General features: G+C 61.0%; 83 protein-coding genes and 7 pseudogenes. 37 read left to right on the forward strand and 53 right to left on the reverse strand.

All coding sequences use genetic code 11. The features are described 5' to 3' along the window. Positions 1-155: 155 nt before the first annotated feature. The 3 genes and pseudogenes from BLR29_RS33255 to BLR29_RS28150 all read left to right on the forward strand — a co-directional run. A pseudogene (locus BLR29_RS33255) lies at positions 156-635 on the forward strand (DUF4158 domain-containing protein); the annotation flags it as partial. A gap of 679 nt (positions 636-1,314) precedes the next feature. Next, positions 1,315-1,602 (forward strand): hypothetical protein, encoded by a 288-nt coding sequence (locus tag BLR29_RS28145; RefSeq protein WP_092142183.1) that lies wholly within the window; start codon positions 1,315-1,317, stop codon positions 1,600-1,602. Positions 1,603-1,699: 97 nt separating this feature from the next. Further along, positions 1,700-1,963, forward strand: coding sequence for a hypothetical protein (locus BLR29_RS28150; RefSeq protein WP_092142186.1), 264 nt, complete (start codon positions 1,700-1,702; stop codon positions 1,961-1,963). Positions 1,964-2,371: 408 nt separating this feature from the next. Here the strand turns inward: BLR29_RS28150 and BLR29_RS28155 are convergent, their stop codons facing one another. The 7 genes from BLR29_RS28155 to BLR29_RS28185 form a co-directional block, all read right to left on the reverse strand. Continuing rightward, positions 2,372-2,935, reverse strand: a complete 564-nt coding sequence (locus BLR29_RS28155) for an Hsp20/alpha crystallin family protein (RefSeq protein ID WP_092142392.1) — start codon at positions 2,933-2,935, stop codon at positions 2,372-2,374. A gap of 419 nt (positions 2,936-3,354) precedes the next feature. Then, positions 3,355-5,292 carry a molecular chaperone DnaK gene (gene dnaK / locus BLR29_RS28160; RefSeq protein WP_092142395.1) on the reverse strand — a complete coding sequence of 646 codons (1,938 nt, stop codon included), beginning with the start codon at positions 5,290-5,292 and terminating at the stop codon, positions 3,355-3,357. An 87-nt stretch (positions 5,293-5,379) separates the two neighbouring features. Continuing rightward, a complete protein-coding gene (locus BLR29_RS28165; RefSeq protein ID WP_092142189.1) occupies positions 5,380-5,697 on the reverse strand; it encodes a co-chaperone GroES in 318 nt (105 codons plus the stop codon). A 148-nt stretch (positions 5,698-5,845) separates the two neighbouring features. Continuing rightward, entirely contained in the window at positions 5,846-6,226 is a 381-nt protein-coding gene (locus BLR29_RS28170; RefSeq protein WP_092142192.1) for a hypothetical protein, read from the reverse strand. A gap of 238 nt (positions 6,227-6,464) precedes the next feature. Further along, on the reverse strand, positions 6,465-7,031 hold the full coding sequence (locus tag BLR29_RS28175; RefSeq protein WP_092142398.1) for an Hsp20/alpha crystallin family protein: 567 nt from the start codon (positions 7,029-7,031) through the stop codon (positions 6,465-6,467). An 88-nt stretch (positions 7,032-7,119) separates the two neighbouring features. Further along, complete coding sequence (locus BLR29_RS28180; RefSeq protein WP_092142195.1) at positions 7,120-7,527, reverse strand: Hsp20/alpha crystallin family protein; 408 nt, start codon at positions 7,525-7,527, stop codon at positions 7,120-7,122. A 15-nt stretch (positions 7,528-7,542) separates the two neighbouring features. After that, positions 7,543-7,983, reverse strand: coding sequence for an Hsp20/alpha crystallin family protein (locus BLR29_RS28185; RefSeq protein WP_092142198.1), 441 nt, complete (start codon positions 7,981-7,983; stop codon positions 7,543-7,545). Between the two features lie 1,005 nt (positions 7,984-8,988). Between BLR29_RS28185 and BLR29_RS28190 the strand changes: the two are divergent. Continuing rightward, positions 8,989-9,309: pseudogene (locus BLR29_RS28190) on the forward strand (integrase core domain-containing protein); the annotation flags it as partial. Positions 9,310-9,345: 36 nt separating this feature from the next. Here the strand turns inward: BLR29_RS28190 and BLR29_RS33260 are convergent. Both BLR29_RS33260 and BLR29_RS28200 read right to left on the reverse strand, forming a co-directional pair. Next, a pseudogene (locus tag BLR29_RS33260) lies at positions 9,346-10,677 on the reverse strand (TIGR01244 family sulfur transferase); the annotation flags it as partial. A gap of 110 nt (positions 10,678-10,787) precedes the next feature. Next, complete coding sequence (locus BLR29_RS28200) at positions 10,788-11,648, reverse strand: MBL fold metallo-hydrolase (RefSeq protein ID WP_092142200.1); 861 nt, start codon at positions 11,646-11,648, stop codon at positions 10,788-10,790. 84 nt (positions 11,649-11,732) lie between these two features. Here BLR29_RS28200 and BLR29_RS28205 point away from each other — a divergent pair, with 84 nt between their 5' ends. The 6 genes and pseudogenes from BLR29_RS28205 to istB all read left to right on the forward strand — a co-directional run bounded on the left by BLR29_RS28205 (position 11,733) and on the right by istB (position 15,066). Then, a complete protein-coding gene (locus tag BLR29_RS28205) occupies positions 11,733-12,071 on the forward strand; it encodes an ArsR/SmtB family transcription factor (RefSeq protein WP_092142203.1) in 339 nt (112 codons plus the stop codon). Further along, positions 12,065-12,499 (forward strand): YeeE/YedE family protein, encoded by a 435-nt coding sequence (locus tag BLR29_RS28210; RefSeq protein ID WP_092142206.1) that lies wholly within the window; start codon positions 12,065-12,067, stop codon positions 12,497-12,499. The genes BLR29_RS28205 and BLR29_RS28210 overlap by 7 nt, the downstream gene beginning before the upstream one ends. 1 nt (position 12,500) lies before the next feature. Further along, complete coding sequence (locus tag BLR29_RS28215; protein WP_092142209.1) at positions 12,501-12,932, forward strand: DUF6691 family protein; 432 nt, start codon at positions 12,501-12,503, stop codon at positions 12,930-12,932. Between the two features lie 54 nt (positions 12,933-12,986). Further along, positions 12,987-13,148, forward strand: a pseudogene (locus BLR29_RS33265) (sulfite exporter TauE/SafE family protein); the annotation flags it as partial. A gap of 83 nt (positions 13,149-13,231) precedes the next feature. Beyond that, positions 13,232-14,254 (forward strand): IS21 family transposase, encoded by a 1,023-nt coding sequence (gene istA, locus BLR29_RS28225; RefSeq protein ID WP_092142212.1) that lies wholly within the window; start codon positions 13,232-13,234, stop codon positions 14,252-14,254. Next, positions 14,251-15,066 (forward strand): IS21-like element helper ATPase IstB, encoded by an 816-nt coding sequence (gene istB / locus BLR29_RS28230; protein WP_218132724.1) that lies wholly within the window; start codon positions 14,251-14,253, stop codon positions 15,064-15,066. The genes istA and istB overlap by 4 nt, the downstream gene beginning before the upstream one ends. Before the next feature lie 50 nt (positions 15,067-15,116). Here the strand turns inward: istB and BLR29_RS28235 are convergent. The 4 genes and pseudogenes from BLR29_RS28235 to BLR29_RS32180 all read right to left on the reverse strand — a co-directional run. After that, a pseudogene (locus tag BLR29_RS28235) lies at positions 15,117-15,677 on the reverse strand (IS3 family transposase); the annotation flags it as partial. A gap of 269 nt (positions 15,678-15,946) precedes the next feature. Then, a complete protein-coding gene (locus BLR29_RS28240) occupies positions 15,947-16,972 on the reverse strand; it encodes an alpha/beta hydrolase family protein (protein WP_092142218.1) in 1,026 nt (341 codons plus the stop codon). Positions 16,973-17,438: 466 nt separating this feature from the next. Then, the gene (locus BLR29_RS28245) at positions 17,439-18,830 is read right to left on the reverse strand and encodes an MFS transporter (RefSeq protein ID WP_218132725.1); all 1,392 of its coding nucleotides are present in this window, start codon (positions 18,828-18,830) and stop codon (positions 17,439-17,441) included. Beyond that, on the reverse strand, positions 18,827-19,366 hold the full coding sequence (locus BLR29_RS32180) for a hypothetical protein (protein ID WP_143018548.1): 540 nt from the start codon (positions 19,364-19,366) through the stop codon (positions 18,827-18,829). The genes BLR29_RS28245 and BLR29_RS32180 overlap by 4 nt, the downstream gene beginning before the upstream one ends. 113 nt (positions 19,367-19,479) lie before the next feature. Here BLR29_RS32180 and BLR29_RS28255 point away from each other — a divergent pair, with 113 nt between their 5' ends. Continuing rightward, complete coding sequence (locus BLR29_RS28255; protein ID WP_092142407.1) at positions 19,480-20,373, forward strand: LysR family transcriptional regulator; 894 nt, start codon at positions 19,480-19,482, stop codon at positions 20,371-20,373. A gap of 573 nt (positions 20,374-20,946) precedes the next feature. On the opposite strand, the gene BLR29_RS28260 is transcribed toward BLR29_RS28255, so the two are convergent. Together BLR29_RS28260 and BLR29_RS28265 are read right to left on the reverse strand one after the other, a co-directional pair. Continuing rightward, positions 20,947-22,107, reverse strand: coding sequence for an IS30 family transposase (locus BLR29_RS28260; RefSeq protein ID WP_092142224.1), 1,161 nt, complete (start codon positions 22,105-22,107; stop codon positions 20,947-20,949). Between the two features lie 325 nt (positions 22,108-22,432). Further along, positions 22,433-22,945, reverse strand: coding sequence for a lipocalin-like domain-containing protein (locus BLR29_RS28265; protein ID WP_255371480.1), 513 nt, complete (start codon positions 22,943-22,945; stop codon positions 22,433-22,435). 858 nt (positions 22,946-23,803) lie between these two features. Between BLR29_RS28265 and BLR29_RS33030 the strand changes: the two genes are divergently transcribed. Beyond that, positions 23,804-24,346: a DUF3606 domain-containing protein gene (locus tag BLR29_RS33030; protein WP_255371481.1), complete on the forward strand. Its 543-nt coding sequence runs from the start codon at positions 23,804-23,806 to the stop codon at positions 24,344-24,346. A gap of 249 nt (positions 24,347-24,595) precedes the next feature. Here the strand turns inward: BLR29_RS33030 and BLR29_RS28280 are convergent, their stop codons facing one another. The 3 genes from BLR29_RS28280 to BLR29_RS28290 form a co-directional block, all read right to left on the reverse strand. After that, positions 24,596-25,912 (reverse strand): PAS domain-containing sensor histidine kinase, encoded by a 1,317-nt coding sequence (locus BLR29_RS28280; RefSeq protein WP_369804729.1) that lies wholly within the window; start codon positions 25,910-25,912, stop codon positions 24,596-24,598. Positions 25,913-26,271: 359 nt separating this feature from the next. Then, positions 26,272-27,213: a 1-phosphofructokinase family hexose kinase gene (locus BLR29_RS28285; protein WP_092142227.1), complete on the reverse strand. Its 942-nt coding sequence runs from the start codon at positions 27,211-27,213 to the stop codon at positions 26,272-26,274. A gap of 258 nt (positions 27,214-27,471) precedes the next feature. Next, positions 27,472-27,912 (reverse strand): universal stress protein, encoded by a 441-nt coding sequence (locus BLR29_RS28290; RefSeq protein WP_092142230.1) that lies wholly within the window; start codon positions 27,910-27,912, stop codon positions 27,472-27,474. Positions 27,913-28,310: 398 nt separating this feature from the next. Between BLR29_RS28290 and BLR29_RS28295 the strand changes: the two genes are divergently transcribed. From BLR29_RS28295 to BLR29_RS28315, 4 genes are all read left to right on the forward strand, one after another. Beyond that, on the forward strand, positions 28,311-30,611 hold the full coding sequence (locus tag BLR29_RS28295; protein WP_092142233.1) for a heavy metal translocating P-type ATPase: 2,301 nt from the start codon (positions 28,311-28,313) through the stop codon (positions 30,609-30,611). A 367-nt stretch (positions 30,612-30,978) separates the two neighbouring features. Continuing rightward, positions 30,979-32,493, forward strand: a complete 1,515-nt coding sequence (locus BLR29_RS28305) for a bifunctional aminoglycoside phosphotransferase/ATP-binding protein (RefSeq protein WP_092142236.1) — start codon at positions 30,979-30,981, stop codon at positions 32,491-32,493. Between the two features lie 178 nt (positions 32,494-32,671). Further along, positions 32,672-33,337 carry a SagB/ThcOx family dehydrogenase gene (locus tag BLR29_RS28310; protein WP_092142239.1) on the forward strand — a complete coding sequence of 222 codons (666 nt, stop codon included), beginning with the start codon at positions 32,672-32,674 and terminating at the stop codon, positions 33,335-33,337. 45 nt (positions 33,338-33,382) lie between these two features. Further along, positions 33,383-33,625: a hypothetical protein gene (locus tag BLR29_RS28315; protein WP_092142242.1), complete on the forward strand. Its 243-nt coding sequence runs from the start codon at positions 33,383-33,385 to the stop codon at positions 33,623-33,625. A 79-nt stretch (positions 33,626-33,704) separates the two neighbouring features. Here the strand turns inward: BLR29_RS28315 and BLR29_RS28320 are convergent, their stop codons facing one another. The 4 genes from BLR29_RS28320 to BLR29_RS28335 all read right to left on the reverse strand — a co-directional run bounded on the left by BLR29_RS28320 (position 33,705) and on the right by BLR29_RS28335 (position 36,144). Beyond that, positions 33,705-34,067: a TraR/DksA family transcriptional regulator gene (locus BLR29_RS28320; RefSeq protein ID WP_092142244.1), complete on the reverse strand. Its 363-nt coding sequence runs from the start codon at positions 34,065-34,067 to the stop codon at positions 33,705-33,707. Then, the gene (locus BLR29_RS28325) at positions 34,064-34,975 is read right to left on the reverse strand and encodes a ribose-phosphate pyrophosphokinase (RefSeq protein ID WP_092142247.1); all 912 of its coding nucleotides are present in this window, start codon (positions 34,973-34,975) and stop codon (positions 34,064-34,066) included. Before BLR29_RS28325 ends, BLR29_RS28320 begins: the two co-directional genes overlap by 4 nt. 43 nt (positions 34,976-35,018) lie before the next feature. Next, complete coding sequence (locus BLR29_RS28330) at positions 35,019-35,351, reverse strand: ElaB/YgaM/YqjD family protein (RefSeq protein WP_092142250.1); 333 nt, start codon at positions 35,349-35,351, stop codon at positions 35,019-35,021. 106 nt (positions 35,352-35,457) lie between these two features. Beyond that, positions 35,458-36,144 carry a dienelactone hydrolase family protein gene (locus tag BLR29_RS28335; protein WP_092142253.1) on the reverse strand — a complete coding sequence of 229 codons (687 nt, stop codon included), beginning with the start codon at positions 36,142-36,144 and terminating at the stop codon, positions 35,458-35,460. Between the two features lie 827 nt (positions 36,145-36,971). Between BLR29_RS28335 and BLR29_RS32720 the strand changes: the two genes are divergently transcribed. Further along, positions 36,972-37,292, forward strand: coding sequence for a hypothetical protein (locus tag BLR29_RS32720; protein WP_218132726.1), 321 nt, complete (start codon positions 36,972-36,974; stop codon positions 37,290-37,292). Positions 37,293-37,500: 208 nt separating this feature from the next. Here the strand turns inward: BLR29_RS32720 and BLR29_RS28350 are convergent, their stop codons facing one another. Further along, positions 37,501-37,803 (reverse strand): hypothetical protein, encoded by a 303-nt coding sequence (locus tag BLR29_RS28350; protein ID WP_092142259.1) that lies wholly within the window; start codon positions 37,801-37,803, stop codon positions 37,501-37,503. A 218-nt stretch (positions 37,804-38,021) separates the two neighbouring features. Between BLR29_RS28350 and BLR29_RS28355 the strand changes: the two genes are divergently transcribed. Together BLR29_RS28355 and groL are read left to right on the forward strand one after the other, a co-directional pair. Next, positions 38,022-39,335 (forward strand): erythromycin esterase family protein, encoded by a 1,314-nt coding sequence (locus tag BLR29_RS28355; RefSeq protein WP_092142262.1) that lies wholly within the window; start codon positions 38,022-38,024, stop codon positions 39,333-39,335. A 111-nt stretch (positions 39,336-39,446) separates the two neighbouring features. Then, on the forward strand, positions 39,447-41,084 hold the full coding sequence (gene groL / locus BLR29_RS28360; protein WP_092142265.1) for a chaperonin GroEL: 1,638 nt from the start codon (positions 39,447-39,449) through the stop codon (positions 41,082-41,084). A 523-nt stretch (positions 41,085-41,607) separates the two neighbouring features. Here groL and BLR29_RS28365 read toward each other — a convergent pair. From BLR29_RS28365 to BLR29_RS28395, 6 genes are all read right to left on the reverse strand, one after another. Next, positions 41,608-42,066 (reverse strand): BON domain-containing protein, encoded by a 459-nt coding sequence (locus tag BLR29_RS28365; RefSeq protein WP_092142268.1) that lies wholly within the window; start codon positions 42,064-42,066, stop codon positions 41,608-41,610. A 12-nt stretch (positions 42,067-42,078) separates the two neighbouring features. After that, the gene (locus BLR29_RS28370; RefSeq protein ID WP_092142271.1) at positions 42,079-42,705 is read right to left on the reverse strand and encodes a phosphoribosyltransferase; all 627 of its coding nucleotides are present in this window, start codon (positions 42,703-42,705) and stop codon (positions 42,079-42,081) included. A 29-nt stretch (positions 42,706-42,734) separates the two neighbouring features. Next, entirely contained in the window at positions 42,735-43,340 is a 606-nt protein-coding gene (locus tag BLR29_RS28375) for a nitroreductase family protein (protein ID WP_092142274.1), read from the reverse strand. Positions 43,341-44,062: 722 nt separating this feature from the next. Further along, the gene (locus tag BLR29_RS28380) at positions 44,063-44,887 is read right to left on the reverse strand and encodes a universal stress protein (RefSeq protein ID WP_092142277.1); all 825 of its coding nucleotides are present in this window, start codon (positions 44,885-44,887) and stop codon (positions 44,063-44,065) included. A gap of 507 nt (positions 44,888-45,394) precedes the next feature. Continuing rightward, the gene (locus tag BLR29_RS28390) at positions 45,395-45,817 is read right to left on the reverse strand and encodes an Hsp20/alpha crystallin family protein (protein ID WP_092142283.1); all 423 of its coding nucleotides are present in this window, start codon (positions 45,815-45,817) and stop codon (positions 45,395-45,397) included. Positions 45,818-46,741: 924 nt separating this feature from the next. Continuing rightward, entirely contained in the window at positions 46,742-47,272 is a 531-nt protein-coding gene (locus BLR29_RS28395) for a flavodoxin family protein (RefSeq protein ID WP_092142286.1), read from the reverse strand. A gap of 207 nt (positions 47,273-47,479) precedes the next feature. On the opposite strand from BLR29_RS28395, the gene BLR29_RS28400 reads away from it, so the two are divergent. Genes BLR29_RS28400 through BLR29_RS28410 form a run of 3 tightly spaced genes read left to right on the forward strand, consistent with a single transcriptional unit; the run spans position 47,480 to position 50,480 of the window. Then, complete coding sequence (locus BLR29_RS28400) at positions 47,480-47,941, forward strand: hypothetical protein (protein ID WP_092142289.1); 462 nt, start codon at positions 47,480-47,482, stop codon at positions 47,939-47,941. Between the two features lie 29 nt (positions 47,942-47,970). Beyond that, on the forward strand, positions 47,971-48,726 hold the full coding sequence (gene phbB, locus BLR29_RS28405; protein ID WP_092142292.1) for an acetoacetyl-CoA reductase: 756 nt from the start codon (positions 47,971-47,973) through the stop codon (positions 48,724-48,726). Beyond that, on the forward strand, positions 48,723-50,480 hold the full coding sequence (locus tag BLR29_RS28410; protein ID WP_255371482.1) for a PHA/PHB synthase family protein: 1,758 nt from the start codon (positions 48,723-48,725) through the stop codon (positions 50,478-50,480). Before phbB ends, BLR29_RS28410 begins: the two co-directional genes overlap by 4 nt. Positions 50,481-50,606: 126 nt before the next feature. Here the strand turns inward: BLR29_RS28410 and phaZ are convergent, their stop codons facing one another. Continuing rightward, positions 50,607-51,920 (reverse strand): polyhydroxyalkanoate depolymerase, encoded by a 1,314-nt coding sequence (phaZ, locus tag BLR29_RS28415; protein WP_092142298.1) that lies wholly within the window; start codon positions 51,918-51,920, stop codon positions 50,607-50,609. Between the two features lie 310 nt (positions 51,921-52,230). Beyond that, the gene (locus BLR29_RS32185; RefSeq protein ID WP_143018550.1) at positions 52,231-52,488 is read right to left on the reverse strand and encodes a DUF883 family protein; all 258 of its coding nucleotides are present in this window, start codon (positions 52,486-52,488) and stop codon (positions 52,231-52,233) included. A gap of 360 nt (positions 52,489-52,848) precedes the next feature. Between BLR29_RS32185 and BLR29_RS28425 the strand changes: the two genes are divergently transcribed. Further along, positions 52,849-53,493, forward strand: coding sequence for a BON domain-containing protein (locus BLR29_RS28425; protein ID WP_092142304.1), 645 nt, complete (start codon positions 52,849-52,851; stop codon positions 53,491-53,493). A gap of 201 nt (positions 53,494-53,694) precedes the next feature. Continuing rightward, complete coding sequence (locus BLR29_RS28430; protein WP_092142307.1) at positions 53,695-54,027, forward strand: hypothetical protein; 333 nt, start codon at positions 53,695-53,697, stop codon at positions 54,025-54,027. Between the two features lie 222 nt (positions 54,028-54,249). Here the strand turns inward: BLR29_RS28430 and BLR29_RS28435 are convergent, their stop codons facing one another. Then, on the reverse strand, positions 54,250-54,750 hold the full coding sequence (locus BLR29_RS28435) for a universal stress protein (protein ID WP_369804730.1): 501 nt from the start codon (positions 54,748-54,750) through the stop codon (positions 54,250-54,252). A 1,011-nt stretch (positions 54,751-55,761) separates the two neighbouring features. Here BLR29_RS28435 and BLR29_RS32190 point away from each other — a divergent pair. From BLR29_RS32190 to BLR29_RS28445, 3 genes are all read left to right on the forward strand, one after another. Further along, positions 55,762-56,010: a hypothetical protein gene (locus tag BLR29_RS32190; protein ID WP_143018551.1), complete on the forward strand. Its 249-nt coding sequence runs from the start codon at positions 55,762-55,764 to the stop codon at positions 56,008-56,010. 72 nt (positions 56,011-56,082) lie between these two features. Next, entirely contained in the window at positions 56,083-57,324 is a 1,242-nt protein-coding gene (locus BLR29_RS28440) for a hypothetical protein (protein WP_255371483.1), read from the forward strand. Positions 57,325-57,583: 259 nt separating this feature from the next. Then, a complete protein-coding gene (locus tag BLR29_RS28445) occupies positions 57,584-59,116 on the forward strand; it encodes a CYTH and CHAD domain-containing protein (RefSeq protein WP_092142312.1) in 1,533 nt (510 codons plus the stop codon). 210 nt (positions 59,117-59,326) lie between these two features. Here the strand turns inward: BLR29_RS28445 and BLR29_RS28450 are convergent, their stop codons facing one another. Beyond that, complete coding sequence (locus tag BLR29_RS28450) at positions 59,327-59,791, reverse strand: hypothetical protein (RefSeq protein WP_143018552.1); 465 nt, start codon at positions 59,789-59,791, stop codon at positions 59,327-59,329. A 678-nt stretch (positions 59,792-60,469) separates the two neighbouring features. Between BLR29_RS28450 and BLR29_RS28455 the strand changes: the two genes are divergently transcribed. Together BLR29_RS28455 and BLR29_RS28460 are read left to right on the forward strand one after the other, a co-directional pair. Further along, positions 60,470-62,233: a SulP family inorganic anion transporter gene (locus tag BLR29_RS28455; protein WP_092142318.1), complete on the forward strand. Its 1,764-nt coding sequence runs from the start codon at positions 60,470-60,472 to the stop codon at positions 62,231-62,233. Positions 62,234-62,329: 96 nt separating this feature from the next. Further along, positions 62,330-63,754 (forward strand): DUF2252 domain-containing protein, encoded by a 1,425-nt coding sequence (locus BLR29_RS28460; protein WP_092142321.1) that lies wholly within the window; start codon positions 62,330-62,332, stop codon positions 63,752-63,754. A gap of 339 nt (positions 63,755-64,093) precedes the next feature. Here BLR29_RS28460 and BLR29_RS28465 read toward each other — a convergent pair whose 3' ends face one another. Then, positions 64,094-64,450: a hypothetical protein gene (locus BLR29_RS28465; RefSeq protein ID WP_092142324.1), complete on the reverse strand. Its 357-nt coding sequence runs from the start codon at positions 64,448-64,450 to the stop codon at positions 64,094-64,096. 794 nt (positions 64,451-65,244) lie between these two features. On the opposite strand from BLR29_RS28465, the gene BLR29_RS28470 reads away from it, so the two are divergent. The 3 genes from BLR29_RS28470 to BLR29_RS28480 all read left to right on the forward strand — a co-directional run bounded on the left by BLR29_RS28470 (position 65,245) and on the right by BLR29_RS28480 (position 66,897). After that, positions 65,245-65,676: a universal stress protein gene (locus BLR29_RS28470; protein ID WP_092142327.1), complete on the forward strand. Its 432-nt coding sequence runs from the start codon at positions 65,245-65,247 to the stop codon at positions 65,674-65,676. A gap of 89 nt (positions 65,677-65,765) precedes the next feature. Then, the gene (locus BLR29_RS28475) at positions 65,766-66,209 is read left to right on the forward strand and encodes a universal stress protein (protein WP_092142421.1); all 444 of its coding nucleotides are present in this window, start codon (positions 65,766-65,768) and stop codon (positions 66,207-66,209) included. Positions 66,210-66,729: 520 nt separating this feature from the next. Then, positions 66,730-66,897: a hypothetical protein gene (locus BLR29_RS28480; RefSeq protein WP_255371484.1), complete on the forward strand. Its 168-nt coding sequence runs from the start codon at positions 66,730-66,732 to the stop codon at positions 66,895-66,897. Between the two features lie 36 nt (positions 66,898-66,933). On the opposite strand, the gene BLR29_RS28485 is transcribed toward BLR29_RS28480, so the two are convergent. The 8 genes from BLR29_RS28485 to BLR29_RS32195 all read right to left on the reverse strand — a co-directional run bounded on the left by BLR29_RS28485 (position 66,934) and on the right by BLR29_RS32195 (position 72,561). Then, positions 66,934-67,773: a universal stress protein gene (locus BLR29_RS28485; protein ID WP_092142333.1), complete on the reverse strand. Its 840-nt coding sequence runs from the start codon at positions 67,771-67,773 to the stop codon at positions 66,934-66,936. A 72-nt stretch (positions 67,774-67,845) separates the two neighbouring features. Next, positions 67,846-68,337, reverse strand: coding sequence for a DUF4010 domain-containing protein (locus BLR29_RS28490; RefSeq protein WP_176861083.1), 492 nt, complete (start codon positions 68,335-68,337; stop codon positions 67,846-67,848). 197 nt (positions 68,338-68,534) lie between these two features. Further along, positions 68,535-68,798: a hypothetical protein gene (locus BLR29_RS28495; RefSeq protein WP_092142339.1), complete on the reverse strand. Its 264-nt coding sequence runs from the start codon at positions 68,796-68,798 to the stop codon at positions 68,535-68,537. Positions 68,799-68,918: 120 nt separating this feature from the next. Further along, positions 68,919-69,761 (reverse strand): universal stress protein, encoded by an 843-nt coding sequence (locus tag BLR29_RS28500; RefSeq protein WP_092142342.1) that lies wholly within the window; start codon positions 69,759-69,761, stop codon positions 68,919-68,921. A 183-nt stretch (positions 69,762-69,944) separates the two neighbouring features. After that, on the reverse strand, positions 69,945-70,781 hold the full coding sequence (locus tag BLR29_RS28505; protein WP_092142345.1) for a universal stress protein: 837 nt from the start codon (positions 70,779-70,781) through the stop codon (positions 69,945-69,947). A 36-nt stretch (positions 70,782-70,817) separates the two neighbouring features. After that, positions 70,818-71,642 carry a universal stress protein gene (locus BLR29_RS28510; protein WP_092142348.1) on the reverse strand — a complete coding sequence of 275 codons (825 nt, stop codon included), beginning with the start codon at positions 71,640-71,642 and terminating at the stop codon, positions 70,818-70,820. Positions 71,643-71,786: 144 nt separating this feature from the next. Next, positions 71,787-72,116 carry a hypothetical protein gene (locus tag BLR29_RS28515; protein ID WP_092142350.1) on the reverse strand — a complete coding sequence of 110 codons (330 nt, stop codon included), beginning with the start codon at positions 72,114-72,116 and terminating at the stop codon, positions 71,787-71,789. A 214-nt stretch (positions 72,117-72,330) separates the two neighbouring features. Beyond that, a complete protein-coding gene (locus BLR29_RS32195; RefSeq protein WP_143018553.1) occupies positions 72,331-72,561 on the reverse strand; it encodes a hypothetical protein in 231 nt (76 codons plus the stop codon). 271 nt (positions 72,562-72,832) lie between these two features. On the opposite strand from BLR29_RS32195, the gene BLR29_RS28525 reads away from it, so the two are divergent. The 3 genes from BLR29_RS28525 to BLR29_RS28535 all read left to right on the forward strand — a co-directional run bounded on the left by BLR29_RS28525 (position 72,833) and on the right by BLR29_RS28535 (position 75,945). Continuing rightward, positions 72,833-73,411 (forward strand): GntR family transcriptional regulator, encoded by a 579-nt coding sequence (locus BLR29_RS28525; protein ID WP_092142356.1) that lies wholly within the window; start codon positions 72,833-72,835, stop codon positions 73,409-73,411. Positions 73,412-73,489: 78 nt separating this feature from the next. Next, positions 73,490-74,443 carry a tripartite tricarboxylate transporter substrate binding protein gene (locus BLR29_RS28530; RefSeq protein WP_092142359.1) on the forward strand — a complete coding sequence of 318 codons (954 nt, stop codon included), beginning with the start codon at positions 73,490-73,492 and terminating at the stop codon, positions 74,441-74,443. A 221-nt stretch (positions 74,444-74,664) separates the two neighbouring features. Then, positions 74,665-75,945: a GGDEF domain-containing protein gene (locus BLR29_RS28535; RefSeq protein WP_092142362.1), complete on the forward strand. Its 1,281-nt coding sequence runs from the start codon at positions 74,665-74,667 to the stop codon at positions 75,943-75,945. A 754-nt stretch (positions 75,946-76,699) separates the two neighbouring features. On the opposite strand, the gene BLR29_RS28540 is transcribed toward BLR29_RS28535, so the two are convergent. After that, positions 76,700-77,083 carry a glycoside hydrolase family 75 protein gene (locus BLR29_RS28540; RefSeq protein ID WP_092142365.1) on the reverse strand — a complete coding sequence of 128 codons (384 nt, stop codon included), beginning with the start codon at positions 77,081-77,083 and terminating at the stop codon, positions 76,700-76,702. Between the two features lie 407 nt (positions 77,084-77,490). Here BLR29_RS28540 and BLR29_RS28545 point away from each other — a divergent pair. Beyond that, positions 77,491-77,951 (forward strand): annotated as a pseudogene (locus BLR29_RS28545) (PfkB family carbohydrate kinase); the annotation flags it as partial. Between the two features lie 358 nt (positions 77,952-78,309). Here the strand turns inward: BLR29_RS28545 and BLR29_RS28550 are convergent. The 4 genes from BLR29_RS28550 to BLR29_RS28565 are packed head-to-tail and all read right to left on the reverse strand — an operon-like array spanning position 78,310 to position 82,114. Beyond that, positions 78,310-79,233, reverse strand: coding sequence for an isocitrate lyase/PEP mutase family protein (locus BLR29_RS28550; RefSeq protein WP_092142368.1), 924 nt, complete (start codon positions 79,231-79,233; stop codon positions 78,310-78,312). Continuing rightward, positions 79,230-80,114, reverse strand: coding sequence for an HpcH/HpaI aldolase/citrate lyase family protein (locus tag BLR29_RS28555; protein ID WP_092142371.1), 885 nt, complete (start codon positions 80,112-80,114; stop codon positions 79,230-79,232). The genes BLR29_RS28550 and BLR29_RS28555 overlap by 4 nt, the downstream gene beginning before the upstream one ends. Positions 80,115-80,118: 4 nt before the next feature. Next, positions 80,119-81,111: a Bug family tripartite tricarboxylate transporter substrate binding protein gene (locus BLR29_RS28560; protein ID WP_092142374.1), complete on the reverse strand. Its 993-nt coding sequence runs from the start codon at positions 81,109-81,111 to the stop codon at positions 80,119-80,121. 40 nt (positions 81,112-81,151) lie between these two features. Beyond that, positions 81,152-82,114: a tripartite tricarboxylate transporter substrate binding protein gene (locus tag BLR29_RS28565; RefSeq protein WP_092142377.1), complete on the reverse strand. Its 963-nt coding sequence runs from the start codon at positions 82,112-82,114 to the stop codon at positions 81,152-81,154. A 135-nt stretch (positions 82,115-82,249) separates the two neighbouring features. On the opposite strand from BLR29_RS28565, the gene BLR29_RS28570 reads away from it, so the two are divergent. Beyond that, entirely contained in the window at positions 82,250-83,155 is a 906-nt protein-coding gene (locus BLR29_RS28570; protein WP_092142380.1) for a LysR family transcriptional regulator, read from the forward strand. A 551-nt stretch (positions 83,156-83,706) separates the two neighbouring features. Here BLR29_RS28570 and BLR29_RS28575 read toward each other — a convergent pair. The 6 genes and pseudogenes from BLR29_RS28575 to BLR29_RS28600 all read right to left on the reverse strand — a co-directional run. Further along, positions 83,707-84,942, reverse strand: a pseudogene (locus BLR29_RS28575) (IS66 family transposase); the annotation flags it as partial. A gap of 380 nt (positions 84,943-85,322) precedes the next feature. Continuing rightward, a complete protein-coding gene (locus BLR29_RS28580; RefSeq protein ID WP_143018554.1) occupies positions 85,323-85,973 on the reverse strand; it encodes a hypothetical protein in 651 nt (216 codons plus the stop codon). Further along, positions 85,919-86,494: an SCO family protein gene (locus BLR29_RS28585; protein ID WP_176861084.1), complete on the reverse strand. Its 576-nt coding sequence runs from the start codon at positions 86,492-86,494 to the stop codon at positions 85,919-85,921. The genes BLR29_RS28580 and BLR29_RS28585 overlap by 55 nt, the downstream gene beginning before the upstream one ends. Before the next feature lie 162 nt (positions 86,495-86,656). Then, entirely contained in the window at positions 86,657-87,259 is a 603-nt protein-coding gene (locus tag BLR29_RS28590) for a c-type cytochrome (protein WP_255371485.1), read from the reverse strand. Positions 87,260-87,275: 16 nt separating this feature from the next. Continuing rightward, positions 87,276-87,887, reverse strand: coding sequence for a cbb3-type cytochrome c oxidase subunit II (locus BLR29_RS28595; RefSeq protein ID WP_092142389.1), 612 nt, complete (start codon positions 87,885-87,887; stop codon positions 87,276-87,278). A 16-nt stretch (positions 87,888-87,903) separates the two neighbouring features. After that, a partial coding sequence (locus BLR29_RS28600) for a cbb3-type cytochrome c oxidase subunit I (RefSeq protein WP_176861085.1) occupies positions 87,904-88,405 on the reverse strand: 502 nt, incomplete at its 5' end.

An 88,405-nucleotide genomic window follows, 5' to 3' on the forward strand; every position in this document is an offset into this window, starting at 1 on the left:
ATGGCGCGCTCCAGTACCAACTGGGGCTACCAGTATAGGTCTGTCGAGGACATTTTGATCTGGCTGGAAGCAGACATCTGAATTTAGCCACCACATGCGCTGTCCGCATAATGTTGATTATGTTAAACATCTCCGACAGCGTACCGGGGTCGCTTCCGGCCTTGCTGGCCATGGTGGCGCAGCAACTGCGCCTTGCGCCGACGCATTGGACGAACTACGGGCGGCGCGATCAGACCCGAAGGGACCACCAGGGGGAGCTGCAGATGGTGCTTCGGATTCGGCCGTTCGCGATGGCCGACTATCGTGCCGCCGTCCAGTCGATGTCGGAGCTGGCGCAGCAAACCGACAAAGGCATCATCCTGGCCACGGCGTTGATCGCCTACCTCCGGGAGTAGTCCCTGCTGCTGCCGGGCATGAACGTGATCGAGCGCATTTGCGCGGAGGCCGTCACGCGCGCGACTCGCCGCATCTACCAGATACTGACCGAGCCGCTTACGGAACACCACCGGCTACAGCTCGATCATCTCCTGCAGCGCCGACCGGATGGGCGCCTGACTTGGCTGGCCTGGCTGCGGCTGCCGCCGGGCAAGGCCAGCTCCCGCCAGATGTTGCAGCATATCGATCGCCTGGGAAGATGCTGTAGTCCATCAGCCTAACCATCGCAGGCGACATACGCGCCTGTTCCTACCGTGTTGCGTCAGCCGCTCGGTGAAGTCTGCCATCCGGCCGTAGCCCAGGCGCGCGTCATAGGGGCCGGAATGGGGAAAGCGGATGCTGTCGCTGGCGCCCGGCTGCACCTCGAAGTTCAACTGCCTAGTGAAGCGACCAAGATAGCGCGCCTGCAATTGCGAATTGCGCACTTCGTTTGCAACAAGGCTGTAAACGACATAGCCACCCCCGCACAGGCGACTGCCACGCCTGCGAAGATCCAGCCATTCGCGACACTTCTTGGCTATCCGAAATGCTACCGGCGCCCCTCGGCACGGGGATCATGCCGGCTCCAAGCGCAAGCGAGGCGGGCCGCCTTCGCGCGCACCACCTCATTTAATATTACAAGCGAGCAGGCGCGTTGCAAGCATCTGATCGTGCGTCACGCTACCAGCCGCAATGGCCGGGCTGAGCGGGCTGATCCCCACCGTATGCCGGGCGGGCACACCTGTGGCGGCGCGATAAGGGTGTGCGCCGGCGTCGCCAGGCAAGTGCGCTAAGCTATTAGGGGCGAAGCCGTGCGGGGCCTCGGATCGGTAGGCTTTGTGTTCAGACGGCACGCTCGCGGAGGCAGGACGAGCACAATGGCACCAAAGAGGAGGGAGAATGAACACGCTGACCTACACACTGGTCACCTACCGTCCCGATGGCGCCAATCAGAGCGCACACGACATTATCGTCAGCCGAGACTGGCAAGAGGTGGTGCGCCGCGCCGCGATCCTGCTCGACCAGAACGCCACGCGCGAGAGTGACCAGCCATGGAAATTCTACTTGCTAGTGGACGGTCAGTTCGCCGGCGCCTACACGCAAGAACGGCTGGTGAAGGCGGCGACCACCTACCCCGGCCGGTGCGAAGAGGACAAGCCCTTGGCGCCGCCCTCGGGAACCATTTAATCGGATCAGAGGCACGTCGCTTCAGGCTGCGGCGCCTGTATTTGTACGGGGGGCGGATTCGGCAAGACGCCGCCTCCACCGCATAGGAGACATCGCCATGCACACGACCAAGGGCGATTCGCGATTGGCGAGCGCGAGTGAGATCCGCGAGATTGTGGGTCCCATTGACGATGAAGTGATCGCACGGATCCTGGACATCGAGCCGACCGTTGAGGATGTGCGGCGGGCCTGCGAATGGTTGCGCGCCGACGAGCCTCAATTGCGCAACCCTGAGTCCAGCTCGGGACGCAAGGCGGAAGAGGTGTTTGAAATTCTGGACGATGAGTCGCCGGATTTCGATTCGTCGGGCCGCCCAGGGTAGCCGGCGATCCGGGCATGGCTCGCCCGACGCCCGCTCCACGGTCCAAGCTCATGGGGCCATAAACGCAAGCGATAGGCCGCCTCTGCTGCGGGGCTGCATGGCGCGCGGCCACATAGCTGGCAATGCTGACGAAACCGGACAGCCGTGCAGCGAATCTGGTGCTGCGCAACCTTGTAGTCCGTCTGAAGCTCCCTACACTGGCAACAAACCGGCTCGGCGACCGAGTTCGCTGGCAATCTCAGTTTCGCTCCTAGGGTCTTGCATGCAACAGATTGCTTCTGTGGTCGTGACCTAAGCTTCGAGTGCGCCGCCCACGGGGACGGAGCGCCCGCATTGTTATGCCATTACCACGGAGGAGCTTGAAGATCACTTTGGGGCACGCTCGCATCGGCCAGAGACTGCTTATCCCTAGCCAATATCGATCGTGCGACTCGCGGATCGCGCCGGCTCCGATTTCGGCACGGTCAACGTGAGCACTCCATTGTCAAACTTTGCCAGGGTGTGATCGGGATCGGCGTTTTCCGGCACGGGAATCGTGCGCACGAAGCTTCCATAGGCGCGCTCTAGCCGGTAGCAGCCATCTTCCTCGCTGCGCACGTCCTGCTTTTTCTCGCCGCGCAGCACGATCGCCCCGTCCTCGACGCTCACGTTCAGGTCTTCGCGCTGCATCCCTGGCAATTCGGCGGTCACGCGCAGCACCCGCCCTTCGTCGACCACGTCGATGCGCGGCTGGAAGCGCGAAGAACTGAAGTCGCCAAACCATCGCTCGAGCGCACCACGGCCGGCAAACGGGTCATGAAAGAATTCCTCCACTGCGCGCCACGGTTCGCGTGAGAACAGTCGCGGAATGTCAGACCAGGAGGCACGCCATTGCTCGCTCCCCGGCGGGCCTTCCAGGCTGTCCGGATTGGACTTGCGGGCCGCCCCGCGAAGGAACTTGAAGAGATTCCACTTTTTCGGATCGGTGTTCATCGTATCCTCCACTAAGAGGTCTGGCAGGAGAACCGGATTCCAGTCGGTGTCTGCCGCATCGTCGATGATCTGTTGGCCGTAGGATCCCACTGCGGTCTCCTGACGGTACACAAATAGCGCACGGGGGAAACTCCATGAAGACATCTCACAGATGGCAGCCACAGCAGGATCGGTATGGGGGCTGCTGGTTTTCGGCACGGTTATGACACCCCTAGGGATTGGTCTTTGGTCTTCTGCGAAGGCGTCAGTCGGTGCCAACCGGTTTAGCGAGCCTCTGGCTGTCGCGGCCACAGAGGCGTGTTCTTGGCCGTATATATACCGGCCGCGAAGTCCTTACAAGAAACGCCAACAGAGGTCGCTAACGTATATAAAAGCCGCTTCTTGAGGGCACCCCAACTTTGACCGCGGCGTCGGCCGGCTTACTGCTTGGCGCCCGCTTCTTTGAACTCAACATCCTCCACGTCCTCGCCTGTCTTCTCGGCGCTCGCCTCTTTCGCGTCCGCAGCGCGACCGGAGCCAGTGTCCGGCTGAGCCTGAACGTCTGCATAGACCTTTCCGCCGAGTTTCAGCGAGGCCGTTGCCAGGGCCTGCGCCTTGGCGTCGATCTTGGCCTTGTCGGAGGTCTTCAGTGCCGCCTCAAGGTCCTTGATTGCGGATTCGATCTTTTCCTTCTGGTCCGCGTCCAGCTTCTCGCTGTATTCGGTCAGAGCCTTGCGCGAACTGTGTGCCAGCGCGTCGCCGTGGTTGCGCGCATCGACCAACTCCCGCTGTCGACGGTCTTCGTCAGCATGAGCCTCGGCGTCCTTCACCATGTGTTGGATCTCGCCTTCAGACAGGCCGCTGTTGGCTTTGATGGTGATCCGGTTCTCCTTGCCAGTAGCCTTGTCCTTCGCCGACACGTGCAGGATGCCGTTGGCGTCGATATCGAACGTCACCTCGATCTGCGGCATGCCGCGCGGCGCCGGTGCAATGCCCTCCAGGTTGAACTCGCCTAGCATCTTATTGCCCGTAACAATCTCGCGTTCGCCTTGGTAGACCTTGATGGTCACCGCCGCCTGGTTGTCGTCGGCGGTAGAAAAGATCTGAGAAAACTTGGTCGGGATGGTGGTGTTTTTGGTGATCATCTTGCTCATCACGCCACCTAGGGTCTCGATCCCCAGCGAAAGCGGGGTGACGTCAAGCAGCAGCACATCCTTGCGATCACCGGCGAGCACCGCGCCTTGGATCGCCGCCCCCACCGCCACCGCTTCGTCGGGGTTGACGTCCTTGCGCGGCTCGCGGCCAAAGAGCGCTCTTACCTTCTCCTGCACGCTGGGCATACGGGTCATGCCACCCACCAGAATGACGTCGTCGATCTTTTCCACCGCGATACCGGCATCCTTGATCGCGATCCGGCACGGCTCCAACGTGCGCTCGACCAGGTCTTCGACCAGGGCTTCGAGCTTTGCGCGCGTGAGCTTCAGGTTCAAATGGCGCGGTCCGCTGGCGTCGGCCGTAATGTACGGTAGGCTGATTTCCGTCTGCAGGCTTGACGAGAGCTCGATCTTGGCCTTCTCCGCGGCTTCCTTCAGGCGTTGCAGCGCCAGCACGTCCCGCGACAAGTCGCCCCCCTGGTCCTTCTTAAATTCGCCGATGAGGTAGTCGATGATGCGCTGGTCGAAGTCTTCTCCGCCCAGGAAGGTATCACCGTTGGTCGACAGCACTTCGAATTGCTTCTCGCCTTGCAAGTCAGCGATCTCGATGATGGAGATGTCGAAGGTGCCGCCGCCGAGGTCGAACACGGCAATCTTGCGGTCGCGGCTTTCCTTTTTGTCCAGCCCGAACGCGAGCGCCGCCGCGGTCGGCTCGTTGATGATGCGCTTGACGTCCAGCCCGGCGATGCGCCCGGCATCCTTGGTCGCTTGGCGCTGGCTGTCGTTGAAGTAGGCGGGCACCGTGATAACGGCTTCGGTGACAGGCTCGCCAAGATAGTCTTCGGCGGTCTTCTTCATCTTGCGCAGCACCTCAGCCGAGACTTGCGGCGGGGCGAGCTTCTGGCCTTGCGCTTCGACCCATGCGTCGCCGTTGTCAGCCTTCAAGATCGTGAAGGGCATCAGGCCAATGTCCTTCTGCACTTCCTTTTCCTCATAGCGGCGGCCGATCAGCCGCTTGATGGCAAACAGCGTGTTCTTTGGATTCGTGACGGCCTGCCGCTTGGCGGGTGCGCCGACGAGGATTTCGCCGTCGTTCATATAGGCGACGATCGACGGGGTCGTGCGCGAGCCTTCGGAGTTCTCAATCACTTTGACCTGGTTGCCTTCCATCAGCGCCACACACGAATTCGTGGTGCCGAGGTCAATCCCGATGATCTTGCTCATGATGTCCAAGCGCCTGGCGCTTCCTGGTAGGAAATTCCCTGTCAATCCACAGCTGTATGGGACTCGCCGCACGCCTTGCGTGTCTCGTCAATACTCCAGCTCCGATGACACCGCGGTGGCTTTGCCGTGGTTTTTCGGCATCTCTGCCACGGTCGCGTCCGTGGTCAGAATCAGTCCGGCGACTGATGCCGTGTTCTGTAGTGCAGTACGGGTTACCTTGGTTGGGTCAATCACGCCCATTTCGAACAGGTCGCCGTATTCACCGGTGCCGGGGCCGACAGCCAGGACTTCGCCCTGGTCCGGCTTTTCGGCGGCGGTATCGGGGATGACAATACCGCTGGCCGTCTTGTGTTCTGCGTCCAAGCATTTGACGATGACGCGATCGTGTAGTGGACGGATGTTCATAGCCTTGCTCCTCGTCCCATCACTGTGATCATGAGCTTGTCCGGCCGATCGGGTCGTGTCCGGGCCGCCGTTCAGGGCATTCACGTGTCAACGCCGGCGTCTGGATTCAAGCCACTAGCATAATTGGCCAGGAACCGATCCTGGCGCGTCACTGAATGGCCGGCACGGTGCCGAGCTTCTCTGCCAGCATCCGCTCATATACGCCAAAATGCACATCCACTTCTGCCTGACTGACGACGACAACGTCAATCGTGATCTGCTCGGGCGCCAAGCCGAACATCGTGGCCAGTGCCACTTCCAGGTGGGGGGCCGCCACTCTGTCCTTTTCGAACGTCGTGCCGATGCTGATCACGTAAGCATCGCCTTGCGCCGTGACGTCGACCAAACGGGCCCGCGCGCTGAGGTTGTTATCGATCGCGACTGTGACCAACTCCGCTACGCGCCGCGTCCGCTCGGTAGGAAAGCCGCGCGTGCACTTGAGCAGCACCCGATGCCTGCCTAGCGTCACCCACTCAGAATCGAATTCCATCGAAGTCTCCATCTCGGGAAGTGTTTGCCGCGAAAGTAGAGGCCAGTTCGGCGATTTCAAGACCTCAGCGTCGTACGTGGATTCGCTGCCGTTGCAAGCCAGCACCGCGCGTTCCGAGCGCCGCCTATGCCAGAAATGGCCTCGGAGGCGCTACCTTGCAAGGCCAGCTTGAATCTCCCAGCTGAGCGCAGCAGACTCACGCGAGTCTATTCCCTTGACGCAGCTCGCCATCTTCCGCTCACTTCACCTCGATCTTCTTCACCGCAGATTGCGACGAGCCGGTCTTGGGTAGACGCAGCGTCAATACGCCTCTGTCGAACTTCGCATCGATGTGATCGAGGTCGATGCCGTGGGGCAGCGGGATACTGCGCATGAAGGCGCCGTATGCCCGCTCCAAGCGGTAGCAGCCGTTTTCCTCGCTCCGAATGTCCTGCTTCTTCTCACCTCGCAATACCAGGGCGCCATCTTCGATGGTGATCTGCAGGTCCTCGCGATCCATACCGGGCAGCTCCGCCGTGATCCTTAGCGCCGTGCCATCATCGACTACATCGATGCGAGGTTGGAAGCGCGACGAACTGAAGTCACCGAACCATCGATCCAGGCCGCCGAAGCCCGCGAAGGGTTCATGCAGAAACTCGCCCATCGCACGCAGGGGATCGCTTGAAAACAGCCGTGAAACCTCGGGCCAGTCCGGTGTCCAGTGCCGTGGCGCGGGAACATTCGAGGGCTCGCCCGTCGGCTGCCTATCCTCTGTCGATTTGCGTAGGAACTTGAATGGGTTCCATTTGCCCAGGTCTGTCTTCATCTTGTCCTCACCGACGTATGTCCAGCCCATTTCCGCGGGTACTGCGGTGGCGCCCTTGCAGCCGCCACCGGTACCCGGCGGCGGCAACTCAGGCCACGTTGATTGCAATGCGGCGCGGACGCGCTTCGTCGCGACGCGGGATCGTCAGCTTGAGCACGCCGTCCTGCAGGTTCGCCTCGATCTTCGACGCGTCAAGGTCGGGGCTCAGCGAGAAAGCGCGTGCGAAGTGCGGCTGCCGAATTTCCGCGTGTTGCACCCGCAGTCCTTGGGGCGTGGGCACGACCGCTTCCGCCTCAATATGGAGGTTGCCGTCGTGGACATTCACCTCGAGCTTGTCTTTGGTCACCCCCGGAAGGTCGGCCCAGAGCGTGACGCCGTTGCTGTCCTCGACGATGTCGACCACGGGAAGCAGGGTCATCGTCGGCGTCGACTTGTCCTCCTGACCTTTTGTCACGGCATTCTGGTCGCGTTCAACCATTTGGGTAGTCTCGTTCATGACATTCTCCTGGCGTTATTGGATCGTGATCGCCCGAGGCTTTGAGGCTTCCCGCTTGCCAATACTGATAGACAGGCAGCCGTTGACATAGCGCGCCTGGACTTTGTCGGGGTCGGCGCTCTGCGGCAGTTCGACCACGCGCCGGAACGTGCCGGTGAATCGCTCTTGCGCGTACAGCCGGACCTCCGGATCGCGCACCGCGTGCGCGGCTTCGCGCTCGCCGCTGATGGTCAGCAAGCCCTTGTCGATCGACACCTCGAACTTGTCTTGCTTGATGCCCGGTGCGAACGCGACAATCTCGATGGAATCGTCCGTGGCGCCGATATTGACGGGGGGAAATGCCCCGAAGCGGCCGGAGCGGAGGCTGGAGGGGAAGCCGCCGAACAAACTCGCCATCTGCCTTTGCATGCGGTCGAGCTCGCTAAAAACGTCGGTTCCAAAGAATAGATCACTCATGGTCGTATCCTCCTTCGATGCAGCAAGGAGGCGAAGGGGCAACGCGCTCCCATCCACCTGCCAAGCTGCTGGCAAACAAACAGAAACACGCAGCGCGCAACGGTCGCGACTGCCTGAGCAAAAATAAAATAGTAATTGGCCGCCCAAATTTCAAGGGGGCCAGCCTGCGCCGTTCCGCGAAAGGACATCAGGCGATTCGTGCTGCACCGGTCACGGTTGGGCAGATTCGCTTACGCGGGGTCGCTCCCGTTACACGGCGCCACATCTATGTGCCGCATGAAGCGTATTTGTCGCGCGCCGCGCGTTTGGGGGTAAGTGCCGAGCCGGAGACGCTTGCTTTCGCAATCATGCCTCTGACTCGTTGGACAGCAAGGCCAAGCCGCCCCAGCAGAGATGCAGAGTTCGACTGGGATCCTGCCTTTGTGGCGTGGCTCGCTGAATAGAGGACCGGCTAGGCACGTCGCACCCTGGTGCGCGGTCCGCGGACACAGATCAACAGGCGGGCAGCACCACGTGCCCTGAACGCTACTCGTCGGATTATGCCCCCCACGGCGGCGCTGTCTTGCCTCTCGTTGAGCAGAATCTGCGTCGCAGAATGTAGCCGCGGACGTCGGTGTACAGGGTGTACTTGGGCAGATCGAGGCTGTGCGCCGAGGCGGATCCACTGTTTCGACCGCGGTGTCGGGGTAAGAGCAGACGGTCGACGGCCCGACACGACGGCTGGCGTTGGAAGGGGAGCGCCAGATAGGACCTCTGCTTCCGCAGGGACCGCAGCTGGCTCGGAAGTGAAGGGACTATCTCCGAATTCCATGGGGTCATGGTTCGTCGCCCGGTAGTTGCCCGGCGGGGCTAGCGATCGCTTAGCGTGCAAAATTCTCCGTTTTCTGAAGCGACCCCGTACCGCTCCGAGCCGAAATGTCGGCCCAACCCTTTTTCGGTAACCGCGCGTCAAATTTCGGTAACCAAGCTCGGCGCAGGTCCACCTCGGCGAGCGACCGCTTCGCGCTGAAGGCGCCGGCGGAAATTGAATGGCTGACCGATAATGGCTCGGGCTACACGGCAGACAAGACCAAGGCGTTTGCGTCGGCAATTGGCCTGAAGCAACTGACCACGCCGGTTTGCAGCCCGCAGAGCAACGGGATGGCCGAGAGCTTCGTGAAGACCATGAAGCGCGACTATGTCGCCTTCATGCCCAAACCTGATGCCGAGACGGCAGTTCGCAATCTGGCCATCGCCTTCGAGCACTACAACGAGCAGCACCCCCATAGCGCCCTGAATTACCGCTCTCCGCGCGAGTTCAGGCGTGCGATGGCCTTATCAACCTAAGGGTGTGACCGTGTCCGGAGACACGTGGGCAAATCCACCGAGCGCGAAGACGTGCTCTAACTTCTTATGGCGCAACGTGGCAGGGTCCACATCCACCCAACCGGCACTATCAGCCAGCGGGCTTGCCCGCACGAAGTCCGGCGCGGTCTGCGGTGGTACGACGTGAATCATGTCGAACTCGGTCTCCACCTGCTCCTTGTTGCCGTCAGGCAGCGTCCACTCGAAGGTGGCTCTCCTGCGTGGGCCATCAATGCTTTTAAGCGTATGGCCAAAGCGCAGGTCGATGCCATAGGTCTTGACGTACTCCATCAGCGCCGGGGCGTAATCGGGCACCCCGAACAGTACCGCTCCCGCATTGAATAATTGAACTTGCGTGTTCTGAAGCATACCGTTGTGGCGCCACGCATCGCAGGACAGGTACATTGGCTTCTGCGGCGCGCCCGCACACTTGATGGGCATGGGCGCTTGCGTGAACAGCGCCTTTCCCCCGCGCAGCCCACGCACCAGTTCCCAGGTGTATGGCGCCAAGTCGAACCGATAGTTCGACGTCAGGCCATTGCGGCCGAGCGTTTCAACGAGGCCCTCAATGCCGTGCCAGTTGACCTTGAGGCCTGGGCAAACGACCAGGCGCTGATGGCGCACCGCTCGGCAACCCTCGAGCACAACGCATTCCTTTCCGGCTCGAATGCCACCACGGCACCCTTGAGCCAGCGCACGCCGGCCGGCACGCGCGATGCCATCGTGCGTGCGGTGGCGGCCGCCTCGAACACGCCCGCACCGACCAAGGTCCAGCCTGGCTGGTAGTAGTGCACGTCGGCCGGGTCAATGATGGCGATATCCAGTTCGGGCTCACGTGCACGCAGGCTGGAGGCGACTGCGATGCCAGCCGCCCCGCCGCCGACGACCACGATGTGCTCAGCGTCAACAACATCCACCAGAGGTTTTCCAGCATGGGCGATACGCTGCACCACGGCCTTAAGGTCAAAACCCGCCTTGGCCGCACGTTCCTGAATCTCGCCTGCGGGCAGCTTTCTGACTTGCGACAGGGCCCACAGAGTGGCGGACCGAGTCCCGGTACCCGGTACGGCAATAGGCCAGGATAGGCTTGGGCAGGTCAGCGCACAGTGCCGCAAATACCGACGCCTGTTCAGCCGAGGCTTGTCCAGGCACTACTGGTTGATGAATTGCCTGCAAGCCAGCTTGCTTCGCGGCTTGCGCGATTTCTTCAAAATTCGGTTGGTCGGACCCTTCACCATCCGGGCGATGGCACACGATGGCGGCGAAGCCAAGTGCCTTCAGTGCTGCGACATCGGCAACACCGATTTGTGGCGAGACTGAGAGGTCCGAGGTCAGGGAACGCGCGTCCATGGCGTACTTCCCGGGAGACGGTAAAACATTGTTGGGCAACGGCATCGCGCTTCACCAACGTTCCATGGTGAGAGCAATCACGGGCCGGCATCACGACGCCGGCCCCCTCATCAGACTGCGTTCAGCGGGATTTTTAGGTAGCGCACTCCGTTGGCCTCAGGCGGAGGTAACTCGCCGGCCCGGATGTTGACCTGGACTGCCGGCAATATCAGTGTTGGCATCGCTAGCGTGGCATCGCGTGCCTGCCGCATGGCTACGAACTGGTCCTCACTCACTCCGTCGTGAACATGGATATTGCAGTTCCGTTGGTCGCGCACTGTCGTTTCCCAGGCGGCACCCCGCCCCTCGGGCGGATAGTCGTGACACATGAAAAGGCGAGTCTCGGCGGGCAGGTGCAGAAGCTTGCGGATGGAGCGGTACAACTGATGTGCGTCGCCACCGGGGAAATCGCAGCGAGCGGTGCCGACGTCCGGCATGAACATCGTATCGCCGACAAAAACCGCATCCCCAATCTGGTAAGCCATATCGGCAGGCGTATGGCCGGGCACATGAATCGCCTTTCCGGTCAGGCCACCGATGGCAAACGTCTCATCCTCTTCGAAGAGGTGGTCGAACTGCGACCCGTCGAGCCGGAACTCCGGTTCCAAGTTGAAGAGCGTCTTGAACACCCCCTGCACACGGCGAATGTTCTGGCCGATGGCGATATGACCGCCGAGGTGGCGCTTGAGGTAGGGCGCCGCAGACAGGTGGTCCGCGTGCGCATGCGTCTCGAGAATCCACTCGACGTGTAATTCGTGCTCGCGCACGAAGGCGATGACCTTATCGGCACTTGTCGTCGAGGTCCTTCCCGCCTTAGGGTCGTAATCCAGCACGGAGTCGATAATTGCGCACTCGGGACGTCCCTCCTGATAGACCACGTAGGTCACGGTCCAAGTCGCTAGGTCGAAGAACGGTTGAACGGTCGGTTGCATGCTTGCCTCCTTGGATGCAATACATTCTATTCACACACATTCTATCTTTCAATATACTATTAAGAGGAAAAGTGTAGACGACCTATGGACCAGCCCCACCCAACCATTGACCTCACCACGATGCAAGCCGCTGCGATGAACGCCTGCGCCCTGCTCAAGGTGCTCGCCAATCCGGACCGCCTGCTGCTGATGTGCCGCCTGTCGCAGGACGAGTTGTCTGTTGGCGAACTGGAGGAACAGCTCGGCATCCGGCAGCCGACGCTGTCCCAGCAACTCGCCGTGCTCCGTGAAAACGCTCTGGTAGCGACGCGCCGTGACGGCAAGAACATCTTCTATTCGGTGGCAAGCCCTCAGGCGCTTGCCGTGATGGCCGTGCTTTATCAACAGTTCTGCGCCAATACCTCGGAGGACGCGACATGCTGATTGACCTTGCGAACTTCACGCCCGGGCCGTCACTGGCCGGCGGACTCCTCATTGGCGCGGCGGCAGCCGTGCTAGTGCTGTTCAACGGCCGCATTGCCGGCATTAGCGGCATCTTCGGCGGCCTGCTCAGCCTACCCCGGAAGGATATGGCCTGGCGCCTGGCCTTCCTCGCCGGCCTGGTCGGCGCTCCTGTCATTGCGAGCCTGCTAGGCAAACCGGCCATTGCGGATATCCAGGCCAGCTGGGGCGAAATCCTGGTCTCCGGCTTCCTGGTAGGGCTTGGTACCCGCTACGCCAGCGGCTGCACCAGCGGCCATGGCGTCTGCGGTATCTCGCGCGGCTCCATCCGCTCGCTGGTCGCCACCCTGACCTTCATGGTGTCGGGATTCCTCACGGTTTTCGTGCAACGGCATCTGATTGGGGGCTGAAATGACCGCAATTACTGCACTGCTTGCAGGCCTGCTCTTCGGCGTCGGCCTGATAGTTTCCGGCATGGCGAATCCGGCCAAAGTACTGGGCTTCCTTGACCTGGCAGGAACTTGGGACCCGTCCCTGGCCTTTGTGATGGTCGGTGCGATTCTCCTTGGTTCGCTTGCCTTCCTGATTGCCAAGCGCCGCAAGCGCTCTTTCTTGGGGTTGCCTGTGCAACTGCCGGCCAGCACGAACGTGACGCTGCGACTGGTGTTGGGCAGCGCCGCGTTCGGTATCGGCTGGGGTCTAGCCGGCTTCTGTCCAGGCCCCGCGCTGGTGGCGCTGGGTGCGGGCTATCCGAAAGCCGTTGGCTTTGTGGCCGCGATGGTGGCTGGCATGGTCGTGTTCGAAGTTGCCGAGCGGGCCAAGTCGACCCTGCAACGGGCGTAAGCAGGCCGGCACTCGAGCCATGTCCACTGGACACGTCTGTTAAGCGGTGTATCGATGGAAAGCATCTTTGTCAGCAGCGCGACGCTAGGCGCCATCGTTGGCCTCATCCTGGCGCTGACGGGCGCCGGCGGCACCATCCTCGCGGTGCCTCTGCTGCCACTCGTGCAGCATCTCAGCGTTGCTGAGGCCGCGCCGGTCGCCCTGCTTGTGGGTGGCGGACGTAAATTGCACAGAACTGGCGGACGAAATTTGCACGCTCGGGCAAGGTGGCAGCTCCGAAAGAGCCTTTGGAGCCGCCTATGTACGGGAGGGAACAACGCGTGTTGCTACGTCACTATCTGGAGCAAGGCCTGTCCAAAACGGAGATCGCGCGGCAACTGGGCGTGAGCCTGCGCACCCTCTACTACTGGATTGACACAGGGCAACTCGATCGCTCACGGGATAACGAGCCACTGTGTTACCGGTGCCGCCCACCGGTGCCGCACAAGATTGATAAGTTCCGCGGCATTATCACGGCACGCCTGGCGAGGCTGACCGCGATGCGGCTGTTCGAGGAGATCTGCGCTGCCGGTTACAAGGGCGGCTATTCGCAGGTCAAGGAGTTCGTGCGACAAATTCGCCCAGGTGCGGTCCCAGAGCCAGTCGTGCGTTTCGAGACGCCGCCCGGACGGCAGGCGCAAGTTGATTTCGCCGAGTTTCGGCTGCCATGGGGCAAACGGTACGCCTTGTTCGTAGTGCTGAGCTATTCGCGACGCATGTGGCTTCAGTTTTACCCGCGCCAAAGCATGGAGGTGCTCATGCAAGGCCTGGAAGAGGCCTTTGCCTTCCATGGTGGCGTTCCCTTGGAGCTACTGTTCGACCAAATGAAAGCCGTTGTGGTCGACGATCAGCGTGGCGCCGGCGGCAGGGTGTTGGAGAACGTCGAGTTCTCGCGCTTTGCTCGCTATTGGGGCTTTCGCATCCGCGCTTGTCGCCCGTACCGGGCTCAGACCAAAGGCAAGGTGGAGCGACCCATCAGATATGTCCGACAGAGCTTCTTCTACGGTCGGGAATTCCTCAATGATGCAGATCTGAATACCCAGGCGTTGTCGTGGGTAATGCGCAAGGCCAACCAGCGGAAACATCGGACCACTGCAGAGGCACCCGATGCCCGCTTTCTACGCGACGAGTTGGCCTTACTTCAGCCGTTGGCACGAGCACCATATAGAGGACTGGCAACCCTGTCAGACCGCCCGACTTGCCCGATGCCGGCCGCGGCCTTGCCCAGGGTGGAGAGGCGCTCCCTGAGCGAATACGGCAGACTGGCGGGAGACCAACGATGAGCGCCGCCCGGTTACCCCGCGAGGCCATCCGCGATATGCTGGCGGATCTTAAGATGCCAGGTTCGCTCGAGGCGATCGACCAGATCCTCAGCGCGGTCGACAGCGGCCAACTAACAGCGTCTGAAGCAATTCAGCGCCTCCTGGGAGCGCAGATAAAGCTGCGAAACAACCGCCGTCTGATGGCGGCAATGCACTCTTCCCGGCTCCCTGCTATCAAGACCCTGGAGGACTTCGATTTCGCCTTTCAGCCATCGATCAAGCGCGAACAAATCGAGAGCTTGCACGAGCTCGGCTTTGTCGAGCGCAAGGAGAACGTCGTCCTGCTCGGCCCGCCTGGCGTCGGCAAAAGCCATCTCGCGATCAGCCTGGCCGTCGCGGCGGCCAAGCGGGGCCGCCGCGTCTACTATGGGACCTTGATCGACTTGATCTCGTCACTTGAGGAAGCGCAGGCGACGGGACAACTGCTTCGTCGTCTCACGGTACTAACCCATCCGGCGTTGCTGGTCGTCGATGAGATTGGCTACCTGCCGATCACGCACGGCGGCGCTGTGCTGTTCTTCCAGCTCATCAGCCGACGCTATGAACACGCTTCTACCGTACTGACTTCCAACAAGGGATTCGAAGAATGGGGAGCTGTCTTCGGGGATGAAGTGATGGCTGCCGCGCTCATCGACCGAGTGCTCCATCACTGCCATCTCGTGAACATCAAGGGGAACAGCTATCGCATGCGTGAGCACGCAGAGCTCTCGCGGGAGCTTAACCGTGAGTCACGCGCTCGACGCACACGCGCGGAAATAACGGGCACCGCATAGTTCCCGAGTTCGCTTGAACTGCTATCGCCTCCAATCGGCGGTTCCTGATCTTACCCACGGACCGCGGACAGGTTGAGCGGGGTCTTGGTTGAAGATTCGAACGGCAACGGGGCACTGTAGCCAATCGTCGAATGACGCCGCTGTCGGTTATAAAACACCTCCATAAACTCGAATAGACTGGCTCGGGCCTGATCCCGGGTTTTGTAGTCGCAATGCATAACGAGCTCGGTCTTGAGCGTATGGAAGAAGCTTTCCATCGGGGCGTTGTCCCAACAATTTCCTTTGCGGCTCATGCTCTGCCGGATCGAGTGCTGTAGCAAGAGCGCTCGATACTCGGCTGCCGCGTAGGTCGATCCTTGATCCGAGTGCAAGATGGTTGGAGCAGATCGCCGTTGCCGAATGGCCGTGTTCAGTGCATCCATGGCAAGACGGCAGTCGAGCGTCTTGCTCATCCCCCAACCGACGACTGCGCGCGAATGCAAGTCGAGGATCACTGCCAGATAGAGCCAGCCTTCTCGCGTGGGGATATAGGTGATGTCGCTTAACCAGCGTGCGTTCGGCCGATCGGCTTCGAAGACACGATTTAACAGATTCGGCGAGGCCTTGGTATTTCGCCCACCGCGGCTAGCCGAACCGCCTCCAGCTTGAAATCGCGGCTATACCGATGGTATTCCTTGCGTTCCATGGGACACCTCTCTCTGGTCAGTATGACCCTTTTCAAGATGTCCGCGGTCCGTGGGTAAGATCATCCCGACCCATCTGAGCCGCTCGCCGGCGAGCGCGCGAATGGCCAATATGGCGTGAACTTCGGTCAGTCGCAGTCACTTGCGAATCTCGCGCGCCATCGCAACGCATCTGCTCCAAGAATGTCGACTGGTGTTCAGTGCCACTGTTGCGCAAAAAAATCGACAACCTGATCCTCCAAAGTACGCAAAAACGCAACTCTGTCGAATCCGGGTGGATTCACAGAAGCGTCACCGGCTGCAGATGGCAATGAGAAGGTTGGCTGCGCCATGAAAGCGAAATGTCCTGCAGCGGGCACTGTACTAGTTTGCGCTTCAGACAGGTTATTGGCGACATAGCCCCCATGGTACTGGCCGTTGAGCACGGTGTCCTGGCCAGCCACAATGATCCGCATGGGCACAGAAATGGCCGCAAGACTCTCCGGCGTAAAGACCACTGCCATGGGAGCCAGCGCGACCACAGCCCCTACACGGGAGTCTGATACAGAGACTAGTCGCGCTGCCTCCGAGGCTGATGCCTCTTTCCACGTAGACGCGTCCGTGACTGTGTGGACTTTGGCCAACGAGCAATAGCCTTGATCGTTACGCACCGTGCTGCAATGCTCGGCGGAGCGTTGCGCATCGGCCTGCGCCCCGGCGAGGGCGAGCACGCTGTAGCCACCAGCCGAGTGGCCCACAGCACCAATTCGGTTAGTCGGAACGCGAGGTCCCCATTCGAGGCTTGCAAGCAGGGCATCCAGCACGCGGCTCAGTTGTCGGGGGCGTTCGCTTAAGTACTTGCCCGAAGCAATCAGCGAACGGTCCTGCCAATTGTCTCCAGGGTGGCGCAATGCTGCTACCAAATAGCCTTCCCGCGCCAATCGAGTGCCAAGGTTATGGTGATTAAGCTCGGTGCCCCCAGTCCCATGAGAAAGCAGGATCAACCCCTTGAGCTTAATATCGGAGGGCGGCGCACCTGGAGCCACGATGGGCAACCAGGGGCCCATCGGTACAGCCCTGTCGGTGACAGCCGTGGGGTAGAAGAGCGCCACGACCATGGGCTTGTCATCCCCGATCGTCAGCGTCTTGTATCCCGCGTATTGGGCGCATACATTCGCTGTCGTCGCGAGCAAAGCGACCGCTACGAGAACCGCAGGTTGCGCGAACGCGCGAAACATATTCATTGTCAACTTCCCAAAGAAGAACCGATACGTATAAGCATGCGGAAAATGTGGCTCGCCGTTCAGAACCGAGCACCCCGAATAGGTTCACTTTCATCGTCGGCGGCTGTTTTTCTTAACCTGAGAAGAACGTCCTTGGTATGTAGGTACAGAGACAGCCGACTGTAGTCTTCTACGGAGTAGCCGACAGCCTGTGCAGCTCGCTCGATCAATGCGTAATCAGCCGGATGAATTCGTAGCGTAAGTGCGCGCTTTAGTGATGTGACTGGCTCGCCTGGAGCGGATGTTTCGCGTACCCATCGTATTGCGACTAAGTGGCAATACTCTCGAATGGAGAGACCAACGGCGTCTGCTGCCTTCTCGAGGATACGATAGTCGTCGGCATGGAAATTGAGTTCAAGTCGTCGACTAAACATTGGAGAAGAAGTATGAGCGGACATATCGAGGCCTCGATTTGTATCGCTATCGATCATGTCAGCGAGTCGTTGAAAGAGCCACTGGTGTCACGCAAGCGGAATACACTGGTTATGCCTGCAGCGAGGGAGAGTGTGGCTGCGATCGTCAGTCCTATCTGCGTCGCAACAATTACGGAGTAGCAGGCAAGGAGCATGCTCATGAAGACGGCGCCGATGGTCTGGCCTATCACCCGTGCGATGCTCTGCAGACCGCCCGCAGCACCGCTGCGCTCGCGCGGTGCTGACATGAACATATTGCGGTTGTTCGCAACATTGAACAGTCCAAAGCCAGCACCACAGAGCATCACTTGAAAGCAGAGTGCGAGAGTGTGGTGGCCCGAACTCGAAACTGCGGCGGATGCCAAACCTAAAGCGAGAAGAATTCCGCCCGTTAGGCAAAGCAGCGCTGTCGGTAGCCGATCAGCTAGTCGGCCTGCCAATGGAGCGGTCATGGCGACAGCTAAAGGCCAAGGCAACAGGGATAGCGCAGTGGCGAAGGGCGATAAGCCAAACGCGTGCTGCAAACTGAATGGCAGAGCTACCAATGCAGCCGCCTGACCCGTAAAGCTAAGGATAGAAGCGATGATAGATAAACGAAATGATGGGCGCCATAAAAGGTCCACGGGGACCAAAGGCGTAGCACGCCGAAGCTCGCGCCGTCCGAGCAACATCGCAAACACTGTTGCGACGGCAATGAGGATAAGCGCCTGCTGAGAATCGGTTGGCAACCACTGCGCGCCGATCACGAACATCGCGAACATGCTTGCACTCAGGACAACACTGGTGAGGTCAACAGTGCGCCCTGTCCCCCTCACATAAGGCAGGGATCGTCCGCAAATCAGCACAAGCACACCAATCGGTACGCCCACGGCAAAGATGGACCGCCACTCGCCGAAGGACAAGATTGTCGCGCCGAGTGTAGGACCGGCGCCGGCTGATAGTGCCACCGTAAGTGCATTCCATCCGATGGCAGCACCTAGGCGATGCGAGGGGACGGAGAAGCGTAGGAGCGCGACGCCGAGCGCCAGAATGCCCGCCCCGCCAACGCCCTGCAAAAAGCGCGCGCCAATGAGCCACGGCAAAGACGGAGACGCTGCGCAAACTATCGATGCGGCCGTGAAGACCGTGGCTCCAGCCACAAAGACTCCCCGATAGCCGATGCTCTCGCCGAGAGCCGCTGCCGGCAGCAGCAGCATCACGACACCAAGCTGATACGCGATAACAACTTGTACGGCTGCGGCAGGCGTTACGTGCAAGGAGGCGGCTATCGTTGGAAGCGCAATATTGGCAATTGCTGCGTCGAGTACAACGAGGACCATGCCTGCCAGAACGGAAGCGATGGCGCGCCTCCTGCGCCGGGGCTCGGCAATGCCGCCTTGACTGTCGGCGGCCGCTTGCGTAGTCACGGCACACTCCAGAATCCGTTATGCTGAACGTATCGCGTAACCTTTTTCTCGATCGCGTCTTCCCATTTTAGATCGCGTTCGGTGAAGCGAAAGAGCAACGCCGGCCCCGATACACAAAGGGTGTCATGGATGTCCCCTGGCAAATAGACTTGGGCCTGGCCGGGCTTGACAAGGGTCGCGCTGCGCTTGACGAGACGCGTTTCACCACCAGGGGTTTCGATGCGGCCATAGGTCCCCATCTCACTTTCCCCTCGTTGCACAGCATAGATTACCCAGCTACGGCCGTGGTCGTGGGGCGGACGATAGAGCGAAGCATGTTCAAAGTGCGCCATCAGGACAAAGCCGTGCGTCGGATCGCGATAAAGCTCTCGGCTCGCTGGCTGATCGCGGTGAAGATCACCAAGCCAGCTTTCATCGGGCGATGCATTCGCCAGCGATTCAATTTGCAAACGGCAGGTCTCCACCAAGTCCGTGGTCAGCGGTCCCCATGCCTCGCGTACCGCCGCCATAGCCCGTGTGAGTGTATTGGTTGACATTTCGTGCTCCGTTGAGGGTGTTCACTCAATGTAAGAGCAATCCTGGGAAGGCGGAAGACGCAACGATTGCAACTTATTCATGCATGGGACGCCATGTCATGTTAGGCTTGGGCATGTCGATCCCTGACCTGAATCTTCTTGTCGCGCTGGACGTTCTTCTCGATGAGGGTAGCGTCGCCGGCGCTGCGGCTCGCCTCCACCTGAGTTCTTCCGCGATGAGTCGAACGCTGGCTCGTTTGCGCGAGGTGACAGGAGATCCACTATTAGTGCGCGCGGGGCGTGGACTCGTGCCAACACCCCGTGCCATTGAGCTTCGCGACCGCGTTGGTTCGTTGGTACAGGAGAGTCAACGCCTTCTACGACCCGCGAAGGCGCTGGACCTTTCCACGGTGGAGCGCACTTTCACAATTCGTACGAGCGACGGCTTCGTCGAGAATTTTGGCCCGCACTTGCTGGCCCGCCTCGGTAAGGAAGCGCCTGGTATTCGACTGAATTTTCTCCAGAAGGCGGACAAGGACAGCGCGCCATTGCGAGAGGGACGCATCGACCTGGAAACAGCCGTGGTCGAGGCGTCAATGTCGCCAGAGTTGCGCACTCAGGCCCTGTTCAGAGATCGCTTAATCGGCGCGATCAGTGCATCACACCCGCTGGCCCGAACGGAGATCAGTTTCAAGGACTACGTTGAAGGGCGGCACGTCATTGTCTCGCGTAGCGGCTTTGACGAGGATTCGATGGAAGGGAAATTCCTGCCGGAGAACATTCGTCGCAGCGTCGTGAGTTCAGTGGGCGGTTTCGCGACTGCGTTGGCCTTGGCTAGACATTCGGACTTGATAGCAACCGTTCCTGATCTTCACACTGAATCACTGCGCGAGGGCATGTTCAGCTTCCCGGTCCCATTACGCGTGACGAGCTTCTCCGTGTCGATGGTCTGGCATCCGAGGCTCGACTCCGATCCGGTCCACCGCTGGCTCAGGGCCTGTATGCGAGCCGTGTGTGCACCCGAATAGATGTCGCTTGAGGGGCGCTCTCAAGATCTCTCATTCATGATGCCGCATCCGATCCAACGCATGCATGGACGCATGCGATGCATCTAATGGTCGGACCTGATCGAGGGGCGCTTACCACTGCCTGGTGCGGATCGCGCCGCGTGAAGATCTGTCCTAGTCGTTCTATCTACCAGCTATCGGTGTATGGGTCGGTCTTCCCGACGCGATCGAATTGCTCGTGCGCGCGCGACGTAGTGTCGTTGAGGTGGATGATGGACCGGGACGATAGGAGCGGGGGTCTTGCGGCTGGCGCCTCGGTGGCAACGTCGGGTGCGCCGTATGCATTGGCTACGCCAAATGCAGTCCCAGCAAGGGCAGTCACAAAGGCTAAAGTCTTCATAGGGCCTCATAGAGAGGATTGACAGTAGGCTTCAAACTGTAGCAGCGCGGACCTTAAGTATTCGGTCCACTGGATGCATGTATATGTTGCGTTTCGCGCCCTGTGGCAAGGGCGATTCTTGACAACGACCGCTGCAAATTCTAGAGGGGACGGAGGGTTGTGTGGCGACCCGAGGTCCGTTGCTGGCTGCGGATTCAACCGGTCAACGCAACAGCTTTTTGGAATCGTTCAGCCGGTGTATCGAAGTCTAGTGTTTTGCGTGGGCGTTCGTTGAGTCTTCGAGCTATGACGTTGAGCTTGGCTTGCGAGTAGACCGAGAGATCGGTGCCTTTCGGGAGGTATTGTCTCAACAGCCCATTCGTGTTTTCGTTGGAGCCGCGTTGCCACGGATGCTGAGGATCGCAGAAGTAGACCTGGATGTCCGTGGCCACGGTGAAACGCTTGTGGCCGGCCATCTCCGTGCCACGATCCCAAGTCAGCGATTTGTAGAGTTCCTGCGGCAGCTTGCCGGCGTGCTTGATCAGAGCGTTGACGACAGCCTCGGAGTCCTTGCTCGCAATCTTCACAAGCATCACGAACCGGGTCTGGCGTTCGACCAGTGTTGCAATCTGGCTGTTGGCGCTACCGAACAGTAGATCGCCTTCCCAGTGCCCGGGTATGGCGCGATCCTCTGCCGTGGCGGGGCGTTCACTGATCGATACAGCATCTCGGATGTTCGTCCGGTCTTCGGTCTTCAGTGTATGGTGGCGCGACCTCCGCATGGCTCGAGAACGGCGCAGGTGTTCCAGCAACTCTTTTTTTAGCGCGCCACGGGCCTGGATGTAGAGGCTCCGATAGATGGTCTCGTGCGACACCTGATAGTCCTTGTTGACCGCATACACGTGCTTGAGCCAACCCGCAATTTGCTCTGGCGACCACTGCAATCGGAGCTTGCTCGCCACCACTTGGGCGAGTGTCCGATTCCTGACGAGCTTACATATCTTTGGGCGCCGTGCGCGCTCCCAGGCGAGTTGGTCGGCCTGGTTCGCCAGATAGTCCTGTCGGCCACCATTTCGCTGGAGCTCGCGGCTGATAGTAGAAGGAGCGCGGCCTAATCGCGCCGCTATTGAGCGAATCGACCGGCCGGCGACGACTGCGCGCGAAATCTCTTCTCGCTCGGCAATCGTCAAAGCGAGCCTGGAGCGGTGTCGTGGCGTTGGCTGTATCCCGCCATTCCTCGCGAGAACTCGTTGTACTGCTGAGTGGTAGCGATCAAACAGTCTGGCAATCTGCGCAAGGGTGTCACCTTTTCGCCACCGCTCCCACATTAGTGCCTTTTGAGTCTCGGTGTAGTAGATCCTGCGCCTCTGTTTCATTTTCAACACCTCCGCCGCTCATGCAGCGTCTAGTGTTGCATCGACCTATTGAATCCACGGCCGGGAAGCGCCCGATTGCCTTGGCGATCCGCCAACCTGAACGCGGCGGGCAGGAACCGACCATAGTTGCCATTGAGCACCACGAAAAGCAGACGCTCGATGAAACAGAAGTTCGCCGGACAACCGGTCGACCTCCAAGCGCGCGTGAACTCGGTACCTGTCTACCTGACCGGCCACGCGGCTTGTTGGTATCGGTCCAACTCGCGGGAGGGGGGGCATTCCGGACAAGGCGCGGCCGCAAAGACTCATCTTGTGCGCGCCAGCGTCACCGTGCTCGCCTTAGCACGACCTCTCCCGAGCCGCCTCCGGATGCAGCGGGAGTGGTCCATCTGAGATCATCTCCTGAGAGGACAAACGGCCTGCGCTGCTCGACCCCATTCCAGTTCGGGAACGTGCTCGTATCTATGTGAAAGGTGATGGTCTTGTCTGCTGCGTTCACTTCGTACGTGCCAAAGTGCGCGATCGAACCTTGTACCACGGCGCGATATTCCTCCGCGCTGCCCTTCATTCGGTCATTGGATGCGTACTTGGGCAAATCGCCTCGCGAATTCACCAGCGCGTAGTGACCATGGCCGTCAAAGATGACAAGACCGTGGGGACTGGGTCCGTACATTGCCGTGCGGCTGCCATCCGCGCGGACAGTGTCGACCGAGACATACGTCCATGCGCCGGCCAGTTGCTGGTCCAATGACCCTTGGCCCAGCGCAAGGCCCGATTGCAGCGCGAGTCCCAATAGCATCAGTCGTAATGTGGGGTCGACGATGTGGAAGTGCTTCACGGGAGTCCTCCTATTGCGAGTTAGGAAAATCAGCCTCTAATGACAGACAGAGAATGCAATGTAGGAAAGGAAAGATATGGAGGCAAACGCCCCTGCTCGAATGCTGAGAGCGGCTACAGTTGCTGAGGCGTGCCCGTATGAAGGTCCCCGCCGCTCGAGCGGTACCTCTCAATGACCGCTATAGGGTGCCGTGCACTACGACTGCTTCTGGCCCGGATCCCGACGCCGGATCTTCAATGACCGTTGTCAGGCTTTTGACCCGGCAACACGCTGCTCAAAAGTCTGGCGCTTCAGCCCAGCACCACCGCCCTACAGGAGTATCCGTCAATGCTGTGCCGCACAATGAGTGCAGGAACATTGGCTTGGCTCTTTGCAAGTTTCGGCCGCCCCAAACGTGCAAATTTCGATTGGCGTTGACACTCGGGACTGGATAAATTTTTCGCGGCTCAATGGCTGGCCTATACGCACCCCTGTCAACGCTTCGTTGCGCGCCTCGCGACTCACAACGCATGACTCGGGGACAGCGTGATTCGCTAGATCTTCTGCTGCCAGGGACTTTCACCCTTTACTCCTTACCGGTTATCCGGCGCACACTGTATATTTATACAGTGTGCGGATTTCGCCGAGACCATGCTTCCAGAACCAGCGAATTGCCCGTTGTGCAGCGCCGCCGCGGAACGGATTCGGTCGCCCCAGCTCCGGGGGGTCCATTACACGTGCCCGAGCTGCGGCTCGTTCGGGATTGAGTCAGCCGCTCTCCCCGGCCTGATTGCCCCCGCTTCGACGCGACAAGACCTCGCGAGACTGCGAGCGTATGGCATCTGCCGCATATCCGGCGCGACAAGCAAGGCGCACTGTATGGAGGGCCTGCTGGTGCGCTGCAAGGTACCGCAACTCGTCGTCCTTATATTCTGTGCGCTGGCCGGCATTGTTCAGCCATTCGCAAAGATTAAGATGGAAGCGGGTCGAATAGGTCGAATAACAACTACGCATAGCAGGAGACTTGAAGACCACACGAATGAGGAAGCACGTGGGTGGTCCATGGCCCTACTTGATAACAATCAAAGGCCAGCACCGAGCCGCCACTATCTTGGAACTAAGCATCGCCATCCAGCCAAGGCCGCTTATAGTTTGCAACGGCATGTGTCGCGCCAAGACGCCGACAAGAGGAGCATGATGGATAGCACTAGCCAGTTTAGACCGTTGGATCCAGGCCGCATCAACCTTACGGATCCTCTTGAAGTTCAGTATTGGTGTCGCGAGTTAGGCTGCACTGAGCGCGATCTGGAGAACGCCGTAAACGCGGCCGGTTATCACATTGCGGCCGTGCGAAACCATCTGGAAGCGAGCCAGCCAAGCAATCCACAAAGCTATGCTGACAAAGGCGGTGAGACCATTTGACCCTTACGCTAGCGCGAGCACCAATATCGAAATTGTTGACCGCGGAGCCTGTCGGCCGTTTCTTCTAAGGTTGCGCGGTTTCAGGAAAGAGAAGGGGAAGCAGAAGGCCGACAATACGGCCTGAGGTCGTGCCGACGCGCATCGGTAGCGCTCGCGCTTGTGGGGAAGCACATATGTATATGTATTGCAGCGTGGTAGCTTGATCCCGGAAAACTACGCTGCAATCCGCAATCATTGATGCATGTCGCATCAGGCCGCCCTTTCGTGCGGAACCTGTACTATCAGGCAGAAGCCCTTACCGGGAGTGCTGTCGATGGTGAGGCTGCCGCCCAGTAGACGCGCGCGTTCCCGGATGCCAAGAAGTCCCAACGATTTGCGTGGCCCGCTTGTGGATGGGATTTTGTCCCAGCCCACTCCATCATCTTGCACCTGCATCACAAGTTGGTGCTCTGATTGGACGAGCTGAATATGCACGGTGGTCGCGTCGGCATGCCGGACGACATTGCTTAACGCCTCCTGGACAATGCGGAACATGGCGATTGCCGTTTGCCCGGGGACGTCACTATCGGCACCGTCCACGCTCACCGTCAATCCGTACCGATTGGCGAAATCATCGGCTAGCCACTCAATGGCAGGAATCATACCCAACTCGTCCAGCAAGGCTGGCCGTAGGTCACTGGCAATGCGTCGAACCGACGCAACAGTATTATCGATTACGTCGTTTATGGCGCTAATCTCGCCTAATATGCCTGCTGTACCCCTGCCCTCTTTGACGTCCGCGCCGAGCATTGCCATGTCCATCTTAAGCGCGCTCAGCCGCTGGCCAAGGTCATCGTGTAGTTCCCGCGCAATGCGCCGCTTTTCCTCCTCGCGTGCAGCGAGTATTCCATCTGAAAGCTGCTGTAGGTCTTCCCGTGAGCGGCGCAGAGCCTCCTCCGCACCTACCCGCTCCGTGATATCACGCAGCATCACGGTGTACTGCTTGGCGCCTTCGTGGGCCGTTTGCGAGATGGATGCTTCGATAGCAAATTCAATGCCGTCACGACGCAAAGCGTAGAGTGCCAGTTGACGTCCCATCTGACGATCTGACACGCCCGTGTTCCCAAACCGGCGCACATGCTCTTCATGAGCGGCCCGGTAGCGCTCGGGGATGAAGTCGCTGAGAGGGCGGCCAATCGCCCGTTCGGCGGGCCAGGCGAACAGCGTCTCCGCCATTGGATTGAACAGCACTACACGCTGGTCACCGTCCACGGTGATGATCGCTTCCATAGAAGAACGGATGATCCCCGCCAACTGGGCCTCGCGATCGGCAATACGTTGGAGATCGCTACTCAACGTGAGCTTCCTTTGCCACCCCCAGAACAGTCCCGCAGCGAGCCCGATGCCCGCTCCAGTCAAGAGCACCAGCGGCGCCAGCATCTGCCGATACCGTTCGACGGTAGCCATCAAAAAGCACCCGACCGCGAGAAAGAGGACGACCGTTACACTGCCAATCGCCATAGCGAGGGAGCGAAAACAATTGAAAGGGGGCTGCACCTTGCCCGCGGGCGCCAAAGGCTTGCGCATGGAATGAACAATGATTGTGACGGATTGTCTCTCGCCCCCAATATATAGGGTGACAAGAGCTAAAGCGAAATTTGACCTAGATATGCGCCGTAATTGCCGCGTTCGCCGATGAGTGAGCGAATGCCGAAGTAGCCCGCTGACGACAGGCACCGCGGGTTCGCGGCATACCGAACCGCATCCGCCGCCTCTGGGCAGGAACAATTCCTCAACTCCTTGGCATTGCCGTTTGGTAGCCCGCGCCTAGGCCGCATCCCAGCCGTCGCCTAAGCCGACAGGCAGCACTACCGTGTCGAGTCGCATGCGATGAGTGTGCTTGATTGGCACTGTTTGCACGTCAATGACCCGGGTTCCATCCCAAGTTATCTTCGCCATCGCCCACTGATTTCCTGGTACCGCCGGTCGACGTCTGCACGCTGACAAAGACCTGTTCCCGCACTCAGCAATGCGGCGGAAGCAGCCGCCACTCCATAGTGGAATGCCTCTTGCCTGTCCGCGCCCCGGTTCAGTGCCCAGACCATTGCGGCAAGAAAGCTGTCACCCGCCCCTATTGAACTGGCCACTGGTGTAGGCAAGGCCGGTGCACGCAAGGTCGCGTCCGCCGTTACCAGCAACGCACCCTGATCGCCGAGTGTAAGTGCCACCATCTGCGCACGCCCGTCTCGGATAACTTCCAACGCGGCATCGCGCCATTCATCCTCCTCGTGCAATGGCAGAGCGGTTAACTCACGTAGCTCGCGCAGGCTCGGTTTGACTAGAAAGACTCCTTCGTTCAGTGCAGAAGCGAGCGCCGGCCCCGAAGAGTCCAGCACAGTACGCGTGCCGCGCTCGCGAGCCACGCGGGCAAGCCTTGCGTAGAAATCGACAGGAATCCCAGGTGGCAAACTGCCACTCATTACCAGATATCGCGCCGGCTCTGCGAGCGCTTCTAGATAACCGATGCAACGCTCCCATTCATTCTGCGCGACGTTCGGCCCGGGCAGCACGAAGCGGAACTGACGCCCCGTCGAAAGTTCGGTTACGGAGAAGTTTTCGCGGGTCTCGCCAGCAATCGCAAGGCGCACGGCTGCCAATTGCTCTGCATCGAGTAATTGCTGCAACAGCTGCCCGGTTCCTCCCCCGGCTAGATAGACGGCAAGGCAGTTCCCGCCAAGGCGGTGTATGACACGCGCCACATTGATTCCCCCTCCGCCCGGATCTCGCCTCGCCTCGCTGCATCTTAGCTTGCGCGTATCGACCATCTGGTCGATCGTGATCGACAGATCGACGGCAGGGTTTGGCGTGATTGTCAGAATGTCAGTCATTACCCGTAGGGGATGGTATGAAGCCCAAGGCGAGTGGCGTGCTACTCACTAGTACGCCATGCGGCATTAGATGGCGCTCAACGGAATTTTGAGGCGGTGCGCGCCGCGTGACTCGGGAGGGGCAGTCCAATTTCTCGGATACTGCCCCGAATCTGATCGCGCCTTGTCGCATGGCTTTCCGACATTCCGAACAGCGGCTCGGGGACGTTCTTCGTACCGCCGCCGTTGGCTGTTCGGAATGACGGCGCTTATCCGCACTTACGCTGACGCAGCCTTCGGCTTGGCCAGCACCACCGGGCACGGTGAATGCGCGATAACGCGGCTTGCTACCGACCCCATAACGGCGTCGAGAAACGCGCCACGTCCGTGCGTGCCCATGATGATGGCCTCGGCGTTGACCGACTGGGCGTATGCCACGATGCGCTCGGGCGCAAAGCCGACCAGGCCGTGCCAGACCGTTTCCACCCCAGCTGCCTGCAGGATGTCGATCACAGATTTCATGACCCTGGCGTTTTCGTCGGCATGCCAGGCCTCAATGTCTTGCTTGGCGATATAGGACTTGACCTCGCCGGACACGTCGGGCATGCAGTGCACGACATGCACACATATGTCCTCCCTGAACAGTTTCCGCCCTGCAACGCATCGCGCCGCAGCATCGCTATAGGCCGAGCCATCGGTTGCCAGGACAATGTTTTGCATCGCACCCTCCCATTACATGAATGTTGATGAAACGTCATCGACACGAATCGACATTCAGGCCATTACTGACGCCCGTGGTTATTACACTTTTCTAACGTATATGTGTTGCGCGAGCACGGACTTGATACATATCAGCATTGGCAGCAGCCCTCGGTGCTAGTTCACGGCTCATATGAACCGCAGTCCACTTGGGGGCTGAGGCGATCACGGGCTAAGGCAAGCGGCGCTGGCGTGGCCGGGAACGGCGGCCAACCGCGGTCATGGGCTACCCGCAAAGTCCAGCCCGATCAGCGCTGTTATCGGTCATGCACCTGTTGGACTAACATCACCATTACTGGGCACAGTGCCTAATTCGGCGCGCAGCCACAGCGCTAGTTTCGCAGGGGATCGGGTTCGCCATGCACATCGGATTTCGCAAATTCGACCTCGGCTTATTGCCAGTCGCGGCCGGCACGCTGGGAGGTGGCGTGCTGCTCTTTGCCTTCGGCGCAGCGGTGCCCGCAAGGCTCGCCTGGGCTTCTGGCGCGCTGGTCGTCGCCGTGGCGCTTATCGTCGCCATTGTGCAGTCGTTGCGCCGTAAGGAGGCCGGAGTCGATGTCCTGGCCCTGCTGGCCATCGGGCTGGCGCTGGCGCTTGGCGAATTCCTCGCTTCCGCCGTGCTGGCCCTGATGATCGAGAGTGGCAGGGCGATCGAAAACTATGCGCAGGCCCGGTCAGAGCGGGAGATGTCCGCCCTGCTCAGCCGCGCCCCGCAGTCCGCCAACCGCTTCGAGGACGGCGAATGGCGTGCGATCTCCCTCGATGTGGTCAGTCCGGGGGATCGTCTGTTGGTCAGGCATGGCGAAGTGGTGCCTGTCGACGGCGCATTGCTGGGCCAGGCAACGCTAGACGAGTCCGCCCTGACGGGTGAGTCGCTGCCACGGGCGCGCCTCGCCGGCGAGACCGTTCGCAGCAGTGTGCTAAACGCCGGTGCGCCGTTCGAGATGGTGGCAGCGACCACCGCAGCGGACAGCACCTTCGCCGGCATCGCGCGGATGGTGCGTACCGCCCGCGACGAGCGCCCGCCTGCAGCACGGCTGGCCGACCGTTATGCACTTTGGCTGGTGCCTATCACCCTGCTAGTTGCTGGGCTTGCCTGGTTCGCCAGCGGTGAACTCGCGCGAGTGCTGGCGGTGCTGGTGGTTGCCACCCCCTGTCCGCTAATCTTGGCCGTTCCGGTAGCGATCGTGTCGGGGGTCTCGCGTTGTGCAGGGCGCGGCGTGTTGGTCAAGGGCGGTGGTGCGCTCGAGAGCCTGTCGCAAGTGAGCATCCTCTTCTTTGACAAGACCGGGACGCTGACGGGTGGCAGGGTCCGCCTGGCGGCCATCGAAAGCGCGCCCGGATGGCAAGCGCCCGACGTGCTGCGCGTCGCCGCTTCGCTGGCGCAAGCCTCAGGGCATGTTGTCGCCGAGGCCATCACAGCCGAGGCACGCGAGCGAGGCCTGACTTTGGACCTGCCGACCGGCGTGGCCGAGACTGCCGGTGCCGGGGTTGCCGGACGGGTCGGCGAGCGCGCGGTAACGGTGGGGTCACCCGCCTTTGCCTGCGGCGGCGATGCCGGGCCACCCTGGTGCCAGGCCATGCTGCAACGCGCGGCCTACGAGGGCGCCTCGGTCTCGCTGGTCACCGTCGACAGCGCGCTGGTCGGGGCACTGCAGTTCGTGGACCTGATTCGCATGGACACCCCGCGCGCGTTGCGCTTGCTGCGCAAGGCGGGCATACGGCGGCTGGCCATGCTCACCGGGGACCGGCCCGACGTCGCCGAGACGATCGGCGCGATGCTGGGAGTAACCGAGGTGCATGCCAACCTCTCCCCCACGCAGAAGCTTGCCGAGATCGAGGCGGCGCGTCGCGAAGGCATTGTGCTTATGGTGGGTGATGGCGTGAACGATGCGCCGGCCCTGGCCGCCGCCGATGTCGGCGTGGCCATGGGCGCACGCGGCGCCGCAGCATCGTCGGAAGCTGCGGATGTCGTGCTGCTGGTGGACCGGCTTGACCGGCTGGTGGACGCGGTGCGCATTGCCCGCCGGTCGCGTCGGCTGGCCGTGCAAAGCGCCATGGCCGGCATGGGCCTGTCGTTCGTTGCGATGGCGATTGCCGCGTTCGGCTACCTGCCGCCGTTAGCCGGCGCGGCGCTGCAGGAGGTGATCGATGTGCTGGTCATCGCGAATGCGCTGCGCGCCCTGCGCGCGGACCCTTCAGGGCCGGCAGAGCGTCTGTCCACGGCCGACGCTGAGCGTCTGAACCAGGAGCACGCCGCGCTGGCGCCGCTAATGGAGCAGATCCGCAGCCTTGCGGACAGATTGCCAGCCATGCCTAGCCAGGCCGCGGGCACCGAACTGTGCCGCTTGTGCGCATCCCTCAGCGGGACTCTCTTGCCTCACGAACAGAATGATGACGCGCAGCTCTATCCACAGCTGGCGCGGCTGGTCGGGGGCGACGATCCGCTGGCGGCGATGAGCGGGATGCACCGCGAGATTTTCCGGGTAATCCGGCTACTGCAGCGGATGGCGGACGATTCACCGCCGGATGGGCCAGACGCCGGCCGCGTCAGGGAGTACCAGCGGCTACTTTATGGGCTCGATGCCGTATTGCGGCTGCACTGCGCGCAGGAAGATGAACTGTTCCATGCGCTGCGCGAAGATGCGCCGACGGAGTGACTTTCGGCGCCGACGGTGTGATACATGGCGAGGCCGAGATGGCGTCACCAGATGCCTGTAATCGCGACGTGGACGTGCGCAACGCCGCCGAGCTGCCAGTTGCCCCCAGCGTCCTCACGGACATGCGAAGCGTCACATCGAGTGCCGGGCCATCCACTGCGATATCGCGCGTCTGGCTCTAGCCCTGAAAGCCGATTGCCAGCACGTGGTGTCTGTCTGGAGAGAGTCGCAGCGAGCAAGTAGATGCACTGTTGAGTGCGCTGCGGGCCATTGTCGGCATACTCTGCAGTACGGCGGGGAATCAAGGCCCGACCCGGGGCGGCAGTTGACGTGGCGCGCACGTGTAAGCGGGCAGGCGGCGAGGAATATGGATATTCAATGGGACGACGCGGCATTGACGGCCGCCTTGCAGCAGCCGGACGCCTATCCGCACCCGGCACAACTAATAGAGGTCATCGAGACGCATATCTCGCGCGTCTTTCTAGCTGGCGACTTTGCCTACAAGGTGCGCAAGCCGGTGCGGTTCGACTTTGTCGATTTCTCCACCGCGCAGGCACGCCACGACGATTGTGAGACCGAGTTGCGCCTGAACCGCCGGTTCGCACCCGCCCTGTACCTGGATGTGGTGCCAATCGTTGCAGGCCCGACGTCGGGCTCGGTGCGCATCGGGGGCAGCGGCATGCCGATTGAGCACGCGGTGCGGATGCGGCGCTTCGACCAACAAGACCTGCTCAGCGCAAGGATGGCTGCAGACCGGCTGGAGCACGGCCATATCGATGCACTGGCGCACTGCATTGCAGCCCTTCACCAGGCGCAACCGCCCGCGGCGTATTCCGATGGCTTTGGCACGCCCGCCCGCATCGATGCGACGCTTGCCGAGTGCCTGGGTGGCATCAAGCGGCTGGCGCAGGCCGAACACCTGGCCAGCCGCGTTGCCAAGCGGTCGCGCAGCGAGGCCACTCGGTTAGCCGGCTCGTTCCTGGCGCGCCTGCGCAATGGCCATGTGCGCGAGTGCCATGGCGATCTGCACCTGGGCAACATCGTGCTGTTAAACGGCGTGCCGACACCATTCGACTGCCTGGAGTTCGACGCCGCGCTGCGTTGGACCGACACCATCAGCGACCTAGCCTTTCCGGTCATGGATCTGCTGCACCATGGCCGACCGGCGCTGGCCTATAGGTTGCTCAACGGCTACCTGGAACAATCGGGAGACTACGGCGCGCTGGCCGTCTTGCCCTTTTATCTTGCCATGCGGGCCTTGGTGCGCGCGCGCGTGATACTGGAGCAAGCCTGCCAGCAGCACGCTGCGGGCGCATCCATGGCACCGGCGCAGGCCGAGGCAGGCAGGCTGCTGGCGCTAGCATGGCGGTGCCTCAGCCGCCGTCGCGGGCCGATGGCGCTGATGCATGGCCTGTCCGGCAGCGGCAAGTCCACGGTGGCCGCACAGATGAGCGAGGCCGGGGCGATGATACGCGTGCGTTCGGACGCGGTGCGCAAGGGCCTGCACCGCGGCGTGATGGCCGCGGGTGGCTGGTATACCGCCTGCGAAACGGCGCGGACCTACCGGCGCCTGCTCGCCGTCTGCCGGCTCGGTTGCCGCGCCGGCTTCCCGATGATTGCCGACGCCACCTTCCTGGCCCGCGCCGAGCGCGAGCGCTTTGCGGCCCAGGCCCGCCGCCTTTGCGTACCTTTCGCCATTGTCACCTGCGAGGCTAGCCCTGAGACACTGCGCGCCCGCATCGCCGCCCGTGCCCGTGCCGGCGAGGACCTCTCGGATGCCGACATCGGCGTGCTGGCCTGGCAGATGCGTACCCAAGATCCACTGACCGAAGCGGAGCGCACCTGCGTCGCTACACCGGCCAGCTTCATGGTACGCAGGTGACGCCAGGGCCGACTTCATCCGAAGCCGTCCCGAGTTCGCTTGTATCGTACCCCGGCTTACCCCGTGGATCCGACTTGACGGAGCGCAAGCCACGGCCGGCGGCAGCGCCTACATTCGTCCATACAGGTGCCATGCGCAGAGCGCAGGCACCGCTCCTTGCAACAAATGCGAGCATCCCATGGACGAACTGAAGCGCATCCCTTATCAGCCCATCAAGGACCTGCTGCCACGCCCTGCCTCCGGCACGAGCGAGCGGGTCATCGCCCTGCCACAGCCAGACCGCACCAATGGCCTGCCGCTCATGGGGGCGCTGTGGCAACGCATGAGCACCCGTGAGTTCGACGACCAGCCACTGCCGCTGCAACAGCTGAGCGAGTTGCTGTGGGCCGCAGCGGGCGTCAACCGCTCCCAAGGCGGCGGCCGCACGGCCCCTTCGCCGCACGGCGAGGCGGTGATCGACGTCTACGCGGCGCTACCCGCCGGCCTCTACCGCTACGACCCGGTACACCATTGCCTAGCGCTGAAGCGCGCGGCAGACGTGCGCAGCATGACCGGCTACCAGGATTTCGTCGGCACGGCGCCGCTGGACCTGGTCTACGTCGCCAACCATGGCCGAATGCAAGACGTCCCGCCCAAGTTGCGCGAGACCTTCGCCGCCGCCGCGGCCGGCGCCATGGTCCAGAACGCCTATCTTTACTGCGCCTCGGCCGGACTCGGCGCGGTGGTGCGCGGCTGGCTCAACCGGCGCCAGCTGGCCGAGCATATGTCGTTGAACGAGGACGAAGAGCCGATCCTGTCCCAGACTATAGGGCGCCCGGCCCCGCGCGGCAGCGTGCCGGTCTAGGCATGCTGGCTGAATCGCCACTATCAGACAACAGGAGACAACGACATGATCAAGAGCCTCGGCAGTGCGGAACAGATCCGCAATGAGATTCTGCGGCGCCTGCAGGAAAACGCCGACCTCGGCGCCCCCTGTCGCGACTGCGAAATCCCATTACCGCAGCGCGTCGATGCCGCTGCCAACGGCGGCTGCAACTGGGCCATCGAAGCCTTCCCTGCAGTCCCGCCGGCATGCTTGGCTACAGTCAAGGCAGTCACGACCGAGATGATGCGCGAGTACGACCTGCGCTAAGAGGTCAGCGCGCCCCCGTCCGCTGGCGGGGGGCGGCTGTCGCTTCCATCGTGGCAGCCCGCCCGGTATTTTCCAACCGTCACGCATAAAGTTGCTCATGCCGACGTTGGCATACGGTACAGCGCTTCGCGGTCGGATACGCTTGCAAGCGTGAGAGCGGGATCAACTGCTGGCAATCGATGCAGATGCCGTACTGACCGTGCTGCATCCGCGCCCGTGCGGCGGCGATGTCGGCCAGTTGCATGCGATAGTGGTCCAGCATCGCGTCGTCCTTCTGCTGCGTGATTTCTTCGTCTGCAAGTTCGCCCTCATCCTGCGCCTCACGCTGCGCCAATGGTGTCATCGGCGTGTCAGCGGAACCAACGGCGGCATGGATACGCTCTTCGTCCGCGTCAAGCTGCGCCGCCAGCGAGACGGTTTCCTGCGCTGTGAGCTTGCTCATGATGGATCTCCTGAACCGTGTGCCCCGTGCAGTGCCTGCCGGATGCCGGATGCCAGGCGCTCTGCCACGGGAATACGGTTGGTTGGGTGTGCGACGGTGTCGCACGTGACAATGTGGGACGTGACAGCTTGCAGGTTGGCATAGGCTGCCTCCGCGAACAGCGCGTGAACGCCGACGCAGACTGGCGCCGGATAGCCGTGTTCACGCAGCAGCCGCGCCGATGCCAGCATGGTGCTTGCGCTGGACACCATGTCATCGACCAGTACCGGCGTACGGCCAGCGGGCGCGGGCAGACCGCTCGCGTTGATGCTGACCTCGCGGTCGCCGAAGCGCTGCTTGACCAGGACAATGCTGTCCGCGCCACAGCGGCTAGCGATGTCGTCGACCCACTGCTGGCTCTCCTCGTCGGGGCCAACGAGCAACGGCGCGCGCACCGCCTGGCGGATCCATGACGCAATCGCCGGGGCAGCATGCACGGCAATCGCCGGCTTGGTGAAGATCTCGTCCAAGCTACCGATCCGGTGAAGGTGCGGGTCAACCGTGACCAGCCAGTCGAAGCTGGCCCCTAGCAACGCCGCAAAATGCCGTGCCGACACAATCTCCCCTGCCCGGAAGACCTCGTCCTGGCGCATGTACGCAAGGTATGGCGCCACCAGTCCGACCCGCACGGCGCCGCTTTCCCTCGTCGCGGCAGCAAGCCACAGCAGCGGCACCAGCTTGGTATCCGGACGGTCCAGCGTGCACATCACGATGGCTTCGCAACCGGCCACAGGCTGCAGCAGCCTGACGTAGGACTCGCCGTCGGGAAAGCGCCGGACCTCAGCCTCACCCGGCCGGCCGGGCAGGCAGGCGGTGACGGCCGCAGCCTGCCGTTCGTTGCCTGGCATGGCGAATACGATTGGGTCCATGCGCATATCCTTGCAGGTTCGCATCCGACATGCCGTGCTCGCGTTAACGGCGGGTGACGGCCAGTGCGACTAGGGCGCCGGCCACGGCCGCGACCGCGGCAACGGAGCCCATGCTCTCCCAAGGATGCGAGTGGACGTAGCGATCCGTGGTGTCGGCCCATTGTGAGACCCGCATTTGCGCAGCCTGACGTTGCGTATTCAGGCGATCCTGGAGCGCTTGTAGGCGTGAGCCTATCTGCGCGCGTGCCTGGGCTGTCTCCAAGCTGGCTTCGTCGGCAACATCCCGCAACAACGCCTGTACATCCGCTAGCAGCGTGTTGGCATCACGGATCAGTACATCCTTGTGTATTAAGAGGTCCGCACGGATATCGTTCATGTCACTCTCCTTTTCACTGAGTCATCGCCGTGCATTGCACGGCACCATGGAAATTCTGTCGAACTGCTAGTCCCTGCTAGTTGCTGCCGCGGCGACAGCCCAGCGGCTAACCGACGTGGCCGTGCGGCGCGAGCTCCGTTGTTGCTGCAAAATGCTGGCAGAACCATTTGCCGGCGAGTTTGCCCACCTGTTCCAGCGCTCCCGGCTCCTCAAACAGGTGGGTGGCGCCGGGAATCACCTCCAGCCGCTTCTCGCATTGCATCCCCGCAGTTGCGTGCGCGTTGAGCTTCAGCACCAACGGATCCGCTTCTCCGACGATCATCAGCGTCGGCGCCCGCAACTGGCACAGCGCGTCGTGGCCGGCCAAGTCGACGCGGCCACCACGCGACACCACCGCGTCGATCCGCAGGTGCGGCGGCGGCTCCGCGGCGGCTCGGATGGCCGCGGCGGCCCCCGTGCTGGCACCGAGGTACCCGAGCCGCAGGTGGCGCTCACGCGCCACCTGCGCCACCGAGACCGTGGCGGCCCTGAGCCGCTCGCCAAGCAGGGCGATGTTGAACCGTTTCGACATCCCGACGTCCTCTTCTGGAGTCAGCAGGTCAAACAGCAACGTCCCCAGGCCCTTGCTGTTCAGCATCGAAGCAACCTCGCGGTTGCGCACGCTGTGGCGCGAACTGCCGCTGCCATGTGCAAACAGGACCAGCCCGGTTGCCACCTCCGGCAGGGCAAGGTCACCCAGCAGCGCGATGTCGCCGATATGGATTCGCACCTGTTCAATGGTGATGTGCACCATGAGACTTCTCCTTCCCCTCTTCCCGTCCTGCCACCGGCCTCACCAGCCTCGCCATCGTCACGCCCTGTATCAGTGCACGTTTAGCTCGGTCTCGGCACTGCCATAGTCGATCGTCTGCGTTCCCCGGGTAGGCATGGTGGATGGCGTTGCCGATGTCTCGCACCCGGTGCAGCCCGGTCGTGGTGACCACTGTGCCCTGATCGCCTGACTCGGTCGCCATTACGCGCTCCATCGGATGCTGGGTCTGGAGCTGGGCTTCGCGATGCTGCACCGGCGCCAGGATCTCAGCCCGATGCGCCGCCTCGAAGGCGCCGCCCAGGACCACCCCGCCGGGATCTTGTCGGCAACGCGCTGGCAGGCGGAGCATACGAGGGCGGACGCGCCCGGCGGTACGGAGTGCCATTGCCAGTGCCCTCGCATGAATACTGCACGGCAGACCGGACAACTCGCCACCATCGGGGCCGCCGCCGGTTGCTTGTAGCGGTCAGACATGTGCTCGATCGGCAACGGGTGCCGGCGGACGGGCGGGACTTTGATTGACTGAGCTCGGACTTTCACCTTGATGCCTCGTTAGTCGTTGACACGCACGCCGGTTGACGGGCCGATTGCAGCGTGTGCCGCATCTCTGCACCATTCTGCGACTCTGGTTCCGGTAGAGTCCGACGTGACCGACACTACTAACGCTATGCGCCTGCGCGGCTCTCAACTTGGGCTAGATCAAACAATGGCCAGACATTCGCGAACGACGCCGGCTACATAGCCTTCCGCAGTAGGCTGCACAGGACGGGCGTTGAGCAAGGCGGCGGCCTGCAGCCATCCCGCCACGCTTGGGCCAGGCCGAAGGACAAGTTCTGGAAGTCAAGCACGCGATGGGCATCCGAGTTGACGCTCACCAGCAGTCCGCTGGCCTTCGCCATCCGACAGCCGCTGTCCCACAGGTTAAGCCGCGTCAGCTGCCCGTTGGGCTCGACAAAACAGCCGCGGTCGGCCAGCGCCTGCAACACGCCTGCGGCCTCGAACCTACAGGCATGGCGCTCGCCGAGCAAGGCGATTTCATTGAAAATCGCGACAATGGCATCGTTGGTGCCAGTAGTATTGCGGGGTGGCCCTGGCGGGCAACCTTGCCAGTCGCTGCGGCGATGTGCTGAGATCCGGCCGTCACGTCGCTCCTCCTGCGCAGGCTGGCATCCCATGAATTCTGGACAACCATATGGCGAGAGGGTTGCGGCACATCAAGACACCGCTCACCGCCGGCCGCGGGCTTATGTACGGCCAGCATTGCGTTGTGACGGTGTCCGTTGATACCGATCAAAGGCCAGCCTCCACTTGCCGCTATCGTGGAATGAAGCACGGCCCTCACAAGGATCCTAACGATTGCATGTTTTTTTCGTCAATGGCCTGCGCAGTGCGCTCGCTGTATTCCCGCTCCGGCCGTGACGGCATTGCCGCTGAGGCTAGCAGAATGCTGCCGGCTCGCTCGTAGCAGGACAGGCCGAGCGACTCGCTCATTCCGAGGTGCGTGATCATCTGCCGCGCCATGTCTGTGGTGCCCTCCAGGTCGTTTTGCGCGCCGGTAGAGACTTCGCCGAAGACGATCTGCTCCACTACGCGCCCACTAGGCAGCACAAAGCGGCCCAGCAACTCGCTCCGACCTAGCAAGTAAGCCCGCGCCTCGCTCTTGGTTCACACTGGGCCAGTCCGCCGAGCGGGCCCGCCAGCCCTTGCTCGCGCAGCGCGCACCCCTAGACGGACTAGCACAGCTGCTGATTGAAGAAGGGGTGGTCGACCGGGTCGCGCTCGACGCCGTAACGCAGATCCGCGACGTCGTGGCGCCGCACGTCGAAGCTGCCATGCAATAGCCACGCGAGGAGTACGCTATGGCATCCCCGCTTACCCCATTCCTTGCGGTCCGAGACGCAGCACGTCGCCTGCAGGGCAACCTATCCGACTTCGAGCCGTTGCTCGACATGGCCCGTGGCAAGGACTTTGTCCTGTTGGGCGAGGCCACGCACGGTACGGCCGAGTTCTACCAAATACGTGCTCAGATCACGCAGGCGCTGATCCGTGGCCCTGGCTTCGATGCCGTTGCCATCGAAGGCGACTGGCCCGACGTCTGGCGTGTCAACCGCTATGTGCAGGGCGAGGGCGATGAAAGCGCCGAGCAGGCCCTGGGTGATTTCGAGCGCTTCCCGTCCTGGATGTGGCGCAACCGGGAGTTCCTGGCGTTCATCGAATGGTTGCGCGGTCACAATGCCGGCCAGCCTCCCGAAAGGCGGGTCGGTGTCTATGGGCTCGACCTTTACAGCCTATACCGTTCGGCCGAGGCAGTGATCCGTTACCTTGAGCGTGCCGACCCGCTGCAGGCCGAGGCAGCCCGACGGCACTATGCCGCGCTCGACCATGTGCGCGACCCGGCAGCCTACGGCTACCAGGCCGCAACCGGGCTGCGTGCGCCAGCGCGCGACGGCGCCATCCGGCAGTTGCTGCAGTTGCGTACCGACGAGGCCGCCTATATCTCCCGCAACGGCCTGGGGGCCATAGATTCGCACTACTTTGCTGAGCGCAACGCGACGGTGGTCGTCAATGCGGAAGCCTACTATCGCGAGATGTTTGGCCGCCGCGTCAGCACCTGGAACCTACGCGACGCGCACATGGCACAGACGCTGTCATCGCTGGCCGCCTACCGGCTGCGCCGTGGCGGCAGCGGGTGCATTGTGGTCTGGGCCCACAACTCCCACCTCGGCGACGCGCGCGCCACGGAATCACATCTGCGCGGCGAATGGAACCTGGGGCAACTGGTGCGCCAGCAGGCCGGTGCGCGGGCGCTGCTGATCGGCTTTACCACGTACAGCGGCCACGTCTGCGCCGCCTCCGAATGGGACGGCGCCCCTGAACACAAGGCCGTGGTGCCGGCGTTGCACGATAGCTGGGAGGCACTGTTCCACAGCACCGGACTCGATCGCTTCTTCCTGCCGCTCGGGCCGCAGGCCGGCCACCCGCTCTTCGACGTCATGCTGGAGCGCGCCATCGGCGTGCTCTACCTGCCGCGCACGGAGCGCGCCAGCCATTACTTCGATGCATCGATCGCCGGCCAGTTTGACGCCCTATTCCATCTGGACGAGACCACAGCGCTGGAGCCGCTGCAGCCCGGGCATCCCATACCCCTGCTGGACAGCGACCGGGCGCACTGAAGGGCGCCGGTCGGACGCCGCCCCATGACTTGCGTTGCGTCAATGCGCAGGCCGGGACGGCAACTACCGTAAAGCGTGCCAGACCCACTGCTTGCAAATGCGGAGATCATCATGCCTGCCAGAACACTTATCTTCCACCAGGGCGCGCGCCGCATGATGCTCAGCGGCGTTGAACAGCTGGCCCACGCCGTCAAGGTGACGCTGGGTCCGGGCGGCCGCAATGTGATAGTGGAGCGACCCGACATGGTGCCGCTGGTTGCCAATTCCGGCGTGATCGTGGCGAAGGCCGTGACGCTGGCCAATCCATTCGCTGACATGGGCGCCCGCTTGCTCTGCGAGGCTGCGGTACGCACCAGCGAGATCGCCGGTGACGGCACCACGACAGCGACCACCCTAGCCCACGCGATCGTGGCCGAAGGTGTCAAGTATGTCGAAGCCGGCCATGACCCAATGCAACTCAAGCGCGGCATCGAGGCCGCCGGCAAATTGGTCGCGAGCGTCTTACTGGATAGTGCTCGTCCCTGCGTCAGTACCGACGAGATGCGCCAGATCGCCACGATCTCAGCCAGCGGTGACCAGACCGTCGGCACGCTGGTGGCCCAAGCTGTCGATCGGGTCGGCAAAGATGGTGCGATAAGCGTGGAGGATGGCTCGAAGCTGGACGATGCACTCGAGATTGCCGACGGTGCGCTAATCGATCGCGGCTACCTGTCGCCCTTGTTCGCGACCAACGAAAGTCGTGCCGTCGTGCTGGAATCGCCATTGGTACTGCTGTGCGACGTGAACATCTCCGCCATCACGCAACTGCTGCCGGTTCTGGAAGCCGTGAGCCGCGCCAGCCGGCCCTTGCTGGTCATCGCCAACGACGTAGAGGGCGAGGCCTTGGCCACGCTCGTGGTGAACAACCTGCGGGGCGCGCTGAAGAGCTGCGCGGTCAAATCCCCGGGATTCGGCGACTCGCGCACCGAGCAGTTGGGCGACCTGGCCGCGCTGACCGGCGCCACCGTGGTCTCACCGCAGGCCGGCATTTCGCTTGAGCACGTAACATTGGAACAGCTTGGCGAAGCCCGCCGCGTGGAGATCAACAAAGACACCACCACCCTCATCGGTTCTGGTGACGAACGCCCGCGTGTAGCCGAGCGCATTACCACCCTGCGCCAGCGCCTAGACGAGGTACGCTCGGACTATGAGCGTGAGGCGCTGCAGCGGCGCCTGGCCCGCCTGGCCGGCGGCGTGGCCGTGATCAAGGTAGGTGCGGCAACGGAGAGCGCGCTGCACGAGCGCAAGAGCCGCTTCCAGGACGCGCTGCATGCCACTCGCGCTGCGGTGGACGAGGGCATCGTCGCCGGCGGCGGCGTGGCATTATTGCGCGCGCGCGCCACCCTCGAAGCCTGGCAGGCGCCGAACGCCGAGCAGGCCGCAGGAGGCCACATCGTCCACGCGGCGCTGGCTGCGCCAATGCGGCAGATTGCCGCCAATGCAGGCGCGGACGCAGACGCAGTGGTGCACCAGGTGTGTGCTGGCTCCGGGACGCTCGGCTACGACGCCGGCACGGAGCGCTATGGCGACATGATTGAACTTGGCGTGATCGACCCCGTCAAGGTCGTGCGCACGGCCCTGCAAAATGCCGTCTCCGTTGCCTCCCTGCTGCTGACGACAGACTGCATGATCGCGATCCAGCGCAGCCCTCCCGGCCAGGGCGATGCCGGCACGCACCCGGGGGCGTCGATCTTTGGCGACGACTACTAGAGCGACGCCGCCTGCGTGGACCGCCATGACTACCATTGATAGTGAAAGCCCGCTGCTGACCGACCTGTAAGAGTTCACCTCATGCAGGCGTACTTCGGCAGCGGCATGAGCGGTATCGTCAGCTTCGATTTCTTCGTCCGCAGGCTGCCGCCGGGCTGGAACTTCCTGCTGGAAAGCAAGGCCACCTAGCCTGGCTGCAAGCAGTCTTTCCGCCATTGTGGCGCCGACGGCACCGTGCTCGGCGATCGAGGATGGCGCTTGTGACGGACCGCCACTGATGCAGCCTTACATGGGGCGTGGCCGCCGTATGGCACCGGAGATGCCGCTGCTCACCAGCCCGGCCTATGCCGCACAGCAACAGGTCGCGCTGCCCACCGCCCGCGCGCGCTGGGACAGTCGGCACCCTACCCGGTCACCGTCAGCACCGCCCTGCAGGATCTGGCGTGCGCTGACCGCGCAGGCCAGCCCGCCAGCTACGCCCCAGTAGCTCGATGGTACATGCCCGAACTAGCTGAGCCCGATGTCAATCTGATTGACGACCGCCCTGACGCTCGGTCGCTTCGAATGCCCACTCGCGTTCAGCCAGCGTGCGCAGGGTGCCGATTCGCCTGACGGCGCCATCCCTCACCCTCACGGTTACGTGGTGGGCTTCACCGGTAGTCTGGCGCGCGATGGCTGCCCGGGTCCTTGCTGCCACGTCCTGCTTGTCAGTTCGAGGCCGTATGGCGAGCGCGTTGGTGACTCCCGCCACGCCGGTCTGGCCTGCCACGGCGTGCTCGGTAGCGGTGTGCCGGAAGTACCAGTCAATGTCGCCGCTCGGCGTCACCACGCCGCGTTCTACCTGGATCCAACTATGGTCGCCCGGCACCAGTGCATTCCGTGACAGCACGTTAGCAGCCGCCCACGCAATGTCGGCATTGGCGCAGGGCGCATCGGCGAACAGGTAAACACCCCGTTCTTGCTTCGTAAATGCCTCCTGCATGCGCTTGCGTCCTTACCGACCTTTCAGGCATGTCACCACCTCTGCATCCTCGACCTGCGAGAAGTCGCGGTAGAACTGCCCGACTGCATGGAAGCCGGCCGGCGTCTCCAAGCACACCACCTCATCGGCATAGGGCCGCAACAGTTCCAGCGTCCGCAACGGCGCCACCGGCACCGCGCAAATGAGCCGCTCGGGCTTCTGCTCGCGGATGGCGTGCAGCGCTGCGATCATCGAGGCTCCGGTGGCTAGACCGTCGTCCACGACAATCACCTGGCGCCCAATGGCGCTTACCGGCTCGCGGCCAGGCGTGTAGGTGGCGCGGCGCTGCCGGAGCACCTGAAGCTGGGCTGCACGCTCGCGGTCGACGTATTCACTGTCGGCTCCGGCCGCGGCGACATACGGCGTAAGGTAGGTCCATCCACTCTCTCCCACGGCGCCGATGGCGAGCTCCGGGTTGCCTGGAGCGCCGAGCTTGCGCACGAGCACGACGTCAAGGTCCGCACCCAGCGTATCGGCAATAATGGCGCCCATTGGTACCGCGCCGCGCGGCACGGCCAAAACCAGCGGCCGTTTTCCTGTATGGCCGGCGAGCGCACGCGCCAATTGCGCGGCCGCATCGGCTCTGTCAATAAATGGCATGTCGCCCTCCTTTGGTAGCGCCTATCGGCTTACGCTGAAAAGCCCACGCTCTGGGCCAGGATCACACGCTGGTCGGACTCCAGCCGCATGGCGACGGCCAGTGCGCGGCGGTCCAACAGGCCGCGCGCCACCGTGGCGAGGCCAGATGCGGCGCAGAATAGATAGACGTTCTGGCTGATATATCCCGTATCTAGCGCCGTATAGAACTGGCGCAGCGGCCTGTCGATATCGTCGAGTCTGGACAGCCTGCTGACGTAGACAAGGTTCAATGGTGCCTCGGCAGCATAGTCCTGCAGGCTGGTCGCCGCGCGCAGATCTTCGCCGATGACCAGCCTGAGGCGCCAGTCCGCCGGTTCGAGCACGTACAGGCCCTCGCGCAGCGCCACGTATAAGTCGATCTCCTGCCAGTTGCAAGTCGATGGCGCGGTGCGCAGACCGGTGCCCGGGCGATTGACGCCGAAAGCGGCCCAGAGCAGGGACGACAGCAGCGCGTCATCCAAGCTCCGCGAGGTGAAATTCCTGGTCGAGCGGCGTCGCTGCAGCGCTGTGAGCAGCGGCATGCCGCCTTCGGTCTGCGGTGCCGGCAGCTTCAAATATTCCACGCCGGGTTCGGATAAGACGATGGGATGTGTCACGTCATGCTCCAGATGGGTGGGGGCCGCACGGCCCCGTGGGTTCACCGTAGGTGGCGATCCGGCTCTGCAATTTGGGATGGATCAAAGGAACACCTGTTTGTGCGCCGCATGCTGCAGGCCATCTTCGGCCCTGGTCTCCAGATCGGCCTTGGCTCGCCGGGCGAGCGAAGCCGAAAACTAAGCGCATTGCGGTGCCTGCGCGATGGCCCATTGCGCGGCAAGCCCGGTCCCTTGGAAATAGAATCTCTTGCTTCTTATCATCTCGACATTCACGGCTGCGCGCGCTCATCGGTCAACATTTAGCCGCGAAGTTCGCAAGTACCCGTACCCACCGCTTCGTGCTTCGTTGCTAAAGTGAGTCCACTTTGGAGCACGGGTTCCGGGATGGGCTCCGACTGCCCCTCTAGTTCGGGCAATCGACCGTGGCATTCGCCAGGGAGCCAATCCCCATCGCTTCGAACTTGAGGTAGCCTAGTCGTTGTTCTTATGGCCCGCAGTACTCCGCATGCGGCGCGAAGCTTGGCTTCGGCGTTCGGGTGCCGGAAGAAGAGGCCATCACAACTCTTGAGGATACCTACTTGTGGGCACGGCGGCTGGCGTCCAAGCGGACGAAGATATCGTATAACTCAAGAGACGCTCTGAGCTCGGCGAGGGGGTGGATGTTGGAAGTCGAGTCAGTGAGGCCGACGGTCTGCTGAGCCACCTCAACATGCACGCTGTTGCTAGTGCGAGAGGAAGAGCGGAGTCTTACTGTGACGCATCAGAGCGTGCGTGGTGCCGCCCATGACCAGTTCGCCCAGCCGCGAATGCCCATAGCCCCCCGCGACCACAAGGCTGACCTGTTCAGTATCCGCGATGCGCAGAAGGCTGTCCGCCACGCGGTCGCCCTTCCCCACTCGGACGGTGGCGGCGATGCCATGCGCGCCCAGCCATTGCACCACGCCGGTGGCCCCCTTGTCATCGCGGCCGCCCAACGTGGCAATTACCTGAATCGTCACGCGTGACGCCTTCTTCAGCAAGGGCAACGCGTCGGCTACCGCGCGTGCAGCCTCACGCCGTCCGTCCCAGGCAACAAGTATGTGCCCACCCAGGTGAAACCTTGCGCCGGAAGGCACCAGCAACACCGGTCGCCCGGCGTTTAGCAGCGCGTACTCGGCCGCCTTCGCCATCGGGGCCGGCACGCGCTCAAATGACGTGGGCGGGGCGGGCAGCACAATGTCAGCAAAGTGTCCCTGCGTGGCAAGCGCCCAACCGGCCTCCTGGTCTGCAACGACTTGGCTGATCCGAACTGCTGGTGCGACGCTATCCACAACGTCGCGCATCGCCATGGCATCGGCGTGCGCGATGCGTTCCCCGCTGCTGTCACCCATGGTTGCGTACAGTCCCGCCGCCTGACCCGCGCTACGGTAGGGCTCCAATTGCATGCCGAGAGCAGTCAGGCCGACCACACGCCCGGCCGATATTGACGCCAGCAGCGTGGCAGCTTCCAAGCGCGCCTCGCGCGCGTTGTCGTCGCCCAGATCGACCAGAACGGTCTTGTAGTCCATGGCATATTCTCTAAGGTCAGTGGAGAAACGCGCGCATCGCGAGTGGACGAGTTACTGCCCAGAATTTTGGCGTCACCGCTGACACAGGATCACCTCAGATCAGTCCATATCGCTTGGCGGGGCGGGATAACGTGTGCGACGACCCGTCCTTCCACGTAGCCATTTGCTAACCAAACTTACGCTGCACATGTCCCGCAAGATGATCAGCATTTACTTACAGGCGCCATCCCGCTCCCTCAGCGTGAAGGCTTTATCCGTGTACAGCGAAAATGGATAAAGCAGCGTGGTCCGGATTCCCGCGATCTTCCTATCTGTACCGAATCGCCACGGCATCAGGGGCTGAAGCGAAAATACGGTCATATAAGACAACATGATGCGCGACGGCCTCGATAGAATCGCGCTGACCCACGGAACTGACGGCTTGACCTGCGTCAAGCCGTCTTCCTTAGGTGGCGCTCCGTCTTGTACTCAGCGGCACATATTCCGCGCGACACGCCTATCGCGCGTTCAGCGGATGGTGATGGACTTCTGCGGCGTGGCCTCCTTCTTTGGCAGTACCAGATGTAGGACGCCATTCTGGTAACTTGCGTCAACCTTGCTCTCGTCGATGTTTGTATCGAGCGTGAAGGCCCGCTGCATCATGCCGCTGTAGCGTTCGCGCCTAATCACGCGTTCGCCGTCCTTTTCCTCACTGGCCTTCTCGATTTTGGCCGAGATCATGACCGTGCCGCGCTCGACAGATACCTGGATGTCCTCCTTCTTGGCGCCAGGAATCTCCGCAACGACGGTGTAGTCCTTGTCCGACTCGGTAACGTCGACCTTGAAAGCGATGCCGGTGTCGGGGCTTCCGCGTAGTGCACGCAGCATGCCGTGAAGCATATCGCCAATCGGCTCTATCGCAAACGGGTCGTACAAACGAATATTGCTCATTGTGATCTCCTTGATGAACGGAACGTCTCGCGTTGCACGAGGTAGATTCATACTGGCATGTATGGAGTGCCTGCCATTGCGCTGGATCAAGGGCGCACGACTGCGCATTCCCATTTGAGAGGTGTCTGGCAACGTGCCAGCGGGAGTGGAGCATGACTCACCAGTTATTGCCCCTTTCCCCGCGCATTGCCGTCTCGCATCGCGGATGCGGGGATGCGCAAAATGACCGTCGGAAATCGCGCGCACCTGTTCCGTACTGAGTTGGTGTCGGTGGTTGAAGCATCCTCCCGTACGCATCAGGTGGGCGACCATCGTGTTCTTCGACACAGACTCGCGCCACTGCGGGATCTACGGGCGCGCAGTGTCATGCTGGCCGGCTACCACCGGAATTCCGGGAGGCATGCCCGGAGAGCGTCGGTGCTATGGCGTCGTGACCGCCCGTCCATGCATCAGGCCCGCGCTCCGCGGGGTTCTCGTGGCAGCATGTTTTGGAATCCTGATACCCGCCGAGCACGTCGAGGCTGCGGAAGCACGCGCGCAGAACGGCATTACCTATATATGCCGGCATCGGGCAAGATGAGATTGACAGCCTGCGAGCGCAGGCGGGCCGCTTCAATGTCTGTCTGAGCCTAGTCAACGCGACGACCGGTGAGTCCCTTTCTGACGTCCTCGTCCGGCTGACGGGCGCCGATGGCAAGCGGTTGCTGCATATATTGACCGAGGGGCCGCTACTTTATTTGCACCTCGCTCCTGGCCAATATGTAATAACCGCGAAACATCAAGGCCAGGTACGCACGCTACGTCTCACCGCTGGCAGCGCCCCGGTCGATATTGCATTTCAAGTCCCCGCTAATGGGCTGGAAGAGGAATGGCTCTATTGCGAGAAGAAATGCCCGCGTGACAACCCCTGATGCGCCGCCGTCCTCATGCCTCGTTCGGCGAAAGCCAGGCCCGCCGGGGTGCGCCACCCTCTTCCGCCGCGCCGTGGAGCAGATTCTCCACAAATCCGGATAACTCTTGGGCCGCCGCACCGCTAGCGACATCACGCTGTAGGACCACCAGCGTCGGTTGGGGTAACTTGCCGCTCGCCTGCGCAATCTCCTCCGCCGCGTTAAAGCCGCCCCGCGCGGCCATCACACATACGGCGGCAAGCCGCCCCTGAAATGGCGCTTGATCGTGGAGAAAGCTTCTCAACGGTGCGGCGACGTGGCCGACCCAAACGGGTGCCAGCACAACGACCGACTTGCATGTCGCGAGCGACTGGCCGTTGTAACGGTAGGCGGGGCGGCGTCGGAACAGATTGTCCAGTACGCAGCGGAGGTCGCCGGACAACCCGGCTCTGCTTCGCACGTCCTGGATCTCGGCGAGCGGCCAGCCGGTACGGCTGGCCAGGTCTTCGGCGACTTGCCTCGTGGTACCGGTGCGAGAGTAGTAAACGATGACATTGTCAGGCATGGCTTGCCCCCTTCCGTGATGGTTTCGCTCGCGACGGCATGGCGCGTCAAGGCGCGGCTGCTCCCCTGCGCAGGATAAGTCTAGGGGCTGGTATGGCGGCTCCCTTGATGTGCATCAATGACCCCGAGCCAGCCGTTCCTACACTGCTGGCGATGGCCCGACGGTTCCGTCGTACGAGTTCATCGCCTTCTACTCAGGAGAGACATCATGCAGGCGCAAGCCGATTTCCTGTTTCAGCTTTCCCATGACGCTCTGGAAGCCTTCCTACGTACCACCAGCTTCGCGGAAGAAACTCGGCGCCAGTTCGTGAAAGCACAGCTAAGAGCCATTGACGACGACATCCGCGGCGCCGACTCCGCACTCACGCGCATCGGCCATGCCAAGGACTGGAATGCGTTTCATGGCTTGCCTGCACAGTTCTATGCCGAGCAACTGGAACGAAATGGCGCGCTCGCGCGCGAATATGGCAAGTTGACGGGCGAGGCCGGCGCCGCACTGATCGAGTATTGCCGCGAAGCCACCGAGTCCTGGCTCCGGCAACAGCGGGATGTCCTAGCGCTGGGCGAAGGATATCAACCCCTGACTAAATCGATGCACGATTTCTTCGAAGAGTTCGGCAAGCTTGCCGCGGCTTCGCAAGGCGCGGCTTCCAAGCCTCACACCGTATGAGCAGCGGCAACCCGTTCGGGAGATAAGGCATGGATGATGTTCGTCATGAACGCGTCGCGCTGGTCACCGGCGGCATGGGTGGCTTAGGGCAAGCAGTCTCCGCGCGTCTGCACGCTGACGGTTTTCGCGTGGTCGTCACCCATTCGCCGCGCAACGACCACGTGTCGGCATGGCTCACGAGCGAGCGCGACGCGGGGCGCGAGTTTTCCGCCTACAGTGTAGACGTGGCGGATTTCGATGCCTGTCAGCGTTGCGCGGCTCTAGTGCTAGCGGAGGTTGGCCCGGTCGATGTTCTTATCAACAATGCCGGTATCACGCGCGACATGACTTTTCGTCGTATGTCCCAGGCGGCGTGGCGAGAGGTCATGAGTAGCGATCTCGACTCCATATTTAACATGACGAAACCCCTGTGCGATGGGATGGTGGAGCGCCGGTGGGGTAGGATCATCAATATCTCATCAGTGAACGCCTCCAAGGGTGCATTCGGGCAGGTGAACTATGCGGCGGCGAAGGCCGGCATACACGGCTTCACGAAGTCGCTTGCGCTGGAGGTAGCCAGTAAAGGCGTCACCGTTAACACAGTGTCGCCGGGCTATCTGGACACCAAAATGGTCAATTGCCTGCCGGAGGAAGTGATCTTGCAGCGGATTCTTCCACAGATCCCGATCGGGCGGCTCGGCAAGGCCACTGAGGTCGCGGCGTTGATCGCCTATCTATGTTCCGACGATGGTGCCTTCGTGACGGGCGCCAACATTGCGATCAACGGCGGTCAGCATATGCAATGAAACGAGACCATCCGATGAGCCCAGCACCAGCTCGGGAATGTGGCGACGATGCGGTGATCTCATTGCCAATTCAGTGGGACCGGCACCTGCGCGCGGAGCTCGCGGTATTCACGGCCGGCATCTCACCGGCTTCACTCGCATTGGCCTTGCTGGACTGGTCAGTCCACCTGGCAGTCTCCCCCGGCAAGTACTGGAAAACCAGCGAACGCTGGCTTGCGGAAACCATTTCGGATCAGTTCTCCCCTGCGCCATTCTCAGCCCGACCTGCCGTAGCCGGCGACCCACGCTTTGCCTCCCCGGACTGGCAGCAATGGCCCCACTGTGCATGGCGCGATGACTTTCTTCGATGCGAGCAGTGGTGGCAGGCGCTAACGACGGACATCGACGGATTGTCCGCGCATCATCAGCGACTGACGGCCTTCTGTGCCAGGCAATGGCTTGACCCGTGGTCGCCCAGTAATGTCTGGTGGATGAATCCGGCCGTGCTCCACGCAGCTGTGAAGACCCGGGGCGGAAATTTTCTACGCGGTCTTGGCCATTGGTTGGAGGACTGCCGCAACCTTGCGGGTGAGGTTGGTCACGAGCCGGTTGCAGAGCGACCGCTCGCCTATGTACCAGGGCGCGACGTGGCAATTACTCCTGGCAAAGTCATCTTCCGCAACAAGTTGTTCGAACTTATTCAGTACACGCCCACAACTGCTGAAGTACATGAAGAGCCGCTGCTTATTGTGCCGTCATGGATCATGAAATACTACATCCTCGACTTGCAGCCCGAAGACTCAATGGTTCGCTATCTGGTGGCGCATGGTCACACTGTTTACATCATGTCGTGGAGAAACCCGGGCGCTGAGGCGCACGAATTGGGCCTAGACGACTATCTAGAATCCGGGTTGATGACCGCTTTACACGTGGTCCACGCGCAATGCGGAGCGGGTGGCGTACATGCCGCCGGTTATTGCCTTGGCGGAACGTTGCTAGCCATCGCTGCGGCACGGCTTGCACGCGATGCCGGTGGGGTACCTCTGCGCAGCATGACGCTTTTTGCCACCGCTACCGATTTTGAGGAGCCTGGCGAGCTCGGCCTCTACATCGACGATAGTGCTCTATCGACGCTCGAGGCTCTGATGCGAAAGCAGGGGTACCTTGATGGGCCGCAACTTGCGACTGCGTTCCAAATGTTGAATGCGCGTGACTTAGTGTGGTCACGCATCATGGGCGAGTATCTCCTGGGCGAACGTACGCGGCCCAGCGACCTAATTTCATGGAATCAGGACACCACACGGCTGCCATGCCGCCTGCACACGGAGACGCTGCGTCGCCTGTTCCTGGATAACGAGCTGGCGGAGGGCCACTATTGCCTCGGGGGACGGCCCGTCGCACTGTCCGACATCGACATCCCCGTCTTTATGGTGGGCACCGAGCATGATCACGTTTCACCGTGGCGATCCGTATACAAACTGCACCTGCTTACACGCAACGCGCTGACGTTCCTGCTAACCTCTGGCGGTCATAACGCCGGCATCGTCTCCGAGCCGGGGCATCCGCGCCGCCGCTTTCGCGTCCAGACGCGCCCGCCTGGCGCAGCCTATCGTGACCCAGATCGCTACCTGACAGAGGCTGAGCAGCATGAAGGGTCCTGGTGGCCATTCTGGCAGGCATGGCTGGCCGCCAACTCGGGCAAGCTGCGGCCAGCCCGGGCACCTGAGGTGAACGCGCTTGCCGATGCACCCGGCCAATACGTGCTGGAAACCTAGTCGCGATGTACTAATGCCCTAACGCTGGTCGGCATCGGCTCAGTGGCAGGCGGAGTTAAAGCGCACGCGCGCTGCTCAGTCGTGCTCGTGCACGCCTCCGCAAGCACGGCATGATTCCTCGCTGCCTCAGGTCAATCCGGTGGCCACGGTCGCCCTCCCGGGCGGCACGGCGTGCCGAGAATAGTTCACCATAGAAATGGCATCGGCATTAGCGGCCGCACGCCACGCAGCTAACCTCCGCCGCAGTTCAGGATAGACGCGCGCGTGCCACGCTTTTCCGCTGAACAAACCGTAGTGATCGCAATCGGGAATGGTGATTCGCCCACGGCACGAAGGCGGCAGCCGGCTGCACAGTGCATGCGCCGCGTGCGTCTGCTCCGCACCTGTGATCCTGTCTTCGGCGCCTTCCACGGTTAGTAGTTGGGTGGCACGCAGGCTATCGGGCCGGACGCGGTCGCCCGCCACGTGCCACTTCCCGCGCGGCAACAGAAACTGGCGAAATACCACCTCGATGGTGTCTCCAATGAACTCGGCCGGGAGATCCATCGTTGCCGAATAGTCAACCGCGTCCATCATGCTCTCGGCGACAGCCTCTGCATCCCACAGCGAGATATTGCGCATTGCCTCAACGAAGACCCCCGCCTGCCGAGTCGGCTGCCCGGCAGCAAGCGCGGAAAGCTGAAGGAATCCTGGATACACCATGCGACCCTCCCCTGGATAGCCTCGCGGAACCCGTCCAGTGCAGCAGGCCGCAAACCAGTCCGCAGATAGCTTTTTGGCCGTAAGACCTAGCACTGTCGGATTGCATCTTGCATCAATGGGCCCACCCATCAGCACGAGAGAGCGGAGCTCCGGTCCGCCGCTGGTCGCCAGGCGCGCTGCGGCTGCCAGCGCCGGCACTGTCGCTTGGCAGACCGCCAACACGTCGAGCGTTGTCGGGCCAAGGCTCGTCATGAAGCGTTCGAGTGTCTGGACGTGATCGCCTAAGCCGAACGCACCGCATTCTCGCGGAATGTCTTGTGCATCGATCCAATCCGTCACATAGACGTCCGAATCGTCTAGCAGGGACCGGATGGCGGCCCGCATCATCGTGGCATGATGCCCGGCCTGCGGGGCGCACAACAATAGTCTAGGACGCGCCGCGGCGTCCGCGCACGGGCAAGCAGCAAAGCGGAGCAACCGGCAGAACGGCGTTTGCGCCACCACGGTGGTGCGGACGGGCACGGATCTCCCGTGCTGCCGTATCGATGCGATCGCGAAGGGGGGCGTGCCGAGCAGACGCCTGGACGCCTGAAAGATCTCGTAGGCTTGCGCAAACTGAGTGCGGCGCACGGCCTCGGCGACGCCCGGCGACAAAATTAAGGGCCAGCACCACTGCAAAGCAACTGGTGCGAAGCGGTTCTCCTTCGCGTCGCTGGGCTCGGTTCTCCTGGTATTCATTCGCGTCTCGCTAATTGAGGTTGGCAGGCAGAGGATGAAATTCCATCATCTTGAGTGCTCGGGACCGACCCTGCTTTTCACCAGACGCGCCAATTGTCGATCTCCATGGTCATGATGAGGACGGACGCCATGCAAGCAGACTGACCGAAGACCGATGTCAAGTGTGAGACCAAATGCGGACGTGTAGTGCGCCATGTGTAGGGTAATGGTGGGATGACGCCGCGGGCACCGAGAATCTAGCGCTGTCGTGCGGAAAGCGCCACAATGGCGCTCACGACCGCTACCATCGCCCGGCGGTGCCCATGCACTTTCACGGATGCTCATGGGCATAGCGGTCTGTGGAATCCACCCACGGCTCGACTCCGGCCTCGCCTTCCTGGCAAAGGGCAGAGAGACGGGCTCGCAACTCCTGAACACGGCCGGTCAGGTCTCCACGGGCGCGGCCGGGGCCCTCATTCGCTTCTCCTGGTACGTCGCGCAAGAGCGCCTGGATATCGGTGAGCAGCACGTCCACATCCCCACGTAGGACCTTTCTGTGCTTTATGGCCTCGGCCCTGGTGTCGTTCATGATTTCTGCCCCTCAAATGAGGTCACGTCAGCCCGCGAGTCGCGAGGCCACTAGCCGAATATAGAAGGACCGCACCCACGAGCCTTGATCGAGGACAAAGCGTCCGCAAGCCTCGGACTCACCTCCAGTTACCTCTTGTTGTCCCAAGGTGAGTCGCAAGCGTGCGGTGTCTGGTGAAGGCTACTCAGCGCGGATGTCCGGCTCATCGTCAACCGGAGCCCTTCCGTTGAAAGATTTGCGCAGTGTCAATGTGTGCCGCGTCACGTCTCCTAGATTGATTCCGGATACATCCTATTAATGCCAGGCCCCTGTTCCACGGGCCACCGGCGCAATCCGTTGAAATTCAACGCTAGGAGAAATGTGAAAACCGATCTGCAACTCAAGAAAGAAGTTAGCGATGAGCTGACATGGGATCCGTCGATTCACGCAGCGGGCATCGGTGTAGAAGTGAACGATGGCATCGTCACGTTGAGCGGGCACGTCAAGACCTATCTTGAGAAGGTCGCCGCCGGGCTCGCTGCGGAGCGCGTCGCGGGAGTTAAGGGGACTGTGCTGGAACTGCACGTTGGCGAGCAGCACGGGCAAACCGACGAAACCCTAGCGATGGCCGCGCGTGCTGCAATGCAATGGTATGTCCATGTACCAGATGATGCGATCAAGATCCGCGTCGAGGACGGTTGGGTCTCGTTGGCAGGGGACGTCGAGTGGGGCTATCAGCGCCATGCCGCCGAACGAGCGGTCGCCCATCTGCGTGGCGTCAAGGGTGTGACCAACGGGATTGCGGTACGGCCGCAGCTTGAGCCCCATGACGTCGCGAACAAGATCGAGGCTGCATTGCGCCGCCACGCGGAGCGGGAGGCTCACCATATTGAAGTGAAAGCCGAAGGCGGCATCGTCACGCTTGGCGGATTTGTGGACTCGATTGAGGAGCGCCATGCCGCCGCCGGTGCTGCGTGGTCCGCACCAGGCGTTTCCCAGGTCATCAATAATCTTAAGATTCGCTGATGCCTAGTCAAATCTGGCACCGACTGCGGCGTCTGCACCGTGCGGACACTCTGCAACAGATCAAAAGCCAGACGGGTGCATTGCGCTTCCATTCGCCCGAGCATCAGTCTGCCAGTTCTAACCGTCTTGATGTGTATCAAGGGGACAACGCTAGGTTTTTCTATCCTAGATAAGGACATCGCTTTCCATAAGGAGCATCGAATGAACCGGAAGCTCGTTATCAACGCCGCGGCTGCGTCCGCCTTAGTCGTGACGCTCTTTTCCACGTCCGCCGGAGCGCAAAAGAACTACACGGATGGTGGCGACCTCTACGGCGGCGCACACAGCGCGACAAAGGGGAAGCAGGCGCCCGCGAAACAAGTGAAAGATCAGGGTGCAAGCCGAACAGGAAAGTTCGATCCATATACGGAAGGCGCACGGACAAAGGGCAATCTTGCTCCAGCGCAGAAGTTTCCAGATGAGCGTCCGCAACCAGATGACGTGGCGAAGGCCGGGAAATTCGACCCGTATACAGACGGCCGGAACAAAAAATAGACGCCTATGGGCAGCAGCGTCGAAGGGCTGCTACATGTGGTGAGAGATCGCGCGTACCTTACTGGCAGATGGGCCGTGCTTAGTGCGCCCAGTGGCTACTTTCCGGAAACTGTCGGAGCCTTAGAGTCATGCGATATGCGCACACACTAGGACCGGAAGCGAATTGGGGAATAATGTGCCTCCTTACTAGCAAGCCCAACGATTCTTCGGTAGGCAACGACCCTAGCCGCCTTCATTTGAAACATCGCGTACCAGAAGCACTGGTACTAGGCACGCCCTTGCTAGGGTTTCCGCTACGCTGCCCAACAGCAGGCGCCTTATCCCGCGGCGACCGTGAGTCCCGACGACCACGACGCCTGCCCGACAAGTTTCAACATACTCATTCACCTGCCGAGCGACGTCACCCATGCTGAGAAGGTCGTCAATGAGCTTCTCCGAGTGGTCCAGGCCAGATTTCTCCGCGATGTAGGCGGCGTCCTGCAAGATGCATTGCCCCGCGGATAGCAATTTTGGGCATAAGTCCGCCCTGACGCCATATGCGGTTTCGTACTGAAGAAACGTATAGTCGATGACATGAAGGATTTCTAGGTGGGCACCGCACGCCGAGGCTAGTCTGATAGCCTCTGTTAATGCGCGGTGCGAGCCCGCGCTCCCATCAACGGCAACAAGAACGTGTTTGTACATGATATTCGTCCTGCTTGGGCGCAAACGCGAGACGGACATTCTCGCCTCAGCAGGCCGCCCAAAATGCTTATAAGAATTTTCAAATTGAAAGACCAGTATCTAGGCGAGTATATGGCACGAGATGAGGCACTGCGGCCAGCTTGAAGACTAGAACTCGCTGACGCGCTTGCCTTGGCTCACAGCGCGGCCACTGTTCATAGGAGCGATGGTATTCACGCAGAGCAATGCGCCGGCTAAACCACTTCGGAAGCCGCGCTGGCCCTCCGAAGTCCAGCCCCTTACATTCGAAATTCCCGTTGTGGTGCATCCTCGTTCCCACGCGGCATGCGGAAAATCACGAGGCGGCGTCTAGTTGTGAAGCTCCAAGCGCTGGATTCGGTGCACGAAGCCATCGATTTGGTGATACTCCACGATCTTCGATACGATTTGGTTTGAAATGGTCTTAACTAGCCGTCAAGGCAACATATAGGGGAAATTCGTCGGAAAACTAGAATTTATTGCTGCGACCATTGCCGATGGACATCCTGGACCGGTGCGGCTGCAGGCGCCGTCGCCGGCGTCGCTGCGAGCAGCCGTAAGACCCCTCCGCAGCGTTTTTTGGTATTCAAGGCAGTGGCCTGCGTAAATTCACGCACAATCCGATGCGGAATACAACGTAACGTTGTTGCGATGTCTGCATCCTTCGCAAACGGCAGGTATACGGCTACGGCAAGACCAGAAGGACCAAACCATGCACAGAATGCATCCTCCCAGGAGGACGTCGGCTCTCACAGGGCAACTGGCATCCCCGTTTCTTCGCCAGATAGAGCCGAGCCAGTCGTGTCTCGACACCGTCAGCAACGCGATGCGCCGGAATTCAATTGGTAGTGTGCCTCGAACCGATCAGCGAGCATCACGTACCCCTACCAGGGACTTTCGCTTTGTATGGTAGAGGGCCTTCTGCAATCATTGCAGTCTGCAAGTCGAGTTTTGATAGCCTTGTGTCGCCGAAATGCCCCGCTGCAATAGAACCTTGCTTGCCGCCATGGCCAGACCGTTGAAGAGCGCCCGTTGAAGTTGAAGTGGCTGGCGGAAGCCCGCGCCTTTGCGCGGCTACGTTACAAGGTCTGCACGTCTCTGGAAGCGCCTTACCCGAGGATTCTGGCAATCCAAGCCGTTTCTTCCTCGTCACTGACGACGCCCCTCGCGATCCAAAGGTTGCTCCTGATCAAGGGACGCTATCACAGCGCTGATATCAATGAAATTGAACACCATGCCTGCGCGGTGTCGGCCGCCTGCTGCTACGCGGTTGTGCCTTAGCGCACACACTGTGGCGGCATGACGCTGCCATGCAGTATTTGAGACTGAGTCTCGAAGGATTGGTGAACCGACATGGGTAACATCCCGATTTTCGGATTCAAGCGAATGCATCTCGTTCCTACGTCTGGCGAGGACGCTACGCGAAATCGGCAGAATTTTTCGCTGGTTCTGGGCGGGCCCCTCTATCAGCTCTTGCGTCGGACACATTTGTCCGACGACGCGTTGCTCCAGATGCGTCAACGCATCGTTGTCATCTCTATGTTTGCGTGGCTTCCGCTTCTGGTTCTCTGCGCCTTTGAAGGAACCTTGTTGGGCAAGGACCGGACGGTGCCATTCTTGATGGACATAGAGGTCCATCTCCGCTTTCTTGCGGCAGTTCCATTGCTGATTGCTGCGGAGCTAGTAGTGCACCAGCGCCTGCGTGGTATCGGGCAGGCATTCCTGGAGCGGAATCTGGTTCCAGAGACCGCCATGGATCAGTTTGATGCCGCACTTGGCGCGGCACTCCGGCTGCGTAACTCGGTACTTGCCGAAGCGCTGTTGGTCATCCTGGTGTATGGCGTCGGCGTCTTGGTCGTCTGGCGTCACTATACCGCCCTCCAGGCGGCGACATGGTATGCGACGCCCTTGGCGGGCAACTCGAGACTCTCGCTGGCGGGCATCTGGTACGGCTACGTCAGCCTCCCGATTTTCCAATTTCTGTTGATTCGCTGGTATTTCCGGCTGTTTATCTGGATGCGATTTCTCTGGAAGGTATCTCGAATCAAGTTGAGTGTCATCCCGACGCACCCGGATCGCGTCGGTGGTCTCGGATTTCTTTCCAACACGGCTCATGCCTTCACACTTCTTCTTGTAGCGCATGGTGTAATGCTCGCCGCAAACCTCGGCAACCGCATTCTCTTCCTCGGCGCGGCCCTGCCAGAATTCAAGATCGAAATTACCGTGATGGTAATTTTTCTGTTGGCTGTCGTTTTTGGCCCGCTGTTGGTATTTGCGCCTCAACTCGCCCAGGCCAAACGCAAAGGCCTAAACGAATATGGCACGCTGGCGGAACGTTATGTTCGCGAATTCGATACTAAATGGCTGCGTGGTGGCGTATCAGCGGAGGAACCTTTGGTAGGGAGCAGTGACATTCAGTCACTTGCCGATCTTGGAAATAGTTTCGAAGTGGTGCGCGGCATGCGTATAGCACCAATTACTAGGGATGCCATCCTGCAACTTGCGGCGGCAGTTCTCATTCCAGTTGTGCCGCTGGCACTGACCATGATGCCCCTTGAAGAACTGTTAAAGCACTTATTCGGGCTCCTATTTTAGGTGATGATTCCAATCTACGGCGAGTGAGAATGAAGCTGATACGCCCCGTCCCTTACCATCCAATTCCAGGACACTCCTAAGATATCCAAAAATGCACCAGCGATAATGCTCATGACGACTTCACAGGAAGTTGTCGGCGGTCTACCCACACCAAGCTTGTTGGCCGAATGACAGCATCTCGCAATTTTTATCCGTCTATGAGCAATCATCGCGTATCGCAAGCCCGTCGCCTCATGCAGCCCGAAGATAGGAATTCGTCATGGAGAGGGAATTGAAATTCGAACTAGCATCGGATCAGGCGTCGGCAATTCGTCAATTGACCTTGCTGCGCAACATGCAAGTGGAGCCGCCCCATGAGGAGCGTCTGGAGAGCGAATATTTCGATACGCCGGACCTTTTGTTGCGGCACAGCGACGCGTCACTGCGGATTCGTCGCATTGGCGATCGCTATATACAGACGCTCAAGTCGTCTGGTGAACGGCGCGGTGGATTCTATGAACGCGAAGAGTATGAGACAGCGCTGCCTGATGCGCAGCCCGACCTCGACGCTTTGCTGGCCATTGTGCCCAAGTCCTCCCCGCTGGCGCAGTTATTGAAGGAACCTTCCTTGGCATCGCAACTGACGCCAGTATTCCGCACCACGGTTTCCCGCATGGTCTGGCAATTGAAGCCCAGCGGTGGAGACGAGATTGAACTCGCACTGGACACCGGCAGTATCACGGCCGCAGAGCACGACGAAGTGTTCACCGAACTCGAATTGGAGCTCAAGCGTGGCGAGCCCCGTCATTTGGGAAAGGTTGCTCTCGACCTCATCGAGAGGGTGCCATTGAGCCTGAGCTTGCGCAGCAAGAGCGACCGGGGCTACGACTTGCTGGTGTGCGAGAAGCAATCCGCGGTGACGGCAAAGCGTATCGCGCTCACGAAGAAGGACACAGTAAATGACGCCTTCTGCAAGATCGTCCAAAACTGCCTGGCTCAGGTGCACGCCAATGCGCCATACGTCGCGGCGGGGCAATCGCCAGAAAGCGTGCATCAGATGCGTGTTGGGCTGCGCAGGCTTCGCTCCGCACTTGCCATGTTCGCTTCTGTGGTCGACCTACCCGCCGCGCTGCAGGGCGAATTGAAGTGGATCGCCGACGAGTTGGGAAAGTCGCGCGACTGGGAGGTGCTGGCGCATTCCACGCTGCCACAGGTAAGGGCTACCGAACAGCAGCAAGAAGACATGAAGCGCACCATACTGGCTGCCGCACACATCGCCAGGGCTCGTCGCGAAGATGCCGCGCGCGCGGTGAGCTCGCCGCGATACGCGCGGCTGACTTTGGCGCTCGATGATTGGATCGCCGCAGCCCCTTGGCGCGAAGCTGCGGCTCCGGAAGAACGAAAGCAACTGGACCGACGCGCGCATGGGCTAGCTGCCAGCGTGCTGCGCAAGCGTCACCGCAAGCTCGTGCAGCGTGGCGAAGGCCTGCACAAACTTGACGCGCCACACCGGCACCGGGCGCGTATCGCGGCGAAAAAGCTGCGTTACGCGACGGAATTCTTCGCAACCCTTTTCGAACGAAAGACGCTGAAACAATACCGTAGCGTGCTGGCCAGATTGCAGGACGATTTGGGATGGGGCAACGATATGGCCATGGCAGACAAGTTGCTGGACCATCTTCAGCGACACCACAGCAAGGCTGCCAGCGGTGCCAGCTATGCGCGCGGCTTTCTGGCAGCACGCGTCGCGGACGATCGCCATAACCAAAAGCGTCTTTGGAAGCAGTTCCGACGCGCCGCACGGCCGCACTAGAATGCCGGTCGGGACGATTCAAGCCATATTGCGCGCCAGCAAACCGCAGAGCGCGGAAGCCCTGTTCATGGCGTTGAAATCTTCACTATGGCCACCACGCAGTAGCGCTGGCCTACGGCGTCGCACGCTTCCGAATCGCGAAGCGCAACGATACGATCGAGTTGGCCTCAGGACGCTGTCCAGGACTCGGGCTAGCTGGGCAGCGACCACTCACCTACCGGTGATCAACCCATCGCTTCCGACTGGAACCGTCGGGAGGCGCAGCAGAAGATCGACGCCGGCGCTGTCCCCTTTCACGGTAATACTTCGACTCACAAGTATCCCACCATACCTTACCACGGCCCGGTAGTTGCCACGTGGCAGGTTCATGTACAGGTAGGGCCCTTCGCTGAGCACGAGCAACACGATCTCGCGCCGTGCATTGAACAGCGTTACCGTGACGTCCGACAAGGCGCTACTGTCCGAGCTGTCCACGAAATGGATGCGGACATTGAACTGCCTTGCCACTTGACGCATGGCGGCAGCTTCATCGCTGCCAATCCCTCCGGTAACGTAGGAGATATCATTGAGCTGCCTGAGTTGCAGCGCGCTTTGGGCGGTGGCCATTGGCACACTGGTAGTTGCCAGCACGCTGGCAGACGGCATCAGGCAGCAAGCCGCAATGAATGTCCGCATCCAACACTCCCTCTATCGTCATATCACAATCAAACACGCGGCCGTCAAAGGTCAGACGACTCGGGCCGCGCTTTTCAGCCTAGCCGGTGTTCCCGCCCGCTCCTTGCTATGGATCAATGACGCAATACGCGGCGAGGCCCCGATCCAGCGTCAGGAACATCAGAACGAGCGTCTTGAACTGAGCTCCAGCCTGCAAGCCGAACGATGCCGTGGTCGTCCGCTAGTAGCCGACCGATTTACCCCCCACATGCAGCGCACCTTCGCCGTATTCAGCCCCTACAACGAAGCCGCCCGCGAGTGCGCTGGGGAGATCAGAATGCCCTGCGCTTTCGTGGCAAGCTCACCTCCCCCAGCGTCGAGGCCATTAGTTTGTTGAGGGTGCCGTCGACTCCTGCGGCGATCTCCCAGCGTCTACTGGGGGTATCAGTGCAAGGTCATGCTTGCGTCGAGTGCAGGCAGTACTCTGAAAATTGCGCCTTGCTGATATGGATCAACCTCGACGCGTGCGTGGCCACTAGCCTTAAATTGCTGCCGGCGGTCACGATGCGACCAGGCCGGCCGGATCTCGTCGCCGCTGCTCCTGCAGCCCAGTGATCCGGGCAATGCCAGTGTCCGCTTGAGGGGCTCTTCGCAAGCTGTGTCCTGGCGGCGATATCCCAGGATGATGGAGGTACCGCGATGGAAGACTCTTCTCTGCCGGACACACAGGATGGTACTGTCGTACGGGCCAACTGGCGGAAGTTCCCTCCTGCACAGTGGCTGCTTCATTACCAGCGGCAGTGGCTGGCACATGATGCCGTTGCCGGCGTTACGCTGGCGGCATATGGCATTCCGGTTTCGCTCGCGTATGCGTCGCTGGCAGGCGTGCCCCCGCAGTATGGTATCTACTGCTATCTGGCCGGTGGACTGGCCTACGCGTTGTTTGGCTCCTCACGCCAGCTTGCAATCGGGCCCACTTCGGCGATTTCGATGCTGGTTGGTGTCACCATCGCAGGCATGGCGCAGGGGGACCCGGGCCGCTGGGCATCCATCGCGGCACTGACAGCAGTTCTTGTTGCTGCCATGTGCGTCCTGGCATGGCTCTTCCGGCTGAGCTCGCTGGTCAATTTCATCAGCGAAACAATCCTTCTAGGGTTTAAGGCCGGAGCAGCGCTGACGATCGCGTTGACACAATTGCCGAAGCTGTTCGGTGTCAAGGGCGGCGGAGAATTTTTCTTCGAGCGGATAGTCATCCTTGCGCAGCAGGTGCCGCAGACCGACCTCGCGGTGTTCGGCTTTGGCCTAGCGGCGATTGCCGTGCTGCTCCTCGGCGAGAAGTTCCTGCCAGGGCGGCCGGTAGCTTTGCTCGTCGCCGTAGCTTCGATCATGCTGCTGTCGCTGACGCCACTGGGGGGTCTGGGCTTTAAGGTCGTTGGCGCGCTGCCACAAGGCCTACCCGAACTCCACTGGCCAGGCCTGCGGCCACGCGATGTGGACGGTGTCATTCCTCTTGCTTTTGCCTGCCTCCTGCTGTCGTACGTCGAGAGCGTCTCGGCGGCACGCGCCCTTGCACAAACGCATGGAGAAGAGGTCGATGCGCGTCAGGAACTGCTCGGGCTTGGCGCGGCGAACCTGGCCGCAGGCCTGTTCCATGGGTATCCGGTAGCCGGCGGGTTGTCGCAGTCCTCGGTAAACGACAAAGCGGGAGCCAGAACGCCACTGGCCCTGGTATTCGCTTCCGCAACGATTGCCCTGTGCCTGATGTTCCTGACGGGCCTGCTGGCCAATCTTCCGAACGTGGTGCTGGCCGCCATCGTGCTGGTCGCGGTCAAGGGTCTGGTCGATATACCCGAACTGCGCCATGTATGGCGCGTGAGCCGATTCGAGTTCATCGTGTGCATGGTCGCGTTTGCCGCTGTCCTGCTGCTGGGGATCCTGAAAGGCGTCATTGTTGCGGTGCTCGTGTCCATGCTGATGATCATCCGCCGCGCCGCTCACCCGCATGTCGCATTCCTTGGACGCATTCCTGGGACGCGCATCTTTTCGGACCTGGAACGCAACCCCGACAACGAAGTCGTCCCGCAGGTGCTCATCTTCCGTGCGGAATCATCACTGCTGTATTTCAACGTCGAACACGTGCGTTCGCTCGTGTGGCAGAAGATCCACGGCTCCACTCTGCCGCCTCGGCTGGTGGTCTGCGATCTATCCGTCTCTCCAATGGTTGATCTGGCTGGCGCCCGCATGCTCGCGACGCTGTACAAGGAACTGCAAGCCGCCGGGATCAGTATGCGCCTCGTGGCCGCGCATGCTGGTGTGAGGGACATGTTACGGGCAGAGGAACTCGAGGAGCGTGTGGGCCCCATCGGACGCCATATCTCGGTCGCGGACGTGGTCGACGCGTTTAGGACATCCGGCACGGCGGCTCCAGAACTCGACAGTACGACGGCGCCGGCGGACGCGTAGTACACATTAATACCATAGCACCCTCCCGAAGCCGGTCCACACCGAGCCCCCCTCAATCTGTCTCCGGCGGAGGCAGCCTGACAGAAGGAAGACGCCATGAATAAACCGGAAAAGCCCAGGAACCTGGCTACTGCCCCACAGCAGACCACGTCCTACCTAACTGCCGACGAACGCGCCGCCCAAGGGCGGTCGCTGCGCGATGCGGTGCCCCGCAGCTCACAATCCGGCTGGCAGCCGCGGGACGACCGCCAGGACCCGGTTGAACTGCTGAACGAATCCAACGCCGGGAGGATTCTGGAGTTGGTCCCGATCCGATACAGCCGGATGGCCGCATCGCCGTTTGCCTTCTACCGCGGGTCCGCCTCGCTCATGGCCGCCGATCTTGCCACCACGCCCTCCAGCGGGATTCGCGTGCAGGCGTGCGGAGACGCTCATCTGATGAATTTCGGGGGTTTCGCCACCCCAGAACGCAACATCATCTTCGACATCAACGACCTCGACGAGACATTGCCAGCACCGTTCGAGTGGGATCTCAAGCGTCTTGCAGCCAGCGTGGCAATTGCCGCCGAGCATCTTGCCTTGCCGAAGAGCGAAGCTGCCCGCGTGGTGACTGACCTCGTGCGTGAATACCGCGAGCGTATGTTCAACTACGGGTGGATGCGCGCCCTCGACGTCTGGTATGACCGAATCGACCTTCAGAAGTACGAAGACCGCAGTGGCGACCCGGAAATCGTCGCTACCGCCCGCAAACGCCTTGCGCAGCGGATCGAGGCCGAAAGGCGTAAGACGGTCCCGGACCATCTCTACCCCAGGCTGGTTTCGGAAGAGGGGGAAAAGCCGAGGATCAAGGACGAGCCGCCGCTCATTTTCCACCCGTCTGAAGATCTCGCGCCCGGCCTCACATCGGCCTATGCCGATTCTATAGCGAGCTACCGCGACAGTCTTGCGGAGCATGTCCGCATTCTGTTTGACCGCTTCCATTTCTTTGACCTAGCCATCAAAGTCGTTGGCGTCGGCAGCGTCGGAACCATGTGTGGCGTCGGACTGTTTCTCGCCGCCGACAATGATCCACTGTTCCTGCAGGTAAAGGAAGCCCGCGCTTCGGTGCTCGAGCCCTACGCGGGCAAGAGTCTGCATGCCAACCATGGTCAGCGCGTCATCGCCGGACAGCGTCTCATGCAGGCGGCCAGCGATGTATTCCTGGGGTGGACGCGCGGTGCAAACGGACGCGACTTCTATGTGCGTCAACTGCGCGACATGAAGCTCTCTGCCGTGATCGAGGATTGGGATAGCGGTATGCTCAGGCAATACGCGCGCATGTGCGCACACGCCCTTGCCCGCGCACACGCGCGATCGGGCGACGCCGCCACGATTGCTGGCTACATGGGTTCCGGCCAGACCTTTGATGATGCGATCTGCGAATTCGCGACAGAGTACTGCTCACAAAACCGCAGCGACTTCCGCACATTCGTGGCAGCGGTTCGCGAGGGACGTATTGAGGCGAAGTCAGAAGAGACTTGAGCCGTGTGCCCGTGCGGCACAGCCGTGCCGGTCGCCTCGCCGGTCACCATGAAAAGCATCGGCGATGCGGAAATGGCGTTCCCGCCGGCGACCGCTGACTACGGCTGCTTCAGCGTGGAGCTAGAGCACGTCCGTGGCCATGCGGTGGCAGATTGCTAGCACCGTAACACCACGGAGAACGCTGCCCACGTGTGGTTTGGATGCGTCGCGGGGCCTGTTCTCCGCCATCGCGATCAGATCTGCTGTGACCCCATGGGAATGCTGCTTACGGCGCAGACCGTGCCGGCGCCGTCAAGGGCAAATAGCCCAGAAAAGCGGGCCATTTTCCTTGATGAGATCTCACTGTGCCTTGCCAGACGACGCCTTTGCTCCATCGGTATAGGGATCGAACTTCCCGGCCTTTGCCCCATCTGTGTACGGGTCGAATTGTCCGGATTTCGCTCCTTCAGAATGCGGATCGAAGCGCTTATCGGAAGCGTTGAGGTTGAAGCGGGTCGATTGCCTTCTGCCATCCGTGTAGGGATCGAACTTCCCGGACTTAGCAGCTCCGGAGTTTGGCAATACCTTCTTCGTGGCGTGGCTGCCACCGTACAGGTCGCCGCCGTCCGTATAGTTCTTCTGTGCATTGGCTGCCCGTGTCACACCGAATGCTGCCGGCGCGGCAATGATCAGGGTTGGAATGGTCTTCTTGAGCATGATGGCCTCACAGATCGAGGTCGCGCGGCGCCGGCACACAACCTTGCGGAGATAGCTGACGGAATACCCTGGCTGGTTAACCGAGTTGGCGCATTCCAGACATGACGTGAGACCGTTCTGCGGAAATTCAAGCCTCACGACACGGTCCTATTTTGTTGGGCGTTCCGTCCATAGCCGCCGGTCCGATCTTCTCGACATCAAACCGAACGCAGCCAAGAACACGCCTGAAATCGCATAATCCACCGGAAAGCCGTGGCACAGCGCTTCCGATCTCCTTCGCGGCATCGCGCGCAGATCCGGAATGAGACCGCGCCCCGGCCACGCCGCCCATCAGGGCCGATGGCCCACACGATGAACGGTGGCAATGTCGCGCAGATGACCCGGCAAGGAAGATGTACAGCGCGTACCTCACCGGTCAACTGCGATGCCAGGGCGGCATCAGTTGATCCCAACGATGGCAATAGGGACGATGAGACCGAGGCCTTCCAAGATATTGCGCACCGCGTTCGGCGTGTTGCCAACAAAGCGTAGCCGCGACACGGCGGACGACACGTTCACGCCCGACCCAGGCAAGCTGCCCGCTGGCGCCCGCAATGGGAACGCCGATCGCGTCGATCGGGAAACCAAGAGGGTGCCGCCTGGGCTTCGTTCGCGGGGTGACAGCCGACCTGATTCAGTTCGGGTAGGTTGACATGCATCAAAGGTACGCTAGTTTCAGCTCCTACCATTGATTCATATCGCCGGCGCTGAACCACTCAAGGGGGCACCCATGTCCGGCAGTTGGGAGGTGGCACATGTACACAAGGATCCTAGTAGCGATTGATGGCAGCCACTGCAGCGATCAGGCCCTGGAAGAAGCAATCGGTATCGCCGGCCCCTGTAACGCGGTGCTGGAGCTCGTTCACGTAATTGACAGCGGCTACGAACAAGCAGAAGTGCGGGCAGGCTTGGTCAGAAAGGGGCAAGAACTGCTGGCGGCTGCACAGGCGCAGGCTGAATCTAGGAATGTGCGCTGCCACGTCGTCATGGTCGACAATATTCTGGCGCTCGGCGACGTTGCTAACCAGATTCGGCAAGTCGTGGAAGACAGCCACGCTCAACTTGTTGTAATCGGTACTCATGGACGTCGTGGCGTGACCAGGCTGCTAATGGGCAGCGTGGCTGAAGCGCTTGTACGCCAATGCAAAGTGCCAGTCATGCTTGTCAAGGCTCCGCATGAGGCGTGAGCCTGCGGGCCGCGCGGATGGCGGCGTGGGCTGCAATCCATGCGTGTCCGAAAGAAACAGACTCCTTCGGGGAGGCAGGGGGATTTGTGATGTACGGCAAGATCATGGTTGCAGTCGATGGCAGTAAGAATGCCGATCTGGCGCTCGCAGAGGCCGTTCAGATAGCCATGGCGTGCGGCAGCGAGATTGCCGTTGTGCACGTCATCGATAACAGCTACTTGAAATGTAACCCACTCTTTATTGGCACGGATGAATTGCACACGGCGCTGAGGGCAGACGGCGAAGCATTGTTGAAAGCAGCATGCGACCTGGTGGAAGCACAAGACATTCCTTGTACGACGCGCCTGATTGACGAGCCAGCGGCGATGGGAGATATCTCCACCGTTGTCGAGCAAGCCGCGCAAGAAGGCTGCGCGGAGCTGTTGGTCATTGGAACTCACGGTCGCCATGGTATGCATCGGCTACTGCTAGGTAGTGTCGCCGAAGGACTGGTCCACCATACCAAACTCCCGGTATTGCTGGTTCGTGCCTGAAATCTGTAACCTCTTGGAACGGTCAGGACTTGACCCATTTTTTGGCGTCCTCGCACAGCGACTTTCACGAGTGTCGCCTTCGGCACATCCGACAATAGCCTGGGCGGCACGCACTGCCGGACGATACCCGCGTGTACGCGTATTTTCTGGTATCGCGACGAAGCCATCTCGCTTGCGCGCACGTGGCGACCACCAGCGCGTATTGCCCGTGCGTTCCGAGCGCGAAGCCTAAGCTGCCGACCTCCCATCCCAAAACGTGACGGTGCCTGTCCCCCCACGTGCGCTGTCGCGCCCGCCCCCGTGAATCGTCCCAACGCAATTGGCTGGCGAACGTCGCACTGCATCAAATTGACATTGATCAACCCGACCCGCCTTGGTCATCGTAGCCGCGAGCGGCGCGAGTATAGTCATTCAACAGACTATGAGATTCAGCGATCGGCCACAATGGCCTGTACGTGTCTGCGCCGCCTGATACGCTACGGAGCAAACGGAGATGCTAAGTCCTCACGAAATCGCGGCGTTGCTGATTCTGAGCAACTCGGAGCGGCACGGAGAACTGGATCCGGCCGATATCGGCGCCTTGGTCGAACGCCAACTGGTCCGTTTTGCTCAGACCGCCGAGCGCAACGCGATACAGATCACCATGGCGGGCGAGCGCTTGCTCCGTTCGATTGGTCGGGGTTACTAGCCCTACCCGCGAGCCACAGCGCAACCACGTCGGGCGCTAGCAGGAAAACAATGTTGGCACAGTCATGGTGTGCAGCAGTGCCTGCGTCGTCCCTCCAAGCACCATCTCGCGCATGCGGCCCCGACTGTATGCACCCGCCACCAGCAGATCGGCATTCTGGTCCGCCGCGGCCGAGAGGAGCAACTGCGCCACGTCTTCGTCCTTACGGACCATCCGCTCATCGTGCCTGGCCTGCACGCCGTGCCTGGCGAGCCAATCTCGCGCATATTGCGGCGGCGAACACCAAGGATCCCGGATAACATGAGGACGGGCATAGGTGACGATGTCGACGGTATCGGCCCGCTGCAGCAGCGGCAGCGCATCGCGAAGTGCGCGGGCCGATTGGTGGCTGCCATTCCAGGCCACGAGCGCTCGCCTGCCTACGGTTGGGAACCAACCGGCGTGAGGCACGACGAGGATCGGACGCCCACACCGCGCCAGCGTAGATTCCACGAAATGGCGCCTAGAATACGCGTGTTCGTCCTCGGGATCCTCCTGTCCGATCACCACCAAGTCCGCGCGGTGCGCCTCGGCCTGCAAAGTCGCCCCGTCGGCTAGGTTCGGCGCCAGCCACTCAGTGGCAATGTCCAGTGACTCGGTGGCAGCGTTGAAGGCGTGCCATGCGTACTCGCTGGAGCGTGCCTGCCGGTGCTGGCACGCTGCCACATAACGGGCCTCATTGCCAAGCAGTTGCTTTGGCCCGGCTTCCGCCATCCCCACTGCCAGCAGCCCTACCAATGTGGCCCGGCATTCCAGCGCGAGTTGGCTGGCCAGATGCAGCCGCTGGTAGACCCTTTGGCTGGAGTCCATGTGGACCAGGATGACAGAGATGTCCATGATTGGGCCCCCTCAGATAGTCGAAAACTGTCTCCAAATCAATCTGTGCGGTCATTTTGGACTGCGTGCGCTTCAGGGGATGCCAGGCAGCCCAAGCGCTGTAAGCCACGCCGCAGCCATCGCCGCCAACAAGCCAATGCCAACCTGGCCAGCGAACCATGGTGAGCCGCCTGCGCGGGCGGCCCCAATTTTGGCCACGGCGTTGGTGGACAAGCCCGCTAGCACCGGCATGGCCGCCGCGCCGGCCTCTAGTCTTCCGGTGGCCAGGAGTGCGCCCACCGATGTCGCCACCGCATGTGCATCGGCGAGCTCAGCGCCCGCGCTAATGGCAATCAGCGCCGCCTCGCCAAGCCATACCTCGATCACCGCACCGACGAGCCGCAAAGTCGCCACGAGTGTCGCGAAGATGCCTGCCGCGCGCCAGTCGAACAGCTTTGACGCGTGGGATGCCGGTGTCTTCTGTGCGGGCTCCCTTAAGCCCTTAAGCAACGCCAGAGCCAGAAAATCGCAGACGCCAGCGTGACCAAGAGCCCGGTCAACAGAGGCAAGGCCAGCGCTCGCCACGCGGCAATACTGGTTGCCGCCAGCACGAGCATCATCTGTACGAATGTGGCCAAGCTGGAGAAGAGTGCCGCGGCCAGCGGTGCCCTTGCTCGCCCCTGTCTAGACCGGGTTATGAGTTACCCGGTACTCCCGCATAGAGACACTCCAGCCGCGTCCCCGTTCATTGGCGCTGGCGCAACGCGTCGGTGGCCTTCCCGCTACCGGCGAGGATGATCGACGAGCCGCCCACATAATTCAGTGCCCATCAATTCCTCTGCATTCTCCACCGGTATCGCCATCGTGCTGACTGCCGCGCAAATCGCGCGATCGATACGTAACTCCTCAGGATGCAGCACAAAGATCTGTGCGGTATCGATCGCCGTCGGATTGTTCAGATAGATGGGCACTTCAGACAGCCCATTCCGCTCCCCCGGCCCACCGGCAGCGGGTACCCGCCGCAGCACCTTGTACGCCTGAAACAAGTCTGCCCGCCAGCACGCGGGAGCATTCCACTTCCAGCCGGCTTTGGGAACTGGTCGCTGTATTGGTGCGACCACAAGAATCCGATATTCATCGATGTATCCTCAGTGGGGCACCTAAATTCAGTGAGACATCATGACCGGCAGCGGCGCACGATGCAGTAGCGAGCGCGTGGTGCCGCCCATGACGAGCTCCCGCACTCGCGAATGACCGTAGCAACCGGCCACCAGCATGTCCGCCCGCACCACTTCGACCGCGGCAAGAATCGCATCGGCCGGCGGCTCGTGGCCTGGCGGCACGGCATGGTGGCCAGCCACGATGCCGTGCCGTAGCAACCACGTACGCAATGCCCCGAGGCCGGCACCGTCACCGTGCGCTGCCGTCGACACATCGCCGGCAGCAACCACGGTGACGTGCCGGGCGTGCAACAGCAGCGGCAGCGCATCGGCCACTGCGCGCGCGGCCTCGCGTCCCCCGTCCCAGGCTACGACGAGGTGCCCGCCGTGCAAGGGCGGCGGCGGGAGTTGCGGAACGATGATCACGGGTCGCCCTGTGCCAAGCAGCACCTGCTCCGGCAGATCCGTGACAAGCAAGGGCGCGACCCCATACGGGGGACGCTGCGCCATCACCACTAGGTCTGCCGACTTGCCTCGCAGCACGAAGGCCCTGCCCGCCTCGTCTTCAATGACGTCATGCGAAAACGAGATGTCGGCGCCGGCCTCGGCAACCATGTCGCGCATCATGCCGCCAAAGGAAAAGGCCTGGTTGCGCAACCGGTCGCGCTCCAGTTCCGCCAGATGCGTGGCATCATCGATGCCGCCGCGTACGGCACCGAGTCGGATACCCGTTGGGGTGAGCCCGGCGAGGTGGGCGCCGAACCTAGCCGCAAGCGCCGCAGCGGCGCGCACGCGGTCGCGGCATCCGGGATCCGTTCCCACTTCAACGAGAATGGTCTTGTAGGTCACGCCGCGTTCCTTTCGTCCACATCAGGACTGTAACCAAAATTTGTTCAATGCCAGCCTGCGTGCGCGGCTTCGGTGGCTTTAGAAAGCCCGGGCCACCGGCACATCCAGAGATGAGCGTAGCCAGCAGCAGGCAAACGAGGGCTGGGCGCCGGTGCAAGTGAACTAACACAATGCCACCATTCGTCAATGCGACATCAAGACGGGCACTGTCATCGAGGCCAGCAGGGTCCGGGTCACGCCTCCCAGCGCCAGCTCGCGAAACCGGCCATGGCCGTAGGCGCCCATGACGATCAGATCCGCATCGAAGTCTGCCGCGTGAGAGAGCATCCGCTCGCCGATTATCATGTCTGCGCCAGCCGGGCTGTGATGGATGGACACGGTTGCACCCTGGCGCTCGAGCAACCGCGCTGCATGACTTACCGGCGCGGCGTCCGTCCTGAGCGCCTGTGTCGCGGTGCTGGCGCAGAACAACTCGACCGCGGAACCTGCCAGCAGCGGCAGCGCATCGTGCAGCGCACGCGCGGCTTCGCGTCCGCCGTCCCAGGCCACCAGCGCGCGCTGCCCCACATGCGGGAACTCGCCCGCGCTCGGCACGACGAGTACCGGACGGCCTGACTCCAGCACCAGTGATTCGACAAACTTGGGTGCGATAAAGCCGTGAGGGTCGTTGGCATCGAACTGGCCCACGATCAAAAGGCTCGCTTCCCGCGCCTCGCGCAATACTGCCGTAACGGGATCGCCCTCGACGTTCCGCCATTCCCATTCGATGGACTGGTCCGACATCTCGTGCTCGAAGCGCTGGCGAACGGCGTCGCGTAAGGCATCTCGTCTGGCACGGTCCTCCTCGAGATAGCGGGCCGCCTCCTTCGTCAGATACAACCACGTGGTTTCCGGAGAGAAGCTGGCGAACAGCCCAACCAGGCGGCAGCCGTGCGTGTGCGCCAGTTGCCTGCCAAGCTCCAAGCGGTGAAACGCACGAGCGCTGGCGTCGAGATGCGCAAATATGGTGTGGTATGCCATGAGGGTCTCCCGGGGTCTGGATGTGTGCGCCAGGCGTCAGTGCGACATGAACAAGGGCACCGTGCAGCTGCGCAGCAGCGTACGCGTGGTGCCGCCGGCGATCAGTTCGCCCAGGCGAGAATGCCCGTACCCGCCGGCGACAAGCAGCGCCGGTTGCACTTCGCTGACGATCCTGGGCAACGCATCATCGACAGCGGCGCACTCCTCGACACGAATCGTCGCGCCGATGTCGTGCCGCGCCAGCCAGGGCGCGAGATCACTCGCACCCTCGTCGTCAATCCCGCTGTCGGTAACGAGGACAAGGATCGTGACGCGAGAGGCCAGCGCGAGCAGTGGCAAGGCATCGGCGAGCGCACGCGATGCCTCGCGCCGGCCGTTCCACCCCACGAGGGCATGGCCATCCAGACCCAATGACGTATGCGGCGGCATCAGCAGCATCGGCCTGCCCGCGTGCAGCAGCGCGTACTCGGCAGATTTGGCCATGGGTGCGGGAGATGTTTCGTCTGCCGACGGCGGCGCGGGAAGCATGATGTCCGCCGCGCGGCCGTGCATCGCCAGCGCCCAGCCGATTTCCTCCTCCACCACCATTTGTGCGCTGCACACTCCCGGCGCGGTTTGCTCAAGCACACGGTGCATCGCGTCAGCGTCGCGCGCCGCCAGTCGTTTGATTCCTCTGGCCTGAAGTTCAGCATAGTGGCCTGCCTCGGCTCCAGCGCCCGCAAACGGCTGTGGCTGGGTACCCATGGCGGTCAGCCCCACCACGAATCCGGCGGACTTTTCTGCCAGCACGGCCGCTGCCGCAATACGTGCGTCGCGGGCCGCATCGTCACCGAGATCCACGAGAATCGTCTTGAAATCCATCGCTAATCCTTGCAGGGGAACGCTAAGCATTTGCGGGGCGGGCTGATGATCTCAATCTATGCCGAAGCGGCAGTGAAGCCTTGCGACAAATCAAGGATTGCGCATCGCGCGGCCGCGCGGTTGCGCTGACACACATCGGCTACGTTAATCGGAGCCAGCGTTCAGACCCAGTAAAAATGTATCGACATCATCGTCGATCTCGTTAACGATCGGCGAAGCAATCGAAAGAGGCTCCAAGCCTTTGTCGAGACTGAAGTCGGTCCTAAAGACCTCAGGGAACCCGTCCACTAGATCGGCAAGAACGGTGCACCAACGAACCAGCGAATTGCCGTAAAGAAGAGCCGCCAGATCGGCTCGCGTGTGACGAATCTCCTGGCCCCAGTGCGGGATCGCGCCGCGCGCTCGTGCCCAATGGTGGACCTCGCGCCAGAAAGTGGCATAGACGTCTTCGAGGCGCGAGCGGATTGTTGACACCTCAACGCAAACCGTGAGCCCATACTGCTACATAGCTATGAGGGCAGATGCACGGGGCGTGAAGCGAATGCCGAGGTAGCCAAAGATCGACGCAGACCGCAGCGCTGCCCTGATTGTGTCGTCGACGAGCTCGAGGTAAGTACCTGCGGCCGCGTCGAAATGAAACTCTCCTGAGTTGCCAACCTGAGCACCGTCGATATCGTAGTCGTGCGCATCAAGCGTCTTTTTTCCCGAGACCCCCACTGGCGCGCCCCGCCCGCACGGTACGCGAGAACGAGCCTGCGATTACCTGACCTGCGGCATGCGAGACGTCCACTCGTGCCTCAAGAATCGGATCGTTTGCTAAACGGTGCAACAGAACGAACAGTGCCTCGCCGCTTGTCGCGCCAATCGCGGAGCACTGCCAGGCGATGTTCGCGATCTCCGAATCCAGATAGAAGCCCAAGCGCTTCTTCCGCTCGCTGCGTGTAAGCCAGCCGACAAAGTCAAGAAACGGGTTTTCATTAAGGAGGTTGTTGGGCGTCGATGGTGGCGGTTAATGGCATTTTTAGGATTGCCTGTGTATGGAGACTCTGCTTGCCTGCGGCGATCCACCAGCGCCGGGCTTGTCGTCATCGGCCCAATCTCCTCTGTGCGGGTTACCCCTGATATGGCCAGCGGGCACGATCCGAGTACTCTAGTCCTCTATAGCAGTTCAAATTTAACGCGGACGCGAGATGCCAGACAACATCATGCGCCAACCTGGCGCCGCTACAGCGGGTATGAGCCGCTATGGGCAGATTGCGGCGCAACTGCAAGAAAAAATCGTAACGGACGAATGGTCGCCAGGCACGGCCATTCCAGCCGAAAGCACGCTGGCGGGCGAATTTGGCATCGCGCTCGGCACGATCCGTCAGGCCATTGCTGTGCTCGCCAGCCACTTCGGCCTCGATACCGGCGCGCGGGGACTGTTCATCTCGCGTCGACGCTGGGTGGAGGACAACCCCCGCTTGCTCGAATCTATCTGGCTGCCATTGCCGCGCTGCGCGGCGCTTCAGGACACACCGGTGGACGAATGGGGCGAACTGCTTTATCCCCTTCTGAGGCAGCGGTGTGGCATCACCATTCACCGGGCGATGGACGACGTCACATTCCGGCTGCTCGACGCGGAAGAAGCCGGCCTGCTCGCGCTGCCCCCGTCCCACCCCTGTGCCATGGTCACGCGCCAGGCGTTCGACATCCAGGGCCAGTGCGTCGAATACCGGCTCACCCGGGGCGATGCGTATGCCTTCCGCTACTCAGCCGAGATCCGCTGAACCAAGAGGCCATTCACCATCGACGGAGACGCCCCTCATGCCTTCCCCGACTCAACCCGCGGTGGCCGCCGCCGGCGTATGCCTTGCCTTGCAGCCTGCTCTGCTGCACGCTGCGGACCCCGCGACCCCGCCACGTCATGGCCCACACGCCCCGTCACCCTCGTCGTCACGTATCCGCCTGGCGGCGGCGCCGACCTAATGGCCCGGCTGATCGCGCCGGGACTCGGGCGTGAACTCGGCCAGACGGTGATCGTGGAAAACCGACCCGGTGCCGGTGGCCAGATCGGTGCGTCATATGTGGCCAAGGCAGCAGCCGACGCTTACACGCTCATGGTGGACGCTTCCTCCTACGCGGTGAACCCGAGCCTGTATCCACGCCTGCCCTATGATCTGACCAAGGCGTTCCGGGCAATTTGCGTGCTGGCGCGCTATCCCAATGTGCTGGTCGCCAATCCTGCCGTCCCGACCACGACGGTCAAGGACGTATTGGCGCTGGCCAGGCAGAAGCCAGGCACCGTGGCGTTTGCGTCGTCGGGCAATGGCTCGGCACAACATCTGTCCGGCGTGTTGTTCGAGCAGCTTGCCAACGTGGACCTGCTGCACGTCCCTTACAAGGGCGGCGGCCCCGCGATGACCGATGTCATTGCCGGCCAGGTGCCGCTGTTCTTCGCCAATGTAGCCTCGAGCCTGCAGCACATCAAGGCGGGCAAACTACGGCCGCTCGCCGTGACAAGCCATGCGCGCACATCGGCGCTGCCTTCCGTGCCCACCATGGCAGAAGCAGGCGTGACGGGCTACGAGGTCTATGAATGGAACGCCGCGTTCGTGCCAGCAGGCACGCCCGAGGCCATCGTCGCGAAGCTGTCCGATGCACTGCAGAAGGTCATGAGCAGTCCGGAAATCCGACAGCGCGTGACTGAACTGGGCGGCGAGGTGGTGGCTGCCCCACCGGCCGATGCCACGCGCTTTATCGACACTCAGACGCGGCTCTGGGCCAAAGTGCTCAAGGACGGCAACGTCAAACCCGAATAACGCGATCCGCACATGAGCGGCGCCATCTAAACCACGGAGACCTCGATGAACACATTCGGCCCCGCGCACCGGAACATCCTCTAGCTGGCAGCCTCACTGGGCGCAGCGCTGCATGAAGTTGGAAAGACTGCAGCGGTGTTTCTCGAATAGGCATCAAACGGTGGCGAAGCCATGGCGGCGCTATCCTGGTGTCGCTGGAAATGCAATAAATTGTTTCGAATATGGAATCGGCACACAAAACCTTCAATCCCGAATCTCCATCCGAATTTGCAATCGACCGACTGCGCGTGGAGTTCCGCAATGCAAAAACGGAGCTTGCCTTCCAGCGCCACCATCTGGACCGCAGCCGGTCGTCCTTACGACTTACGCTGATTTTCTGTTCCGCCTTCTATTTGGCATTTGCCATGACGGATGTGGCTGCCCTGGGCTATGAGCATGTGGCATTGATCTTGTTCGTTGGCCGCATGCTGGTCGCAATCACAGCAATCATGGGCTTGCAACTGATCCGTAGTCAGCCCGAACCCCTAGCGGGTCTCCGGATTGCAGCAAGCGCCGCTGAGGTTATAGGGATGGCGACGTTCATGCTCATCGTTTGGTTTCGTTCGGCCGAAATCTTATTACATGGGATGTCTCTGTGCATCATGCTGATCGTCGTCTACTTGTTCATCCCCAACCGGTTGATCGTTGCAAAGGGCATCGCTGTCGCAACCACAGCAGCGTTCATCTTGATCGCAGCGTATAAGGGAAATCTGAGATCCTCTGAAGCACTGACCATGACGATGCTGTTGCTGCTGGCAAATAGCTTCGGAATTGTGGCAGCGCGTCGCTATCATCGGCTCTGGCGCGACGAGTATCGTGTCCTGATAGATCTGAAGCTTTTGTCGATAAGGGACCATCTTACTGGTTGCTACAACCGACGCCATCTGCATGAAACGCTACTACCGACGGTAATTGCGAAGGCACGCCGGCACAAGCAATGGTTGACCTTGGTGGTATGCGACATAGATCGTTTCAAGTCGATCAATGACGCGCATGGGCACCAAGCCGGTGACGCCGTGCTGCAGCACGTCTCGGCACTGCTTCAGGAAATGACCCGCAAACACGTGGACAGTGTGGTGCGCAATGGCGGCGAAGAGTTCCTTCTGGTTCTTGCGCAAACCGACCTTGACGGTGCTTTGCTCGTTGCAGAACGGCTACGTGCGACGATTGCTGGTAGTCCGACGATTGATGGGCACGGTCGAAACATCGCCACTACGGCGAGCTTTGGTGTGTTAGCTGTCAATTTTTCGGCTGTGGAGGGCGACATTGCCGACGAGTGTTTGATTGCAGCCGCCGACGCGTTGCTTTATGAAGCTAAGAACTCTGGCCGTAACAGTATCCGGTGCCGCGAATGGCCCTTCAAATCGGTGGCACAGGACGTGGGTTCGTTACCGCTATCGATATTTGATTCGGAGGTATCGGACAGGTATCCGCGTCGTGTCGATTGCATGGATGCACCGTAGATCCAACAGCGAGGATCACGGTATCCGGCCGTTCGCTTTGCAATCAAATCGCTCCCACCGGACTTACTGCTAATCGGCAAACAGATCAGGGCCGAACACTTCGTAGTGAACACGCGTCTCGGGATACCCAATTCCTTCAGCGCGTCATGCTACATCCGCATCGCAGTCTGCCCGAACTGACGTCTTGCTAGGTATTGTTGGTATCTGTTAGTGGCTCGCCTCGCCACTTCATGAAATCGATAACGTATTGCTTCTTCGAGTGGGAGCCAGAAAAAAAATACCAAATGATCCCGACGCGGAATCGTCTTTCACTGCCACATTCGTTGAGATATTTCTGAGAATCCGATTTGTCTCTTCTGCAGTGCTCGGCCAGCTCGTAAGCACAGCACTGGCCTGGGTCGCCTTATCAATGATAACGTCGATATATCCGCCAGCAGGCAGTGCCAGAACCGGTGTGTAGCGAAGACAGTGACTAGGGCAAGCAAGGATCTCTCTCACGCCTCCGACATCCGGCACCACGGATTAAAAGGCGGCTGACCTCTGCGCGCCACTATCGGTACTCGCTGCTCCGGCTTGCGACGGAGTTGAAACCGCGTCTACAGAGTTGCCCCGCTGACTTGAAACGCCATCGGCAACTACTGCGCTGCAACCCCCAAGCATCACCAATAGAGCGAGAACGCAAATGGCATTCGTTTCCATGCTCCCAGGTCCCCCGTGTTATGACACTCCTATCTCAGAAAGACCCTTAGCACATCTACGGCAGCAAAAGCCGCTCATACAGTTCGATTTTTTTCCCTATTTCTAACGCTAGTTTGTCGGCGTTCACCTCGCGAGTCAGCGACGTCCCAGGAAACACGATATAGCGCACGCCCTCCGCAAGCGTGTGTGCCTGCCCCTCCTTGGCGAGCCTGCTGAGCAGCGCTGCGGATCCTTCACCAATCTTGTTGGTCGGACCAATATCCGCAACAATGACGGGGATGACCTTGTCATTGGCAACTACGACGCCAAAATCGCCCATACGAATCTTTGTCAAGCTTGCGAAACGTCGACGCCCGATGCGTGCCGAACCATTGTCTGGGATCACAATATAGGGGATCTCATCCGCATCGACGGGCCGACAGTGAGTCTTGGACTGGATTCAAGGCGGGTCAGCTTGCTCGGATCACTCTTGCAACCGTACCAAAGTCGCCCTCCCTCGGTCACGGGAGATTGAACGTCTTCAAACACGTTTGATTCCATCGCATTTCGAAAACTGATTGGCCTCTGGAGCTTAGAATTCAGTTGCTACTCCGGTTCGGCCCGAAACGGCCGAGTCGGGTTTCGGGCAGGCGCGCCGCCTTTATTGCCGGGGATTTCACCCAAATACCCCAATCGAAAAAGACCCTCCGGATGAGTAGGCAATTCGGCGATCGACCGCTTGCCGGTGAAGCAGCCGCTCGCCTCAATGCGGCCGGACGTCTCAGATGGGTCGGTAGTTGCCTCTGGCGCCCGCGCAGCCATGCGCGGGCGGGCCTACGTCAGAATCCGCAGAGTGACGTTTGACAGTTTGACACAAACCTTCGGCTACGGCTCATGGCCGTTGCAGCGCGCACGCGCCATCATCCGAGAAGCGCTCTATCTGACCGATATCTGCCTACCTAGTTGGGATGACATTACTGCCATCGCTGGATGGAATGACCGCGATGCGATCGTCGACTGTTTGTTGGGATATGGCGCGGAACTTGCGGCATTGAAGCTCGGGACGTGAAGGCGCGTACATTGCGACGCCAGACTCCCGCCGCTTGGTCGCTCCGCATCCCGTCCAATCTGTTCACGCTAGCGGCGCTGGCGACTGCTTCGGCGCCTGCTTCATCGCTCGGTTGGCTGCCGGAGCGAGCCCTTTCGACGCAGCCCGCTATGCGGATACGGCCGCAGCCCTATCGACTATGGCCTTTGGCGCGGTGGCACCGATTCCATATGCGCCAACCGTCCAGACGCACTTTGAGTCCGCAAGTCGGAGCGCGTAATCCCCTGTACGACGAGCCGGCGGGCCGAACTACGCTCCAGGATTTTTGCCAACGTCCGTTCGTGACTGTCACGGCGTATCCGTTATCAGCTGCAAAGCCAGGGGCAGGCACCGCCGCTAGTGCCTATCGCCGCACCGGATCCAGAGCGTGACTTCGAAAGCCATGCTTCGCATGTCGGCCGGGAACCGCCGGTCGCGCGCGCCTGCTTCGGAAGCTGCCGTTGGCTGTAAGCCAAACCTCAGATGACTGCCATTGACCGCTACCGTCAAGGAATCGGGGGAGGCGTAGTGAGCCACTTCGGTCGCAGCAATGCCTCAGTTTCGTCGGCCTCCGCAATCCCCGACCCGCAGGCCATCGATTATGTCAGTAGAGCGCGCTCGAGGTCGAACTGTGAGACCGCATCGAACAATGCATCCAAACTCTTCGCGCCCTTTACTGCGGGTTCATGTTCCGACTGAACTTCTTCCCCAGTCAAGACCCGTTGGAGTGATACCAGGCTCTTCCCCATTGCGTGCACTGAAGCACCATGCAAGAGAGTCGTAAGGCTAACTCTACGGACTCCAAGCGCGCGGATGCGATCTAGTGACAAGTTGGCAGCGGACGGGCTTGGCCAAAGGCCAGTACCAATGCTCAGAGATACCGGAATATCCAGACGATGAACTAGTCGCTCCACATTGGCTTCAGACCGAGGTGCAATAGGAAGCAGCATGTCAGCCCCAGCATCCTGATAGGCGCTTACCCGCTCCAGCACCTGCTCTAGCGACTCAGTTGCAAACGCGTCCGATCGTATGATGATCAGGAAATTCTCATCTTGTCTCGCCGAAGACGCGGCGCGGATTTTTGACACCATCTCCGCGGTCGACACAACTTCCTTACCTGGCCCGGCGCCCCAACGTTTAGGGACAACTTGATCTTCAAGATTAACCCCTGCCGCTCCGGCATCCTCAAAGAGTTGGACCGAGTAATACACTCCTCGCGAATTGCCAAAGCCAGCATCTGCGTCAGCCGTAATGGGAATCCTTGATGCAGAAGAGATTTTTCGACAGTGGTCAACTGTATCCGAAAGCGTCAGCAGCCCAATATCCGGCACCCCGAGCATTCCATATGACAACATTGCTCCGCTGATGCATGCACTCTGAAACCCAGCCTTCTCCACCAACCGAAGACTGAAGACGTCATGGACAGCCGGGGCGACGATAAACGGCTCGTTCTTGAGCATCTTGCGAAGGTGGTGCCGCTTTGCTGCGGCACTCGGCGTAGAACCTGCAGTAGTACTCGTCATTGCGCACGGATCCATTGGTGACGATTTCGCGCCAGTACCAACCCGGCTCGCAGGCGCTCGGCCTCCAACTCCTGCGGGGTGTGCCCTGTATCTTCAACGCGTGATAGATTGAGGTCCCCCTCAAAAAGAGATCTAGCCAAGTCAATATCCCGAGCGTTCGGTGCGTATATTTGATTGACAACTGCGACTTGCTCAGCATTGATGCAGGTTGCAGCCTGAAAGCCAAACGCTTTCGAGCGTGACACCATTGCTGAGAACTCTTCCTGGTTTCTATAGTCAGCTACACTCGCCAAGTAGCCAATCGGGACGATCCCTGCCGCTATGGCTTCGAAGATCATTTGCTGCTTGGGTAGGCGCAACGTCTCTTCCGACGAGTGCATCGAGCATTCTTTCGCTATGTCCTCACCACCCAGGCCGATGGCATACAGCCGCTTTGTTGACCTGCAGATTTCTTGCACCCTACCGAGGGCGGCTGCAGTTTCCACCAGTGCAATCAACTTGATCCGTCCGAGCGGAAGCTGCGAGCGAATCTCCAGAGCACCAATCAACTCATCGAGCAAAATGAGGTGCTGCGCGCCGAGGGTCTTCGTTACCATAATCGCATCCGTGCCTGCATTGACAGCGAGTTCAACGTCGGCGACAGCTCGATCTATGCGCCTGTTGATCCGAACCGCGACGCCCATCGCAGCTACCCTGCACCTGGCAACTGCTTGGGGAAGTAGTTGCCGAGCCTTTGCTTTCTCCGACTCCGGTACAAAGTCCTCTAGGTCAAGCAGAGCCCCGTGGGCTCCGCTACGCACTGCGTCTTCAAGACGCTTGAGATCGTGGCCCGGTACATATAGTAGTGACAACCAAGAAGCCGGCAGTCGATAGTCAGTCATCTGCTTAATCCACAGTAATATTCTGCGATTCGACGATTTTTCGACGCAGGTTATATTCTTTCTTGATAATTTGAACGAATTTATCGGTACTGATTGCTTGTGGGATCGCACCGTTTCGCTGTAGCGCAGCAATAAGTTCCGGGCTGCGCAAAGCGTTGTTACTAGCGTCGGCGAGAGCTTTATTTACTAGCGACGGTAAATTTTTTGGGCCAACTAAGCCGAACCAAGCCATGTTATTCATTTCTGGTAGGCCTGCTTCCGCATAGGTAGGTACATCCTTCAGCTCCGGCAGCCTCTGATCTGAAGCGACGGCCAGGGCGCGCAGCTTTCCAGCTCGAATGAACGTTAGAGATGATGAGACGTTGTCGAACTGCGCTGCAACTTGGCCAGCCACCGTATCGCTCAACGCAGGTCCCGATCCACGGTACGGTACATGGGTAATGTCAGTCTTCGTTAGACGTTTGAAGAGCTCTCCGTCCAAATGGGCAATACTTCCCACGCCTGACGTCGCATAGGAGTATTTCCCAGGATTGACCCGCAACAGAGCGATAAACTCCGAGAGTGTCTTGGCCGGAATTTTTGGGTTCACCGTCACAACGTTCGGGACAAATGCGATCAGACTAATCGGGGAAAAGTCGACCAGCGGGTCGTAGGATGGAGTCCGAGATGTCAACGGCGCGGTTGCTAGAGTACTTACCGTCGCAATACCAAGGGTGTAGCCATCCGCTTCCGCCCTCGCAACGGCGGCGGCCCCAATCATCCCCCCTGCGCCGCCTCGATTGTCTACGACGACCGGCTGGCCCAGACGCTTACCTAGCTCAAGTGCAAAAGCCCTCCCTACAATGTCTGTTGTCCCACCGGCGGCATACGGAACAATGAGGTGAATTGGCTTCGAAGGATAGGTCTCGGCCGTAGCTGTTCCGGCGGGACAAATAAGGAGCAATCCAACAGTGAGCGTTATGGATTTACGCACGTCGATGGAATATGACTTTTTCATAATGCAGTCTAAGATTAGAATATCTTGGATTTATGATCTATTATTCCTTTGGCATGCTTTCGGCAAGTTTTTTCAGCGTTTGTTGGCGCCCAGATATTTCTTTTTGCCACTCGTCTCCACCAAGAAATGCGAGAACGGGAGTATCATTTGCAGCCTTCTTTAAGTATTCAGGATCCTTCAGAGTAGACTGGATCGCAGATCGCAGTTTTGCGACAATCTGAGGAGGCACCCCGACCGGAACGGCGATACCTCGCTCTGCAGGCATCACATCGTCAACTCCCTGCTCCTTGGCCGTGGGAACCGCTGGGATGGCTGTCGCTCGTTGATCACTCATTTGCACGAGGATTTTCAATGGCACCGCCTCCTTCCCGACGTCCTGCATTTCGCCAGTCGTCACTGCTGCGAAGTCAATATGGCCACCGAAAAGCGCAGTCTTAGATTGTGACGTTCCATTAAATGGAATGTCATTGAGCTTTACTTTCGCCGCGTTTTGCAGCTGAAGCAACGCAAGATGGCCATTAGTGCCGACACCGTTATGGCCGAACGTGAGCGATTTCGGATTTTTCTTGAGCGCCGCAACAATCTCATTGAGTGAGTTATACGGACTATCCTTCTTTGCCACAAGAATCGTGGGATCGCTCAACACGCGAGCGACTAACTGTAGGGATTGCGGCTTAAATTGCGTATTGCGGTATAGAGGGCCAAACGCCATGGCTGGCAGATTGACGACGCCGACCGTATAGCCGTCAGGGCGCGCACGCATGAGGCCAATGTTGGCTATTTCTCCGGCTGCTCCTGGCTTGTTTTGGACCACGAGCGTAGCTTTCCCACCAAGGTACTTCTGAATGAAAGGGGCCATGGTCCGCGCCATCGTGTCGGTCCCTCCTCCTGCCGCGAAACCAACGTACACCTGGATGGGTCTGTCATCGGGCCACTCAGCGTGGGCCGCCCCCGAACAGATGGCCAGCAAGGCCAGAAGCATGCATCGCGCGCTTTGTTTCATTCTGTTGTCTCCTCTAGAAAGCATGACGGCTACGGACAATAGCGCTGGGGAGGCGGTGAAAAAAGCGACAAATATTCACCGCTGGACATGAACAAAAGGAATACCATTCCCGTGGTGATCTGAAGGAGGTGTCCTATGACCCTAAAACAGCTTGAAGCCTTCCTTTGGGCGGCAAGGGCCGGCAGCTTTTCTGTGGCCGCGACTCGCTTGAACGTGACGCAATCAACACTTTCAAAACGGATTGCAGAACTGGAGGCTGACTTGGGGCGAGCTCTTTTTGACCGAAGCGGACAGCGCGCGGCACTGACGGATTCCGGCATGCAATTGCTGGATCATGCGGCGCAAATGATTGAGCTGGAGAACCGCATTCGTGCAAACTTGGATGCTGAGGCATCGCTACGTGGCACGATGCGATTCGGGATCAGCGAACTCGTTGCGTCAACCTGGTTTCCCAATTTTGTTGCCCGCGTTCGGCAGCGACACCCTAACCTTGTCCTAGAGCCCCAAGTCGATCTCACGCGACGCTTGGAAAGAAGTCTCGAGCGAGGCGAACTTGACTTCGCAATCATTCCAGGACCGAGTCCGTCGACAGCACTGTCAAACGATGTACTCGGGGAATTGGAGTATCGCTGGATGGCCGCTCCGCATCGTCTTCCGCCGGGAACGCTGCTGACACCGAATAGTTTTGCTGATCACCCCGTAATCATGCTCGGTGCGGACTCCGGACTCTCGCGCGCCTTGGAGAGTTGGGCTGAGAGTCAACAGATTGCTTTCTCTCGGGCGGTTGTATGTAACAGTCTGTCGGCCCTGATAGCCTTAGTGATTGCGGGTGCTGGCATAAGCCTGTTCCCGCTAACTTACGTTGCGCCCTTGGTACGGTCGGGCAAACTAGCCGAGCTCGCGAGTCCCATGCAGCCACACAACCTGAGGTACTGCTTTCATTGGCGCTCCGGCGACACGCGATCGCTCATATCGACCTTGAGGTCCATTGCAAAAGACGTCGCTGATTTTTCGGAACCGTCTGCGCTATGGGCAGCCTAGAGTCGAATCGACATAAGTCCGGACCTAGATCCCCGAGGCACCATGTCGACGACATCTCTTCGTCGGGCAAACGCTACGCCCCGCTTTACAACAGGGCGCTTAGCTTCCCGATGGCCAAATTAAGCACAGCTCGATCTGCAGCACCACTTACGGAGATCCGTACTGCATTAGCTGGCGCGTCGGTAACAGCAAACGCATAAGACGGCGCCATGTCCAACCCTTGGTCATGCGCAAGCAGAACAAGTCGATACCGGTCGCAGCCGGGGGGTAAGGGCAGCCATCGATGCAGTCCATATGCGTGTCCGGCCGACTCCTTGTGCAACATGGACTGCGCCAGTACTTGGCGCGTGCCCAGTTCCTCACGCATAGAATTGAGGATCTGTCGCGCAACACCAGTTTGGATCTATTGCGCCGCCATCGCCGTCATCGATGCTGACGGCCTTAGGATCAGGAGGACATTCGGCATATGCCGATTCGTCCGGCGTCCCATCGATCGATATGGCTGAAATGTAACCGTCCGACGGACAGCGTTCTTGACGACGGGGTTGCTTTCAGGCGGCGGTCGTGCGGAGCTGCTCAGCCATGGCCCATGGCAGCAGTTCGCTGACGCGATTGACGGGGTAGTCGGCGATGCGCGCAATGACGTCGCGCAGGTAGGCCTCTGGGTCGAGTCCGTTCAACTTGGCTGAGGCCACCAGCGAGTAGATAGCGGCACCGCGTTCGCCGCCACTGTCAGAGCCGAAGTGCAGGAAGTTCTTTCGGCCGAGGGCAACGGCCCGCAGCGCACGCTCCGCTGCGTTGTTATCGATCTCAACGCGACCGTCACTGGCATACAGGGTCAATGCCGACCACTGATTCAATGCGTAGCCAATAGCCTTCGCGGTATCGCTTTTGGGCGACACCTTGCTGAGCGTCGAACGTAACCAGATCTCGAAGGCTTCCAGCAATGGAAGCGCCCGTTCCTGTCGGACGCGCCTTCGCTCGTCGGGAGGTTTCCCGCGGATATCAGCCTCAATTGCGTAAAGTTCACCGATCCGGCGCAGCGCCTCAGTGTTGACGTCGCTCTTGCGTGCGAGGTACAGATCGTGGAATTTCCGTCTCGCGTGGGCAAGGCAGCCAGCCTCGTGCACGTCGCCGTCTGTGTAGATGGAGTTGTACCCTGCGAACGCGTCGGCTTGCAGGATTCCCTTGAAGCCTTTCAGGTGAGCCTGCGGATATTCGCCTGACCGACTCGGACTGTACGCGAACCAGACGGCTGGTGCGTCCACCGAACCAGCGGGCCTGTCGTCACGTACATAGGTCCAGAGGCGGCCGGTCTTGGTCCTGCCGTTTCCGGGTTCAAGTACGGGTACGGGCGTATCGTCGGCGTGGATCTTAGACGCCGCCATCACGTACCGACGAATGGCATCGACCAGCGGGCGTAGTAGTGCGCTGGCCTGTCCGATCCAATCAGCAAGTGTCGAGCGGCTCAACTCGACGCCATCCCGCGCGTATATCGCCGACTGTCGGTACAGGGGAAGATGGTCGCAGAACTTTCCAACCAGGACATGGGCGAGCAGGCCAGGACCCGGCATACCGCGATCAATGGGCCGGCTGGGCGCGGCCGCTTGGACGATGCAGTCACAGCGAACGCAAGCCTTCTTTGGTCGACGATGGCGGTTCACTCGCCAGTGCCCGGGCACGTACTCGAGTTGCTCGGCGATGTCTTCGCCAAGCTCGTTGAGCGTTCCGCCGCACTGCGGACAGCACACATCGTCGGGTTGATGGACGATATCTTCGCGCGGTAAGCGCCGCGCATTAGCCTACGGGGGTGCCTGCAACCCAACTGCCTACCACAAGGTGATTTCCATGAAGACCCAATACATGTTCCGTATCCTCGTCGCCAGTGTTGCCGTGGCAACCGCTTCCGCCGCTGCTGTTGCGCACGCACAGTCCTTTGGCGATACGCATTCGGTAACTCGGCGCGCAAGCCCCAAAAGGATCTCGCGCAAGTCGAGGCTGCAGGCCATGACCCCCATCGTGACAGCAGCAACTTCCCGGCCGATCTTCAGGCCGCCGAGGCCCGTGTAGCAGCCATGAACCAGTCTGCGGCGTCGATGGCATTGAACCGACGACCACCGAGAACGGCAATCTCGCCGGCCGGGACAGTGTCGGCGAAGCCAGCCTATCACATGCTGGTTCCTTCCTTCCGCTGCGCATTGTCATGGCGCAGCACCACCCGCAACTTCAGCCACGCCAGCGCGGCAACCATTGCGCCCCAGGCCATCAGGCCGCTCCCTCCGACGATCTGTTCATCGAAGCGATAGCTGACGCAAAGCCGCGCCTCGGCATCGCGATACAGCAGGCCGGTGGTAAATAGCATCCACGCGACGTTGCCGAGAAAGAAGGTGGCCAGCTCCGGGCTCAAGCGTCGCCAACCCTGCGCGAGCAGCATTCCGGTGAGCAGCCAGCTACCGTACTTCAGTGCCGCGACGCGCGCGTCGAGCAACGCCAGGTCAAGCGCCGCTGGAATCATCCAGAAGGCCGAAACGACTGTAACCAGCGTTGCACTGAACAGGCCGTGGACATCGCATCGCGCCTGCCATGCGGCTAGGCGTGCCGGCGCCCAGGCCGACATCGCCCAGCCCGCCACCAGCAGCAAGGGAAACTGAAGCAGCATATGCAGGCTCATGCTGGCCTCAAACACATGCCGCACGCCTGGCATCAGCCACAGCAGCGGCGAAGCGCCTAGCAAACCGCGCGCGACAGGCGTGACGAGACCCTTCACTGAGGTGCCCCTTCGGCAAACCGATTGGCCGCCTTGAGCGCCTGCGGCCATTGCCCGTAGTCGAAGATGCCGTGCACTTTGCCTTGGGCGTCGATCAGATGGATCCCGCCGTTGTGCACGTAGCCACCGAAGCCATCGGGAATGGCGATCAGGCCGAACTGCCGCAGCGCAGCTTGCCCCGCCGCTTCGTCGCGCGGGGCGGCCAGCGTCCATCTGGCCGGATCGGCCTGGTGCCGATTGCCATAGGCCAGCAATGCCCGCGCGTCGTCATGTGCGGGATCGATTGATATTGACAACAGACGCACTCGTGACGATGGATTGGCACTCATTGCTCGCTGCATCTGCTGATACTCGGTGCCGAGCGCCGCGCAGACGGTCATGCAGCGGGTGTAGACAAAGTCCACCAGATAGACCGGCGAGCCCACCGCTGAGGCATCGAAAAGCTGGAACGATCTGCCCTGCGCATCGCGCAGCGCAAGAGCTGGCGCTACCAGCTTGCCTTCCATGGCCGCCTGGCGGCGCAGCGCCTCGAAGGTCCAGGCCTCGAAGCCGTGGGTAAGGTGTCCAGCCAAGGCCGCGAATCCCGCGAGCGACAGCGCGCACAGGGCCAGCGTCGCACCCAGCCGCGGTGGGCGGCCCGCAGTGACGATCGGCGCCCCTGTCGTTGCGTTTGGCATAGCGGTACTAGCCCGGTCGGACTGGCGGGTTGGAAGGAGCGTTGGCGTCGTCGGACATCACGTTGGTGATCCCGGTGCAGGCAGTTCCTTGTCTCCAGCGAAGGGGGCCGTACGCAATTTGTGTTCCTCGCGGGCGCGGGTAACCGTCTCCACCGGCACGGGCGCTGCGCCATTGCCCCACTGCGAACGGATATGGCTGAGCACCGCGGCCAGCTGCTCGTCGCTGAGTTGGTCCTTGAAGGCCGGCATCGCGCCGCTGTAGGTGGTGCCCTTGACGGTCAGCGATCCGGTGATGCCATGCAACACGATCGCCGCGACCGTGCTGTCGCGACCGACCACCCACTCCGAGCCGGCGAGTGGCGGAAACACGCCTTGCAATCCTTGCCCGTTGGCCTGGTGGCACGCCACGCACAGCGAGGCGAACAGCGCACCGCCATCGACCTTCCCCGCACCACCCCTGGCTGGTCCGGACAGTTCAGCCACGGCGCGTCCGTCGCCCCAGTTGGCAGGCTGCTCGATATCGGCGAGCACGATATAGCTGATGCCGAAAGCCAGAAGCAAACCGGTCAGCACGATCATGTACCACGGCATGGGATTCGTGGCCTCGTGGGGGTCCGAGTTCTCGCGCGCCTGTTGCGGCAGGATGTCGGGATCTTGCACAGTCGATTCCTCAAGTTCAGCGGGTGGCGGCCGACGCCTGGCCCTCGGGAAGCGCAGGCAGCACGGGGTAAGTCCGGTTCAACGACTTCAGGTACGCGACCAACTCGAGCGCCTCCTGGCGCGCGACCACTCGCTTTCCGACAGGCACGTACCCGGGCGGAAGCTGCACTTCGACCTCGCCGCGCCCGACCTCGTCCCTGGCTTCAAACAGGTAGCGGTAACTGGGCATGACACTGCCCGGCACATAGGCGCGCGGCTGGTACAGGTGGCCGAGGTGCCATTGCTCGCTGGGCTGGCGCGCACCGATATTGAGCAGGTCGGGCCCGGTGCGCATGCTGCCGAGCAGAAGCGGGGAGTCATAGGCATAGTCACCGGCCACGCTCGCGCGGCCCCACCCCCGCTCGAAGTCCGGCGCGAAACTGCGTGCGCGCGGCTGCTGCGAATGGCAGTAGACACAGCCGTTGGCGATGTAATGCTGACGCCCGCGCAGCTCGACGCTGGTATAGGGCTTGAGTCCTTCGGCCGGCTTGACGTCGCGTGCTGTCATATAGGGCACGACCACCAGCGCACTCGTTGCGATGCCGAGCATTGCCATGCCGCCAGCGAACAGTTTTGCTTCGTTTTCCATCTGATCTTCCCTGCGCTTAGACGGTCTTCAGCAATGCGGGCGTGCTGCTGCCGGCCGGCCTGGCGCGTAGCAACATCACGAAATGCGTGACAAAGGCGAGATGACCGAGCGCCATCAGCGCCCCGCCTATGCTGCGTGCCCTCAGGTAAGGCAGCGTCAGTGTGACCGAATCAATGAACGGGCGGCTCGCATCCAGCATCGCTTCACCCTGCAGCCAGCCGCCGTAGCTCAGGCTCACGAAGTAGATCGTGATGCCGATCGCAGCCAGCCAGAAGTGCGCGCTGATGAGGAACTGGGATGGCCACTCACGGCCGGACACGCGCGGCACGATGAAGTAGATGGCGCCGAAGAACACCATCGTGACAAAGCCGTACAGCCCCAGATGCGCGTGGCCAACTGTATGGTGCGTGAAATGGACGACCACATTGAGGCTGCGCAGCGCTTCGAAGGCCCCCTGGATCGAACTGACCGTGTACATCAGGCCGCCAAAGCCGATGAAGCGAAGCGTGGGCGAATAG

This window comes from Cupriavidus sp. YR651 (genome assembly GCF_900101625.1).
Classification (GTDB): Bacteria; Pseudomonadota; Gammaproteobacteria; order Burkholderiales; family Burkholderiaceae; genus Cupriavidus.

What these genes read in the sequence shown, in the direction of transcription:
- BLR29_RS28510 (WP_092142348.1), bottom strand. Translation starts at nt 71,642, where the DNA reads ATGGATTTCAAGACGATTCTCGTGGATCTCGGTGACGATGCGGCCCGC.
- BLR29_RS28370 (WP_092142271.1), bottom strand. Translation starts at nt 42,705, where the DNA reads ATGCCATTTATTGACAGAGCCGATGCGGCCGCGCAATTGGCGCGTGCG.
- BLR29_RS28355 (WP_092142262.1), top strand. Translation starts at nt 38,022, where the DNA reads ATGGCATCCCCGCTTACCCCATTCCTTGCGGTCCGAGACGCAGCACGT.
- BLR29_RS28455 (WP_092142318.1), top strand. Translation starts at nt 60,470, where the DNA reads ATGGAAGACTCTTCTCTGCCGGACACACAGGATGGTACTGTCGTACGG.
- dnaK (WP_092142395.1), bottom strand. Translation starts at nt 5,292, where the DNA reads ATGAGCAAGATCATCGGGATTGACCTCGGCACCACGAATTCGTGTGTG.
- BLR29_RS28570 (WP_092142380.1), top strand. Translation starts at nt 82,250, where the DNA reads ATGACCCTAAAACAGCTTGAAGCCTTCCTTTGGGCGGCAAGGGCCGGC.
- BLR29_RS28255 (WP_092142407.1), top strand. Translation starts at nt 19,480, where the DNA reads ATGTCGATCCCTGACCTGAATCTTCTTGTCGCGCTGGACGTTCTTCTC.
- BLR29_RS28180 (WP_092142195.1), bottom strand. Translation starts at nt 7,527, where the DNA reads ATGAACGAGACTACCCAAATGGTTGAACGCGACCAGAATGCCGTGACA.
- BLR29_RS28400 (WP_092142289.1), top strand. Translation starts at nt 47,480, where the DNA reads ATGCAGGCGCAAGCCGATTTCCTGTTTCAGCTTTCCCATGACGCTCTG.
- BLR29_RS28535 (WP_092142362.1), top strand. Translation starts at nt 74,665, where the DNA reads ATGGAATCGGCACACAAAACCTTCAATCCCGAATCTCCATCCGAATTT.
- BLR29_RS28325 (WP_092142247.1), bottom strand. Translation starts at nt 34,975, where the DNA reads ATGGACCCAATCGTATTCGCCATGCCAGGCAACGAACGGCAGGCTGCG.
- BLR29_RS28430 (WP_092142307.1), top strand. Translation starts at nt 53,695, where the DNA reads ATGAACCGGAAGCTCGTTATCAACGCCGCGGCTGCGTCCGCCTTAGTC.
- BLR29_RS32185 (WP_143018550.1), bottom strand. Translation starts at nt 52,488, where the DNA reads ATGAACGACACCAGGGCCGAGGCCATAAAGCACAGAAAGGTCCTACGT.
- BLR29_RS28295 (WP_092142233.1), top strand. Translation starts at nt 28,311, where the DNA reads ATGCACATCGGATTTCGCAAATTCGACCTCGGCTTATTGCCAGTCGCG.
- BLR29_RS28285 (WP_092142227.1), bottom strand. Translation starts at nt 27,213, where the DNA reads ATGACTGACATTCTGACAATCACGCCAAACCCTGCCGTCGATCTGTCG.
- BLR29_RS28595 (WP_092142389.1), bottom strand. Translation starts at nt 87,887, where the DNA reads ATGGAAAACGAAGCAAAACTGTTCGCTGGCGGCATGGCAATGCTCGGC.
- BLR29_RS28465 (WP_092142324.1), bottom strand. Translation starts at nt 64,450, where the DNA reads ATGCTCAAGAAGACCATTCCAACCCTGATCATTGCCGCGCCGGCAGCA.
- BLR29_RS28305 (WP_092142236.1), top strand. Translation starts at nt 30,979, where the DNA reads ATGGATATTCAATGGGACGACGCGGCATTGACGGCCGCCTTGCAGCAG.
- istB (WP_218132724.1), top strand. Translation starts at nt 14,251, where the DNA reads ATGAGCGCCGCCCGGTTACCCCGCGAGGCCATCCGCGATATGCTGGCG.
- BLR29_RS28380 (WP_092142277.1), bottom strand. Translation starts at nt 44,887, where the DNA reads ATGGACTACAAGACCGTTCTGGTCGATCTGGGCGACGACAACGCGCGC.
- BLR29_RS28435 (WP_369804730.1), bottom strand. Translation starts at nt 54,750, where the DNA reads ATGTCCGTCTCGCGTTTGCGCCCAAGCAGGACGAATATCATGTACAAA.
- BLR29_RS28470 (WP_092142327.1), top strand. Translation starts at nt 65,245, where the DNA reads ATGTACACAAGGATCCTAGTAGCGATTGATGGCAGCCACTGCAGCGAT.
- BLR29_RS28410 (WP_255371482.1), top strand. Translation starts at nt 48,723, where the DNA reads ATGAAACGAGACCATCCGATGAGCCCAGCACCAGCTCGGGAATGTGGC.
- BLR29_RS28485 (WP_092142333.1), bottom strand. Translation starts at nt 67,773, where the DNA reads ATGGACATCTCTGTCATCCTGGTCCACATGGACTCCAGCCAAAGGGTC.
- BLR29_RS28315 (WP_092142242.1), top strand. Translation starts at nt 33,383, where the DNA reads ATGATCAAGAGCCTCGGCAGTGCGGAACAGATCCGCAATGAGATTCTG.
- BLR29_RS28260 (WP_092142224.1), bottom strand. Translation starts at nt 22,107, where the DNA reads ATGAAACAGAGGCGCAGGATCTACTACACCGAGACTCAAAAGGCACTA.
- BLR29_RS28550 (WP_092142368.1), bottom strand. Translation starts at nt 79,233, where the DNA reads ATGACGAGTACTACTGCAGGTTCTACGCCGAGTGCCGCAGCAAAGCGG.
- BLR29_RS28150 (WP_092142186.1), top strand. Translation starts at nt 1,700, where the DNA reads ATGCACACGACCAAGGGCGATTCGCGATTGGCGAGCGCGAGTGAGATC.
- BLR29_RS28395 (WP_092142286.1), bottom strand. Translation starts at nt 47,272, where the DNA reads ATGCCTGACAATGTCATCGTTTACTACTCTCGCACCGGTACCACGAGG.
- BLR29_RS28310 (WP_092142239.1), top strand. Translation starts at nt 32,672, where the DNA reads ATGGACGAACTGAAGCGCATCCCTTATCAGCCCATCAAGGACCTGCTG.
- BLR29_RS28155 (WP_092142392.1), bottom strand. Translation starts at nt 2,935, where the DNA reads ATGAACACCGATCCGAAAAAGTGGAATCTCTTCAAGTTCCTTCGCGGG.
- BLR29_RS28200 (WP_092142200.1), bottom strand. Translation starts at nt 11,648, where the DNA reads ATGCAACCGACCGTTCAACCGTTCTTCGACCTAGCGACTTGGACCGTG.
- BLR29_RS28505 (WP_092142345.1), bottom strand. Translation starts at nt 70,781, where the DNA reads ATGGCATACCACACCATATTTGCGCATCTCGACGCCAGCGCTCGTGCG.
- BLR29_RS28215 (WP_092142209.1), top strand. Translation starts at nt 12,501, where the DNA reads ATGACCGCAATTACTGCACTGCTTGCAGGCCTGCTCTTCGGCGTCGGC.
- BLR29_RS28320 (WP_092142244.1), bottom strand. Translation starts at nt 34,067, where the DNA reads ATGAGCAAGCTCACAGCGCAGGAAACCGTCTCGCTGGCGGCGCAGCTT.
- BLR29_RS28280 (WP_369804729.1), bottom strand. Translation starts at nt 25,912, where the DNA reads ATGCGCAAGCCTTTGGCGCCCGCGGGCAAGGTGCAGCCCCCTTTCAAT.
- BLR29_RS28175 (WP_092142398.1), bottom strand. Translation starts at nt 7,031, where the DNA reads ATGAAGACAGACCTGGGCAAATGGAACCCATTCAAGTTCCTACGCAAA.
- BLR29_RS28450 (WP_143018552.1), bottom strand. Translation starts at nt 59,791, where the DNA reads ATGCGGACATTCATTGCGGCTTGCTGCCTGATGCCGTCTGCCAGCGTG.
- BLR29_RS28460 (WP_092142321.1), top strand. Translation starts at nt 62,330, where the DNA reads ATGAATAAACCGGAAAAGCCCAGGAACCTGGCTACTGCCCCACAGCAG.
- BLR29_RS28475 (WP_092142421.1), top strand. Translation starts at nt 65,766, where the DNA reads ATGTACGGCAAGATCATGGTTGCAGTCGATGGCAGTAAGAATGCCGAT.
- BLR29_RS28330 (WP_092142250.1), bottom strand. Translation starts at nt 35,351, where the DNA reads ATGAACGATATCCGTGCGGACCTCTTAATACACAAGGATGTACTGATC.
- BLR29_RS28240 (WP_092142218.1), bottom strand. Translation starts at nt 16,972, where the DNA reads ATGAATATGTTTCGCGCGTTCGCGCAACCTGCGGTTCTCGTAGCGGTC.
- BLR29_RS28560 (WP_092142374.1), bottom strand. Translation starts at nt 81,111, where the DNA reads ATGAAAAAGTCATATTCCATCGACGTGCGTAAATCCATAACGCTCACT.
- BLR29_RS28530 (WP_092142359.1), top strand. Translation starts at nt 73,490, where the DNA reads ATGCCTTGCCTTGCAGCCTGCTCTGCTGCACGCTGCGGACCCCGCGAC.
- groL (WP_092142265.1), top strand. Translation starts at nt 39,447, where the DNA reads ATGCCTGCCAGAACACTTATCTTCCACCAGGGCGCGCGCCGCATGATG.
- BLR29_RS28555 (WP_092142371.1), bottom strand. Translation starts at nt 80,114, where the DNA reads ATGACTGACTATCGACTGCCGGCTTCTTGGTTGTCACTACTATATGTA.
- BLR29_RS28440 (WP_255371483.1), top strand. Translation starts at nt 56,083, where the DNA reads ATGGGTAACATCCCGATTTTCGGATTCAAGCGAATGCATCTCGTTCCT.
- BLR29_RS28185 (WP_092142198.1), bottom strand. Translation starts at nt 7,983, where the DNA reads ATGAGTGATCTATTCTTTGGAACCGACGTTTTTAGCGAGCTCGACCGC.
- BLR29_RS33030 (WP_255371481.1), top strand. Translation starts at nt 23,804, where the DNA reads ATGGAGGGCCTGCTGGTGCGCTGCAAGGTACCGCAACTCGTCGTCCTT.
- istA (WP_092142212.1), top strand. Translation starts at nt 13,232, where the DNA reads ATGTACGGGAGGGAACAACGCGTGTTGCTACGTCACTATCTGGAGCAA.
- BLR29_RS28390 (WP_092142283.1), bottom strand. Translation starts at nt 45,817, where the DNA reads ATGAGCAATATTCGTTTGTACGACCCGTTTGCGATAGAGCCGATTGGC.
- BLR29_RS28365 (WP_092142268.1), bottom strand. Translation starts at nt 42,066, where the DNA reads ATGCAGGAGGCATTTACGAAGCAAGAACGGGGTGTTTACCTGTTCGCC.
- BLR29_RS28335 (WP_092142253.1), bottom strand. Translation starts at nt 36,144, where the DNA reads ATGGTGCACATCACCATTGAACAGGTGCGAATCCATATCGGCGACATC.
- BLR29_RS28165 (WP_092142189.1), bottom strand. Translation starts at nt 5,697, where the DNA reads ATGAACATCCGTCCACTACACGATCGCGTCATCGTCAAATGCTTGGAC.
- BLR29_RS28525 (WP_092142356.1), top strand. Translation starts at nt 72,833, where the DNA reads ATGCCAGACAACATCATGCGCCAACCTGGCGCCGCTACAGCGGGTATG.
- BLR29_RS28565 (WP_092142377.1), bottom strand. Translation starts at nt 82,114, where the DNA reads ATGAAACAAAGCGCGCGATGCATGCTTCTGGCCTTGCTGGCCATCTGT.
- BLR29_RS28290 (WP_092142230.1), bottom strand. Translation starts at nt 27,912, where the DNA reads ATGCAAAACATTGTCCTGGCAACCGATGGCTCGGCCTATAGCGATGCT.
- BLR29_RS28205 (WP_092142203.1), top strand. Translation starts at nt 11,733, where the DNA reads ATGGACCAGCCCCACCCAACCATTGACCTCACCACGATGCAAGCCGCT.
- phaZ (WP_092142298.1), bottom strand. Translation starts at nt 51,920, where the DNA reads ATGAATACCAGGAGAACCGAGCCCAGCGACGCGAAGGAGAACCGCTTC.
- BLR29_RS28580 (WP_143018554.1), bottom strand. Translation starts at nt 85,973, where the DNA reads ATGGCCGCAGGCGCTCAAGGCGGCCAATCGGTTTGCCGAAGGGGCACC.
- phbB (WP_092142292.1), top strand. Translation starts at nt 47,971, where the DNA reads ATGGATGATGTTCGTCATGAACGCGTCGCGCTGGTCACCGGCGGCATG.
- BLR29_RS28170 (WP_092142192.1), bottom strand. Translation starts at nt 6,226, where the DNA reads ATGGAATTCGATTCTGAGTGGGTGACGCTAGGCAGGCATCGGGTGCTG.
- BLR29_RS28145 (WP_092142183.1), top strand. Translation starts at nt 1,315, where the DNA reads ATGAACACGCTGACCTACACACTGGTCACCTACCGTCCCGATGGCGCC.
- BLR29_RS28210 (WP_092142206.1), top strand. Translation starts at nt 12,065, where the DNA reads ATGCTGATTGACCTTGCGAACTTCACGCCCGGGCCGTCACTGGCCGGC.
- BLR29_RS32180 (WP_143018548.1), bottom strand. Translation starts at nt 19,366, where the DNA reads ATGTCAACCAATACACTCACACGGGCTATGGCGGCGGTACGCGAGGCA.
- BLR29_RS28445 (WP_092142312.1), top strand. Translation starts at nt 57,584, where the DNA reads ATGGAGAGGGAATTGAAATTCGAACTAGCATCGGATCAGGCGTCGGCA.